The sequence below is a fragment of the Paenilisteria rustica genome (assembly GCF_013820765.1).
Classification (GTDB): domain Bacteria; phylum Bacillota; class Bacilli; order Lactobacillales; family Listeriaceae; genus Listeria_A; species Listeria_A rustica.
Window position 1 is genome coordinate 1 of sequence record NZ_JABJVM010000007.1, and the last position, 115,343, is coordinate 115,343.

Annotated in this window: 93 protein-coding genes, 1 pseudogene and 1 other annotated feature (1 of these 95 running past the window's edge); of the genes and pseudogenes, 74 read left to right on the top strand and 20 right to left on the bottom strand. The window is 42.0% G+C overall.

Going from position 1 to position 115,343, the window contains the following annotated elements:
• Window positions 1-267: 267 nt before the first annotated feature.
• Window positions 268-1,005, top strand: a complete 738-nt coding sequence (locus HPK16_RS08155; protein ID WP_181676614.1) for a helix-turn-helix domain-containing protein — start codon at window positions 268-270, stop codon at window positions 1,003-1,005.
• Between the two features lie 239 nt (window positions 1,006-1,244).
• Here the strand turns inward: HPK16_RS08155 and HPK16_RS08160 are convergent, their stop codons facing one another.
• Window positions 1,245-2,708 (bottom strand): AcpB/EbpR/MafR family transcriptional regulator, encoded by a 1,464-nt coding sequence (locus tag HPK16_RS08160; protein ID WP_181676487.1) that lies wholly within the window; start codon window positions 2,706-2,708, stop codon window positions 1,245-1,247.
• A 477-nt stretch (window positions 2,709-3,185) separates the two neighbouring features.
• Here HPK16_RS08160 and HPK16_RS08165 point away from each other — a divergent pair, with 477 nt between their 5' ends.
• From HPK16_RS08165 to HPK16_RS08240, 16 genes are all read left to right on the top strand, one after another.
• Window positions 3,186-3,869 (top strand): cyclic nucleotide-binding domain-containing protein, encoded by a 684-nt coding sequence (locus tag HPK16_RS08165; RefSeq protein WP_181676488.1) that lies wholly within the window; start codon window positions 3,186-3,188, stop codon window positions 3,867-3,869.
• Window positions 3,870-4,142: 273 nt separating this feature from the next.
• Entirely contained in the window at window positions 4,143-8,390 is a 4,248-nt protein-coding gene (locus HPK16_RS08170; RefSeq protein WP_181676489.1) for an immunoglobulin-like domain-containing protein, read from the top strand.
• Between the two features lie 142 nt (window positions 8,391-8,532).
• The gene (locus tag HPK16_RS08175; protein WP_181676490.1) at window positions 8,533-9,030 is read left to right on the top strand and encodes a DUF4352 domain-containing protein; all 498 of its coding nucleotides are present in this window, start codon (window positions 8,533-8,535) and stop codon (window positions 9,028-9,030) included.
• Window positions 9,031-9,058: 28 nt separating this feature from the next.
• Window positions 9,059-10,345: a nucleotide sugar dehydrogenase gene (locus tag HPK16_RS08180; RefSeq protein WP_181676491.1), complete on the top strand. Its 1,287-nt coding sequence runs from the start codon at window positions 9,059-9,061 to the stop codon at window positions 10,343-10,345.
• Between the two features lie 14 nt (window positions 10,346-10,359).
• Entirely contained in the window at window positions 10,360-11,088 is a 729-nt protein-coding gene (locus tag HPK16_RS08185; RefSeq protein ID WP_181676492.1) for a YveK family protein, read from the top strand.
• Between the two features lie 6 nt (window positions 11,089-11,094).
• Complete coding sequence (locus tag HPK16_RS08190; RefSeq protein ID WP_181676493.1) at window positions 11,095-11,772, top strand: CpsD/CapB family tyrosine-protein kinase; 678 nt, start codon at window positions 11,095-11,097, stop codon at window positions 11,770-11,772.
• An 11-nt stretch (window positions 11,773-11,783) separates the two neighbouring features.
• The gene (locus tag HPK16_RS08195; RefSeq protein ID WP_181676494.1) at window positions 11,784-12,434 is read left to right on the top strand and encodes a sugar transferase; all 651 of its coding nucleotides are present in this window, start codon (window positions 11,784-11,786) and stop codon (window positions 12,432-12,434) included.
• 24 nt (window positions 12,435-12,458) lie between these two features.
• Entirely contained in the window at window positions 12,459-13,205 is a 747-nt protein-coding gene (locus HPK16_RS08200) for a WecB/TagA/CpsF family glycosyltransferase (RefSeq protein WP_181676495.1), read from the top strand.
• Window positions 13,195-13,707, top strand: coding sequence for an acyltransferase (locus HPK16_RS08205; protein ID WP_181676496.1), 513 nt, complete (start codon window positions 13,195-13,197; stop codon window positions 13,705-13,707). Before HPK16_RS08200 ends, HPK16_RS08205 begins: the two co-directional genes overlap by 11 nt.
• Before the next feature lie 7 nt (window positions 13,708-13,714).
• A complete protein-coding gene (locus HPK16_RS08210) occupies window positions 13,715-14,962 on the top strand; it encodes an O-antigen ligase family protein (protein WP_181676497.1) in 1,248 nt (415 codons plus the stop codon).
• Complete coding sequence (locus HPK16_RS08215; protein WP_181676498.1) at window positions 14,959-16,389, top strand: oligosaccharide flippase family protein; 1,431 nt, start codon at window positions 14,959-14,961, stop codon at window positions 16,387-16,389. Before HPK16_RS08210 ends, HPK16_RS08215 begins: the two co-directional genes overlap by 4 nt.
• Complete coding sequence (locus HPK16_RS08220) at window positions 16,386-17,459, top strand: glycosyltransferase family 4 protein (RefSeq protein ID WP_181676499.1); 1,074 nt, start codon at window positions 16,386-16,388, stop codon at window positions 17,457-17,459. The genes HPK16_RS08215 and HPK16_RS08220 overlap by 4 nt, the downstream gene beginning before the upstream one ends.
• Before the next feature lie 188 nt (window positions 17,460-17,647).
• The gene (locus HPK16_RS08225; RefSeq protein WP_246369350.1) at window positions 17,648-19,069 is read left to right on the top strand and encodes a DHA2 family efflux MFS transporter permease subunit; all 1,422 of its coding nucleotides are present in this window, start codon (window positions 17,648-17,650) and stop codon (window positions 19,067-19,069) included.
• A 198-nt stretch (window positions 19,070-19,267) separates the two neighbouring features.
• Window positions 19,268-20,029 (top strand): ParA family protein, encoded by a 762-nt coding sequence (locus tag HPK16_RS08230; RefSeq protein ID WP_181676501.1) that lies wholly within the window; start codon window positions 19,268-19,270, stop codon window positions 20,027-20,029.
• Window positions 20,022-20,879 (top strand): ParB/RepB/Spo0J family partition protein, encoded by an 858-nt coding sequence (locus tag HPK16_RS08235; protein ID WP_181676502.1) that lies wholly within the window; start codon window positions 20,022-20,024, stop codon window positions 20,877-20,879. The genes HPK16_RS08230 and HPK16_RS08235 overlap by 8 nt, the downstream gene beginning before the upstream one ends.
• Before the next feature lie 5 nt (window positions 20,880-20,884).
• The gene (locus tag HPK16_RS08240; RefSeq protein ID WP_036081989.1) at window positions 20,885-21,076 is read left to right on the top strand and encodes a DUF951 domain-containing protein; all 192 of its coding nucleotides are present in this window, start codon (window positions 20,885-20,887) and stop codon (window positions 21,074-21,076) included.
• Between the two features lie 46 nt (window positions 21,077-21,122).
• Here HPK16_RS08240 and HPK16_RS08245 read toward each other — a convergent pair whose 3' ends face one another.
• From HPK16_RS08245 to HPK16_RS08255, 3 genes are all read right to left on the bottom strand, one after another.
• A complete protein-coding gene (locus HPK16_RS08245) occupies window positions 21,123-21,380 on the bottom strand; it encodes a hypothetical protein (RefSeq protein ID WP_181676503.1) in 258 nt (85 codons plus the stop codon).
• Between the two features lie 118 nt (window positions 21,381-21,498).
• Window positions 21,499-21,783 (bottom strand): hypothetical protein, encoded by a 285-nt coding sequence (locus HPK16_RS08250; protein WP_181676504.1) that lies wholly within the window; start codon window positions 21,781-21,783, stop codon window positions 21,499-21,501.
• Window positions 21,784-22,012: 229 nt separating this feature from the next.
• Window positions 22,013-23,188 carry a pectate lyase-like adhesive domain-containing protein gene (locus HPK16_RS08255; protein ID WP_181676505.1) on the bottom strand — a complete coding sequence of 392 codons (1,176 nt, stop codon included), beginning with the start codon at window positions 23,186-23,188 and terminating at the stop codon, window positions 22,013-22,015.
• A gap of 345 nt (window positions 23,189-23,533) precedes the next feature.
• On the opposite strand from HPK16_RS08255, the gene HPK16_RS08260 reads away from it, so the two are divergent.
• The 3 genes from HPK16_RS08260 to ychF all read left to right on the top strand — a co-directional run bounded on the left by HPK16_RS08260 (window position 23,534) and on the right by ychF (window position 27,073).
• Window positions 23,534-24,994 (top strand): catalase, encoded by a 1,461-nt coding sequence (locus HPK16_RS08260; protein WP_181676506.1) that lies wholly within the window; start codon window positions 23,534-23,536, stop codon window positions 24,992-24,994.
• Between the two features lie 157 nt (window positions 24,995-25,151).
• On the top strand, window positions 25,152-25,853 hold the full coding sequence (locus HPK16_RS08265) for a hypothetical protein (RefSeq protein WP_181676507.1): 702 nt from the start codon (window positions 25,152-25,154) through the stop codon (window positions 25,851-25,853).
• 116 nt (window positions 25,854-25,969) lie between these two features.
• On the top strand, window positions 25,970-27,073 hold the full coding sequence (ychF, locus tag HPK16_RS08270; RefSeq protein ID WP_181676508.1) for a redox-regulated ATPase YchF: 1,104 nt from the start codon (window positions 25,970-25,972) through the stop codon (window positions 27,071-27,073).
• Window positions 27,074-27,124: 51 nt separating this feature from the next.
• Here ychF and HPK16_RS08275 read toward each other — a convergent pair whose 3' ends face one another.
• From HPK16_RS08275 to HPK16_RS08295, 5 genes are all read right to left on the bottom strand, one after another.
• The gene (locus HPK16_RS08275) at window positions 27,125-28,291 is read right to left on the bottom strand and encodes an MFS transporter (protein ID WP_181676509.1); all 1,167 of its coding nucleotides are present in this window, start codon (window positions 28,289-28,291) and stop codon (window positions 27,125-27,127) included.
• A gap of 54 nt (window positions 28,292-28,345) precedes the next feature.
• Entirely contained in the window at window positions 28,346-28,828 is a 483-nt protein-coding gene (locus tag HPK16_RS08280) for a PTS sugar transporter subunit IIA (RefSeq protein ID WP_181676510.1), read from the bottom strand.
• Between the two features lie 24 nt (window positions 28,829-28,852).
• Window positions 28,853-29,353 carry a hypothetical protein gene (locus tag HPK16_RS08285; RefSeq protein WP_181676511.1) on the bottom strand — a complete coding sequence of 167 codons (501 nt, stop codon included), beginning with the start codon at window positions 29,351-29,353 and terminating at the stop codon, window positions 28,853-28,855.
• 279 nt (window positions 29,354-29,632) lie between these two features.
• Window positions 29,633-30,958, bottom strand: a complete 1,326-nt coding sequence (locus tag HPK16_RS08290) for a 6-phospho-alpha-glucosidase (RefSeq protein ID WP_181676512.1) — start codon at window positions 30,956-30,958, stop codon at window positions 29,633-29,635.
• An 18-nt stretch (window positions 30,959-30,976) separates the two neighbouring features.
• A complete protein-coding gene (locus HPK16_RS08295; protein ID WP_181676513.1) occupies window positions 30,977-32,536 on the bottom strand; it encodes an alpha-glucoside-specific PTS transporter subunit IIBC in 1,560 nt (519 codons plus the stop codon).
• A 225-nt stretch (window positions 32,537-32,761) separates the two neighbouring features.
• Between HPK16_RS08295 and HPK16_RS08300 the strand changes: the two genes are divergently transcribed.
• On the top strand, window positions 32,762-33,529 hold the full coding sequence (locus HPK16_RS08300) for a MurR/RpiR family transcriptional regulator (RefSeq protein ID WP_181676514.1): 768 nt from the start codon (window positions 32,762-32,764) through the stop codon (window positions 33,527-33,529).
• A 41-nt stretch (window positions 33,530-33,570) separates the two neighbouring features.
• Here the strand turns inward: HPK16_RS08300 and gshAB are convergent, their stop codons facing one another.
• A complete protein-coding gene (gene gshAB / locus HPK16_RS08305) occupies window positions 33,571-35,898 on the bottom strand; it encodes a bifunctional glutamate--cysteine ligase GshA/glutathione synthetase GshB (RefSeq protein ID WP_181676515.1) in 2,328 nt (775 codons plus the stop codon).
• A gap of 198 nt (window positions 35,899-36,096) precedes the next feature.
• Between gshAB and HPK16_RS08310 the strand changes: the two genes are divergently transcribed.
• The 10 genes from HPK16_RS08310 to HPK16_RS08355 all read left to right on the top strand — a co-directional run bounded on the left by HPK16_RS08310 (window position 36,097) and on the right by HPK16_RS08355 (window position 43,263).
• Window positions 36,097-36,483, top strand: a complete 387-nt coding sequence (locus tag HPK16_RS08310; RefSeq protein WP_181676516.1) for a GntR family transcriptional regulator — start codon at window positions 36,097-36,099, stop codon at window positions 36,481-36,483.
• Window positions 36,480-37,367 (top strand): ATP-binding cassette domain-containing protein, encoded by an 888-nt coding sequence (locus tag HPK16_RS08315; RefSeq protein WP_181676517.1) that lies wholly within the window; start codon window positions 36,480-36,482, stop codon window positions 37,365-37,367. The genes HPK16_RS08310 and HPK16_RS08315 overlap by 4 nt, the downstream gene beginning before the upstream one ends.
• 13 nt (window positions 37,368-37,380) lie before the next feature.
• Window positions 37,381-38,466 (top strand): hypothetical protein, encoded by a 1,086-nt coding sequence (locus tag HPK16_RS08320; RefSeq protein ID WP_181676518.1) that lies wholly within the window; start codon window positions 37,381-37,383, stop codon window positions 38,464-38,466.
• 10 nt (window positions 38,467-38,476) lie between these two features.
• On the top strand, window positions 38,477-39,574 hold the full coding sequence (locus tag HPK16_RS08325) for a hypothetical protein (protein WP_181676519.1): 1,098 nt from the start codon (window positions 38,477-38,479) through the stop codon (window positions 39,572-39,574).
• 77 nt (window positions 39,575-39,651) lie between these two features.
• Entirely contained in the window at window positions 39,652-40,311 is a 660-nt protein-coding gene (locus HPK16_RS08330) for a DUF1129 family protein (RefSeq protein ID WP_181676520.1), read from the top strand.
• A gap of 61 nt (window positions 40,312-40,372) precedes the next feature.
• Window positions 40,373-40,987 (top strand): NUDIX hydrolase, encoded by a 615-nt coding sequence (locus tag HPK16_RS08335; protein ID WP_181676521.1) that lies wholly within the window; start codon window positions 40,373-40,375, stop codon window positions 40,985-40,987.
• A gap of 193 nt (window positions 40,988-41,180) precedes the next feature.
• The gene (gene amaP, locus HPK16_RS08340; RefSeq protein ID WP_181676522.1) at window positions 41,181-41,735 is read left to right on the top strand and encodes an alkaline shock response membrane anchor protein AmaP; all 555 of its coding nucleotides are present in this window, start codon (window positions 41,181-41,183) and stop codon (window positions 41,733-41,735) included.
• A gap of 10 nt (window positions 41,736-41,745) precedes the next feature.
• Window positions 41,746-41,949 carry a DUF2273 domain-containing protein gene (locus HPK16_RS08345; protein WP_181676523.1) on the top strand — a complete coding sequence of 68 codons (204 nt, stop codon included), beginning with the start codon at window positions 41,746-41,748 and terminating at the stop codon, window positions 41,947-41,949.
• Between the two features lie 15 nt (window positions 41,950-41,964).
• Complete coding sequence (locus HPK16_RS08350) at window positions 41,965-42,390, top strand: Asp23/Gls24 family envelope stress response protein (RefSeq protein WP_246369352.1); 426 nt, start codon at window positions 41,965-41,967, stop codon at window positions 42,388-42,390.
• A gap of 144 nt (window positions 42,391-42,534) precedes the next feature.
• On the top strand, window positions 42,535-43,263 hold the full coding sequence (locus HPK16_RS08355) for a MurR/RpiR family transcriptional regulator (RefSeq protein ID WP_181676525.1): 729 nt from the start codon (window positions 42,535-42,537) through the stop codon (window positions 43,261-43,263).
• 214 nt (window positions 43,264-43,477) lie between these two features.
• Here the strand turns inward: HPK16_RS08355 and HPK16_RS08360 are convergent, their stop codons facing one another.
• From HPK16_RS08360 to HPK16_RS08370, 3 genes are all read right to left on the bottom strand, one after another.
• Entirely contained in the window at window positions 43,478-44,356 is an 879-nt protein-coding gene (locus tag HPK16_RS08360) for an ROK family protein (RefSeq protein ID WP_281368034.1), read from the bottom strand.
• Between the two features lie 12 nt (window positions 44,357-44,368).
• Window positions 44,369-45,730 (bottom strand): PTS sugar transporter subunit IIC, encoded by a 1,362-nt coding sequence (locus tag HPK16_RS08365; RefSeq protein WP_181676527.1) that lies wholly within the window; start codon window positions 45,728-45,730, stop codon window positions 44,369-44,371.
• A gap of 113 nt (window positions 45,731-45,843) precedes the next feature.
• Window positions 45,844-47,289: a glycoside hydrolase family 1 protein gene (locus HPK16_RS08370; RefSeq protein WP_181676528.1), complete on the bottom strand. Its 1,446-nt coding sequence runs from the start codon at window positions 47,287-47,289 to the stop codon at window positions 45,844-45,846.
• A gap of 577 nt (window positions 47,290-47,866) precedes the next feature.
• Here HPK16_RS08370 and HPK16_RS08375 point away from each other — a divergent pair.
• From HPK16_RS08375 to HPK16_RS08390, 4 genes are all read left to right on the top strand, one after another.
• The gene (locus tag HPK16_RS08375) at window positions 47,867-54,505 is read left to right on the top strand and encodes a DNRLRE domain-containing protein (RefSeq protein ID WP_181676529.1); all 6,639 of its coding nucleotides are present in this window, start codon (window positions 47,867-47,869) and stop codon (window positions 54,503-54,505) included.
• Window positions 54,506-54,507: 2 nt separating this feature from the next.
• Complete coding sequence (locus HPK16_RS08380) at window positions 54,508-55,377, top strand: hypothetical protein (RefSeq protein ID WP_181676530.1); 870 nt, start codon at window positions 54,508-54,510, stop codon at window positions 55,375-55,377.
• A 49-nt stretch (window positions 55,378-55,426) separates the two neighbouring features.
• Window positions 55,427-55,990: a hypothetical protein gene (locus HPK16_RS08385; RefSeq protein WP_181676531.1), complete on the top strand. Its 564-nt coding sequence runs from the start codon at window positions 55,427-55,429 to the stop codon at window positions 55,988-55,990.
• A gap of 422 nt (window positions 55,991-56,412) precedes the next feature.
• Window positions 56,413-56,826: an arsenate reductase ArsC gene (locus HPK16_RS08390; RefSeq protein ID WP_036060540.1), complete on the top strand. Its 414-nt coding sequence runs from the start codon at window positions 56,413-56,415 to the stop codon at window positions 56,824-56,826.
• A 122-nt stretch (window positions 56,827-56,948) separates the two neighbouring features.
• On the opposite strand, the gene HPK16_RS08395 is transcribed toward HPK16_RS08390, so the two are convergent.
• A complete protein-coding gene (locus tag HPK16_RS08395) occupies window positions 56,949-57,776 on the bottom strand; it encodes an alpha/beta fold hydrolase (RefSeq protein WP_036060544.1) in 828 nt (275 codons plus the stop codon).
• 152 nt (window positions 57,777-57,928) lie between these two features.
• On the opposite strand from HPK16_RS08395, the gene HPK16_RS08400 reads away from it, so the two are divergent.
• From HPK16_RS08400 to guaB, 6 genes are all read left to right on the top strand, one after another.
• Window positions 57,929-58,516 carry a TetR/AcrR family transcriptional regulator gene (locus HPK16_RS08400; RefSeq protein ID WP_181676532.1) on the top strand — a complete coding sequence of 196 codons (588 nt, stop codon included), beginning with the start codon at window positions 57,929-57,931 and terminating at the stop codon, window positions 58,514-58,516.
• A gap of 135 nt (window positions 58,517-58,651) precedes the next feature.
• On the top strand, window positions 58,652-58,879 hold the full coding sequence (locus tag HPK16_RS08405) for a hypothetical protein (RefSeq protein ID WP_181676624.1): 228 nt from the start codon (window positions 58,652-58,654) through the stop codon (window positions 58,877-58,879).
• 284 nt (window positions 58,880-59,163) lie between these two features.
• A complete protein-coding gene (locus tag HPK16_RS08410; RefSeq protein ID WP_181676533.1) occupies window positions 59,164-60,033 on the top strand; it encodes a GyrI-like domain-containing protein in 870 nt (289 codons plus the stop codon).
• Window positions 60,034-60,222: 189 nt separating this feature from the next.
• A complete protein-coding gene (locus HPK16_RS08415) occupies window positions 60,223-62,007 on the top strand; it encodes an EndoS/ChiA family endoglycosidase (protein WP_181676534.1) in 1,785 nt (594 codons plus the stop codon).
• A gap of 995 nt (window positions 62,008-63,002) precedes the next feature.
• Window positions 63,003-64,634: a ribosomal protection-like ABC-F family protein gene (gene abc-f, locus HPK16_RS08420; RefSeq protein WP_181676535.1), complete on the top strand. Its 1,632-nt coding sequence runs from the start codon at window positions 63,003-63,005 to the stop codon at window positions 64,632-64,634.
• A 272-nt stretch (window positions 64,635-64,906) separates the two neighbouring features.
• Complete coding sequence (gene guaB / locus HPK16_RS08425; RefSeq protein WP_181676536.1) at window positions 64,907-66,373, top strand: IMP dehydrogenase; 1,467 nt, start codon at window positions 64,907-64,909, stop codon at window positions 66,371-66,373.
• 72 nt (window positions 66,374-66,445) lie between these two features.
• Here the strand turns inward: guaB and HPK16_RS08430 are convergent, their stop codons facing one another.
• Window positions 66,446-69,535 carry an MSCRAMM family protein gene (locus tag HPK16_RS08430; RefSeq protein ID WP_181676537.1) on the bottom strand — a complete coding sequence of 1,030 codons (3,090 nt, stop codon included), beginning with the start codon at window positions 69,533-69,535 and terminating at the stop codon, window positions 66,446-66,448.
• 529 nt (window positions 69,536-70,064) lie between these two features.
• Between HPK16_RS08430 and HPK16_RS08435 the strand changes: the two genes are divergently transcribed.
• Window positions 70,065-70,850 carry a C39 family peptidase gene (locus tag HPK16_RS08435; RefSeq protein ID WP_425487927.1) on the top strand — a complete coding sequence of 262 codons (786 nt, stop codon included), beginning with the start codon at window positions 70,065-70,067 and terminating at the stop codon, window positions 70,848-70,850.
• A 144-nt stretch (window positions 70,851-70,994) separates the two neighbouring features.
• Window positions 70,995-72,773 (top strand): DNA helicase RecQ, encoded by a 1,779-nt coding sequence (recQ, locus tag HPK16_RS08440; protein ID WP_181676538.1) that lies wholly within the window; start codon window positions 70,995-70,997, stop codon window positions 72,771-72,773.
• A gap of 51 nt (window positions 72,774-72,824) precedes the next feature.
• On the opposite strand, the gene HPK16_RS08445 is transcribed toward recQ, so the two are convergent.
• The gene (locus HPK16_RS08445; protein ID WP_181676539.1) at window positions 72,825-75,200 is read right to left on the bottom strand and encodes a GDSL-type esterase/lipase family protein; all 2,376 of its coding nucleotides are present in this window, start codon (window positions 75,198-75,200) and stop codon (window positions 72,825-72,827) included.
• A gap of 460 nt (window positions 75,201-75,660) precedes the next feature.
• On the opposite strand from HPK16_RS08445, the gene HPK16_RS08450 reads away from it, so the two are divergent.
• The 11 genes and pseudogenes from HPK16_RS08450 (at window position 75,661) to HPK16_RS08500 (ending at window position 88,870) form a co-directional block, all read left to right on the top strand.
• A complete protein-coding gene (locus HPK16_RS08450; RefSeq protein WP_181676616.1) occupies window positions 75,661-76,677 on the top strand; it encodes a WxLIP family cell surface protein in 1,017 nt (338 codons plus the stop codon).
• Window positions 76,678-77,130: 453 nt separating this feature from the next.
• On the top strand, window positions 77,131-79,275 hold the full coding sequence (locus tag HPK16_RS08455; protein WP_181676540.1) for a DNA topoisomerase III: 2,145 nt from the start codon (window positions 77,131-77,133) through the stop codon (window positions 79,273-79,275).
• Between the two features lie 217 nt (window positions 79,276-79,492).
• Window positions 79,493-79,831, top strand: coding sequence for a hypothetical protein (locus tag HPK16_RS08460; protein WP_181676541.1), 339 nt, complete (start codon window positions 79,493-79,495; stop codon window positions 79,829-79,831).
• A pseudogene (locus HPK16_RS08465) lies at window positions 79,819-81,097 on the top strand (Y-family DNA polymerase). The gene HPK16_RS08460 and the pseudogene HPK16_RS08465 overlap by 13 nt, the downstream one beginning before the upstream one ends.
• A gap of 195 nt (window positions 81,098-81,292) precedes the next feature.
• On the top strand, window positions 81,293-81,676 hold the full coding sequence (locus HPK16_RS08470; protein ID WP_246369353.1) for a cupin domain-containing protein: 384 nt from the start codon (window positions 81,293-81,295) through the stop codon (window positions 81,674-81,676).
• 77 nt (window positions 81,677-81,753) lie between these two features.
• Window positions 81,754-82,131 carry a DUF1761 domain-containing protein gene (locus HPK16_RS08475; protein WP_181676542.1) on the top strand — a complete coding sequence of 126 codons (378 nt, stop codon included), beginning with the start codon at window positions 81,754-81,756 and terminating at the stop codon, window positions 82,129-82,131.
• Between the two features lie 125 nt (window positions 82,132-82,256).
• Window positions 82,257-83,954, top strand: a complete 1,698-nt coding sequence (locus tag HPK16_RS08480; RefSeq protein WP_181676543.1) for a CocE/NonD family hydrolase — start codon at window positions 82,257-82,259, stop codon at window positions 83,952-83,954.
• Window positions 83,955-84,153: 199 nt separating this feature from the next.
• Window positions 84,154-85,431, top strand: a complete 1,278-nt coding sequence (gene pbpD1, locus HPK16_RS08485) for a D-alanyl-D-alanine carboxypeptidase PBPD1 (RefSeq protein ID WP_181676618.1) — start codon at window positions 84,154-84,156, stop codon at window positions 85,429-85,431.
• A 325-nt stretch (window positions 85,432-85,756) separates the two neighbouring features.
• On the top strand, window positions 85,757-86,359 hold the full coding sequence (locus tag HPK16_RS08490) for a CatB-related O-acetyltransferase (protein WP_181676544.1): 603 nt from the start codon (window positions 85,757-85,759) through the stop codon (window positions 86,357-86,359).
• A 52-nt stretch (window positions 86,360-86,411) separates the two neighbouring features.
• Window positions 86,412-87,803 (top strand): O-antigen ligase family protein, encoded by a 1,392-nt coding sequence (locus HPK16_RS08495; RefSeq protein ID WP_181676545.1) that lies wholly within the window; start codon window positions 86,412-86,414, stop codon window positions 87,801-87,803.
• Window positions 87,800-88,870 (top strand): CgeB family protein, encoded by a 1,071-nt coding sequence (locus HPK16_RS08500; protein ID WP_181676546.1) that lies wholly within the window; start codon window positions 87,800-87,802, stop codon window positions 88,868-88,870. The genes HPK16_RS08495 and HPK16_RS08500 overlap by 4 nt, the downstream gene beginning before the upstream one ends.
• 419 nt (window positions 88,871-89,289) lie before the next feature.
• Here the strand turns inward: HPK16_RS08500 and HPK16_RS08505 are convergent, their stop codons facing one another.
• A complete protein-coding gene (locus HPK16_RS08505; RefSeq protein WP_181676547.1) occupies window positions 89,290-90,108 on the bottom strand; it encodes a histidine phosphatase family protein in 819 nt (272 codons plus the stop codon).
• 838 nt (window positions 90,109-90,946) lie between these two features.
• On the opposite strand from HPK16_RS08505, the gene HPK16_RS08510 reads away from it, so the two are divergent.
• Complete coding sequence (locus HPK16_RS08510) at window positions 90,947-91,579, top strand: NlpC/P60 family protein (protein ID WP_181676619.1); 633 nt, start codon at window positions 90,947-90,949, stop codon at window positions 91,577-91,579.
• A 403-nt stretch (window positions 91,580-91,982) separates the two neighbouring features.
• Here HPK16_RS08510 and HPK16_RS08515 read toward each other — a convergent pair whose 3' ends face one another.
• The 3 genes from HPK16_RS08515 to HPK16_RS08525 all read right to left on the bottom strand — a co-directional run bounded on the left by HPK16_RS08515 (window position 91,983) and on the right by HPK16_RS08525 (window position 96,608).
• Window positions 91,983-93,638, bottom strand: a complete 1,656-nt coding sequence (locus HPK16_RS08515; protein WP_181676548.1) for a peptide ABC transporter substrate-binding protein — start codon at window positions 93,636-93,638, stop codon at window positions 91,983-91,985.
• Between the two features lie 680 nt (window positions 93,639-94,318).
• Window positions 94,319-96,028, bottom strand: a complete 1,710-nt coding sequence (gene pabB, locus HPK16_RS08520) for an aminodeoxychorismate synthase component I (protein WP_181676549.1) — start codon at window positions 96,026-96,028, stop codon at window positions 94,319-94,321.
• A complete protein-coding gene (locus HPK16_RS08525) occupies window positions 96,006-96,608 on the bottom strand; it encodes a glutamine amidotransferase-related protein (RefSeq protein WP_181676550.1) in 603 nt (200 codons plus the stop codon). The genes pabB and HPK16_RS08525 overlap by 23 nt, the downstream gene beginning before the upstream one ends.
• A gap of 669 nt (window positions 96,609-97,277) precedes the next feature.
• Window positions 97,278-97,494, top strand: a binding site (T-box leader).
• 197 nt (window positions 97,495-97,691) lie between these two features.
• Here HPK16_RS08525 and serS point away from each other — a divergent pair.
• The 19 genes from serS to yidA all read left to right on the top strand — a co-directional run.
• Window positions 97,692-98,978 (top strand): serine--tRNA ligase, encoded by a 1,287-nt coding sequence (gene serS, locus HPK16_RS08530; protein ID WP_181676551.1) that lies wholly within the window; start codon window positions 97,692-97,694, stop codon window positions 98,976-98,978.
• A 578-nt stretch (window positions 98,979-99,556) separates the two neighbouring features.
• Window positions 99,557-100,219 carry an HI_0552 family protein gene (locus tag HPK16_RS08535; RefSeq protein WP_181676552.1) on the top strand — a complete coding sequence of 221 codons (663 nt, stop codon included), beginning with the start codon at window positions 99,557-99,559 and terminating at the stop codon, window positions 100,217-100,219.
• 180 nt (window positions 100,220-100,399) lie between these two features.
• On the top strand, window positions 100,400-101,248 hold the full coding sequence (gene licT / locus HPK16_RS08540) for a BglG family transcription antiterminator LicT (RefSeq protein ID WP_181676553.1): 849 nt from the start codon (window positions 100,400-100,402) through the stop codon (window positions 101,246-101,248).
• A gap of 354 nt (window positions 101,249-101,602) precedes the next feature.
• Window positions 101,603-102,322, top strand: a complete 720-nt coding sequence (locus HPK16_RS08545; RefSeq protein WP_181676554.1) for a glucosamine-6-phosphate deaminase — start codon at window positions 101,603-101,605, stop codon at window positions 102,320-102,322.
• 21 nt (window positions 102,323-102,343) lie between these two features.
• Window positions 102,344-103,777, top strand: coding sequence for a 6-phospho-beta-glucosidase (locus HPK16_RS08550; protein ID WP_181676555.1), 1,434 nt, complete (start codon window positions 102,344-102,346; stop codon window positions 103,775-103,777).
• A gap of 109 nt (window positions 103,778-103,886) precedes the next feature.
• Window positions 103,887-104,192 carry a TIGR04197 family type VII secretion effector gene (locus tag HPK16_RS08555; RefSeq protein WP_181676556.1) on the top strand — a complete coding sequence of 102 codons (306 nt, stop codon included), beginning with the start codon at window positions 103,887-103,889 and terminating at the stop codon, window positions 104,190-104,192.
• Window positions 104,193-104,202: 10 nt separating this feature from the next.
• Complete coding sequence (locus HPK16_RS08560) at window positions 104,203-104,565, top strand: DUF3958 family protein (RefSeq protein WP_181676557.1); 363 nt, start codon at window positions 104,203-104,205, stop codon at window positions 104,563-104,565.
• A gap of 2 nt (window positions 104,566-104,567) precedes the next feature.
• Window positions 104,568-106,139 (top strand): polymorphic toxin type 15 domain-containing protein, encoded by a 1,572-nt coding sequence (locus HPK16_RS08565; RefSeq protein WP_181676558.1) that lies wholly within the window; start codon window positions 104,568-104,570, stop codon window positions 106,137-106,139.
• A gap of 10 nt (window positions 106,140-106,149) precedes the next feature.
• Window positions 106,150-106,689, top strand: a complete 540-nt coding sequence (locus HPK16_RS08570) for a T6SS immunity protein Tdi1 domain-containing protein (RefSeq protein ID WP_181676559.1) — start codon at window positions 106,150-106,152, stop codon at window positions 106,687-106,689.
• A gap of 3 nt (window positions 106,690-106,692) precedes the next feature.
• The gene (locus HPK16_RS08575; RefSeq protein WP_181676560.1) at window positions 106,693-107,226 is read left to right on the top strand and encodes a T6SS immunity protein Tdi1 domain-containing protein; all 534 of its coding nucleotides are present in this window, start codon (window positions 106,693-106,695) and stop codon (window positions 107,224-107,226) included.
• 51 nt (window positions 107,227-107,277) lie between these two features.
• The gene (locus tag HPK16_RS08580) at window positions 107,278-108,597 is read left to right on the top strand and encodes an AAA family ATPase (protein WP_181676561.1); all 1,320 of its coding nucleotides are present in this window, start codon (window positions 107,278-107,280) and stop codon (window positions 108,595-108,597) included.
• Window positions 108,594-109,517, top strand: coding sequence for a DUF4435 domain-containing protein (locus HPK16_RS08585; protein ID WP_181676562.1), 924 nt, complete (start codon window positions 108,594-108,596; stop codon window positions 109,515-109,517). The genes HPK16_RS08580 and HPK16_RS08585 overlap by 4 nt, the downstream gene beginning before the upstream one ends.
• A 153-nt stretch (window positions 109,518-109,670) precedes the next feature.
• Window positions 109,671-111,131 (top strand): glycoside hydrolase family 1 protein, encoded by a 1,461-nt coding sequence (locus HPK16_RS08590; RefSeq protein WP_181676563.1) that lies wholly within the window; start codon window positions 109,671-109,673, stop codon window positions 111,129-111,131.
• Between the two features lie 110 nt (window positions 111,132-111,241).
• Window positions 111,242-111,769 carry a TetR/AcrR family transcriptional regulator gene (locus HPK16_RS08595; protein WP_181676564.1) on the top strand — a complete coding sequence of 176 codons (528 nt, stop codon included), beginning with the start codon at window positions 111,242-111,244 and terminating at the stop codon, window positions 111,767-111,769.
• Between the two features lie 54 nt (window positions 111,770-111,823).
• Window positions 111,824-112,240 (top strand): MarR family winged helix-turn-helix transcriptional regulator, encoded by a 417-nt coding sequence (locus HPK16_RS08600; protein WP_181676565.1) that lies wholly within the window; start codon window positions 111,824-111,826, stop codon window positions 112,238-112,240.
• 14 nt (window positions 112,241-112,254) lie between these two features.
• Window positions 112,255-113,214, top strand: a complete 960-nt coding sequence (locus HPK16_RS08605) for a ring-cleaving dioxygenase (RefSeq protein ID WP_181676566.1) — start codon at window positions 112,255-112,257, stop codon at window positions 113,212-113,214.
• 66 nt (window positions 113,215-113,280) lie between these two features.
• Window positions 113,281-114,051 (top strand): alpha/beta hydrolase, encoded by a 771-nt coding sequence (locus HPK16_RS08610; RefSeq protein WP_181676567.1) that lies wholly within the window; start codon window positions 113,281-113,283, stop codon window positions 114,049-114,051.
• Window positions 114,052-114,109: 58 nt separating this feature from the next.
• A complete protein-coding gene (locus HPK16_RS08615; protein WP_220132291.1) occupies window positions 114,110-114,754 on the top strand; it encodes a histidine phosphatase family protein in 645 nt (214 codons plus the stop codon).
• A gap of 3 nt (window positions 114,755-114,757) precedes the next feature.
• A protein-coding gene (gene yidA / locus HPK16_RS08620; RefSeq protein ID WP_181676568.1) for a sugar-phosphatase crosses the window boundary here: on the top strand, window positions 114,758-115,343 show its 5' portion. Its footprint extends 227 nt past the window's final position; only the first 586 of its 813 coding nucleotides appear in the window; the start codon lies at window positions 114,758-114,760; its stop codon lies off the right edge, out of view.

Sequence of the window (115,343 nt, forward strand, 5' to 3'; positions counted from 1 at the left end):
TTGGATTGGGTTTCGTCACTTTTATCTTAACGGATGTTGATATTACTGTGTATTTTTTTGTCTTGAAATGAGAACAAAAAAATGTTGAGGCAGATTAATTTCTACCCCAACATTTATTATAGAACCGTTTTTTTAATATAGTGGAAAGAAGAATTGCAATCAGCCGCGCAAGTAAGGTGCAATTTTTCATGAAAACCTATACAATAAGGGTAGAACGATAGATAAAGGAGGGGAGCGGTGCACTCGCAAGGTGTTACTGCGAATAATATGGCGAAAATAATTTTTGTAAGAGATGAACAAGATGAATTTCAAGCATATGATTTCCTACACAGTTTGATTAAAGAACAACCTTTAATGTCGACCCTTTTATTGCAAGGCCTGATGCAGCTAGAGAAGGCGGAAACGAGAAAATTAACAACGGGAAAACAGGTTTTACCGGAAGTTCATTTGACTATCGGTAAAAACCAGTCGTACTCGCTACAAACGAATAAAATCGAAACATCCGTTGACCAGCCGATTGAGGAAATGAAAGTCCACTTCAAAGATAAGAATTGCAGGATGCTTTATTTCACGGCTTTTTCGGATACAGAAACGTATTATTGCTTTGTAAAAGGCTATTTTAAAGATCGCAACCCGTTCAATGATAAAATGGGCGCGTATCGGGAAGAAGTGAAGCGGATATTCCTTCGTCGTTCGGAAGCGAGATTGAGCATTGGCAAGGATGATTATGAATTCGAAACGTTGAAGGAATTGGCGTGGGAGAACGAAGCGATTGTTCATTATTTGGATAGTTTCTCGGCTCGTTTAGGTCAATTTATTTTTGCAAAACGTGTGAAAAAGAAATGGTCGCAGTTGGATCTGGGGCTGAAATCGGATTTGTCACCGCTCGTGATTTCGCGATTGGAAGCAGGAGATCCGGATATGAGTGTTCGTATGTATCAAAAGGCATGTGAGGTGCTGGACGTTTCGACGGATTTCACGGATGATCATTTGACGATTAGGTAATTATTATAGCAAAAGTGGGTTCCTGGTGATAACTGGGATCCTTTTTTTGTATTCATGGATATTTTTACACGGGTTCACAGTCTAAATCTATACATCACCAAAAATAGTAGGCAAAACCATGGTCGTGGTCTTACCTACTAATCTTTTTGAACAAAATTTATGAGATATTTCGTAGCTAAGACGATATCGCAGAATTTATAGCACAACAGCGCTATTCTCGATAATATAGATGAATTCTACTAATTTGCTCCATAGACAAGCTCACTAATCATATCCCAATCATGGTTATTTGGAACCCGAGCAGTTCTATACGTTAAACAGCCCAGGTCCTCGTCGTCATCTTTGTAGTTATGGATGACAATATCAATCCCGAGTTCTTTCACCATCTCCTTTGTAATGCGCTTATTAGCAATCATGGTCACTTGGAGGTTATTATTAACAAAATTGTCTATTAAAATCTCGACATAGTTTAAATAGGCTACTTTACCATCGAAGGCAAAATAGATATTTAGCTCTGGCAAGTCATGCTTATAAACAGCATAATAAGAAAACATGGTTAAGTTAACTGCGATATCTTCTAAAAAAATCAAGTTGAATTCTTTAACAAGCGGGCTCTCACTTAGTATATTAAGCCAAGATGTATAAGATTTTGGGTGGCGAGATTTGATGTACTTATTAATTTCATAATAATTTTTCTGGAATACTGGAGTTACTTTGCTAATTAAATAGAGATTTCTCAAATAAAATCCAAAAATTTCATTGATAGCTTCATTTTCATATTGTAGAGACATCTTTTTAAAAGCGTCATCTAAGAAAGTATGGATGAGATTACTAATATGGGAATCTAGCGGATAATCATCTGGATTCCGTAGTCCTTCGTGATAGATGTAGTTATCTAATAATAATAAATCCATATATGCAATTTCATCTTCTGGGATGTCTGATAGGGGGACATCAGGTAATAGAATCTTCGCTAATTTGTGTATATATACATAAGATGGCGCTTGCTTTTGAATATCTATCAACTGCTGATCAATTTTAATATAGTGACCTTGAGCCACACGCTTGTTGAAAACTGTAATCCAATAAAGCAGGCTTCGGTGATGGATATGCGCTTGGATAGTTGTGTGCTCCATAAAATGATTATACGCCTCTTCAAAAATGGCAAACTGTTTTGGATTAGGCTTATATTCGGGATGTACATCGTCCGTATTGTATAAATAATAAAAATAAAAAAATCGGATATTTTGTTCAGAGCCTACAATAGAGACAGGTGTGAGTGTAAGCTCTAATTCATATTCTTTCAATATTTTTTTTAAATGATTTAAATATCGGTATAACGTTGAAGGAGATAAAAATAATTCATCGGCCCATTCATCTATGGTTAGAAAGATTTCATCATAGATACTGTAGATTATTTTAAAAAGAGGCGATTGCTCGGACACATGCAATATTAAGTTATCAACATCGTGTTCTCTGCTGATAACATAGCCAGATGTCTTTACCAATTGAAATGTATCCTTTTCAGGTAGAATCTCATCTAAATCTTTTAAATCTCTGGAAAGAGTGCGTGTCGTAGTATCTAAATCATTTGAAATTTCTTCTAAACTAATTGGGTAATGCGCATCGTAAATTGTTTGAAGTAACTTAATCTGCCTTTTTATCTTCTTATCTGCTACGAGCTGTAGAAAGAAATGGTTCATCTCTTCACCTCCATATTTAATATAAAATTGATAACACAATAAATAGGCTCAACCTTGATAATTAATGTTAACAATTATAATCCTTACTATAGAGTGCAATAGAATGTAGAACAACTACTCTATACATACAAGTACAGTATACCACCAAGTTTAAGTACAGTGTTATTGATAGATAAGCCATCTAGAAATTCAGGTTGTCTTCTGAAAGGAAGTTAGTTTATGGCTACCAGTTGCCTACAGAGAGCGGGTTGTTTCAAAAATGTCCAAAAAAATCGAAATTAATGATTACCAGGTTTTAAGAAATCATGGTTAAATAAGTGTAAGAGATAAGCGAGCTGATCGTTTCGAATCAGGGCTCTTATTATTACTGCTAGATTCAAAAGTTCTTAAAATAGACACAAAAACAAATAAAAGTATAAAATTATACAACGATTTTTATGAGAATAGCTGGTAACATAAATTGTAGGAGGCGATAGTATGAGCTTAACGGGTCTTTACTCTAGTAACAATATACAAAGCGACTTTCAATCAAAAAAATTATTAGAGATACTTCTAGACGATCAAATATTCCCGATTAAAAAGAAACATATAGTTTTTGGGAAATCAGATAAAATAGTATTAACCGATGGAAATAATAGTTCTTCAATCTATGTCTACGCGGTTGAGAAAGGTATGGGTGCACTAATCCTTGAATCCAATATTATCGATTTTATTGGTGAAGATGGATTCATTGGTCTGCATCATAGCAATTTTATGAACGATTCTAAACTGCACGCTGAATCATTAACAGGAGAGTTAGTTACATGGCGTTTTGAGCTTCAAGATGTACTTGCAAAAATAATCAACATGCAGGAGGGTTATCTATATCACTATAATTACATGAGAGAAACGTACGAACGGTATACAATGAAACTGAGAGCTATAGGTGAAGATAATGACGGGAAGGTAGCCATGTTACTTTACTCCATAGCAAGCTGGTTCGGTATAGAAGCAGAAGAGAAAGATTTTGTTGAACTACCAAAAATATTCACAAGAAAAGTGCTAGCGAACTATATGGGAATAAGCCATACAACACTAAGCACTGTAATAAGGGAACTAGCAAGGCAGGGAGAAGTCATATCTAAATCGCAACGCTTGTTAGTACGTGTTAAAAAAAGATAGAATATTCATTTTGGTACACTAAAAAATATTAGGGATCGAAATCAAGGTTCAATAATAGCGGTATAGTTCTGCGAGATATTAAGGATATAACGAAATAGCCGTTAATATTATGTGTTTATTAAAAATAAAAATTCAGTTAATTTAGAGAGGGTGTACATTATGAGAAGAATAAAACGTTTGATTGATTCAAGCTAAGCTTTTGAATTCAGTCCAAAAAAATAGTTGCGCAACTATTAATAATAAATAATTTAAATAAGAGGAGGACATTTATTAATGTCAACGAAAAATAATATCGTCAAAAAAAGTGGGAAAATTGCCCTAGCAACTGTATTGATAGGTAGTTCATTATTGAGTACCTTACCTGTTAACGTATTCGCAAGTGAGGCAGCACTTAAGAACGCCGCATTAGCAGTAGCACCAGCCAATGCAACAGAGGTAGCAACATTTGCAGAACTGAGAGCAGCATTATTAAGCACAAGTGTAACAAACATTAAATTAACAGCAGACATTAGAGTAACAGCAAGTTTTAACTTCACAACAAACAAAAATCTATACGGTAATGGACACACAATCGATATGAGTCGGTATAGAATTGGTATTTCCAAAGTAGATACTGTCAACCGTATAGAAGATTTAACAATCACTAACCAAAATATTTATCCCTTATTCTGGTCAGATGATAAGGGCGTACAAGTGACTTATAAAAATGTAACTTCTAGCGGTGAACAATTTGTGTACAACGCTTATGGTACAACTATTCTAGAGGGAGACATTAAAGCAACTGCTACATTAGAAGAAGTGTATCAAGGAACGAACCTTTTAGTTAGAGAGGGAGCAAATGTTGATTTCTCATCCATTGAATCTAATGGGAAGGCACTTTATGTATATGGAAATCTAACGCAAGAAGCAAACTCTAACATGAAAGTTAATTCGAAATCATATACACTTTATGCATCTAGTGGTACTGCACAAATTTCGATAGCAGGGAATATGGAACTGAAATCTGCCAATAAGCAAGCTATTTACGCAGTTGGCGGAAGTATGGTCGTCAAAACAGGAGCTAAATTCAGAGCTGACGCAGGTGACACGATTGAAGAAGGTATTTCTATTACAAACGGTGACTTAATTGTTCAAACTGGCGCTGATTTTATTGCGACTTCTAAAGGCCGACAAGGGACAGTTCAAACAGGTAAAACAACAGTATTTGAGAATGGTTCGAATTTTGCTATTACCAATACAAATGCAACTGGATCAGTCTTTGCGAACTTTGCTGGCGCTTCAACTAAGGTTAACATCAATTCTGATAAAGGCTTATCCACATGGGACTACGGTTTTATCTACAATGACAAACCAACGCGTAACTTCAACGACTTTAAAACAGGAACATTTGACTTGTCTGGTTGGGATAAAGGTAACTTAAGTCAAAAGAACTTAATGTCAAACAGTGCGCAATTCCAATCACAATTTGTAAGTAAAACGACAGGTAAATTATTTGGTGGTAGCTATGCCTTAACGAATATTGCACAAACAACAATTGAGGATCTTACTACCGATTCAACGCATGTAGTCGGCTTAGCAGAGCCAAACGCAAACCTTGTTATTACGAATGCGGCAGGAGCAACATTAGGGACAGGTAGAGTAGGATCAGATGGTTATTATGACATTACAATTCCTAAACAAGCTTCGGGAACAGTCGTAACAGCAACAGCAACCTCTAATGGTATTACTTCATCTGCGACAACAACAGTCATCCAAGCAGCTATCGACCAAACAACAATAGCGCCTGTCACAACAGATTCAACAAAAGCAACAGGGACAGCGGAACCAAATGCAACTATTGAAATCAAAGCAAATGGAGAAGTCATCGGTTCTGGAAAAGTAGGATCAGACGGAGCATACAGTATTACAATGGAACAACAAGATGTGGGCACAAGAGTCACAGCAACAGCGACAGTAGGAGCAGCAACGTCTTCTGCAACAGCAACAGTAACACAAGGTGATCTTGATCAAACAACAATTGCAGCTTTAACAACAAAATCAACAGTAGCAGAAGGAACAGCACAAGCAAACGCAACAATTGAAATCAAAAATAGTGCGGGTGACGTACTTGGATCAGGCCGCGTAGGATCAGACAGCAAATACAGCATCACGATTCCAAAACAAACAGCAGGAACAGCCGTGACAGCAACAGCGACATCAAATGGTAAAACATCTACTGCGCAAACAACAGTCATTCGTGGTGAGATTGATGAGACAACAATTAACAAAGTAACAACAGAATCCACGACTGTTTCAGGAACAGCAGAAGCGAACTCAACAGTTGTAGTGAGAAATCAAGATGGAACACAACTTGCAACTGGCCGCGTAGGATCAGATGGCATTTACAGCTTTACAATTGCGAAACAAGCAGAAGGGACTGCTGTTACGGCAACAGCTACGTTATTAGGATTTACATCAACAGCATCGACTATTGTAGAACGTGACGGCATTGACCAAACGACAATAAACCCACTTACAACAGAGTCAACATCTGCAACAGGAACAGCTGAACCAAACGCAACAATCGTTATCAGAAACCAAGCTGGTATACAACTTGCAACAGGTCGTGTAGGATCAGACGGTATTTACAGCTTAACAATTGCTAAACAAGTAGAAGGTGCAGTTATAACAGCAACAGCTACTTCTGGCGGTAAAACATCAGCTGCAAACACGACTGTTGTACGTGATGGAATTTTAGCTACAACGATTGACACACTAACAGCTGACGCAACATCTGCAACAGGGACAGCTGAACCAAACGCTAGCATTGTGATCAAAAATGCGGCTGGCACAACAATTGGATCAGGAACAGTTGGATCGGACGGCAAATATAGCATCACGATTCCAAGACAAGGCTTGGGAACAGTTATAACAGCAACAGCAACGAAATCTGGTAAAACAGCAAGCGGTTCGACAACCGTAGCAGCAGGTCAAGACATCGTGAAAACAACAATCGACGCCCTAACAAATGAATCTACCTCTGTTTCAGGTGAAGCAGAACCAAACGCTAGCATCGAAATCAAAAATGCGGCTGGCACGACAATTGGATCAGGGACAGTTGGATCAGATGGCAAATATAGCATCACGATTCCTAAGCAAGCCGGAGGAGCAAGCGTAACAGCAACAGTAACGAAAGATGGTAAAACATCAAGTGCTTCAACAACAGTTACAAGACAAGCAGCAGGAACAGTAGTAGTCACTGCACCATATTATGTTGGACACGATGCAGGTATTCAAGCAACTGTTTCTGGTGATGCAACAAAAGTATATTTACAAGTCGGTAACACAAAATATACAACAGTTTCAGTAAATGGAAGCTTCTCGTATTACGCGAAAGACAAAATCGCAACAACAACACAAGACGCGTACATCGTTGCTCTTGACGCATCAGGTAAAGAACTATCGCGTGCAAAAGTAACCTTGAGAGACGGTAATCTATTAGTGGGAGCCGTAACACCAAAAGAATTCATTGTTGGCGCAGACAGCTTTGTGACAGGAACGTACACTGGTTCTGTTACAAGAGTAGCGATTTCAGTCAACGGAACGGTATATCAACCTGTGGGAGTGTTAGGAGCAGGAGCCTTACAGTATTACGCAAAAGACAAGATTACAAGCAAAACAGATGTAGTCAAATTGATTGGTTACAACTCAGAAGGCACTGTTATTGATACAAAAGACGTATCTATCGCTGGCCCAGAAAGTTTAGTTGGCGCAATCACAATCAATCCAGATCACTTCGCTATTTCTACCGATACCTTTATTAAAGGTACATTCACAGGAAACGTGAAGACAGTTTCTCTCGTTGTGAACGGTGTAGAATTCGGTAAAGTAGGCGTGTTGGATGCAACAAACTGGCAATATTACTCTAAAGGTAGAATTTTGAACCCAACGGATGTTGTTTCTGTGAAAGCATACAATGCTGCTGGAACGCTTGTTGACACGAAATCGTTGACAGTAACTCAAAATCCTGCTGGACAAAGTACGATTACTCCAGTCGCGTTCAAACTGAAAACAGATGCAAATGTCACAGGTACCTTCACTGGTAGCGTGAAATACGTGGCACTTAAAGTCGGCGATAAAGTTTACGATAAAGTCGGAGTATTAAACGATACAGAGTGGAGATACTATGGAAAAGATAAGATTACAGATGCAACAACTCCAGTTTCTGTTATCGGTTATGACAGCACAGGCACGCAGATTGCAGAAGAATCAATAACTATCACACCAGAAGATTCATCTACGCTTACAACAAACACGTATACAATTGGTGATGCTAACGCGACAGGAGCGTACACAGGAACAGTGAGATATGTTGCTGTTAAAGTCAATGAAACAACATATGGCAAAGTTCCTGTCAACGCAGATGGCAGTTACAAATATTACATCAAAGATAAAGTAGCGAGCAAAGACGATGTTGTAACGGTTCTTGGTTACGACACAACAGGCGCGATTGTGGCACAAAAAGTAGTCACTATCGACTAGATCTAGTAATAACAATTAACTAAATTTCAAATACGATTGGGTGTGATGGCTAAATAAACTTTAGTCATCACACACTTTAAAAAAATAACTTCGAAAAAAATAACAGTTTATATAAAAATAAGAGAACATAAAGGAGAACCATATGCTAAAAAAAGTTATATTAATCGCGATGTCCGGAGCCTGTGCCTTATCACTAGCCGCATGTTCTGCGTCCGCCTCTAAGGAAGAAGCATCAAAAACAACACAAGAAACAAAAGCAGAAAAAGAAACAACCTTCCCAACAAAGACGGTAAATAATATGGAGATGCAAATCAAAGGTATCGAAACAACGGAGAACGGTAAAGGTGACAAAAATATCGTACAAATAACAATGGATTTTAAAAATGAAACGGGCAGCAAATACGGTATCGGTGGCAATGACTTTATTTTCAAATCTGGTGACAAAACGTACCAAGTGAAAGCAGATGCCAACAATATCGGAACAGAAATCGCAGCTGACAAAACAGTGAGCGGAGCCATCAATTTTGAATTACCGAAAGACGTAAAATCTGGCGAGTTTTCCTACCAACCAGTGACATTTGGCAAAGAAAAACCAAAAGTACTCGCAACATGGAAAATTTCGATTCCGAACAATAAGTAAATTTTAAAATCTATGAGGAGATGATTCTTTGAAAATCGCAGTTATTGGATTGGGTTATATAGGTTTACCGACGGCTATCATGTTTGCTAATCATGGTCAGAATGTGATTGGTATTGACCTGAAAGAAGACGCGATAAACATGCTTAACGCAGGAAAAATTCACATTGAGGAACCAGGACTTCAAGCAGAGCTAACGAAAGCCTTATTATCTGGGAATTTTAAAGCACAGTTAAATCTAGAGGAATCGGATGTTTTTATTGTCGCTGTGCCAACGCCGAATAAGGCCGATGCCTATCTATCATGTGATTTAACACATGTTGTCGACGCGGTCAGCAAAACGATTCCTTATTTAGAAAAAGGAAATGTCATCATATTAGAATCTACCATCGCACCACGCACGACAGAAGATGTGGTGAAGCCGATGTTGGAAGAAGCAGGATTTATCATTGGGCAAGATATCTTTTTAGTCCATTGTCCCGAGCGCGTATTGCCTGGGAAAATTATTCATGAGTTAGTGCATAATAACCGCATTATCGGTGGCTTGACGCCGGCTTGTGTCGAGGCTGGAAAACAAGTGTATGGCGTGTTTGTTCAAGGAGAACTCATCGAAGCATCAGCGGGTGCTGCGGAACTTTCAAAACTCATGGAAAATACATTTCGTGACGTCAATATCGCGCTTGCGAATGAACTTGCCAAAATTGGCGATACGCTCGGCATCAACGCATTGGAAGTCATCGAGATGGCGAATAAACATCCTCGCGTGAACCTGCACGCGCCAGGACCAGGAGTTGGTGGACATTGCCTAGCCGTGGATCCGTACTTCATTGTCGCGGCAACACCTAGCAACACACCACTGATTCAGCAAGCACGCGCCATCAACAACTCGATGCCAGACTTCATTGTAGCGAAAGTAAAGAACTTCATGGCAGACATCGATGGCAAAAAAGTGGCCGTGTTCGGCACGACATATAAAGGTGATGTAGATGATATCCGTGAAAGTCCAGCGCTTGAAATTATACAGCTTCTAGAAAAAGAAACAGATTTTGAATTATCCGTTTTTGATCCGCATGTAAAAGCACCTTGGATTGAGCCTGAGTTTGAGAAAGCGGTAGAAAACGCAGATTTAGTCTGTATTTTAACGGATCATAGTGAGTTCAAAGCGGTGACGGCAAGTCAATTTGAGGGTATGAAACAACACTATATTTTTGATACAAAAAATGTTATTCCGGAGTTAGAAAAAGTGGCGATTTACAATATGGGAAACGTATATGAGATGCGAACAAACAGTAAAAAGTTAGTTCCAATAGCGGAATAAGCCAGGAGGAAACAATGGAAGATAGTTTAAATGTAAAACAAATATGGGACCTTTTGAAAAAGAATAAATGGATTATTTTTATAAGTATGTGTGTATGTGCCTTGCTTATGAGTTGCTATCTGTATTTCTTTTCGACACCAATCTACCAAAGCGAAACGCAGGTTTTGATTAATCAGTCTGTGCCCCAAAACACCATTGTACAATCACAGGATGTCCAGGCGAACTTGCAGCTTATTAACACGTACACCTCGATTATCATGAGCCCGCGAATTTTGGCGCAGGTGTCTGAAAACATGGATGATGTGTATTCGACAAAAGAGCTGGAGCAAATGATTCAAGTGAACAGTACTTCGGATTCGCAAGTCATCAAGATTAATGTAGAGAGTGCAAATGCTAGAGATGCTGTCAAAATTGCCAACGAAACAGTCCGTATATTTAGTAAAGATGTTCCGAAAATAATGAAAATTGATAATATTTATACGCTATCCGAGGCTAATTTAGATGACGATGCAGCGCCGGTCAAACCACACAAAGCCTTGCTGATTGCTGTTGCGACACTGTTAGGTATGATTTTGGGCATTGCTATTATGTTCCTTCGTGATCTATTTGACCGCTCGATTAAAACAGCAGAGGACGTGGAAAAAACTTTGGGGCTTCCTGTACTATCAATGATTAATGAAATGAAAGATGAGGATTTATTTGAGAAAGCACCAAGAGCAAGACGAAAGAAGCGGAAAGGATAATGCCAATTGAGTAAACAACAAGCAACCAAAAGAAAGTTAATTACAGCAACAAATCCAAGTTCGCCAATCGCGGAACAATTCAAGACGCTCCGAGCTGGTATCCATTTTTCTTCGGTGGATAAAGAGTATAAATCGATTTTAGTCACGTCACCAGAGCCAGAAAGCGGTAAATCGACAGTGTCAGCGAACCTAGCCATCTGTTATGCCAAACAAGGAAACAAGACATTATTAATTGATGCAGACATGCGAAAACCGACAAGTCATCGGACATTTGGCATTCATTATAACATTGGCTTATCCGACGTGCTTACGAGCAATGGAACGGACCTCCAAGATATGCTCCACCAAACAGAAATCGATAATTTAACCGTCTTAACGAGCGGGACGATGGTACCAAATCCGAATGAATTGCTTGCCTCTAAAAAAATGGAGCGCTTGATAAAGCAATTCACTGAGCAATTCGATCAAATTATTATTGATACCCCACCTATTTTAGCTTCATCTGATGCCCTTGTTTTAACCCCCTATGTAGAAGGCGCGATCGTCGTCTTGCGAAGTGACAAAACACTAAAAGAACGTGCCAAGGTAGCCGTGCAGCAACTTCAAAAAACGCATATTCCAATTATAGGAACGGTTTTAAATCGTGTGAAAAATAATGCAAACAATTATTATTACTATCAATAAAGGAGATTACAATGGAGTCTACAAAAACAGTGGCTAAGTCCACAAAAGCAGCTGCTAAATTTTATCCAATCGTCAAACGAAGTATGGATTTGCTGGGTGCCGGCTTCGGTTTACTTGTTCTAACCCCCCTTTTTTTCGTGCTAGCCCTTGCGATTAAGCTAAGTGATATCCAGGCCCCGGTGTTTTTTAAACAAGAACGTGTTGGCAAAAATGGCTCGCGTTTCATGATGTATAAGTTTCGGACAATGATTCCAAATGCGGAGGAAAAGCTCGCAGAACTGCTTCAATTTAATGAAGTAGAGGGCGCGATGTTTAAGATGAAACAAGATCCCCGCGTGACGAAACTAGGTCAATTTTTAAGAAAGACGAGCCTTGATGAATTCCCTCAGCTTGTTAATGTATTAAAGGGGGACATGTCGCTCGTTGGACCACGGCCGCCGCTGAAACGCGAAGTCGTAGAATATTCCGTACGCGATTACAGAAGACTGTCCGTGACGCCAGGATGTACGGGGTTATGGCAAGTCAGCGGGCGCAACGATGTCAGTTTTGCGGAAATGGTGAATTTAGATTTAGAGTATATTCAAAAAGTGAGTTTTTCGCTAGATATCCACATATTACTCCGAACGGTGCGGATTATTTTTGTCCCAAATAAAGCCTATTAAGTTAGAGGAGAAGTGAAAAATCGTATGACTCGAACATTTTTATTAGGTAGTTATGTGGATGCATTGACGATGAAGGAAACATTGAACAAGGTAGAGGCGATCATTCGGATTGGTAAACCAGTGCAACATGTGGTGATTAATGCCAGTAAGATTAATTTGATGGCTCAAAATGAAGAACTTGCGGACATTGTTAATGCGTCGCCGCTGATCAATGCGGATGGTCAATCGATTGTCTGGGCGATGAAATTCCTTGGACATGAGGTGCAGGAAAGAGTTGCTGGTATTGATTTGTTTGAAAATTTAGTTAAATTGAGTGCAGAAAAGGGCTTCCGGGTGTATTATTTCGGGGCTCAAGAGGATGTCGTGCAAGAAGTCGTCCAGTTACACCAACAGAAATATCCGAATCTTCAAGTAGCTGGGTATCGAAATGGTTATTTTGATGAAGTAGAGTCCGAAGAAATTGCGATGGATATCCGAAAATCAAAAGCCGATATAGTTTTTGTCGCTTTTTCCAGCCCTAAAAAAGAACAGTGGGTTCATGCTCATAAAGAGATGATGGGCGCGCCATTTGTGATGGGTGTCGGCGGTAGCTTCGATGTGATTGCTGGTGTGACGAAGCGCGCGCCGCAATGGATGCAAAAAGCTGGGCTGGAATGGTTTTATCGCTTTATGCAAGAACCGCGTCGGATGTTCAAACGCTATTTTGTTGGCAATTTGAGCTTTGTGCGGAAAGTGATGAAGGAAAGGTGGAGGAAAAAAGATGTTCGCTAAATTGACATTTTCAGTGCTAAATGTTGTTCCAATGCCAAACCGGCTCGCTTTTGGGCGGATCATTCGTCAGCTGAAGAATCAGATGGCACGTGCTTTCTTTGGTAGCTGTGCGAAAAATAGTAACCTACGTCCGAAGCTAAAATTGCGCCATCCGAAAAATATTCATCTTGGAAAACGTTCGTCGATTGGGGACAATGCGCGTATTATTGCGACTGCTCCTGTTTATATTGGCGATGATGTGTTGATGGCGCCAGATGTTGTGATTTTGACGGAAACGCATTGTATTAATGGGAAAGAAAAGATTTTGGATAGCGGAACGACGCAAAAATCCGTTTTTATCGGGAATGATGTTTGGATTGGTACGCGAGTGACGATTTTAGCAGGAGCGGAGATTCCAGATGGTTGTGTGGTAGCCGCGGGTGCTGTAGTTCCAGCTAAAAAGTATCCGCCATATAGCGTGATTGGCGGGGTTCCTGCCAAAGTGATTAAACAAGAGAGGTAAGATACTAGTGCTCAAAGAAACGAAGATATTTATGATTCTCATGGCTATTTTTCCTGTTATTGATGCGCTGAATGGCTTTGTGTTGTCGGCGGGAATCAATCTCCCAATCGGTATTGCGTATCGACTCGTGTGTATTAGTTTTCTAGTTTTTCAGATTGCTAGAAAGGGCTTTGCAAAAAAACTATACACGGTTCTGTCTGTCGCTTTGATTTTTTGTGGTGTTATTTCGCTTTTTATTCAGACCATCGTTTTGCAAAGTGATACGCCGTCGTTCTTGTATGATTTGACGAACATGACGAAGTTTTTCCTTTGGGTGTTAATTCCATATTATGTGTATCAGCGCGCGGATTTGTTGAAAGAGGCTAGTTATGAAAAGATGTTTCTCGCGATTAGTACGTTTTTCACGCTGGGTTTATTGATTCCGTACGTGCTTGGGATTGGAAATCAGACGTATGAGGCTTCGGAGGCAGGCTATAAGGCGTTCTTCTTTGCGAATAATGATACGACGATAGGTTTCATTGTGTCGGCGACTTTTACTGGTTGGTATTTGTTTAAACAGACGAAGAAGACCGGAGTGTGGACGCGTGGATTGTTGGCGCTGCTTTATTTGGGCAATTTGCTAGGTTTGCTTCTGTTAGGGACAAAAACGGGCATTATATATGGTGTCGGATTAACGATCGTGTTACTCCTACGTTTCTTCTTCTTGCAAAATCGTGTCGGAATCGCTTCGAAGTGGGGTATTGGGATGATGATTTTCGCGGTCGTGACTTTCATTACGATACAGGGTCGTGCGTTTATTTTAGAGACGGTTTCAGGACTTGTTCAGCGGTTGACTTATTTTTATAACTTGTATAACGGCGATTTGCTACGCTTTATCACGAGTTCGCGCAGTGAATTTTTGGATACTGCTTCTGCCTCCTTTATGCATAGCGGCAACCTCATGACGCAACTTTTCGGCTTTGGTTTTAGCCAACGTGTGACGACATGGGGGCTGGGCGATCTTGTAGAAATGGATTTCTTTGATGTATTTTTCTCCCTTGGGATTGTGGGGCTCCTTGTGATGATTGGCCTCCTACTCTTCTTCTTTATACTATCCTGCAAAAAACGAAGCATTTACAGCGTGCTATTTGTTATCCTCCTGTGTTACGGCGCTTTTGCCGGCCACGTCTTATTTTCTGCCCTGTCATCCACGTTATTCGGCCTCGTGTGCGGTGGCTTATTCTTACAAAAAGAAAGCTTGTGTGAAAAAGAATGAAAGCTCTTGTTAAACGATTGATGCAATTTGCGATTGGTTCCTTGGGTTCTGCGATACTAAATTTGATGACAATTCCGGTAATTACGTTTTTCATTTCTCCAGAAGAATACGGCAAAACAAGTATGTTCATGCTTGCGCAGACGTTGTTGATTTGCGTCATTTATTTAGGCTATGATCAAGCTTTTGCACGCGAGTTTTACGAGTATCCGAATAAGAGAAAACTGTTTAGCACGGCCATGATTGTTCCGTTTTTGTTCTCCGGGATTATGATTGGATGCATGTGTTGGTTTGCCAAGCCGATTTCTGTCTTTCTTTTTGGAAGCGAGGTATACCGCCATGCGGTGTATCTGATTGCGGCGTCGATTCCGTTTCTGATATTTGAGCGATTCTTATTTTTATACATTCGGATGCAAAACAAGGCGTTGGAATTTTCGCTGTTCAATATTTTAGTGAAATTGAGTATCTTGCTTTGTACGATTTTTTTCCTCACTTATTTCTCCCACACGTTTATCACCGTTGTTTATGCCACAATAATCGGCCAGGTGATTGGGGATGCGATTTTGATGATTCGAAATGTGCGGATATTGTACATGAATCCAATTAAGACCGACCCTGATTTATATCCGAGATTGGCGAAGTTTGGATTGCCAATTGCGCTAGCGACAGTGATTTATAGCTTGTTTGTGATTATCGATAAATTGTTTATTCGTTATTTTGGTGATTTCGAACAATTGGGATTATACACAGCTGCTTTTAAAATTGCGAGCGCACTGTTGATTTTACAGACGACGTTTTCGAATTTTTGGATACCCACGGCGTACGAATGGTACAAAAAGCAGAAACCAATGCACTATTTTAAATTGGTGAGCGATAGCATTATGTTTCTGATTGCCTTGTTATTTATGGGACTATTGTTGTTTAAAGGCGTCATCATGATGATTTTATCGCCCGAATACAGCGAAGCGCAGTACATCTTCCCGTTTCTTTGCTTCTATCCGCTGATGATGACGGTGAGTGATACGACGAACTTGGGGATTGTTTTTCTGAAACGAAGCTCGCTGAATATTCTGGTCTCTGTTATTGCGCTCATTGTGTCGGTAGGCTTGAATTTTTTACTTGTGCCGAACTATGGTGCGATAGGGGCTTCGATTGCGACAGGTTCCGCTTACATTGCCTTTTTCTTAGCGCGGACGTATTTTTCGATGCGGATTTGGAAAGGTTTTTCTGTAAAAAGCCATTTGATGACCACTTTATTACTCGTTGTCGCTGCTAGTTTCAATATTATAATTCACACGGTTTGGTTAATCTCGATTATTAATGTAGCTGCATTGTTGTGCATTGTAATCATCTACATCCCGCTATTACGCACGCTATACCGATTGTTTTACGCCAAACCCACTACACAAAAGAGAGGAATTGAAGCATGAAGATACTCGTTATTTCCAATATGTTTCCATCAAAAGAGTACCCATCTTACGGTATTTTTGTCAAAAATCACGTGAAGTTGTTAGAAGAGGCATCAGATACAATTGAGATGATTACGATGCAAAAAGAGCTAAGCAAAATCAAAAAATTGTGGCTCTATATCCAGTTTTACCTCCGCATTTTTTTCACGTTATTGTTTAAAAAATATGACCTTGTTTATTTGCATTATGCGTCTCACAGCGCGATTCCGATTTTAGGTGCTAAATTTTTGAAGCGAAAATTAAATCTCGTGGTCAATCTCCACGGTAGTGATGTATTCCCAGAGACACCGTTACAAGAGCGCTTGCAAATATGGGTGGCGAGACTATTGAAAAAAGCGAGTCATATCGTGGTCCCGTCGGATTATTTCAAACAAAGTGTGGTTAAACGTTATCAGCTAGCGCCTGAAAACATCTGGATTTCACCATCTGGTGGCGTCAACCGTACTTTGTTCACACCACAGGATACAGCGCGAGATACCTCGGTTTTCCATGTGGGCTATGTCGGGCGTATTGATGTTGATAAGGGCTGGGATGATGCGCTTCGTGGCTTTTCTGAATTTAAACACCAATCGAACCAGCCGGCACAACTTATCATGATTGGAAATGGTAAGGAAAATCCTCAAAAAGAAGCGCTTATTCAAGAGTTGGAACTACAGGACGATGTTCGTTGTTATGATTTATTGCCGCAAGAAAAACTTGTTGCGTTGTATAATGAGATGGATGTCTTTGTTTTTCCAAGCCGCAGAAAAGGCGAGAGTTTAGGACTTGTAGGCATTGAAGCGTTGGCTTGCGGCGTCCCAGTTATAGGTAGTCGGATTGCTGGCATTCAAGGCTATCTGGTAGAAGGAAAAAATGGCTACTTCTCAGAGACTGGAAATCCGTATTCCATCGCAGAAAAATTGCTGCAATTTTATGCGAATAGTGAGGAAGAGAAGAAAGCGTTACGACACAACGCCTTTGATTCCGCGATTCCTTATGATCAGCAGCATGTGAAAAGAGAGATGTTAAATATACTAGAAATTTTAAAATAGATATCCGTAATATATAAATAGAGAAGAACTAACTCACAAAGAAGCGCTAAGGTTATAAGAGGTATAACAAGCAGAGTATGTTCAAAACAACAAAAAAGAAAACATACGTTCTCATTTGCTTGACTTTACTCATGAAAACCATTAGAATTGAAGCTTCACGCAATGAAGGTGAAGAGGGGGAAATTGCTTTGAGTAAAACAATAACAGCGCAAGAAAGACAGGATTTTAAGACTATACCGATTGTCACGGCTTTTCTAATTGCAGGATTTATAGGCTTGTTTAGTGAAACGGCTTTAAATATGGCACTTACGGATTTAATTCGTGTTTTTGATGTAAGTTCAGCAACGATTCAATGGTTAACAACAGGATATTTGCTGACATTAGGTATTTTAGTACCAGTTTCAGGACTTTTATTACAGTGGTTTACCACGCGGAAATTATTTTTTGCATCTGTCGGATTTTCGATAGTAGGAACGCTAATCGCAGCATTGGCACCAGATTTTGGAATCCTAATGATAGCTCGGGTAATCCAAGCTATTGGAACAGGACTTTTACTACCATTAATGTTCAACACGATTCTGGTTATTTTTCCGGAGCACAAACGGGGATCCGCGATGGGGCTTATCGGACTTGTTATTATGTTCGCGCCCGCAGTGGGACCAACGATTTCAGGCCTAATTATTGAGAATTTAACGTGGAACTGGATTTTCTGGATTGCCTTACCATTCTTAGTTTTCTCCTTACTTTTTGGACTGCGTTATATGAAAAATGTATCTGAGGTTACGAAGCCACGGATTGATATTTTATCGATTGTTTTGTCGACGCTTGGTTTCGGGGGCATTGTGTACGGCTTTAGTAGCGCTGGTGAAAGTGGCTGGGGCAGTGCGCTTGTTATTACAACGATGATTGTCGGCGTAGTTAGTTTGGGCTTATTTACTTGGCGCCAACTGACAATGGATCAGCCGATGATGGATTTGCGCGTTTTCAAATTTCCAATGTTTACGCTTGGATTATTGATTGTTTTCATCGCGTTCATGATCATCTTATCAACAATGATTTTATTGCCACTCTATTTGCAAACAGGACTGGCTTTAGCGGCATTTTCAGCAGGATTAGTACTTTTGCCAGGTGGGGTCATAAACGGCTTGCTATCACCGGTTACGGGCCGTCTGTTCGATGCATTCGGTGCGCGTGTGCTTGTTGTGCCAGGATTTATCGTGTCGGTCGTGACTTTATGGTTCTTAACGCAAATCACACTTGAAACAACGGCCGTTACAATCATAATTTTGCATAGCGCACTCATGATTGGCGTATGTATGATCATGATGCCGGCACAAACAAACGGCTTAAACCAGCTACCACCAAAAATGTATCCAGATGGTACAGCGATTATGAATACGCTACAACAGGTTTCAGGCGCAATTGGTACAGCGGTGGCAATCACGATTATGTCAGCAGGTCAAAAAACATATATGGCCGCCGTGACGAATCCAGGGCCACAAGACCTAGCCGCTTCGCTTGTCGAAGGTTCGCGTAATGCGTTTACATTCGGCCTCGTGATGGCGATTATCGGTCTAGTTATATCACTATTTCTTCGTAAAAAAGCATAAAAAGGAGCCGTGTCGATGAATTTTAGACGCGGCTTTTGTATATAATGAAATTTATTTTCGCATAAAGTAAGACTAAACCTTGTTTTTTTGATAGAATAGAGAAGGAGAAGTATAAACGACACGACGCATGGAAGTTCGGCGATTAATCACGTGGAATGCGTTTTGATGCTATAAATATGTGAGGGTTGGTGAAATAGATTGAGCAAAGTGATCGCACTGGCAAATCAAAAGGGTGGCGTAGGCAAGACGACGACATCTGTTAACTTAAGTTCTAGTCTTGCGTTTCTAGGTAAAAAAGTACTGCTTGTGGACATCGATCCTCAAGGGAATGCGTCGAGCGGAGTTGGCATCAATAAAGGTGAGATCGAGCATTGTATCTATGATGTGCTTGTGGATGACGTTGCACTCAAAGATGTTATTAAACCAACAGCGATGGAAACATTACAAGTGGTTCCTGCTACAATTCAACTTGCTGGAGCAGAGGTTGAGCTTGTTCCCGCGATATCACGTGAAATTCGTCTGAAAAAGGCGATCGATTCGGTTCGCGATGACTATGATTATGTGATTATTGATTGTCCGCCATCCCTAGGCCTGCTTACGCTAAATGCGCTTACTGCCTCTGATACGGTTTTAATTCCAGTTCAGTGTGAGTATTACGCGCTAGAAGGCTTAAGCCAACTATTAAATACAATTCGGATTGTCCAAAAGCATCTGAATGAAGACTTACAAATCGAAGGAGTATTGCTGACAATGCTAGATGCTAGAACCAATTTGGGCATTCAAGTTATTGATGAAGTGAAGAAATACTTCCAAAATAAAGTGTTTGAAACAATTATTCCGCGTAACATTCGTTTGAGTGAAGCGCCAAGTCACGGCAAACCGATTATATTGTATGATGACAAATCTCGTGGGTCGGAAGTATACGTAGAGCTTGCAAAGGAAGTGATTGCTCATGGCTAAAGGATTAGGAAAAGGAATTAGCGCGTTGTTTAACAATGTCGATCAGAATGAAGAAGCTGTACAAAACATTCCTGTTAGCGAAATCCGCCCGAATCCGTATCAACCACGTAAAACATTCGATCCTACAGCACTTCGCGAATTACGCGATTCTATCAAACTTCACGGTATCTTGCAACCAGTTATTTTACGCAGGTCGGAGGCAAAAGGTTACGAGCTTGTAGTCGGAGAACGCCGATTCCGCGCAGCGAAAGAAGCTGGGTTAGAAGAGATTCCGGCTGTTGTTCGTACGTTAGATGATCGCGAAATGATGGAGTTAGCCGTTTTGGAGAACTTGCAGCGTGAGGATCTATCCGTACTTGAAGAAGCAGAATCCTATGATTTATTAATGAAGAATCTTGATATGACACAAGCGAAGTTAGCTGATCGTCTAGGTAAAAGCCGTCCTTATATCGCAAATATGGTACGTTTGCTTTCATTGCCAGCAGAAGTTCAGGTGATGCTTCGCGATGGTTCGTTATCGATGGGTCACGCTCGTGCATTGCTTGGATTGAAAGATAAGAAGAACATCAAACCAGTCGCTAAAAAGGCAGTGGCTGAGGGTTTTACGGTTCGCCAATTGGAGAAATTAGTCGGCGATTTAAACGGCAATGTTTCACGTGAAACATCTAAAAAACAAGAAAAAATCCCCGTTTTTATTAAAGAAAGCGAATCACAATTACGTGATAAATTCGGAACAGCGGTTTCTATTAAGCGCCGTGATAACAAAGGTAAAATCGAGATTGAATTTTTATCTGAGGATGATCTAGGTCGCATTTTAGAAATTTTAGACGTTCAGTTTGATGAGGATTGAGGCGTATGGAACAGACTTTTAATCTAAATGATATTGTTGAAATGAAGAAGCAGCATCCGTGTGGTACCAATCGCTGGCGTATTATTAGACTGGGTATGGATATTCGGATTAAGTGCGAAGGTTGCGGACACAGTGTGATGATTCCAAGACGCGAGTTTACGAAGAAAATGAAGCGGGTTTTGGAGAGAGCTGAGTAAATAAAAGCGTTGAATGAGTGCCTGAGCGGTCCATTCAACGCTTTTATTATGTAATGGAAGTAATAACAATGCTGATTCCAAGCATGAGAACGGTGCTCGTTAAAACGCTAGCAAGAATGTGACGTTTTTGAGTGAAATTCAGCAATGCTACTGCTAAAAAGGAGAGAGCAAGTAGGATTTGAATCCAAATAGGGTAAGCAAAGCCTTCTTGTGTTTGAATAATGCTATATATTATATTTATAAATAGGATAGCATATATAGCAAGAAAGACACTAGATATTATTTTTGAAATAGTCATTTTCATAGCTGTTTTATCCTTTCTTTTTATGTATTATTGTTCAAAAATCATTTAAAATTAAACACGAAAAGCCAAGACACTACCGATTTTCGGATAGCTATCTTGGCTTTCTCTGATGAAAATATTACTTCCCACCAAATAAATCTTTAATTCCACTTACGATATTTCCAACATCACCAAGCGATTCTGTGACGTTTGCGTTTTCTGTTACTTGGTCAACGAGGCCGCCAGCTTGTTCGCTGATTTGGCCTGTGATTTCTTCGGGGTTGATTTGTTCTGTTAAGTTCTGTGCTTGTTCTGTGAGATCTGTTGCGCCGCCTGTTACTTGATCGACGACGTCACCTGCACCGCCGAGTAAATCTGTTACTTTTTCTGTTGCCATATCTTTCAAAAAATCGAATAAAGCCATACTATCGTCTCCTTTTGTGCGATTTTCATAGACTGCGGTTCCCAAAAAAGTACGCAAAAAAGACCTTACGTAAGAAACGTAAGGTCTCGCAAACAATGATATCATTGCTAGTAGAGCCGGGGTTGCCCCGTACTGACGACTCTACTATTACTGCTACTCCCCTTATCGGGAACGAGAATATGAATTACCTTTAGAATAGCATGATTTCACGCCAAGTGCAAGGCCATCCTTATTTTGTTAATTTGAAAGAGCCCATTGTTTTGAAGTCATACGTGACGATGGAGTTATCGCCTGCGAATGATTGGACGGATAGATTGGTTCCAGATCCAGATAAGAACGCGCGTAGGTTTGTTGCTGTGTAGATTGCGTCTGTTGTTTTTGTGCCTAGCGTTAGTGTTTGTGCTGTGTTGAATTGCACGAAACTACCTGCACTTACGCTGAAAATGTTACCTTTTGCATTGTTTGATTTTAAGTATACGTTTGCTACATCTTTAAAATCAATCACGGATTTAGCTGTTTTGATAAGTTGTGTTGATTTAGCGCCGCCATTTAGGATAAAACTAGCATCTTTTTCAACGTCAAAACCTGTGGAAGCATAGATTAGGCCTGCTGTACCGGCTGCGTTTTGAGTGAATTCTGTGCTTGAGTTAGCGCCAAATGTTGCTTTTCCATTCATATATAGTGCGACATCTACAGAGTTTGTTGTAAGTTTAGAGCCTGCTTCTGTCGAGAAGAATGGTGTTGCGCCAGTCATGTTGAAGACTTTTTTCGCAGATGTGATATTAACAGTCGCGTTTTTGCTAACGTAAACTTTCGGATTAGCTTGTGCCATTAGGAAGGCGTCAGCGGTTGTTGTAGCCGTGAAGTCAAGGTTTTCACCGAATACGATGGTGTTTACTTTTGCGATTTCGAGTGTGGATGTTGTTGTTACTTTTGTTGTACCGTAGAATGATACACTACCTTTTGGTGCATAGGCGAGTTGTTTACCAGTGAAATCTACATTATTAAGCAAAATTTGTCCCAACGTGTCGGTGCGATAGATTCCGTATGAACCAGTGGATTCAATGGATAGATCTTCAAGTGCGATGACACCCACTTGCTTTGCGTTGATCACATATTTCCCCATGTCTAGTTTGTGATTATTACCTAGAACTAGCGGGTTATGTTGCCCTGGAATGATGATATCGCTTGTCGCTGTGATGTCTGCGCCAATGGAGATGATATCTGTTGGTGATGTTTCCAAAGCATTTTTTAACTCTGCAAAAGTAGTGACAGTAACCGTTTTGACTTCGGCTGCTTGTGTTACGACATTAGAAATATTTCCCCCAAAAGATAATGATGTTGGCGCGATGAGAACCGCTGCTGCTGTTAAAACGGATAAACCAAGTTTTGTTGTTGTTTTCATTTTTTTCTCTCCTTTTTGTTTTTGGTAATGCAAAATTGGCCAAAAATGCAACTCCAGCCATGATACCATGTTGTAGCCGCGTTTAGGGGTGACAGTTGTGTGGATAAAAATCGAATAAAGTATGAACGAATGCGATTGATTGCGCTTTCTTAGTTATATTTATTCTTTTTTGAATCAAATATAGCTGACCAGGCGTATTTATGGGTATACTATCATACTTTTTTGACTGAGTGATTGGCGATGAATTGGGATTTGTAAGCGCAAATAGTTGTTTTCCGAGCATATGTTTTGTAGAATGGAGTTAGTATTACTTTATAATTATTATAAAAAACGGAGGTTAGATGAATGAGTAAAAAACTAACAACAAACCAAGGTGTTCCAATTGGTGATAATCAGAATTCAATGACAGCTGGGCATCGTGGTCCTACATTATTGGAAGATTACGTGTTAATCGAGAAGCTAGCCCATTTTGATCGTGAACGTGTTCCGGAACGTGTCGTACATGCTCGTGGAATCGGTGCGCACGGCGTATTTACAGTTAAGAATAGTATGAAGAAATATACGAAAGCTGCATTTTTACAAGAAGAAGGGCAAGAGACAGAGGTTTTCGCTCGTTTTTCTACTGTAATTCATGGCTTACATTCTCCTGAAACATTGCGTGATCCACGTGGTTTTGCGGTTAAATTTTACACGGAAGAGGGAAATTACGATTTTGTTGGTAATAACTTGCCTGTATTCTTTATTCGTGATGCGATTAAATTCCCGGATGTTATTCATTCTTTGAAGCCAGATCCAAGTACAAACATGCAAGATGCGAACCGTTATTGGGACTTTTTCAGCTTGACTCCTGAGGCTACGACGATGATTACATACCTATTTAGTGATGAGGGTATTCCTGCTTCGTTCCGCCAAATTCGTGGTTCGAGTGTTCATGCTTTTAAATGGACGAATGAAGAGGGCAAAACAGTTTACATCAAAATGCGTTGGGTGCCAAAAGCGGGTATCGTGAACCTTTCGACAGACCAAGCGGCGCAAATCCAAGCGAAAGAATTTAGCCACGCGACTCGCGATCTTCATGAAGCGATCGAAAACGGCGATTTCCCTGAGTGGGAGCTTTACATTCAAGTGCTTGACCCTGCGGACATCGATAACTATGATTTCAACCCGCTTGATGCGACGAAAGATTGGTTTGAGGACGTATTCCCGTATGAGCATGTTGGAACAATGGTGTTGAATCGCAATCCGGAGAACATTTTTGCGGAAACGGAATCGGTTGGTTTCAATCCTGGCGTACTTGTACCTGGAATTTTGCCATCTGAGGATCGTATGTTGCAAGGTCGTCTGTTCTCGTATTCGGATACGCAGCGTCACCGCGTTGGCCCGAACTACTTGCAACTGCCGATTAATAGTCCAAAAGTGGATGTGAATAACAATCAGCGGGATGGCGCGATGCCGTTCAAACAGCAAACGAGCTCGATTAACTATGAGCCAAATAGCTATGATACGACGCCAAAAGAGACGCCACGTTATGTGGAAGATGAGCAAGATTTGATTGCTGGTAAAGTTGGTCGTTTGGAGCAAGAGAAACCGAACAACTTTGGCCATGCGCGCGAAGTTTGGAACCGTTATTCTGACGGTGAACGTGATGCGCTAGTGAACAATATTGTTGGCGATTGGGAAGGCGTTCGTGAGGATATCAAAATCCGTAACCTGCGCAATTTCTATCAAGTAGAACCAGTATTTGCAGAACGCGTGGCAAAAGGAACTGGCGTTGACTTGGAGAAACATATTGCTGATTTGAAATAATATAGGATGGACCGATGGGGCGCGATGCTCTGTCGGTTCTTCTTACATATAAGAGCACTTCCATGGTAAGGAAGAGGTCAGTAATCTAATATTAAACTAGTTTTTGTCGTATCTTTCTGGGGAATAAGATAGGGAACGCAAAAGGGAGATGAGGCATATGATTCGATTTCTAAAAGACCATTGGCTGATGCTGATTATTATGATTGTTGGCTTGCTTTTCATTATCGTGCCTGTTTTGACGCGGAGTATTGATAATGAGCTGACGATTGACGGAATGTATAATTTTATTGGTTCCTTCTTTGGAATTATCGGTGCTGTGATGCTTGCTTTTAGTGAGACGAAGCAGCAGAATAAGGCGTTACGGGATGAGATTGATTTGAATGCGCGGAAAGAGCGGCAGATTCAGGCTGAATTTTTATACAAGGAATTGCTTTTTCAGAAGATAGAGAAGACGTATGGTTTGCTGAATACGGCGATTTATAAAAATGAGGAAATTATGAGTTTTATCAAGGATATTGGGCAGATTTTGGAGAGTGAGAAAATACGGGCGCGGTTGATTGAGAATCGAAATGAGACGGAGAAGTATATTCATGAGATTGAGTTGATGAGTATTTATTTTCCAGATGATTTGGAGAAGGTGAAGCTGATTGTGTCGACGTTTAATTATAGTAATAAATATTTGAGCACGATGGAGCATGAGCTTTTGGTTGGGGATTCGAAGGGGTTTCGCAAGGAGTTGGATAATTATAATGCGGTCGTGAAGCGGTTGGTGCAGGTGATGGACGAGCTGTCGATTGATATGTTGGGGAGCATGAACGCGGAGATTAACAAGCTGAATGATATTGGAAATACGGTTTAGGTGACGTATGGCAAATTCTTGTGTCTTTTTAGTCGGAAAACCTTTATAATGGAGACATGAGTGTATTATAAAATGAGGAAAGCGACTGTGCTTTTCGATCAAAGGAGTTCATTTAAATGGCATTAACAGCTGGTATTGTTGGTCTTCCGAACGTTGGGAAATCGACACTTTTTAACGCAATTACGAAATCAAAAGTGGAAGCGGCAAACTATCCTTTCGCGACGATTGAACCGAATATGGGAATTGTTGAGGTTCCTGATGCGCGTCTGAATAAATTGACGGAGCTTGTGAAACCGAAGAAAACAGTACCTACAACATTCGAATTTACGGATATTGCAGGGATTGTGAAGGGCGCGAGTAAGGGTGAGGGGCTTGGTAACCAGTTCTTATCTCACATTCGCCAAGTGGACGCGATTTGTCACGTAACGCGTTGTTTTGAAGATGAAAACATTACGCACGTGGAAGGCCGTATTGACCCGCTTGATGATATCGCGGTAATTAATCTGGAGCTTATTTTGGCGGATTTAGAGACGGTTGATAAGCGTATTAGCCGTGTTGAGAAGCTAGCAACGAAACAAAAAGATAAAGATGCAATCGCGGAATATAACGTTCTTTTGAAGTTGAAAGAGGCTTTGGAGAATGATAAACCTGCACGTTCGATTGAGTTTAATGAAGATGAGGATAAAATTGTTCGTGGATTGTTCTTATTAACTCGCAAACCGGTATTATACGTAGCGAACGTTGCTGAGGATGAAGTTGGCGATCCAGATAACAATAAATACGTGCAACAAGTACGTGAATTGGCTGCTGGTGAGGGTTCTGAGGTTATCGTTATCTGTGCGCGTGCGGAGGAAGAAATCGCTGAGTTGGATGATGAAGATAAAGCGGAATTCTTGGAAGCACTTGGAATTGAAGAGTCTGGCCTGGATCAATTGATTCGTGCGGCGTATACGCTACTTGGCTTGTCTACTTACTTTACGGCAGGTGTGCAAGAAGTTCGCGCTTGGACATTCCGCAATGGCATGAAGGCTCCGGCCTGTGCTGGCGTTATTCACACCGATTTCGAACGTGGTTTTATCCGTGCCGAAGTGGTTTCGTATGATGATTTGTTAGAGCATGGTTCTGAACAAGCTGCAAAAGTGGCTGGAAGACTACGCTCGGAAGGTAAAGAGTACGTGATGAAGGATGGAGACGTCGTTCATTTCCTATTCAACGTATAAACAAAAACCGGATTCACTGGTCAGCGTCATAGACTAGTGAATCCGGTTTTTTTATGTGTGAATGATGACCCGTTTTTTCAAGAAGATGACGCATACGAAGGCGATGACGGGAAGTAGCGCTAATAATAGTAAAGTCAGATTTACGTTCAAGTATTTTATGAGCGATCCAGCAACAATCGGCACGAGTAACGAGGATAGCCCGGTAAAGATGCTTAGCGCAAATAATTGGCTGGTCGACTGCATTCGTTCTGTCGTCATGTGGAAAATTAGCTGTTTCGATGCAATCATGATGATCGGCGTGGTTAAGAATTGCAATCCACTCAACAAAATAATGACCCAGACGTTCTCTGTGAGTGAAAAACCAATAAATTGCGTTGTAAGAGCTACGGCACAAATCATCAACAAGGTAAAATTACTATATTTGCGCAAAAAAGTAGCTCCGAATAAATAGGCTGGTATCTCAAGCAACGATTGAATCGACCATTTATAACCGATTTGTAAGTCGGAGGCACCGAGTTGCAACATTTTATCGACCACGGTGATGTTGTTCGCAATGATGACGCTGTAAAGTAAAAATAAGATAAAGACTAACAAACGATAGTCCCTATTAAAAATAATTTCCTTGAAATCGGATAGCGTTACTTTTGCGCTATGTTGGGCAGATTTACCGACGTCTTTCAAAAAGAAAATGAGTATTAAACTAAACATGGATAATATAAAAATCCCAAAACTAAGCCCTGTATAACCAGCTTTTGCGATTAAAAAGGACAATAAAATACTACCGCAAGCCCAGCCGATAGAGCCGAAAGCTTTGATAAATGGGAAGTTATTTCGTAGGTAAGGGCTACTTTTCAAAATCCAGGTGTCGCTTAGTCCAGTACAAGTATTAATGAGGCCACCACTGATTGCTAGCAATAATAGATGCAGGAAAAAGAGCTTGGATTCCGTTAGATAAAACAGGCAGGTAGTTAGTAAATAGATGATCATCAGCACGACAATAAATTGCTTAATCGTTTGGTATTTATCCGCGAAAAACCCGATGAACATCTGTAAAAAAATCGTAATTAAGGCATAGGAAGACAATAAAATACCGCGTTCCATTTCATCATAGCCAATCTTTGATAAAAACGGAGTAAATTGCGTTAAACCAAAGGAAAAAGCCATATACATGCATACATAAAGCCAGCTAAAAAGTCTTCGTTCTCTTTCTTGATTCACAGAGAAAATCTCCATTCCGGTTAAGTTATCGATTCAATATGGGACTGGCAAATCTCATTTACAAGTCAGTACAGCAGTTTCTCCACCGACAACCATTTCATTGAGAGCCATTGGTACAAGCGTTACGGCATTGTTTGACATCACTATCAAAGGTGTGGTCAACTGCAAATGGTGCCCCGCCATTAGGGCAAGGTCAATTTCCAACAACTCTGCGCCTGCTTTCACTTTTTGACCGTTTTCGACGAGCACATTGAATCCTTTTCCAGCCAATGTCACCGTATCAAGGCCTACATGGATTAAAATCTCCATTCCTGATGAGAGCGTCAGGCCGATTGCGTGCTTAGTGTCGGCGATGAACGTTACTTGTCCATCCGCTGGTGCCACAATTTTACTATCAGTCAGGTCAAAAGCGATACCGTCACCCATCATTTTAGTGGAAAAAACTTCATCCGGAACTTCCTCTAATGAAATGCATTTTCCGGTGACAGGAGAGAGCAGAATAGTCGTTTTTTGTTTCTTTTTTTTGAATGAAAACATCTTTATTCCTTCTTTCTATGTAATTTATAAGCTAAATCGGATAATACATACGAATAGTGAGATGAAAAGCGTATATCCGCTGAATAGAAGCATCCATTTTTGCGGTGCTTGTTTTAGTCCATTCCAGCTAATTCGGAATACAGTCATGCCGTATTCTTTTTTTGCGAACCATAGTAATAACCAGCCGCAAATCAAGTTCATCGTGAGCAATTCTGTGACTATTAGGGCTAATAAAGCGATTTTAATGAGATCTTGACTTTGTGTATTAGCAAGTGATTTTTTCATATTCCTAACAATAAAGGCACAAAAGAAGAAGCTCAAAAATAAGATGAAGTAGAGAGCGTAAACGGGATTTAGGCGTACAGGTTCCATCATATCAGCGCCCGTTTTCCAAGATACAAAGCCTAATAAGCTCAGGAATAGCAACGGAAAAATGATGAAAAGGAGTTCTGTGACGTACAAAATTTTTGTTGAGGTAATCTGTATTTTTAAGGTTTGGAATTTGGATAGAACGATGGTTTTCATTTGTAGCACTTCCTTTCGTGATAGTAACATCCAGCTGTCGGGTCTGGGACATAACCCAGATAAATCGGCGACAAGCGCTCGCATTCAGGGAATTTGGCGGACTTCCGGTTCTCACATACACCAGTATGCTCCGCTTCCAGCTTCCACCAAAATCCCTGAATACAAACGCTTTCGCTCGATTTGTGTAAAGCGAAATTTTTCGTCCTACCCGAAGTAAAGGGAAGGGCGTTTTTGCTTTATCTCGCGTTTTGTCCCAGACTAGACGGGATGCTTATTCTTTTATTTTAGTTCAGGCCAGAATTCTTTATTTACCTCGATGAAGTCGTCCAAAATATCTTTGGCTACTTTCGCGCTTGGAACGGTTTTGCTCATTGTTAGGGATTGCCAAACTTTTTGATATGAGCCTTCAATCCAGCCTTCGATCGCTAATTTTTCGGAGGCAATTTGCTGTTCCATTAAGCCTTTTTGGAAAGTTGGGATTTTGCCCATTGTCAGTGGTTCGTAGCCGTTTTTGCCTACGATACATGGGACTTCAACCATCGCGTCATCGCTGAAATTGCTGATTGCGCCGTTGTTTTCTGTGATGAGTAGCATTCTTTCTTTAGTGTTGAAAGTGAGTGCTTTGGCTAGGTCGACGATGAATGATGCGTGTTCGTTAGAGTGCAGTGTTGTGCCTTTCGCGGTTCTTGCCTCGACGATTCGAGCGCATTCTGCAAATACTTCTTTTTCACGACCATCGATAATTTCGTTTGCGCGTGTATATTCTTTGTTAGCATGTGCCACTGTTTCATCGGCCATCAAATAATATTTTAAATAGGTATTGGAAAGGAATTTAGGCTCGATATCAAGCAATTCTTTCCCAGCGCGCATGGCGTCTAACCAGCTTGCCTCTTTATGTTGACCAGCTGGCGTGTTCTCTGTGTAGCCTTGTTTGCCAACGTGAGCTTTAATTTTTTCCATGAGGTCGTTGCCGTCGTGGTCTTTAATACTTGTCCACCAACCAAAGTGATTTAGGCCGAAATAACGGACTTCCATCGCTTTTCTGTTTTGCAGCCCGATTGCCCGAGCCATAATATCTTCCAAACAGATTGGCATATCGCAAATGTTGATGATTTTAGAGTTCGGTCTTAAACGGCGAGTTCCTTCTGCAACAATGGCAGCGGGATTCGAGTAGTTTAGCAGCCAAGCGTCGGGAGAATATTTCTCCATATAGTCGACTAGTCCGATAATTGGGCCGATAGAGCGCAGGCCGTATGCGATTCCGCCAGGTCCGCATGTTTCTTGTCCTACGACGCCGTGCTTGAATGGTATTTTCTCATCTTGTTCGCGCATGGCGTATTTCCCAACGCGTAGTTGTGCCATGACAAAGTCTACATCTGTGAAGGATTCTTCGGGATCTGTAGAATAAGAAAACTCGATTTCTGGATCGTATTCTTTCACGATGATAGCGCAGGCTTCGGCTACTTTTTGTTGGCGTTCTGCATCGTTATCATATAATTTAATTTTGCGTACTGGGAATTCCTTGACTGATTCTAGAAGCATAACTACGATTCCTGCAGTATAAGTACTTCCTCCACCGGCGATTAAAACAGAACTTTTTTTCATTTTTAAAAACTCCTCTTCTTATAATAATTTTTCGAATTCATCTCGTAAGGATGGGACGGATAGGCCTACAATAATTTGAATAGCGCCTCCGTTTTTGACTAAACCTTGGGCTCCGACTTGTCTAAATACGGCATCGGAGGCGACAAGATCGGGATCTTTAACGGTCAGTCGGAGTCTTGTAGCGCAGTTTGTCACGTCTACAATGTTGTCTTTTCCTCCAAGGTATTCGAGAAAGTGCGCTGCTTTATCCGCGTTAGCATTGCCTTTCCCAGATTTCTTCTCTTTGTAGTCGGACTTACTGTACAGCTTCATTTCATCGCTTTCGTCTTCTCTACCTGGCGTTTTCAGATCCATTTTTTTGATGAGGAAACTGAAAATGAAGTACCAGATGAAGATGAACACGACACCGATGGCAATTTGCGTCAGGTAGGTAGGCCAGTGGTATTTCCAAAGCGGTAACCAGTTGATGGCGAACCAATTAATGAGACCACCGCCGAAATCACCAACGACGCCAAATGCATAGGCGACTGTAGAAATGGTTGCGGCAAGTAGGGCATGAATGACGAATAAAATTGGTGCAAAAAATAGGAATGTGAACTCTAGTGGCTCTGTAATTCCCGCGAAAACGGCTGTTGCAGCGACGGGGATCATCAAACCTAGTACGGCTTTGCGTTTTTCTGGTTTAGCGGTTTTATAGAAGGCTAGTGTAATTCCGATGGAGCCGAATACTTTCGACATGCCGGATAGTGCGAAACCGCCTGCAGGGTACATCTCTTTTAGCGTGTGTTCGGTTGTTTGGAATTCTCCTAAATGTGTTGCCCAGTAAGCGGCCATACCACCTGGAACGACGGCATTATCGTAGGCAAAAGGAGAATAAATGAAGTGATGTAAACCGGTCGGGATTAGAATTTTTTCCAAGAAGGAATATATCCAAACGCCGAATACACCGGATGAGATAAAGAATTTTTGCATATCTAACATGACTGATTGGAAGTGCGGCCAGATGAAGGCGAATAGAAATGCAACCGGTAACATAACTAGGAATCCTAAAATAACGATAAAGGATGTGCCGCGGAAAACGCCGAGTACTTCGGGTAATTCTTTGTCGAAATAGCGATTGTGAAGATAAACGACAATCCCGGAAATAATAAGTGCACCAACCATACCTGTATCTAGTGTTTTGATGCCGGCGATGTTAGCAAGACCACTGGTACCGCCCACTTCTTGTGTCATATCTACACCGAAAAATGAACTCCATGTTGTGAGTATAGCTGATAGGAAATAGTTGAATGTGACGTAGGTAACCAAAGCTTCTAAACAAGCGCGCCCACTTTGTGATTTTGCGAGGCCGATTGGTAAACCGATGACGAATAGTAGGGGAATTTGTCTGAATACCGCCCAAGCTCCCTCAGCGATGACATTCCACATTTTAAACCATAAGCCATTTGGATTTGCAAGACCTCCCATGATATCAGGATTCATAAACAAGATTGAGAAACCAACCACGATACCTGCAAAAGAAAACAGAAGGGCTGGGGCTAGCATCGCGCCTCCAAAACGTTGAATCTTTTTCATCATATCTTTTGAAAACCTCCTTTTTATTTTTTAAGACGTCTATGTGCTTTATTCTAGCGACTAGTCTGACGCTTTACAATCCCTTTAGGCGTTTTATCTCCTAGTTACAAGAACAGGAATATTTCACAAAAACTGTGATATTTCACAATCGGGTCGCATGGTTAAGTTTTTAGTGATACAATATGTATGAAAACGCTGACATAATTGATGGAGTGGGGAATGAGTGTAATGAGATTAGAGGAACTAGTGAATAAAAATTATGAATTGCTGAACCAAAATGATTTGCATATTTGGAAGTATATTCAGGCACATAAAAAAGCTTGTAGCAGTATGAGTATTAACGAAATGGCTAAGCTGTGCAACGTTTCTCGTACAACGATTCTTCGCTTTGCAAAGAAGCTTTCTTTAGAGGGTTATAGTGAGTTAAAGGTGCATTTGAAATGGGATTTAGAGTACAGCATTAACATGGCAGATGAAGTAACAGAGGTAATTAGCGGGGGTTATATTGATGTCATTAATGAAATAACGAAAAAAGATTTCCAGCCAATTTGCAGATTAATTTATGGGGCTGGTCGTGTCTTTGTATTTGGTTCAGGAGATTTTCAGATGGCTGCGGCAAAGCACTTGAAGCGTCTATTTTTGCATGGTGGGGATTGCTTATACGATGTGGATTCGATTACGATTAATAAGGAATTTTTTAAGATCGTGAAACCGAATGATTTAGTGATTTTAATCTCGCTAAATGGGGAGTCTGAGGCGATTGTTTCGACGGCTATGGAGTTGAAATTAATGGGCGTACCAGTGATCTCGATTTCAAAAATGAAAAATAGTACGCTAGCGAGACTGAGTGCGGAGAATATTTATATCTCAACGTCAGAAATTCATTTTGACAACCAGAGTACACATTCATTTGAAGCTACCGCGGCACTGTATATAGTCGCCGAATTGTTGTTTGTTAAATATAATTTATATAAAAATCAATTGAGACAAGGATAGAAAAATGCCCCATATCGATTGGGATATGAGGCATGCATATATTATATTGTTTCTTTAAATAGAAAATCTAAAATGATATCGCCAATCCGCCGATTCTCTCCTTGGTAGGGGAACGAGTGGATTTGTATTGCTGGGTTGAAGTTGAGCTCAATCACAGCATAGGGGCCGTTTGCGATTGTTTCACGTGAAACAATGATATCAACACCGCAAAGGTTGGCGTCAACGGCTTTGGCGCATTTGATCGCTAACTCTTGATAGTACGGGTGAATCAGGTCAGTAACGTCAATGCTGTCACCGCCAGTACTTATATTGGAGTTTTCGCGTAGATACACGATTTGGCCTTCATCGGGAACGTCCGACATGCTAAATCCTTGCATCGAGAGCATGAGCGTTTCTTCTGGCCCTTTTTGGATTATTTCTAAAGGCTTGAGATGATCGGTGCCGCGCAATGGATCTAGATTCTTTTCATCGATGAGTTCGGCAATAGTACGAATACCGTCGCCAGTGATATTGGCTGGGACGCGTTTTAGGATACCCGCGATTTTACCGTCGATAACTAGGAAGCGGTATTCATCACCAGGAATATAGGTCTCGATGATGACGGATGAATCGTAGCTAAAAGCGATTTTTAGGGCTTCTTCGTAGTTTTCTTGGGTGAATCCGTCTTTGAAAATGCTAATTCCGATGCCAAAATTGGTTGACTTCGGCTTGATGACGATTGGTTTATCAGCGAATAGTTCGAAGCTCGCACGCGCAATCTCAATGTCTGAAAAATTCTGACCTTGTGGGACTTCAATGTTATGTTCGGCTAGAATTTGTTTCGTGACGACTTTATTTTCCATGATGAGAGCGCTAATGTAGCTGTCGCGTGCGGTTTTTGTTGCTTGTTTAATATATTCGACTTGATTTCTTTTTTCGAGACGAATGAAGTTTTCTTCGCGATCTAGGAGTTCAATGGATAATCCTTTTGTTACCGCGGACTTCAAAACGATTTGGGTTGAGAGTTCCATATCTTCGTAACCTATGAGCTTGTATGCGTTCTGCAAGCTTTTTTGTAGGTAGGTTTTTGCTTTTTCAAGGTTGAAGGATACGAATGATTCGGATGTTGTTGTGATTTGTGACGCGATCGTTTTCTCTGGATGTTTACTTATTTCGCGCTGTGCTTCAATGATACTTTGGAAATCGGTTGTATCGGTTAGTTTTGCGACGTGCTCCATTTCGGTTAGGAGTTTTTCAACTGCTTGGTCGAATGGGATTTCTGTGCCGTTAACGTATATATCTGGCTTAGTTAAGCCGTTGCTAGCGATTCGCTCTTCGTTTTGGTCGGATTGTTCTTGCTGTATTTTGTCAAAAGCGGTACTTTCGGTTAACAGTCCTGTAACTAGGAGTAGCTGGATAAAATGCAGCGTTTCTTTCGTGATGCCGTTTGGGTCGAATGGGTTTAGGTCCAACGAGCGGATCTCGATGTATTCGACACCGGCTTTGGCAAGGCCTGCGAGTGATTGATCGGTATGGGCGTTTTTCAACCGAATGGGGTTGTAGAGTTCACGCATACTGTCGATTTTACCTTGATTAATCCACGACTCGATGCTTGAGATATAACCATCAAAGCTGTCGTAGTCGACGTGGAGGGAGCATTTGTTTTTATACCCGGCGTGACTGTTGCGTAGAGAGATACCGTTGTTAAGCGCAAGGTCAGATGTTTCACGTGAAACTTCGTTGTCGGGAGTTTTATTCAGAAAATTTGGCAGATAAACAGGGCTTGCTCCTGTAAGATAGAGTAGGAACCAGCGATTTTGCATGAAATATTTGGCGACTTTGAGGTAAATCTGGTTTTTGAAGTCTTGTAGAGTTTTTTCGCCGCCCATGCTTGTGTGTAGTCGTTCTAAAAAATCATCGGAGAACGAGAAATTATAGTGAATACCTGAGAAAAGTTGAATTTTCTTGCCGTATTCGCGGGCTAGATGCTCACGGTAGAGTCTGCTCGCTGAATTCGGGTCTTGATAAACAGCTATTGGGATATCTTGTTCTGCTGGAAGGATTGGCGGGTTGCTACTTGGCCATAAATATTCGTCACGAATCCGGTCTGATACGATATTTTGCAGGTTTTCCATAGATGTATATACTTCGTCCACAGAGCCGCTGACGGGTGTAATCATCTCGATTTGACTTTCTGAAAAATCGGTTTTGATATAGGGGTTTTCTTCTTTTAGGCCAAATATGGCGGGGTGTGGTGTAAGTGATAAATTTCCGTTTTCATCTACTCGCACATTTTCTTTTTCAAGTCCAAAGTTTCCATTAAATAGCCTCTTTTTCAAATCGGCGTGTTGTTCTAGTATTGGAAACAGATTGTCATTTTTATATAACACGATTTCACCTTCTTGTAGTCCATTTTGTTCAATAGGTTTATCTTACAATAATTATGGTCAATAGTATAGAAAATGGTTTTAGATTACCAACATTTCGTGATGAAACATACAAGAAATATTTTTGAAACATTTGTAATAAAACTCTTTACTTTTTGGAGTGTACTAGTTATAATGGGACACATGAGGAGAGTGATGGGGATGTATATGTTAGATTCTCAAAGCCATGTTCCGATTTATGAGCAAATTGTAGCCTTAATTAAAGGTTACTGTATCAGCGGAGTCTTACAGCCAGGCGAAAAATTGATGAGCGTTCGTGAAATGTCGACGCATATTTTAGTAAATCCAAATACGGTGGGTAAGGCATACAAGGAGTTAGAGCGACTGGGGATTATAGAGACCAAGCTTGGAAAAGGCTCGTATGTAGCGTATGCTAGTGATAATAGGCCGAACGAAGAGGCGCTTGCTTTATTTAGACGGAATTTAGAGGAATTAGTTTTGGAAGCGAATTATTTACGGATTGAGGAACAGGAGCTTCAAAATTTTGTGAAGCAACATTATAGAAGTTTGGAGGGGGAGAATAGATGATTATCGACGGTGTCACGAAGCGTATTGAGGGAAATTTGGTGTTAGAGGACATCTCCTTTGAACTGAAATCGGGTGAGATTACTGCGCTGATTGGACGGAACGGCGTTGGGAAGACGACGCTGTTCTCGATTATCGCGGGGATGTATTTGGCGGATGCAGGGCACGTAGCTATTGATGGCTATGACTTACGCAAGAATCCAGCGCTGAAGAAGAATATTTTCTTTTTAGAAGATAATATGAACTATTTTAATTCGTATAGTGTGAAAGCAGTTGTGAAAATTTATAAAAATGTCTATGCCACCTTTGATGAGGCGTTTTTTGATACGTTAATGGAACGCTTTGAATTGCCGAAAAAAGCGAAGGTCATGTCTTTTTCGAAGGGGCGCAAGGCGTTATTTTTCATGATTTTGGCTTTTTCTTTGGATGTGCGTTATTTGTTGCTGGATGAGCCGATGGATGGGCTCGATGTGATTGTGAAGAAGCAGTTGTTGCAGTTCATTTTGGAGACGGTTGCTGATCGGAAAACGAGTGTGTTGATTGCCTCGCATCGCTTGGATGAGCTGGAGCGGGTGGCGGATCGGGTGTTGGTTTTGAAGGGGACGACGCTAGAGCTGGATTATTATTTGGAGTCGTTGCGTGATACGGCGTTGAAGCTTCAAGTGGCTTTTAAATCGAAGCATGTGCCGGTGTTTGTGAAGGAAGAATCAGAGCTTTTGCAGCGGAATGGGCGGATTTATACCTTATTGGTGACTGAAAATACGGATGATTTCGTTAGTAAGATCAAGATGGAGGAACCGATTCTATATCAGGAAATGGCGATTACAATTGAGGACGTTTTTACAATTCGATTGGCGGATGATAAGGTCGATTACTACGAGATGTGAGGGGTGAGGAGCATTGTTTAATAAGCACATATGGTTGAAGGAGTGGCGCGGTGTACGGTGGATTGCGGTCATTTTGATGTTGTTGTTTCTTTATGCGCAAACTGGTGGACTTTACTCGGATGCGGATACTTGGCAAGAGAGATCTGATTATTATCAGTCGAATGGTTTTCAAAAAGAACAAGAGGCGGCTGGAGATGCAAAAATGTCTCCTGATGATGTGAAAACAACGCTAACGTTTAGTTATTTGACGACGGGGTTTCCGGGTGATATATTTTCAACACAGTACACGATGTCTCAATCTTACTTTGCGCTAAGTATTTTGGTTGTTATTTTAGGGCTGGCGATGGTTGGCTGGGAACGTTACACGAGGAAGGATCACTTCGCGTTGGCGGCACCGTTCAAGCGTAGTAGTATGATTGGAACGAAACTATTGCTTGGTTTTCTTGTGATTACTGTCGCTTACGGGGTTAGTTTATGGTTGGGATTGATGCGGTTATTTGATGTGATTCCAAGCGAATTTATAGATTTAGATATGCAAAAGGTATACTTAGGACTGCTTGGTAATTTGGGAGCTTTTTTATTGCTCTTTGTGGTAACTATTTTTGTTGGAACAATTATGGGAGAACTATTGTCGACTGTTATTGCACTGCTTATTATCACGATTATGCCGCGGTATGTTTATGTGGTTTGGTGGACTTTCATGCAACTATTGCATCCAGATATTAGTGCCGATAAATTTTCTAATTGGACGTCCTACACGAATGTATTTCTTATTTTTGGAAATAGTGAGTTTGAGTATGGGCCGTTTATTTGGCAGATGATTTTGCTTGTTTTGTTTGGAGTTGGTTCGGTATTTTTCTATAAGCGATATTCGATTGAGAATAATGGAAAGGTTTTGGCGTTCTCGTATTTGCGAATTCCAAGTGCGATTTTAGTATCGTTCGGTGGGGCGATTTTGATTACTAATTTTTGGATTGGTGGAGGGGCAGCGGAGGGTCCAACGCTAACAAGTTTGTTCATTATAAGTATCGGATCGTTTATTGGGTGTTTGGTTATATGCTATATGGTACTTTATAGGAATGCGTGGGTTCGGAGATAGGAGGGTTTTTATGTGGCAAAAGGGACTGTGGTACAAGGAATGGCGGGGAATCAGGTGGGTTGTTCCACTTGTTTTTCTCGTGTTTTTGTTAGCTTTTTTTGTTGGTTTGGTGAATGAGTCGGATGCTTGGAATAAGAGTCAGGCTCATTATAAGTCGGAGGATTTTCAGGTGGAGCAGGAGCTTGATCCGGATTTTGCGATGACGAAACAGGAGATTCGGGATGATTTGACGGTGCGCTACTTGGCGTATGAGACGAAGTTGTCGAACAAAGTGGATCAGTATACATATTTTTTCTTTAGTTTTACGGTGAGTGTACCGTTTACATTGACGCTTGTGCTGGCCGTGATTCTGGGGATATGTTCGGTGATTTTGGAGCGATATACGCGCGGGAATCATTTCACAGCGGTGATGCCTTATTCTAAGAAAGCGATTCTTGGCGTGAAGGTGCTGCTTGGTTTTGCGGTCATCACGGTGAGTTATTTTGTAAGTTTGGGGTTGGGTGTGTGGTACTTTATGTCCCGAGTTCCAGCAGAGTTCGTTGATTTTCACCACCAAAAATTAATTATGGACGTGCTGGGGAGTTGGTTGGCATATTTATTGTTATTCTTGCTACCGATTGTTGTGGGTTATGTGATTGGTTCTCCGCTTGGTGGTATTCTTGCGACGGCGGGATTGGTGTTGTTGCCGGGTACTATTTTGGCGTTTGTTAGGCATATCGAGACGTTCATACAAAAAGGTGCCTCGGGTGATTTGTCGTATTGGAGCGATTTTTGTCGGATTTTGGAGCCGTTGGGATTCATTCGGCCAGCTTATGGACCGCTCATTTTGCAAGTGGGATTATTGGTTGGAGCACTGGTTTTTGCGAGTGTTGTCGCAGAGCGCGAGTCACTTGAGACGAATGGGAGATTATTTGTTTTCCCAAAAATGCGGGCATGGGGAATTGGGATTGCAGCGATATTGATTGGGATGTTCGTGGCGAATATGGTTCAGGATTTTGTGAAACTGTCTGGAACGGCTGGTTTCGTTGGGTTTTTGGCGATATTTGGTGTGAGCATGATGGCTTCTGTGATTGTGGGAATTCGATTTACTTATGGGAAACGTTTGTAATTTTTCATAAATATATTTCTACTGGGAAGTATATTGGGTTATAATAGAGGTAGTATGTTTGAGGGAGGATTTTATCGGTGACAACAGAAGCAGAAACAGTGAAGCCTGAGATTGGCGAGATGAAGGCGAATTTGACGAAGCGTAACTTGCAATATGTTCAGGAAGTGGAGAAGCATCTTCGCGAAACGGGGCAATATGGTGAGGAGCAGCAAGCGAATTTGATTTATGAAATGGCGGAAAAGGTGCTTGAGAATCAAAAACAAGGTGTGACGGCTCGGAAATTATTCGACGTGACGCCTACGGAATATGTGAAAGCGTTGACTGTGAAAGCAGCGCCAACTGGTGAAGTAGCTGGGAAATGGTGGATTGCGCTGGATGGCGGATTGCTCGTACTTGGAGCGATGATGTTGATCAGTGGTGTGAGCGCGATTTTCCAAGGGCAAACACTTGGATTGGCTGTGCTATTCGTGACATTCCTTGTCGGTGGTGGTGCGATGATGGTACTGCGGAAATATGCGGGTGCTATGCGTCAAGGTGAAAAAGGTGGAACGTGGAAGTATCTCGCGATTGCGATGGTTGTTATTCTTGTGTGGATGACGATTATGACGGTTGTGCAGGTGGTTGTTCCGGCGAAATGGAATATTGCGTTAGATCCATACCCGACTGTGATTGTTGGTGTAGCGCTATTGGCATTACGTTTCTACTTGAAGAGAAAGAAAAATATACCGAATTTATAAATGATAATGATGCTGTTTCTTAATTAGGAACAGCATCTTTTGTATAGAAAGGATGATTATAATGGTAGAAAAACTGAAGATATTTAATTTGGAGCATCAGCAAATTGGGACGGCGAGTCGGGATGATGTGCATCATAAGGGGCTGTGGCACGAGACGTTTCATTGTTGGTTTGTGTCGGAGGACTTGACGAGGATTTTTATTCAATTCCGAAGTGAGCAGAAAAAGGATTTTGCGGGACTATATGATATTACGGCGGCGGGGCATTTGACGGAGGACGAGACGGTTTTGGATGGGGTTCGTGAGGTGAAGGAGGAGCTTGGTGTCGATGTGGCTTTTGATGAGCTGGTATCGCTTGGTGTGATTGCCACGAGCTATGTTTCGCCGGGATTTGTGGATCGGGAGTTTTGCCATGTGTTTTTGTATAAGTTTGCGGGGAATTTGGCGGATTTCAGGTTACAGGAGGAAGAGGTTGGCGGCATGGTGACGGCGGATTTGCAGGAGTTTCGGTCATTTTTCAAAGGGGAATCGGATGGGCTTCGTGTGGAGGGATTTAAGTTGCGCGATGCAGGAGTTGAGATTGTGAATGAGGTGTTGGGGACGCGCCAGTTTACGTTGGAGGAAAATGATTATTATGGAAAGTTAGTGCGTGCGATGGAGCTGCGGAATATTTTGTAATTATGTTTCGGATGTAAGGTTTAAGGATATAGTCAAATAGACTGGTTTCTACTATATAAAATTATACTGGGGTATTATTGTTAGGAAAATCATAGAAATTCTATGTTCTGGACGGTGTACTCTTATTTTAATTTGTGGGGTGAAATCGGTTACTATTTCATACTTAGTTTACAAAACAGAAGGGAGGTTTACGATGAATGGTCTAGCGAAGGTACTTTTTGTCATTGTTGGTCTGGTTGGGATGGTCGGAAGTGCTGTTTTTGCGGGAATGGCTTATCAATTAGGTGTATTTTCGGATGTTGTGACGGAATATCAGGAGAAAATGTGGTTTTCTAATGTCGCGATATTTGTTGGTATTCTTATGTTTGTTATTTTCTTCATGTTCTTTTTCATCGGACTTTTGACGAAAACGAGAGAGCGGTCGATTGTGTTGCCAACGAAATATGGTGATATAGAGATCACGAGCAAAACGATTGAATCGACGGTGATGTATGTTGTCGTGGAGGAGAATATGTTGCGAAATCCTGTGGTGTCTGCGAAATTATTTAATCGTAAAAAGGCAGTGAAGGTCTTTGTGATGGGAGACGCTATTCAAACGTCGAGGCTTCAGACAAATGGGGCTGAGTTGCAGAGTAAGATTGAAGAGAAGTTGAAAGATATGTTAGAGATTGAGCTGGTTGAGGCGGATATCAAGATTCATAAAACAAATAAGCGTGAGGCTAAAAGTAGTCATGCGCGTGTGATTTAGGAGGGATACAATGAATTTACCAGAGCTTTTGCAACCGTACAAATGGCGTATAATTGGTGTCATTGTAGGACTCGTTATCGCTATTTTGTTTATGACGATTGGTTTCGGATATACGTTGTTAATAGTACTTATTACTGGGATTGGTTTTCTGATTGGCAAATGGAAAGACGGTCAGTTGGATATTAATGATTGGTTGAAATTTTTAACGAAATAGGAGAGGATGATTGAAATGGTAGAAGCTATTAAAACGAATGAGGTTGAAGTACGCAAAAATTCACTAACTTTTGATGATCAAGTCATTAAAAAAATCACTGGTATCGCTGCAAATGAGGTGGATGGTATTCTGGCTTTAGAGGGCGGTTTTATTAGTGGCTTGACGGATAAATTCAAAGCTAAGGGCGACATTACGAAAGGTATTAACGTCGAAGTTGGCGAGAAGCAGGTGGCGATTGATCTTGTTGCTACTGTCGAATATGGCAAGAGTATCCCTGCTATTTTTGAGGAAACGGTAGTTAAAATTGAGGCGGCGATTGCTAAAATGACTGGTTTGAAAGTTGTTGAGGTGAATCTAAATGTGAGTGATGTGAAGACGAAGCGTGAGTTTGAAAGTGAGATTAAGGCGGAGGTTGTGGAGCCGTCGGGTAGAGTCAATTAAATAGTGAGCGATGCGTGACTTTCGATTTCGGAGGTTGCGCATTTTTTGATTATTTCCCGGGAAATATTGTGATCGGGTAGCTTTTCGGTGGGGAATATGACATAATAAATTCGTGAAACCTTTATTAGAAAGGGCGTATAGCGAATGTTTCCTTATGAGATAGTGAGCAAATTTACTGAGACAGAGTTGCATTTATACAGATACATAATGGATAATCCGGATAAAGTAATGTACATGCGTGTTCGGGAGTTGGCGGATGAGACGCATGTGTCGGCGGCTTCGATTGTTCGTTTTACGAGGAAACTTGGTTATGATGGGTTTTCGGAGTTTAAGGTGCAGTTGAAACAGGCGTCGAAGGAGAAGGTCAGGACGAAGACGGCGGACACGATTGAGGTGTTGGAGGAGTTTTTTGAGCGGACGTTGCGACGGGATTATGATGTGAGCTTGGATAAGGCTGTGGACATTATTGATGACGCGCAGTTGGTCGTGTTTGTGGGGATTGGGACGTCGGGAATTCTTGCGGAATATGGCTCGCGTTTTTTTTCGAATTTGCAGAAGCGGACTTTCTACATTAAGGACCCTTTTTACCCGAATGCGGCGCAGCAGTTTGATAATGCGGTGATGGTAATTTTATCGGTTTCTGGGGAGACGCCGCAAGTTATTTTGCAGGCGCAGAACATGAAGCAGTATGGGAGTAAGATTATTAGCATTACGAATTCTAGCAAAAATACGTTGGCCGGGTTATCGGATGTTAATATTCCATATTTTGTAACGCAGGAAATGATTCATGAGACGAATATTACGACACAGATTCCGGTTTTGTTTTTGCTGGAGGCGATGGCAAAGAAGACATATAATAGGCACCAAATATAGTTTTGAGCATAATCCAAATAAATCGGCGACAAGCGCTCGCATTCATGGGATTTGGCGGACTTCCGGTTCTCACATACACTAGTATGCTCCGCTTCCGGCTTCCACCAAATCCCATGAATACAAACGCTTTCGCTCGATTTGTGTAAAGCAAAGTCTTCGTCCTACCTGGAAGTATGGGTTGGGCGGTTTTGTCATACATCATAGAGTTGCATTTTTAGATTTCTGTTAACAACAAGTGATGATATACTGCGCCGAGCAGGCCGGCTTGGTTTTTATGTGAGACGAGTTCGAGTTCGGTGTCACGTAAGCCGAAGAAGGCCATGTGGTGTTTGAGCTCGTCTAGGAACGTTGGCCGGTCTGTGATGCCGCCGCCAATGAAAATGTGACTTGGATCGAAGCAATAAATCAGGTTGTATAGGCCGGTGCAAAGTCCTGTGTAGAAGTCGTGGATTAGCTTCTCGGCGATTGGTTCGCGTGCGTCGTAGGCTGCGAATATTTCTTCACCTGTGACTTCGTTTAGGCTTTTACCTGTATGTGCCGCGTATTGACGACGCAAAACGAGCATAGTTGTCGTTTGATTCATCGTATAGGAACCAGGTTCGTAGCTGCCAGGTCGGTCGCTAAATAGATAGCCGAATTCGCCAGCGCGGAACCTGGAACCGCTGTAAAGCTTGCCATCAATGAAGATACCACCGCCGATGCCAGTTCCGATTGTCATACATAAAAAGTTATCTAAGTCTTGCGCACCGCCAACCCATTTTTCACATAAAGCCACGCAATTGGCGTCATTTTCAACGGTGACGGGGAGGCCTGTTTTTTCTTCTAAGTATTCGCGAATGGGGAAGTTATCGAAGGCACGGATTGCGCCACCCATCGTGATAAAGCCGGTTTTTGGATTGATGTAGCCGGGCGCGCTGATTGCAACGCCCGCCACATCGTGTTTTTTCGTATACTCTGAAATCCCTGCTAATATCAGTTCGCCGTCAAAATCAGGGATTGTCATTTTTTCGTGTTGGAGAATATCGCCTTCACTCGAAACAACGCCCATCTTCAAGGTTGTTCCGCCGATATCAAATGCTGCCAGGTTTTTCAAATTAGTCAACTCCTATTTTTCAGTTGCTGTTGCGGATTCAGTTGCGTTTGCGTCCATTTGTGCATCACTCGCGGCTACTTTATTGGATACGAGCACGAATGGTAGGTAACAAATGGTTGCGACGGCCAAACAGAGTAGTCCGACGAGCAGTGCGAGCCAATTTCCACCGGTACCAAGGAACGGAATCAGTGGGCCCGGTGTTGTCCAAGGCACTTGATACGCGACTGGCGGAATAATTTTGAAGTGAATGAAGAAGTAACCGATTAGTGTATTGATGGCTGGGACAAAGATGAACGGAATCACCATGATCGGATTCAGCACGATTGGAAGACCGAAAATAACTGGTTCGTTAATGTTGAACAAGCCCGGCGCAATCGATAGTTTCGCGATATCGCGGTGATCGGCACGTTTGGAAGCGAAGAAAATCGCAATCAGAAGGCCGAGCGTCATTCCAGAACCACCATAGTTCGCAAAAGCGTCATTTAGACCTGCCCAAGTTGTTGGATAAGGCGCGCCCCATGCGGAACCGTGCTGTGCTACATAGTTCAAGTTTGCCAAGTTAGGCTCTGTAAAAATGGTATCGCGGATCGCAGCGATCGTGTTCGGACCGTGAATCCCGAGAACCCATAGTAAGTTGGAAATAAAGCCGAGTAATAGGACAGAATAAATATTCGTACCCATGTCTTTTAGTGGCGATTGAATAACCGTATAAACGAGGTCATGCAAGCCTTCTGGAGCGATTAAAGTGATTAGATAGTTCAAAACGGAGAACAAAATCATCACAAGAATAACTGGAATCAAAACTTTGAAAGAACGAGAAACGGCTGGCGGCACTTGGGCTGGCATTTTGATGGTCAGTCTCGGTGCGCGTGCAAGACGGCTGAAAACTTCCCCAGTAATAATACCAACGATTAGTGCTACGAACAGGCCTTGCGCTCCTAGGAATTTGGTAGTCATGTACGCTTGGTTTTCGACAACAAGGTAAGGCGTGTAGATGATGAAAAACGCGCCGATTGCTGTTAAACCGCATAAAAGATCATCCTGCTGGAAAAAGATAGCGAGATTTCGTGCTACTAAAAAAGTGATAAGTATGGCCATAATATTGGTTGAACCTTGCAGAACTGGTGCGAAAATAGCCTGAGCGTCCGCGAGATTCGGGAAAATCTTACCTAGAAATAGGATTTTAGCGATAAAACCATCTGGACTAAGCACTGCGAAGTTGATTAAAAGGATAATCGACCCTGCCATGATTAAAGGGAAAACTAAAATAAATGCGTCACGAATGGCAGCAATATGCCGCTGTGAATTCAATTTGTTGGCAACGGGTACAAGTGCTTTCTCCATACCATGTTCGAACTTTGTCATTAAACTCATAAAATGAACCTCCATTTTTGAAAAAGCGGTTGTTAACGCTTTCTTTTGTTTGTGATAGACCAAGTTTGCAAAACGCATTTGGGATACGTTTCGCAAACTTGACTCCCTAACTTTTACTCTTTAATCAAATTTGCCCCATTTTCTTCAATCGTCTTTTTATACCAGTAGAAACTGTCTTTTTTATAGCGTGCTAGCTCTTTTTCATCATTTTCATCACGGTCGACGTAAACGAAGCCGTAACGTTTTTGATAGCCGTTTAGCCAGCTGAGTAGATCTGTGAATGACCATGTGCAGTAGCCGAGCATTTCCACGCCATCGGTAATTGCTTCTTGAATCGCAATGGAATGGGCGCGAATGTAGTCGATGCGGTACTCGTCATGGATTTCGTTGCCTTCTTCTAATGTATCATATTCGCCGAGCCCGTTCTCAGTAATAAGTATCGGCAAACGGTAACGACTTGCGATACGGCGAAGGCCAACGCGAAGACCGGTCGGATCGATATCCCAATCCCAGTTCGTTTTTTCAAGATATGGATTATTCACGTGACGGTAAACGCCAGGAAGTCCGCTTTCTTGTGTGGAGCCTTTTTCACCAGTAGTGTTCATTTTACCAACGCCAACGCCATCTAGCGGGTTCGCCGCGTTCGTCATTGTGCGGTAGTAATTGACACCCATGAAATCAGGTTTTCCTTTTTTGAGAAGTTCGGTATCGCCTGGTTCTAAGTCTGGTGCGAAGCCGTTTTCTTCGAGCCAATTCCAAACTGCGATCGGATATTCGCCCCAAGTGTAGACGTCCATCCAGAGGTGCGCGTTGAATTCCTCGCTGTTATCAGCCGCTAGCGCGTTTTCAGGCTTGCCGTCGATCGCATAATTAGGTCCGTAGGCAAAACTTGGACCGATTTTGCCGTCCATGCCTAGTTCGCGGAATTTTGCGATGGCTGATGCGTTGGAAAGATTGGCGATGTGATTGGCTTGGAACATCCGTTTGTCGTCAGTTAGGCCAGGCGGGTGTAGCGCCAATTTGTAGCCGTGCGAGATGAAAACGTTCTGTTCGTTCAACGTAACCCAGTATTTGACGCGATCGCCGTAGCGCTTGAAGCAAACCTCGGCGTAGTCGGTGAAATCTTGGATAATACGACGCGATTCCCAGCCACCGTACTCGTCTTGAATGGCTTGCGGGATATCCCAATGGTAAAGCGTGATGACCGGCGTAATGTTGTTTGCTACGAGTTCATCAACCAGTGCGTCATAAAACGCGAGACCAGCTTCGTTCGCTTCGCCATGGCCTTTCGGGAAAATACGACTCCACGCGATCGAGAAGCGGTAAGCTTTCAGACCTTGTTCAGCCATCAGCGCGACGTCTTCCTTAAAGCGGTGATAGTGATCGACTGCCACATCGCCGTTCGTTCCTTTAAAAGTTTTGCCAGGAATGCGGACAAATTCATCCCAGACAGACGGGCCTTTACCCTCTGTGTCCCAAGCACCTTCGACCTGATAAGCCGCAGACGCCGAGCCCCAAAGAAAATCTTTTGGGAATGGTTTTAACGTTTTGTGTTGCATAATGCACCTCCGAAAAATTATCGAGCTTGATTAGAAAGCGGTGTTGCAGGCTTTCTGTATGATTTAAATGTAAACGGTTTCGGTTGGAATGTAAATATGATTTGAGGAAATGGGTTGATGTTTCAGTGAGTTGGAATATGTTTCATGCGGGGAACACCTTGTTTCATGTGAAGGGATAATATCTAATATTTAGGGTGATTTTCGGCGTTCAGGATCAAAAAACGAGCGTTTAGGAGTGAAATGGTTTTTTGATTATTTTTTGTGATAAAATTTACATCGGTATCGAAAGTATCTATTTCAAAGTTGGGAGACTTTTAGTATTTACAAAGCGAACGTATATTCGTATAATGGTAAAGAAGTCAAGAAAGGTGGGGATGCCATTTTGGAGTGGTTTATGCGGGATGTAGCTGAATTGAGTAAATTCATAGTTAGAAAAACAAGAAAAAAATAATTTATTAGAAAAAAACGAAAAAAGCATTGTTTTCCAAGGTTAATTATGTTACTTTGTAGTTTGTTGAAAACGCTCACCAAAAAAAGAGATGGTAAGAAAAAATACAAAAAGCGGAGGAGTTTTTGCATGAAGACGTGGCTGAAAAAGGGGTTATTAGTGTGGTTGGTTTTTGCGTTGGTTGTTTCAACATTACCAGCATTTGAACCACGCGCGGAGGAAACAAAGGGGGATGCGGCACCGACACCGAAAACGACGGCGGAAGCGAAGCCAGTGGAAGTGGTTGAGGAACGCACGGAGAATGAGCTTGTTTTTGATAATCAGAATGGTTCTTTCACGAAACAGATTTTTACGGAACCGGTCAATGTGAAGGAAGATGGCGAGTGGGAGCGGGTTTCCAATGACTTGGTGACGACGGATGAGGATGTCATTGAGGCGGAACGGACGGAGATTCAAGCGCAATTCCTACCGAAGATGGAAAATGGGAAATATAGTACTTTTGGAGAGGGAAACGAAGCGATTACGTTTGGTTTTGAATCTGCGGAAGGTGAGAACGAAAAAACAGCTGTGACGGACGTGGAAGCTAGCGTCGATGGCAATGAAGCGCGATTTAAAGAGGTGTTACCGAACACGGATTTGCGAAATTTACATTTTAACACGTCTGTGAAGGAAGACATCGTCGTTAATGAATATAATGGATTTAATACGTATAATTTCCGATTGGACACGAAATTGAAAGTGGAGCAATTGGAAGATGGTTCGATCAGCTTTACGAATCGCAAGGGCGCGGTGGTGTTTGAATTGCCGAAGCCGGTGATGTCGGACTCGAAAATCGATGAGAAATCGGGCATCGCGGTGAGTTCGGATGCGGTGGAATTCAAGCTGGAGGCGTTGACGAGTACGGTTTATTCGTTGCAAGTGGTGGCGGATGCGGACTGGTTGAAGGCGGAGGATCGGGTGTATCCGGTTTATATTGATCCGAGTGTGCAGCTGAAAAAGGTGACGGATGCGCATATTGCGAGTGCTTACCCGACGGCGAATTATTCGGGAAGCAAGTTGTGGGACGCAGGTCAAGGCGAGTATACGATGTCGGTTGGTCAATATGACGGCACGACGGGGATTAATTACGCGTATATCAAGCCGGATGTGTCGTCGCTAGCGAAAGCTTCGATTGAATCGGCGACGTTTAAAGCGTATGCAAAATGGCATTACTATCCAGCATCGCCGAACTTGGTGAAATTGGATGAGGTGAAGAGTGCCTGGACGCCGGGTGCGGTGACGTGGAATACGAAACCGACAGCGACGAACATTGCGGAGACGAATGTTGGACGCGGGCAGTGGGCCAGTTTTAACGTGAAAGATACGGTGCAGGCATGGGCGCAGGGCACGCGGGTGAACTACGGTTTCATGATGCACACGACGAATACGCAAGGTTTTTGGAAAAAGTTCACGGCGACGGAAACGGGGACCAATGTACCGTATTTGGAAGTGACGTATACGTATGCGAAACCGGCAAAAGCGGTTGCGAAAACGTATTCGAATGGACCGGGAACTGGCACGGGTTATATGGATTTGACGTGGAACGCGGTGCCAGGTGCGACGGGTTATAAAGTGATTATGGCGAATGGGTATAATTATGAGCAAATCCCAGTCGGCAATGTGACGTCGTGGTCAACGAAAGGCAAGGGGATTTTCCCGACGCAAGCCGAGCTGGATGAAGGTGAATTTGATTTTCACACAGATGGCAAGGGTGCAGAATTTGCGAATGATCCACGGGAACTCTATGAGAACGGCTTCCAATATGGCAGTACGTTTGGCTTACGGAATCAGCAAAAATACATCGTTCGGGTTTTAGCGACATTCCCAGGTGGGGATAGCCCGACGTCGGATATTACGGATGTGTACATGCCGATTGAGACGCCAGCAGCACCGACTGGGAAAGCGTACGCGAACTTGGCCGGCACGAATACGGGTTATGTGCAAGTGAACTGGGCGCCTGTTGCGAATGCAGAAGGTTATATTGTGACGATGTTCGACGGGAAAAAGGATGTCGAATTTGATGTTGGGAATAAGACATCGTGGACGACGCAGCATAAGGGACTTTGGCCAACGCAAGCGGAAATTGCGGCTGGTGGCTGGGCGTTGCATACGGACGGAAAAGGCGCCGAGTTAGCGCAAGATCCTTCGCCGGTGTATACGAATTCTGGCGGAACGTTAGGGCATTTGAAAAACTATGCTTTCCGAGTGAAGGCATATACGAAGACAGGACAACAAGGTGCCAGCACGATTTCTGGGACGTACAAAGCGACGATTCCGCTTGTTGGTTCGCAGCAGGGAATGGTGGATTATTGGACATCGATTCCAGTTATTGGCGGCGAAGTCAATGCGACGAACGGGAATTTCTTGTTCAGCGAGACGGATTTTGAGTTGGAAGGACGCGGGCCGAGCATTAATATTAGCCGAACGTTTAACAGTCAAAATGACCAAGTCGGCTTGTTCGGGAAAGGTTGGACGAGTACACTGGAAACACGCGTCGTGGAACAAGCGAACGGCGATGTGATGTTGTATGAATCCGATAATAAAACGCAATTGTTTATGAAAACGGGCACGACGTATGAGGCACCTGCTGGTGTGTATAGCGAACTGACGAAAACGGCGACGGGCTTTTTGATGGTGGAGCAGGATAAATCGGAAGTGGCGTTTAATGCGACGGGGCAACTTTTGAGTGAGAAGGATCCGAATGGGAATTTGTTGACGTATACCTACGCGAGTGGGAAGTTGACGGGGATGACGGATGCGTCTGGTCGGAAGGTGAGCGTGGCTTACAACGGTGCGCAGATTTCGAAGGTGACAGGACCGGAGAACCGTGATGTGACGTTTACGTATGATGCGGCGAAACAATTGACGGCATCGACTACACCGCGTGGGAAGGCGTATCGTTATGGCTATACGGACGGCTTGTTGACGGCGATTTATGATCCGAAGCATACGGAAGCGACGCCGTACAAGACGGCGTATGAATATGCGGATAAGAAACTGGTGAAGGTGACGGATCCAGTTGGTAAAGCGACAACGCTGAGCTATGCGCCTGAGAAGCGTGAGGCGACGCTGGTGAACGCGAAAGGTAAGAAGACGGTTTATACCTACAATCAGGCGGGAAATCCTGAGAAAGTGATTGTGGACGCGGATGGCTTGAAGTTGAGCACGACGACAAGCTATGAGGCGAATAATCTGATTAAAGAAGTGAGTCCAAAAGGGCAAGAAGAAACGTATACGTATGACGCGGACGGGAATGTGACGTCGGTAACCGATCCTTATGGGACGGAGAATTATACGTATAATGAGAATAATGACGTGATTTCCGCAACAGATACGGAGAATCGCGAAACAACAACGGCATACAGTGGCGCGGATGCGGTATCCGAGACGAATCAAACAGAGGCCAACATGTCTTCAGTGACGCAATACGATGCTTACGGAAACCCGATAAGCGGAAGTGGTGAGCTATCCGTTGCTGGGAATTTAGTGTTGAACAGTGGTTTTGAAAGTGGAACGGCACTCGCTAATTGGAAAATGATCCAAAGCAATGCGACGGGCGGTTTAAGTTTTGACAGCGCTGAAAAAGCACCAGGTATTTTAGGCGGAAGTGGCGCGCTGAAAATCACGAGTGAAGGTATCAATGCGGAGAAAGGGTATACCGCAGCGACGCAATATATTGATGTGGAGCCAGACACAACCTACACATTAAGTGCGTCTATCAAAACAGCGAATATGAGCAATTCCGATGTCTTTCCAATGGTACGTGCCCAAACTGCCGCTGGGAAAGATGTGACAGATGGCACGGCATGGCACTCGAACCGAGCGGCATCCATTCAAGGGAACCGTGGCTGGTTGAAGCGCCAAGTTACGTTCACAACGACTAAAGAAACAGGGAAAGTCTTGTTGTATCTCACTGGTGAACAGATGGCTGGATCGAAAGGCAAGGCTACGATTTGGTATGACAACGTGCAACTAGAAAAAGGCAGTATCGCGTCGAGTTACAATCCAGTCGTGAATAATAGTATGGAGAAAAGCACGGAACTGACGGCAGAAGGTTGGTCGCGCACAGGAAATGCGGCGTTAACTGCCTTACGTGTCACGGATGAAGAAGGATTTAGTGGGGCTAGCTCTGTACAACAGGAGCGTAAAACGACGGCAGAAGCCAATGCCTATCTCGGCCAAGTGGTACCACTGAACCAAACAACAGCAAAAGCCGTTACGATTACAGGGATGTCTAAATCCGAGAATGCGAAAACAAGCGGTACAAACAAAATGAGCGATGACTATGCGCTATGGGCCGATGTGAAATACACAGATGGCACTAACGAATATGTCCGTGCGAAATTCCCGCTTGGAACGAATGACTGGAATCGAAGTGCTGTTGTCGTAAAAGCAGCGAAATCAATTCAAACCATTCGCGTGTCGACGATGTTCCAAAACGGCGTGACAGGGAAAGCTTGGTTTGATGACATAAGGATTCTCGATGGCGAAGTGATGACGGAGAATACGTACGATGCGAATGGAAATTATGTGGTCGCTTCGTACGACGAAGAAAATCGCAAATCCGCCTTCACGTATGACGTCTATGGCAACAAACTCACCGAAACCGATGAAAAAGGGAATACGAAGAAGCTCGAATATAATGTCGATAATCAATTGACAAAAACAACACTGGCGAACGGAACAGCTGTGGCATATAAATACGATGACAACAGCAATACTACCGAGAAATTCGTAACCGCAGACGGCAAAGAACAGCAAAATAGCTATGCATACGATAGCGACAACAAAGTCACCCAATTCACAGACGCTCTAGGTCGCAAAATCAGCTACGAATACGATGCCAATGCGAACCAGACAAAAGTTACAAAACCAAACGGTGACACCATTGAAAGCATCTATGATTCCGCGGACCGCGCGACAGGTGTGAAATGGAATGGTCAAACGGCTTTCAGCTTCCAGTTTGACCCGAATGGCAATGAAACGAAAGTGACTGACGCACTATCTGGCATGGTACGCGATAAAGCCTATGATGATGCCGACCGTATCACAAAACAAACAGAACGTGGCGGTAGTGTTTCCTGGACATACAAAGACAAACCAAGCAAAGACAACAAAGGAAAAACCGACAAAATCAATGAAGTTGTTGTCTCGCATGGTGCGCACAATTACAAAGCAACCTATGACTATAATGCCTTAGATCAAAATACAAAATTCAACGATGGCTCCCGTAACTATTACCTAGATTATGATGAATTTGGGAATGTCAGCCAGTATATCAACGGAAATGGCGTTGGAACGAGCTTCACCTATGATGCCACGCAAAAAGTACGCGACATCCAAATCGGTAACAAACTTGGTGATAGTGTATTTGAAGAAAGCTACACGTATGACGCGGCAAGTAACCGAACAGCCATTGACAATAAAAAAGCCGGAAAGACAAGTTACGAATATGACGCGATCAACCAGCTAACCAAAGAAACACTGCCAGATGGTACTGTCAAAACCTACACCTATGATGGTTTTGGTAACCGCACAAAAGTGACCGATTCGAGCAAGACAAAAACCATCGATGCAAGTTATAATGATGGGAACCAGTTAACCACATGGAATGGCGACAAGCTAAGCTACGATACAAATGGCAATCGTCTAAGCGATGGTAAGTACACGTACACATGGGACACTGCAGACAAACTAACAGCCATCACGAAAAAAGGCGAGTCAAGCCCATTCGCAACATACAAATACGATGACGATAACCGTCGTATTGAAAAAACAGTCAATGGACAAACAATCAAGTATTACTATGATGGTGATAGTATTGACGTTCTGTATGAAACAGACGGTGCAGGAACGGTTCAACGCCAATATGTTTATTCCGATAGTAACGTTCGAATGGCAATGAAAGTTGGTACAAAAACAGTCTTTTATCACTACAACGCGCATGGTGATGTGGTTGCTCTGACGAATGAAGCGGGTGACATAGTGGCAGAATACAGCTACGATGCATGGGGTAACGTCTTGCAAGCAACTGAGACAACTAACGAAGCCAAACAAAACCCATTCGGCTATGCTGGCTATACGTACGACAAAGAAATTGGTATGTATTACTTGATGGCTCGCTACTATGAACCAGAACAAGGCATCTTTATCAGTGTCGACCCAGACCCAGGTGATGAAGATGACCCACTAACGATGAATAGCTACAATTATGCCAACAACAACGCAGTAATGCATATTGATCCAGATGGACATTGGGTATGGCTGGCGATTAATGCGGGATTTGCAGCATATGATGGCTATAAGGCTTACAAGAAGACAAAGAGTTGGAAAAAAGCTGGAATAGCAGCAGCAAAAGGAGCTCTTGGTGGGGGTAAATTTAAACTAGCAAAAAAAGCTCTTAGAGGAGCTAAAAAATTATATCGGTTTGCCAAACCCAAAAATTATACACCAAAAGGCGCGGGAAGAAGAGGCGCTTTCAGAGCCGCTAAAAGGAAATTTGGAATACCTATGTCGCAACATCCAACTAGTGTTAAACCTGCAAAAAACAGGCAGGGTAAAGGAATACCGGGACGAGACTATACATTTGGAAAAGGTAAGCGAAAGAGAGTTATTAGAGACCATTCTGGCGGACATAGGTATAAAGATGATCCTTCGCAAAATAGAGGGCCTCATTTTAACGGTAAAAATGGTCGTCATTATGACTATTTTGGAAGGTTGGCATGGTAATTATGAGTAAAGTATGGACTGAATTTAAGAAAAATGGACTAAATCCAGAGCTGAATTGTGTGGCGATAAATGGTATTGAAATGGAAATTGGTCAACAAAACTATCAGAGGTATTGTATAGAAATACTAAGTGATATCTTACCTGGGAATTCTGATATGAATTACTTCGCTCTGATAGTTGAAGAGATAGAATTCCCCACACGTGTAGATCATTATAAAAAGGTTTGGAGGAAAAATAAAGATGTTATTAACAGTACGGAGTGTAGCTTATCTCAAGAATATGCAGAGGAAATAGATGGGGTAACTTTCTTTTATGGAGTTGTTGAAATTAAGGATAATATATCCAAAAATATAATGAGCATAATTAATGGAATCCCAGATGCTATAGTCTTTGGTGAAATGACAAAATTGGAAAATTTAGATATACCAGCTATATTTCAAGATGAGTTTATAAAAGTGAATAGTGATGATACTTTTACACAACGTGATTATCCAATTTATTTTCAGATGATGGATTCTGGATTTGAAATATGTCTTTATGTTTTTCTTTCTATTCCTTTTTCATCAAATATAGAAGGGAATGTTGAAATAGATACGGAAAGATTGAAAGTTGAACTGAAAGAAATAGAGAATGAAAATTGGACAATCGATGGGAAAAAGGTTTTTATCTTCAGTATTCATGATAATAGGTTTGGAATAGTGGGAGATGGAACTGTAGTGCCAGACTTCTTTTGGATGATAGGTTGCATTGAAGAAGATGGGCTTTGGGTAGATTTGTCCAGTGGGAATCATTGTGTCTATGAACAAACAGATCAAGGAATATTTTTGCTGTTTGATGAAATAAGGAGTTTTGTTGAGGCATGTAAGAGTTAATTAGGTTTTGATGAAAATAGTATCAAATATGTTCAAGGAGGAACAAAAAATGTCCACAAAATTCATGTATGAACGTTTACTAAAATGCCAACAGGAGCAGAAACTCGTAGCTATCTACACCGTTCGCGAAGCAGATTATTTCGAGGCGGGGTACATCGAAGCGCTCACTGCAAGCGACGTCATGTTCCGTGCAAGGCGCGCGGATGGCTATGAGGAAGGGTTTGTCGTGCTACCGCTGGAAATGGTGTATCGCATCGAAATCGACACGGCTTTTCTGAAAACCGCAGAATTACTCGCGAAACAGCTAGGCCAACCGAGAAGTCCAGCGTTCTTTGACAAAGCACCAAACAAAAAGCATTCGCTATTCGAAATTGCGGTGGATCATGTGTATCAAAATGAGGAAATCGCAGGTATCGAAATCCTAGGAGACGAGGCTCAGGTTGCGGGGATTATCGTTGGGAGTGATTATGAAGGCTTGGAAGTCAGTCTAGTCACCGATGAAGGACGCCCAGATGGCACTTGCTGGATTAAAAAAGAAGACATTATTGCGGTTCGTTTTGGCGGTAGCGTCGAGCAAGATATGATGCAGAAACTTCGGAAGCAAGCGAGGTAAGATGGGAGTAGGCTCTTCTCGGGATTTGGAGGAGAGCTTGTTTTTATAGTGCGCTCAGAATGTGCAAATGCTAAGTGGTGACAGTTCCCTATAGGCTTAGCAATAGTATATGAAGAGAGAGAACCAGCGCTATTTCTAGTATATACAAGGATAATGAATTGCAAGCTACCGAAACAAGTGCATACTTTAAATCAGTCACTACAAAACTTTCTACGAAATAATGACAGTGCGCTTCTTCAAAAAATCGAGTCCAATCGTATCGTTGTAAAAGAAGATTTATTAGGTATACAATAAGGTATAGAGCCACTAATAGGAATTACCAAGGGGTGAATTAAGTTTTAATCTAGTGGAAGACAAAAATAAATATGCTAGGTATATAATTGTTCACCTACTATTTAAAATAATGAAGAGGTGCTTAAATAATGAAAATTGCGTTTATTTGTATTCATAATTCGTGTCGGTCACAGATGGCGGAAGCATGGGGTAATAAATTATTAAGTGATATCAGCGAAATTTACTCTGCGGGTACGGAAGAGTATCCCGAAGTAAAGCCGTTAGCAGTAGCAGTTATGAGTGAAGTTGGGATTGACACATCAGATCAGTATCCAAAACTATTAAAAGATATTCCTCCAAAGCTTGATATTTTGATTACTATGGGATGCGGAGTCGAATGTCCGTATGTGCCAGCCATTTACCGAGAGGATTGGGGTTTAGATGATCCAAGTGGTGGTCCGATTGAAGACTTCCGTATTACGCGTGATTTAATAGAAGAACGAGTAAAGCAACTTAGAGAAAGAATCCTAAATGGGGATCTTAAGAATAAGCTTACAAAGTAAAAATACTATATTTAGCAAAAAAGTCTATTCCAGGTTATGAACAAAAAAATTCTTTAGAAATAAAAGTGGTGTTGCAAATTTTTAGTTTTGCAACACCATCATTTTACAAATTATGTGGAATACTAATAGCTTTTTTTACTTTCATCAATAAACATGAACACTTCATTTACAACCCTATCTGGGCAGTCAAGTTCCATCAGATGGCATTCACCACCTAAGATTACCGCTCTACTACCTTTTGTATTCCTCATTGCGTACATATTACTATCGAAATAATCTTCAAATAGGGGATCGATTGTACCAAACATATATCCTACTGGAATGGACATGTTCTCAAGTGCCTCTTTGCACGCTTCCTGAGTTGCCCATATTTTTTCAGGTGATGTGGCATACTCTTCTATTGCCGGATTCGGAGCACCGCCACCGAGTGCAGCCATTTCTTCCATTTTAGCTTTCAGACCTTCAGGTTTTCTCATTGCTACAGCCATCATCTTAGTAGGATCCTCTCCATCAAGTAAATCAAACCATTTTCTACTGTTTTGCTTGCGAAGATGAGGTGCCAAATAGAAGCTAGAAAAGGTTTCTAGTACTTCTGGATGTTCTTTTACAAGATACCAGCCCGGCACTGTACCATGACATTTTCCATTATAATGAAATTTTGTAATACCTAATTTTTGAGAGAAGTCGTAAATATCTTTTCCCCATTGCCTACCCCAGTGTGTTGTACCATCTGGATTCAATTCATCGGTAATACCATCAAAACGCATAACAACACCATATACATGATATCTTTTAGCAAGTCCTTCAATTACTGGCATTAGAGTGTGAAAATAAAAAGCACCTGCAATCAGCACCTCTTTATTCTCTTTGCCATATTCACAATATGTGAGTTCAGCACCATTATCCAGTACAACTGATTTACTTTCACCTTTAATTTTGTTAGCTTCCATGTTTCTTCCTCCTCATTTATAAAATATAATTTTTTTAATATCTCTATATTATAAAGATTTTTGAATTATTACAATGGACAGTATCATACTATGTGGTATAATAACTATACATGTAGTTCATAAAAATATAATATTGTACGAAAGGAATAAAAATGCCTAAAAAAGAAGACTTAAGAGTAATTAAAACGAAAAAAAATATTGAATATACTTTCTTTGAGCTTTTAAAGACGATGCCTTTTGAAAAAGTAACAGTTAGGCTAATTCTTGAAAAGGCATTAATTAGTAAAGGGACTTTTTATAGCCATTATCTTGATAAGTATGACCTAGCTGAGAAAGTTGTTCATCAACATTTAAGCAAGTTCCAAGCCGGAGTGGCAGAACGTCTCGAAGGAATCCAGAATAACGAAGATTATGATGTATTGTGGAGTTCACTTCGCGAATCGATATCTACAATTATCGTAGATATAAAAACTTTAAAGAAACTACGTATTGAGGATATGGACATTGAAACAAGCATAAAAAATATTTTACAAGAAGAATATGTCAGGTATGCAGAAGTCCAAAATATTCAAATAAAAAACATACGTTTACAATCAGCAATCATTGCGTCGCTTGCAATAGAATACATTACCTACATTCAGGAATATGATGAATTGATTGAAATGCCTGATTATATTCAAAGTATTCACGAGATTTCTACCCAATATCTTTCCTACCTTAAGCATACAAAAAAAACATAGCTATGAAATACGCTCACTTATTGTTAGCAGAGTAAAATAAAGAAATGAGTTTTATTTGGAGATGTGCTGACTTGATTCCTATATTGGCAACATAGCAAAAGATATAAACCCGAATTCGAAATTGCGGTGGATCATGTGTATCAAAACGAGAAAATTGCGGGTATCGAAATCCTAGGAGACGAGGCTCAGGTTGCGGGGATTATCGTTGGGAGTGATTATGAAGGCTTGGAAGTCAGTCTAGTCACCGATGAAGGACGCTCAGATGGCACTTGCTGGATTAAAAAAGAAGACATTATTGCGGTTCGTTTTGGCGGTAGCGTCGAGCAAGATATGATGCAGAAACTTCGGAAGCAAACGAGGTAAGATGGGAATAGGCTCTTCTCGGGATTTGGAGGAGAGCTTGTTTTTATAAATAATACGATTTTGAGAAGAACGAGAGGTTACTGTATGCAGATTTGTATCTATTCAATTGCTATATTAGTATCTGGCTATTTCAAGAAAAATTTTAAGTGAGGACACTGAATAATCATTGAAATGTGGTGAGATCTAATTTTGGTGATACTCTACATAATCGTCACTATATGCAACGATAATGACGGGAGCACTCGTTATATTTTTGATAAAATCGCTTTAAGGAGGTCATAGGAGTGGATACAATTAAGCAAATGAATCTAGCTATGCAGTATATTGAAGCGCATTTGATGGACGAAATGGATTACAAAGAGCTTTCGAAAATCGCGTGTTGCTCGGAGTATCATTTCAGACGGGTCTTTTCATACCTTGCAGGAATGCCGCTTAGCGAGTATATTCGATTAAGAAAGTTAGCCGTAGCAGCCATTTTGATAAAAGATAGTGATGACAAAATTATCGATATTGCGATGCGTTTTGGCTATGAATCGCCTGATGCTTTTACCCGAGCGTTTCAGTCGATGCATCACGTCACTCCTACGCAGGCTAAAAAAGAGAATACGCACTTAAAAACTTTTCTGCCGATGACCTTCCAATTGAAGATACAAGGGGGAAATATAATGGATTATCGGATTGAAACAAAAGATGCTTTTAAAATTGTCGGGATTAGCAAGCGCATTAAACTAGTGTATGAGGGCGTAAATCCGCAGATGGATTCTATGTGGGCAAGCCTAAAACCAGAAGATTTTGTGGCGTTGAAGAAACTATCGAATATTCAGCCATCGGGAATCATTTGCGCTTCAACGAACTTTGGTGAGGGTAGGGAGGAAGGCGCTGAGTTAGATCAATACATTGGGGTTGCTACGACGATGGCCGTTCCGGAAAAATGGGAAACTTTAGTGGTGGAACCTTCAACTTGGGTAGTGTTTACTGCGTGTGGAGAATTTCCTAAAACATTGCAGGATGTTTGGGCAAGGATTTACTCAGAATGGCTCCCAACATCGGGTTATGAAGTTGTTCCGGGACCAGAAATCTTGTGGAATGAGAGTCCTGATACAAGTAAACCAGATTATAAAAGTGAGATTTGGATACCTGTTGTGCGGAAGTAGTTTTGGGGAGGGCATGTTTCATATTGTCTATAAGTAAAAACAATGATTTGTACACTAATACCTTTAATTTGTCTATATAATCCAATTCTATATATGCTAAAATTGTTTTGTAAGCGCTTTTTTGAAATTTTAGTTTTATTTAGTGTGCCTTGGGGAGATTAGAAGACAAAACTGAAAAGGGGTTTTTTCATGAGTAAGAAGAGCTTGATTGTTTCACTTGTTTTTGTGTTATGTGTTAGCCTGATTCCGATGTTCGCGTTGCCATCTAGGAGTGTGCAGGCCGAGGAGCAGCTCACTAATAAGAATTTTCTAGTTTATTACCGGGCTTGGCGGGATGTTGAGATGAAAGGGGTTAATACTAGTTTGCCGGATGAAAACTGGATTAGTATGAGCGATATTCCGTACGGGATTAATATCGTCAATGTTTTCAGTTATGTGCCACCAGGTCAGGAGGCGCTCGCAAAACCGTTTTTTGATAAGCTAAAAACGGAATATGGGCCGGAATTGCACGCGCGTGGGGTCAAGCTGATTCGTGGTTTCGACTATTCGAAACTGTTGACAGTACCGCATGCAGGGGATTTTCCGACTGAGAAAGAATTTGATGATTATGCCAAAGCTCTACTGGCGGAGTTGATGACGCCGTGGGGATTGGATGGGCTGGACATTGATATGGAAACGCATCCAAGTGCGGCGGATGTGAAAATTTCCGATGGTGTTATCAGAGCATTATCGAAATATATTGGCCCGAAAGCGAATAATGGCACGCTCTTTTTATACGATACCAATGCAGAGACAATGGCTCCGTTTCAGAATGTGAGTGATAGTTTCGACATGTTGGCTTATCAGCAGTACGGCAGTGGCACGGACAGAACCGAGATGTCGTCGAACGCTTATGCTCCGTACATTGCGAAAGATAAGTTCTTGCCTGGCCTCACTTTCCCAGAGGAGCAGGACCGGAATCGCTGGTTTGATACGAAGCTTCCATATGAGGATTCGAACATGTATAAGTTGGCGAAGCACGTTCGGGAAAATAATTTATCAGGAATGTTCTTGTATGCCTTCGATCGAGATGGGAAAACTTACAACGAGCCCGATATAAGTAGTGTCACGCCGTCGAATTTACTGTGGACGAAAACGGCGATTTTAGAGGTCAATGGTTATTCTGTAGAAAGCGCGAAAGAGTTGGCGAAACATCATTTGAAGCGTATTCAGTACAGTAAAGCTTTGACTAGCGCGAAAGTCACTGAGCTTGAAAATCTTATTGATAAGGCGAGCAATCTTTATGAGGTGAACGTGGCCATTCTAGGCGCTAATTTTGAAACGGCGATTAGTCCAAGTTACGACCCTATTTTAGAGAAAAAACTGACGCGTATTTATCTTTCAGCAGCATACGCGGCTATCGGCCAAGCTAATTTTATCCTAGATAACGTCGAAAATAGCGCAGACAATATTGTGGCGTTAAAGAATGCTAGGGACGCGCTGACGAATCTTATCGGTGGAAAAGAATATTCTGAGGCAGAGGTTAATCAGGCAGTGGCGGATCTTGAGAGCAGAATCGACGCGATACCTCAGCCTGCCACGGCGATTTACCAAGATACGAACGGCCAAGAAATTGCTGAGAATGCTCAACTTACTGGGAAATTTGGTGACAGTTACGAATTCGCAAAAAAAGATATTCCGGATTACACATTGCAAGAGGTAAAAGGCGAGAGTAGCGGTACATTTTCAGAGATTGCGCAAGAGGTAGTCTACACGTACGCAAAAAATGCACCGGGGCCAGTACCAACACCAACATCACCAACTGTGGACAATGTTCAGGATGTGAAAGTGGAAGCGGCGGCAGTGAAGAGCCCAGAAAAAGTGGGGCAACTTCCTGAAACTGGTGATGAGTCATCGAGTCAATGGCCGGTTTTCGTTGGTTTATTCGCAATCCTAGGATCTGTTGCTGTTCTCTATAGAAAAAATAAGGTTTGACAATTCAAGCGGAACCTAGTATTCTAAAAGCATATTTTAGAAACGGAAAGAGGTGAGGAATCCATGAAATTCTCGATAGCACGTTTGAAGTTAGTTGCCAATTTATGCAGTATCATCCGTGCCATTTTTTCCATCTTTTCAGTTACAGGACACAGGTCTGTCCAATTTGCGTAACTGAATATCGGAAAAATAAGAGAAGCATGGATTCCTAACTGAAAAGCTAAAATGGCTCGTTCAGCTCCGAAAAAAACTGGAACATCTGCAGTGAAAACCCGGTCTTGGTTTTTGCGAAAGATGTGAAGATTTCGAGGAGCTAGCCATTGAAGCTAGATCTAAACTGAAAAGCTAAAATGGCTCGTTCAGCTCCGAAAAAAACTGGAACATCTGCAGTGAAAACCCGGTCTTGGTTTTTGCGAAAGATGTGAAGATTTCGAGGAGTTAGCCATTGAAGCTAGATCTAAACTGAAAAACTCAGGGCTAATCCCAATTCGAAACGGAGTATGTATCCTTTCGAACGCTGAATCTGACCATTGTGCCAGGCTCTTAGGGATTTGCTTGAGTTTTTTTGTTGTACATTTAGATATGGATTGTTTCACGTGAAACAATGAAGTGCTGAAATGGCTCGTTCAGCTCCGAAAAAAACTGGAGCGGCCGCAGTGAAAACCCGTTGTTGGTTTTTGCGGAGGGCGAGAAGTTTTCGAGGAGCTAGCCATTGAAGCCGGATCTGAATGAAGTGCTGAAATGGCTCGTTCAGCTCCGAAAAAAACTGGAGCGGCCGCAGTGAAAACCCGGTCTTGGTTTTTGCGGAGTTAGCTAAGGGAGGGCAGTTTCATTACATGCAACTGCATATTGAGGTTCTAAAAAAGCAAATGACGCTTTTCAAGAACCACAACAAAGCCGGATCTGAATGAAGTGCTGAAATGGCTAGCTCAGCTTTGCAAGAACTAGAGCCACAGGATGAAATGCTTCTCGAACAAGGATGAGGAGTAGGAATTATGACAATAGTAGCTTTAAATAATATAACAAAACGCTTTACTGGGGATTTGATTTTAGAAAAGATTAGTTTACAGGTGGAGCAGGGGGAACGAATTGGACTCATCGGTCGAAATGGTGAGGGGAAAAGTACGATCCTAAAGATTATCGCGCGAATCGAGATGCCGGATGAAGGAATTGTTTCGGTTCAGAAGGGCGCGACGGTGGGATTGTTGGATCAAATGCCGAGCGTGACGGGAACAATGGTTGTGCGTGATTTTCTGAGGACGGCGTTTGGGCATGTGGTGGCTTTACACGAAGAATTGAAACTGATGGAGAGTCGAATGATGCAGGATACGAGCGAGAAGTTACTGCAAAATTATGGCGAAAAGCAGGCACGCTTTATCGAGCTTGGTGGCTACAATTTGGATACGGACATGGATAAAATTTTGCATGGGCTTGGGATTCCACATTTGGCGGATAAGGCTTGGGAACAGTTGAGTGGCGGGGAACGGACGAAGGTGTCGCTTGCCAAGATGTTGCTTGAGGAACCGGATTTGCTATTGCTTGATGAGCCGACGAACCATCTGGATTTAAAGGCGGTGGAGTGGTTGACGCAGTTTTTGAGGGTGTATGGTGGAACGGTGTTGGTTGTTTCGCATGATCGGTATTTTTTGGATGAGGTTGTGCAGAAGATTGTGGAGCTCGAGAATAAGGAATTGATCACGTATCACACGAATTTCTCGGGGTATTTAGTGGAGCGTGAGGAGCGGCTGCTCAAGGAATTCAAGGATTATAAGGATCAACAGAAGAGAATCAAGAAGATGAAACAGGCTATCAAGCGCTTACGGCAGTGGGCGATGGAGGCTAATCCGCCGAATGCTGCGTTGTTCCGCCGAGCAAAAAATATGGAGAAGGCGCTGAATCGGATGGAGGTTCTGAAAAAACCAGCTTTGGAGCAGAAGAATATGCGGCTCGAATTCGAGGAGTCAAAACGTAGCGGGGAAGATGTGGTGATTTTCGATCAGGTTGGCTTGGAATTCGGGACGCGCATTTTGTTTGAGAGCTTGGATTGGCATGTGAGACAGAAGGAGCGGATTGCGATTGTTGGCGAGAATGGGGCTGGGAAATCGACTATTTTGAAGTTGATTCTTGGTGAGGTACAACCTGATATCGGGACGGTGCACGTGGGGTCGAGCGTTGATATTGCTTATTTATCGCAGCACATGGATGTTGGGGATGAAAATCAGACGGTCATCGAGGCTTTTCGTGATAAGGTCGCGGTTGTTGAGGGGGACGCGAGACATATGTTAGCGACTTTCTTATTTTACGGCGAAATGGTGTTTCGAAAAGTGGCAAACTTGAGTGGTGGCGAACGGATGCGACTTAGTTTGGCGCAGTTTATGAATCAGCCGGTGAATACGCTGCTTTTGGATGAGCCAACGAACCATTTGGATATCGCGTCACGGGAAGTGCTTGAGGAAGCGCTACGGAATTTTGAAGGGACGATTATCGCGATTTCGCATGACCGTTTCTTCATGGATCAGATTTTCGATAGGACGGTTTGGTTGGAGCAGGGGCAAATTTTTTCATATGGTGGAAATTATTCGTATGCTGCGCAGAAGAGAAAAGCAATTGTTTCACGTGAAACATAGAGACTATATACCTATGTTGAAAGAACGTGAAAAACGGCTGTAACTCCTTTCATATCAAAATAGTTAGCTGATGGTCTAAAAGTCAAACTAGTTCAGAAAAAACTGATAATTGCAAGCCTCTTGACATATGACGCTATTTCTTGTAGCATTTATCTAATTAGCAAAATCTATCGGCGTAAACGAAGAAGAATTGTGAGCGATTTTTCTACTATAGAATGGCTTGTAATTTTGGAACGGTGACGTCAACCAAATTTGAAGGAGTGTTGCGACCCATGTGGGAGACTAAGTTTGCAAAAGAAGGTCTTACTTTTGATGATGTATTGTTGGTACCGGCGAAATCGGATGTGCTGCCGAATGAGGTGGATTTGAAAGTTGAAATGACGCCGACACTTAAGCTCAATGTACCGGTTTTCAGTGCGGGTATGGATACGATTACGGAGGCCAAAATGGCGATTGCGATTGCGCGTCAGGGCGGCATCGGGGTTATTCATAAGAACATGACAGCCGACGAGCAAGCAGGGGAAATTGAGAAGGTGAAACGTTCGGAGAGTGGTGTTATTATTGACCCATTTTACTTGACGCCAGATCATAAAGTATTTGACGCGGAGCATTTGATGGCGAAATATCGTATTTCGGGTGTACCGATTGTTAATAATGAAGAAGATCGCATTCTTGTTGGGATTTTGACCAACCGCGATTTGCGTTTCATTACAGACTATTCGATTGTGATTTCTGATGTGATGACGAAGGAAAACCTAGTTACAGCACCAGTGGGCACGACCTTAAAGCAAGCTGAAAACATCCTACAAAAGCACCGTATTGAGAAACTTCCACTCGTGGATGATAATGGTGTTTTGAGAGGTCTTATTACGATTAAAGATATTGAAAAAGTGATTGAATTCCCGAATTCGGCGAAGGATTCTCATGGTCGTTTGCTTGTTGCGGCAGCAGTTGGCGTGACGCATGATACGCTGAGCCGTGCGGAGAAACTGGTCAAAGCTGGCGCAGATGCTATCATTATTGATACGGCGCATGGTCACTCGCAAGGTGTTTTGAATAAAATTGCGGAGATCCGTACGGCGTTTCCAGACGTGAACATTGTTGCTGGTAACGTGGCTACGGCTGAGGCAACGCGTGAACTTTTTGATGTTGGGGTGGATATCGTGAAAGTGGGTATCGGACCTGGTTCGATTTGTACGACGCGTGTGGTTGCAGGTGTTGGTGTTCCTCAGATTACGGCGATTTATGATTGTGCGACGGTTGCGCGTGAGTATGGCAAAACGATTATTGCGGATGGTGGAATTAAGTATTCTGGCGATATCGTGAAGGCTCTTGCGTCTGGTGGACACGCGGTTATGATTGGTAGTATGTTTGCTGGAACCGACGAAAGTCCTGGCGAAACGGAAATTTTCCAAGGTCGTCGTTTTAAAACGTATCGTGGTATGGGAAGCCTTGCTGCGATGGAGAAGGGCTCTAAGGATCGTTATTTCCAAGCGGATGCGAAGAAGTTAGTTCCGGAGGGTATCGAGGGTCGCGTGCCTTACAAGGGCTCTCTTGCGGACGTGCTGTTCCAACTGATTGGCGGGATTCGTTCTGGGATGGGTTATTGTGGTTCGGCCGATTTGCGTCACTTACGCGAAGAGTCCCAATTCATTCGGATGACAGGCGCGGGCTTACGTGAGTCGCATCCACATGATATTCAAATTACGAAAGAAGCACCGAACTATAGTATTTCTTAAAATAAAAATAAAGCGTCCTAGGCTTGATGAGACTCGTAAATCTCATCAAATCTAGGACGCTTTTTTGTATGGCTAGTTTTTCCGCGTTCTTGCTTCTACAAATAGTAAGGAAGCAAGAAGGCATAAAAGTAAGCCAGTTAGTATTAAATTGCGCTCTGAGCTGTCACCGGTTTTAGGTATTTTTGACCCTGTTGTTGTTGGCTCTATCATGTTTGTCGGTGTGCTCGTTTCTTCTAGCGCAGGTGCTTTTTCGGCTGGATCTTTGGTGGTTGGTGTTTCTATGTTCGGTTTTTCTGTATCTGGAATCACTGGTGTCGGGTCATCCATTGACGGTGGTGCTGGTTGGAACGTAATCATATTTTCCATCACGACTTTCACCGGAGCCTGATCGTCGCCGAACGGGATTTCAAAAGCGACCGGCGTGCTGTCCATTGTGTAGCCAGCAGGAGCCGCGGTCTCGACGAAGCTATACTTCCCAGGTTTTAACCCGTCCACTGCAAAAAATCCGTTTGCATCCGTTGTGAGGCCTTCTTGTAAAACGCTACCTTGCGCGTCTAATAAGTTAAAAACAGCGCCTGCTAGCAAAATCGAATGGTCAGATGCACTGACTTTTGTTAGCTCTACGGAACCATTTTTCATCGTGTTTTCTTTAACTAAAGAAACAGGCGTTTGATCATCGCCAAAAGCAATTTCAAATGCGAGTGGAGTGCTGTCTAACGTGTAGCCAGTAGGTGCTCCAGTCTCGATAAAGCTATATTTCCCTGGCTTCAAATTGGAAACTTTAAAGAATCCATTCTCGTCTGTTATGAGACCTGATTGTAAAACAGCGCCTTGCTCATCTAACAAGTCAAAAGTAGCCCCAGCAAGCGTCATCGCGTGGTCTGCTGAATCAACTTTTGTCAGTTCCACCGAGCCATTCTTCATCGTGTTTTCCTTGATTAAAGAAATAGGCGTTTGATCATCGCCAAAAGCAATTTCAAATGCGAGTGGAGTGCTGTCCAAAGTATAACCAAAAGGTGCGGCAGTCTCGACAAAGCTGTATTTTCCAGGCTTCAAATTAGAAACTTCCAAAAATCCTTTGTCATCGGTGGTAAGTCCTGATTTTATAATTGTGCTGTGTGCATCTAGCAAATCAAAGGTAGCTCCAGAGAGTGTCACTGCATGGTCGTCCGAATCAACTTTTGTCAGCTCAACAGCGCCATTTTTCATCGTGTTTTCTTTAACTAACGTAACAGGAGTCTGGTCGTCGCCAAATAGAATTTCAAACGCGATTGGCGTGCTGTCCAACGTATAACCAGAAGGCGCGGCGGTCTCCACAAGGCTATACTTCCCTGGATTCAAATTCGCAACCTTCAAAATACCATTGGCAGCTGTAGTCAGGCCAGTTTTCAAAATCTTACCTTGTTCATCTAGCAAATCAAAAGTAGCCCCAGAAAGCGTCACCGCGTGGTCCGCTGAATCAACTTTTGTCAGTTCCACGGAACCAGTTTTCATAATATTCTTTGTTTGTAATAGAATCGGGTCGGTATCTTGATCGGTAATTGTCACAGATTGGGGTGTGCTATCAAGTACGTAACCAACCGGCGCGGATGTCTCCATGATTGTATACGTGCCAGTTTGTAAAGCCGCTGACAGAAGAATGCCGTCTTTATCCGTCTTACCTTGGAAAACTACCGCACCGCTCGTATCTGTGATGGAATATTCTGCACCAGCGACCGGTTGACCAAAGTTATCCGTTTTCATTACTTGGATTCGGCCATCGTATTTCTTCGTCGCTACCGTGTTGGATTGAATAGTGTTATTGGATACGTTCATATACGCCGAGTTTAGAAGGGAGTCACCAACTTTTAATGTAGAGACATTCGCTTCAAAAGCCCAGCTATTACTACCGTTTTTCGGCGTGTCGACAAGGGTTGTTATCGTCACCGAATCGGCGTCATATTGAATATCGAATTTGCTCGTATCATAATCTAGTATCGAAGTAATATGAATTCTGGAATCTAGCGGATCAGTAATGACAGTGCCCGCTGGAATGCTCGCGCCGTCTAGAGACATGAGTTTTAGCGTGTAAGTTAGTGTGTTTTCATCGTAGTTCAGAATTTGTTTGTCCACGCTTTTACTCAGAACATAGCTCGTGCCAAAATGCTGAATAGCCTTAACCGGCAAAGTTTTCTGAATCGCATTTGCGTTAGATGCAGTAAAGTTCGCGGTGTTTACTTGCTCACCAAGGTCTGGATCATCTACTTTTAAAGCGTATTCAATAAAGTAGGTATCGTCCGTGGTCATGTCGCCTAAGTCCACTTTAAATGTGCGAGTCGTCGTGTCGTAACTAATCTTATCTTGGAAGTCAGCCGTTACGTATTTATAGCTAGTAACAATGCCTTCCTCGTCAAATGTGTTCGCTTTTAAAATACGGATATTTTCAACAGTTATGCCATTTCCTGAAATACCCGAATTTTTATTAGTTGCTACTAAAGAAGTCCCAACTGGCAGGGTATCAGTGATAATAACACCATTCAGGGCCACTTTTTTGTAATTTACGACAAGCTGGAATTTGTTATTCTCAGGAGTTGACGTATTTAAAACCGCAACATTGTTAGCGTCAAAATCCCCTTTATACCACTTATCAAAAATAGGCTTTATAATCGGGTTCTTTTTCGTGACATCAACAGTGACGTCATCGTGTTTTGTTGCATAATCAACGGAAAAAGTCTGGGTGTCATTATGCGCATCGCCAATTGTCAATATTGGTGCGCCGAACTTAATCTGAAAAATACCATGAAAGGCTTCATTCGAGGCAATCAAGGTGGTATCAACAGAAATTAAAATTTTGTAATTCGTATCGTCTGAGGTCACACTTTTCAACTTGAAGGGCACTGGTAAATCAAGTTTAGATGTAAAGTCAGTGACGCTATAAACGATGTCCTTTGGTATAGTCACGGTAAGGTCGCCATTCGCTGGTGTGAGAGAACCGGCGCTACCGGAAAGGTCAATTTGAAGGGCGATTTCTCCGCGGTTAGTAATGGAGCCAGACGGAACGGTAATCGCCGTTTTGATACTATCTGTGGAAGCCGTATTTTGGGCAGTTACGACCAAACTAAATGACTGTAAAAATAAAACAAGACACATCAAGGTTATCAGGTATTTTCTTTTGTTTTTCATTATGCTTCTCCTTTTATGGAAATTCTTTTTTTGAAAAATCTAATTTAAATCTAGGAAGGTAAATAATGTAGAAAATTGGTTATAAAACTGTGTGCTATAGCCTACCTTTCTAATTATATTTTTGAAAAAATTAGTACAAATTTCATTGTTATTTACTTACAAAGTAAAATGTTAGCATATACGGGGAGAGGTGTAAAGGTTGTTTAAACAAGGGCATTAGACTTTATGTAAATAGGTATTTTAATTGTAAAAAACAACACGATGATAGCCTTCGTTTGTGTGATAGGTCTTACTAAAATAGGTTTTTCTACTTGGTTATGTGATGGAAACATGTGCACCTTACTACTCGGGAGGAATGTATTATGTCTAAAATGTGAAATTTTTATAAACTGGGAATTTGTGCATATTTTAGGGGGGGTTTCTATTTGTTTACGATGTCTGTGTCGTGGTATATAAAACTAGCGCAACACGAAAGACTAACAGGGGGAATGTTGGTCTTTTTTGTGAAAATGATTAGGGGGATTGTAAAGTGGGGAATTATCGAAAGTGGCTTGTTGGAATGGTTTTGGTCGTGTTGTTGAGTGTTGTGAGTGTGTCGGCGGTTTCGGCGGCAACGACGTATTACACGACGGGGAGCTTGACGGTGCGCGCTGGGGCTGGGACGAATTATAAGGCGGTTGGCTGGCTAGCGAAGGGTGCAAAAGTGAGCAGTTTAGCGAAAACCGGGAAATGGCATCAGATTATTTTTAAAGGAAAGAAAGCATATGTGTCGGGAAATTATTTGACGACGCGGGTTGTGAAGCCTGTGCCACCACCAAAACCGACTCCGAGGGTGTTACTTAATGTGCCGCTAATTGCGCAACGACCGCAGTTGCCGACGGGTTGTGAGATTGTGGCGGTGACAATGATGCTGAAGTATAAGGGTGCGAATGTGGACAAGGTGAAGTTGGCGCGCGAGATGCCAAAACACGCGAGTAATCCGAATTTAGGCTATGTCGGGAATCCGTTTACGCGTTCAGGATACACGATTTATCCGCCTGCTTTGATGAAATTAACGAAGAAATACGCGGGTTCAGCGGTGAATCTAACGGGTGCTGCGAATGCGACTTTGGAGAAGAAATTGAAATCGGGACGACCTGTCGTTGTGTGGACGCGGATGCATGGTTTTAGCGTACATTCGGTGACATTGACAGGCTACGATGGTAGTTATTATTACTACAACGACCCGTGGACAGTGAAAAAGAACGTCCGAATTTCGAAGGCTTCGTTTAATAGTACGTGGAGTGCTTTGAAAAAGCGCGCGATCAGTTACTAAATCAGGGGTAAAAACCAATTTTGAAGGGCTTGAGATCTGTGAAAAAATGGATTTCGCAAAAGCCCTTCTTTTGTTTGGAGAAAAACGGTATACTAGAGGGATAGAAAAGTTTGCACGGGAGATAAAGGTAGGTGCTAGTGGAAAATGATAGAACAATATTGGGGTAGATCGCAGCAGGTTTTGCAGGAGAGCTTTGGTTATTCGTCGTTTCGCGATGGGCAAGAGGATGTATTGCGCAACCTTTATGCGCGTAAGGATACGTTAGCGATAATGCCTACTGGGGGCGGGAAATCGCTTTGTTACCAGATTCCAGCGCTCGTTTTGGACGGCTTGACGATTGTTGTTTCGCCGCTGATTTCATTGATGAAGGATCAGGTGGATGCGCTGAATGAGCAGGGGATTCCAGCAACGTTTGTGAATAGTTCTTTGACGGGAAATGAGATTGATAATCGGCTGTGGGATGCGGAAAACGGGGCGGTAAAACTGCTTTATATCGCGCCTGAGCGGTTGGAGACGGCGAGCTTTCAACGGTTAATAGACACGACGGATATTGCGCTTTTCGCGATTGATGAGGCGCATTGTATTTCGCATTGGGGACATGATTTTCGTCCGAGTTATTTGACGCTGTGTGATACGTTGGATCGGATTCATCCGCGCCCGCTTATTATTGCGCTGACCGCGACGGCGACGCCAACGGTTTCGGATGATATTATGAAGTTGCTGGATATTGGCCCAGATAGCATTGTTCAGACGGGATTTGCACGGGAAAACTTGGCTTTTCAGGTCGTGAAGGGGCAGGACCGTGATAAGTATCTGCTCGATTACGTGAAAACGAACGGTGAACAGTCGGGAATTGTGTATGCAGCGACGCGTAAAGAGGTGGAGCGGCTGTACGAGATGCTGACGAAGAAGGGCATTCCGACGGGGAAATATCATGGTGGGATGTCGGACAAGGAGCGCAACGGTTGGCAGGAGAAATTTCTGTATGACGATGTGCGCGTGATGGTGGCGACGAATGCGTTTGGTATGGGAATCAACAAATCGAATGTGCGGTACGTGATTCATTATAATTTGCCGCGAAATGTTGAGGCTTATTATCAGGAAGCTGGACGTGCTGGGCGTGACGGCGTTGCGAGTGATTGTATTTTGCTGTTTGGCCCACAAGACACGCATATTCAGCATTTTTTGATTGATCAGTCGGAAATGGACGAGGAACGCAAACAGAATGAGTATGCAAAACTGCGTCAAATGGCGGGTTATGGCTATACGGAGATTTGTTTGCAGAAATATATTGTGCAGTATTTTGGCGAGGAAGGCGAGAACTGCGGACGATGTGGTAACTGTCTCGATACGCGCGAAGCACAGGACATCACGATTGAGGCGCAGCAAGTGTTTTCATGTATTAAAAGGATGCAAGAACGGTTCGGAAAAGTCATGGTGGCTAAAGTGCTGACAGGCTCGAAGGATCAGAAAATCCAGCAGTGGCGCTTGGAGGAGTTATCAACGCATGGTTTGATGAAGGATCGCTCGCAAAAAGATGTGCTACAACTGATTGATTATTTGGCGGCGGAGAAGTATTTAGCGTATACGGACAGCCAATTCCCATCGCTAAGACTGACGAACGAGGCGGTTAATGTGCTGCTTGGCAAGGAGAAAGTGACTCGGAAAACGGCCCGGAAAGTTACGAAAGTATCGATTGATGTGGATGAAGGTTTGTTCGGCGAATTGCGTGAAGTACGTCGGGAGCTTGCATCGAAACACAAAGTTCCACCGTATATTATTTTCTCTGATGAAACGTTACGGCAAATGTGTGAGTACTTGCCAAAAGACGAAGAGGCATTTTTGGAAATCAAAGGTGTTGGTATGAACAAGCTTGAGAAATATGGCGCTGAATTCTTAGAAGTGTTGCAGAAACAAGCGTGAAAAAAGCAGTATTTGGACGGTTATCGAGTCCAGATACTGCTTTTTTTTCGTTTAATTTTGATTCGTAATTCTGACATAATTCGCAAGGCTACCGAATGTGTTTTTCAGTTCTGCCGAGCTTGTTGTTAGTGTCCCCATGTTTTTGCCGCTTAGAATATTATTAAGTTGGAAAACATCGACGGAATTCCAACTTTGCGTGCTGCCCGTTGCATTCCAGACGCTAACTTTCCCACCGTAAATACTTATGGAACTGTTGCGGTGGGCGTACATGAAGCTCGTTTTAGTTGGACTCTCGAGGTTCAGATACATGGCGTGATCAAAGATGTAATCAATGCCGTAGCTGAACGAAAAGCCTTCTGTTGCCTCTGTGGTTCGAACATCAAATACTGCATTTGGAGCGACTTCCACACGCGCATTTTTAGTGGTGTATTCTGTACGTATCATTGGCCGAGCACCACTTGCCGTGAAACTAGCGCCGTCCGCAATGCTGATTTTAGAGAAGCCGTAAATCGCATTTTGTCCATAACCTGTGCCCTTACTTCCAGGATACAGCTCGACTTTTGCTTGAGGTTCTACGATGAAATTTTTATCGGTGTTGCCAGTACCCATCGTGATAACCGTCGAGCCACTTTCGTTAGATGAACCGCTGCCCTCCGTGGAGCCGTAGTAATAGGCGCCGGCCTTGATGGTCATATTGCGAACGTAAACATTGCTGCCCGTCGTTGATTTAATGACATTGTGCCCATCAAAAGTCACCACAGCGTTGAGCACATTATTACGAATAAAGAGAGTACCATTAAACGTGATGTTCTTCGCGTTAATATTCATCCCATAGTTGCTATTCTCAGAAGTCGCGCTATAAATACTTCCGTAGGCATTCTTACCGGCGACATTACCACCAAAAATGTCAAATTGAATGCGTTTCCCAGCTGCGTCATTTTTGCTTAAATAATAATTGGCGGTGTCCATCGTGAAGCCGTTCAGATTTAATCTTGTGTCCCCAGAAAGCTGTAAATTCTTTGTAAACGTAATATTATTCATCAATTTTAGATTCGTCAACCCGCTTGCCAGAGCCGCTTCAAGGTCTTGCGCGGACATGATTTCTGTAGGTTTTGCCGCATCATAGGAAAAATCAATACTTCCTAGACGCGCCAACTCCACACTCGCTGCGGTAGAAGGGCGGCTAAAAATGAAATAGACATCATGCGTACCCTTAATAGTCGTTGTCGGAATTGTGTTCAGCGCCCAAGTATTCACATTTCCTGTTTGTTTCAACGTCGATGTCCCAATCGTTGTCCCCGTTGGACTATCCAGTTTGACTTCAACCGTTGTGGCATTATAAGGTACTGCTACCGACATTTGCAAGTTACCAAGGTATTTATCAAAGTTCACATTTTTGTAAGAAACCCAGTTTTGCGTCGAAATATTGGATAGAAATAGCGTTTTGTCAACGGTTGTAGGAATCGCATTAATCGCCCCATAACTTGTATTATAAGCATTCGCTGCTACTTTTCCTGACAATTCCGGTTGCTCTCCAGTTATCGTATGGTACACATTGTTTGCTAAAATCGCAGCGCCTTTCCCATTCGGATGCACATTATCAGGCACAAACTCCTTCGCACCAATCGTCGCCGTCTGATTATCGATAATCGAAACATCGACATTCGCTTTTTCAGCAGCCTCCACAATTTTAGGCAAAATTTTATCCATATTTGCTTGATTAATCGTATAAGCCATGTTAAATACAACCGGTGGTAGCGCCGCATAAACAATAGGTTTCGTCGCCAAATTCTTATATTTATTAATCAATTTCACGTAATCGCTGACAAACTGATCGATTTTCGCAAAATTAACCGGTTTGGAATCATTCGTTCCGAGTTGAATAATCACGACATCAGGATTAGAAGCGAGGCTTTGCGTGTACTGAGTCGTGCGGATATACGGATCATTTCCACTCTCCAGCAACGTTTTCCCACTGTTTCCGTAATTCGTGACATTGTAATCCGCACCAAGTCGATTGTTCAGCTGCTTCGGATAGGAATTATAAGCAACATTTTCCACGTTCATACCATATGTGATACTATCGCCAATCGCGGCCACATTGACCGGCTTCGTATTCGCAAAAACATGAATAATACCCTTTACCGTGTGCTGTCCATTTTCAGTTGTTCCATATATAACATGTTCCCCAACCACATCAAAAATTTCTGGATTGACAGCATCCCACGTCACTTTTGCCTTTGTTAACTTATAAGCGCTATCTGCCTGGTCCACTTCTGTAGGTAGTCCTACCGCATTTCCAGTCGTTGTAATAATGTTCACCGTTGGAATGAAGTTATTTTCCGCCGCTTTTGTTGATAATGGTAAAATCACAAAAATGGCAATAATTAAACATGTCATCCAAGAATATAGTTGTATTTTTTTCACTTTTTCCACCCTTTCTATTACTTACTGTTACAAGCATAAATTAGCGCCAATGATGAATCCAGCTTTTTTTGTTATTAAAAAGGGCAAAAAAGACGATAGTCACAAAACGTTCACCAAAACTAGCCATTTTCTACGGAAACATGAAAAGAATAAGTTCTTAGTTTTTAAAATCGCATCAACGGGTAATGGTAATGGAGGAATATATACGCAGCGTATCGACAACCCCAATATGCATGAGAGCAAAGCGAGCATGTAATCCTTCCCGTTAAAAGCTCCGTTCCAGTGCTCATGTACTAGAGTACACTCCGCGCTGGTACTCGCTTTTGCTTAGAAACTAAGCATTTGTCGACACGCTGGAGTTTGGAGAAGCATCATGTAAAGCGGTTTTTCTACAGTCTGCTATATAAATCATTTTTTAAAAGAGAGAATTGAAAGGAGTTGGGATTTTGTGAAGAAGTTTATGTTACTTTTAGTATTGCCAATGATGTTGATAGGGGTGTTATTCCATCCGTTAAGCCCTGAGGCGGCCGCGAATTTTTCGGTAACGGCGGTTATTCCAGATAACCAAATCGATAAATCCAAAACGTACTTTGACTTACGCATGAAGCCTGGCCAAAAACAGGATTTAGAGGTTGTACTTAAAAATGATACAGATAAGGAAATCACGGTTGAAACAAATGCGAATACGGCGGTCACGAACGATAATGGGATTGTGGATTACAGCCAGACCGATCCAAAACTGGATAAATCGCTTAAAACACCATTTTCCGAGATTGCCAAAACAGACGATGAGGCCGTTCTCCCAGCTAACAGCAGCAAAACAATCAAGGTCACAGTAACCATGCCCGCCGCCTCATTTGATGGGATTATTTTAGGCGGATTACAATTCATTGAAAAAGAAGACCCTGACGCGAAAAAAGAAGATGGAAAAGGTGTACAAATCAAGAACCGCTATGCATACGTGGTCGGCGTGCAACTATCGGAAAATGATACCGTTGTAGAGCCCGACATGAAATTGCACGCGATTAAACCGCAACAGATCAACTATCGCAACGTGGTGACGGCGAACTTGCAGAATCCAGAGGCGACAATGATTAAACCGCTGATGATTGATGCGAAAGTTTACAAATCAGGGGACGATCAAGTGTTACACCAAGCAAAACGCGATAATTTAAGAATGGCACCAAATTCCAATTTTAACTATGCTATTGATTGGGAAAACCAGCCGCTTAAAGCCGGAAAATACCGTTTGAAAATGGTAGCAACATCCGGAGATAAAACATGGAAATGGGATGAAGAATTCACCATTAAGGGCGACGATGCAAAGAAACTGAACGACACCGCTGTAGAACTTGAGAAAGACTACACATGGTGGTATGTAGCAGGCGGCGCGTTAGCACTTATTCTACTGGTACTCCTAGCATTCTGGTTAGGAAAACGCTCGAAAAAAGACAAAGATGAAGATAAAAAAGAATAATTAAAAAGGACCCGGATAGGAGCTGCAAATTGGCTTTTATTTGGGTCTTTAATGTAGATTGAAGTTTGTGGCAGCTCTTAAGAAGCATCGTGTGCTGTGAATTAGAACCACAATATGCATAAGAGCAAAGCGAGTATGTAATCTATTTCTAGGAAAAATCAAGTTAAATGGTCGGTCAAAGTTCTAATAAGGAGTTGGGCGTCATGCTCTGTGTCTAGCTCCGCAGGCTAGCCATTCGGAGCTTTCACAGCCTCCACAAAAACCAAAGGAGGGTTTTTATTACGCCTGCTCCAAGCTCTTTCATGGCTGAACGAGCCTGCTCCGCTTTGTTGAGGTTCTTAAGAAGCGTCGTGTGCTGAATTAGAACCACAATATACATAAGAGCAAAGCGAGTATGTAATCTATTTCTGTGTTAAAATAGACTCATCCTATAATCCAGAAAGGAATTTTAAAATGACAAAAACAGTAGTTTTAGCAGAAAAGCCTTCTGTTGGGAAAGATATTGCGCGCGTTCTTGGTTGTAAACAGGGCAAGAACGGCTACCTTGAAGGCTCGAAATATATTGTAACTTGGGCGTTGGGGCACTTAATCACGCTCGCTGACCCAGAGAATTACGATGCCAAATATAAATCGTGGAATATGGAAGATTTACCGATGCTTCCGCAAAAAATGAAACTCGTACCAATCAAGCAAACGCGTAAACAATATGAAACGGTGAAAAGTCTGATGACGCGTAAAGACGTTGATTCCATAGTCATCGCGACGGATGCCGGGCGTGAAGGCGAGCTCGTGGCGCGTTGGATTATCGAATACGCCAAAGTGAAGAAGCCAATTAAGCGTCTCTGGATTTCATCTGTAACCGACAAAGCGATTCGTGAAGGGTTCAGCCGACTTCAACCGGGCAAAGCCTACGAAAACCTGTATCGTTCCGCTGAGGCGCGTTCAGAAGCTGACTGGGTAGTTGGAATTAACGCTACACGTGCCCTGACAACGAAATACAACGCGCAACTTTCCTGTGGTCGCGTTCAAACGCCGACGCTTGCGATGATTGCGCAGCGTGAGGAAGACATTCGCCAATTTAAGCCTAAGGAATTTTATCAATTGACCGCGGTGACGGAACAAGGTAGCTTTGCTTGGAGTAAGGGCCAGACTTTTGATGAGTCCGAAGCCGAGAAAATCGCGCGTAGCTTGAATGGGAAGGAAGCCATGATTACCGATGTGGCTGTGAAGGAGAAGAAAACACACGCGCCAGGTCTGTATGATTTGACGGAACTGCAACGTGATGCCAATAAACGCTTCGATTTTTCCGCTAAAGAAACGCTAAATATCATGCAAGCCCTATATGAGCGCCATAAAATTCTGACATATCCGCGGACCGATTCGCGCTTTATTTCTGATGACATCGTGCCAACACTGAAAGAGCGCGTAGAAGCCTGTGGTATCGGTCCATACGCAAAACCTGCACGCGCCGTAGCGTCGAAACCAATAAAAGCGAACAAGTCATTCGTCGATAATAGCAAAGTAAGCGACCATCACGCGATTATCCCGACGGAAGAAACACCAAGCTTGTCCGACCTAAACGACCGCGAACGCAAGATTTATGACCTTGTTGTAAAACGCTTTTTAGCCGTACTTTCCGCACCATTTGTGTATGAAGAAACCGCTGTGCAAGCCAAAATCGGCAACGAAATATTCGGGCTTAAAGGCAAAGTTGTGAAATCGCTCGGTTGGAAAGCCGTTTACAATGAAGACAACGACACAGATACAGTAACGAAACTGAAAAAAGGCGAGCAGTTGAAGGTTCGCGATATCCAGCTAACCACAGGCAAAACGAAGCCACCAGCGCGATACAATGAAGCGACCTTACTTTCCGCGATGGAAAACCCAAGCCTATCCAGTGGCAAAAAAGATCTGGCGAAAACACTTGGTGAAACAGGCGGACTTGGTACAGTTGCAACGCGCGCCGACATTATCGAGAAACTTTTCAACAGTTTTTCTCTAGAGAAGCAGGGAAAAGATATCATGATTACGTCAAAAGGGCGCCAGTTGCTAGACTTGGTTCCAGCTGACTTGAAATCCCCAGAACTAACCGCGATTTGGGAGCAAAAACTATCGAAAATCGCAAAAGGTCAACTAGACAAAACAACATTTACGAACGAAATGCGCGATTACGCCAAAAAAGCCGTGACGGAAATCAAGCAAAACGATAAGAAATTCAAACACGACAATGTTACCTCAACCAAGTGCCCAGATTGCGGCAAACTGATGCTTAAAGTCAAAGGTAAAAAAGGTACGATGCTCGTGTGTCAAGATCGCGAATGTGGCCATCGTGAATCCGTGGCTAGAACAACAAACGCCCGCTGTCCAAACTGCCATAAACGTATGGAACTGCGCGGTGAAGGTGACAAACAAATCTTCACTTGTTCTTGCGGTCATCGCGAAAAACTATCGGCATTCAACGCCCGTCGAGGCAATGAGAAAAATAAAAACGTCTCGAAAAGCGAAGTTGCAAACTACATGAAGAAACAAAACAAGAAAGAGGAAGAGCCATTCAATAACCCGATGGCCGAGGCGCTAGCGAAGTTGAAACTGAAATAAAGGATCGATACACATCCAAATCCGGATCATGGGTTTGGGTGTGTATTTTTATGTCCAATGTTTTAAATTGGGAATTCGGTAGCCTTTTCGTTCTTAATTTTAAATAGTTCTTTAGTGACTTGCGAAAACGAACGTATGTTTGTATACTGTTAATTAGAGTGGTGGAGAAAATGGCACTGAATTTTTCATCCAGCCAATAAACAGGAGGCGATTTATGATGGCCTACAAAGATCGAGGACTAAAGAAATGGGGCGGTTTCATATTGAGTGAGCACACCGCGCATATGGAACAATCTAATAGAGCACCACAGTGGAAAGCGGCAATGGATGAAGATGTTATACAATCCGTCCTAAACCGTGCGACTTCCCACCATGTAATGCTTGCCATTCAAGAATATCAGCCAATGGGTGTTGAGGCACAACCAGACATCATCGGGCAGTTAATCGGTATCGAAGGAGACAGTATTTACATTCGTACCAGTACGGGCATTCATGCGATCGAGCTAGTCAATATTCGTCATGTAGAGGAGAGGCGGATTGAGAAATGGTACAGCTAATTGACTACGAAAGTGCACCAAAACGAGATATTCTATGCATCGATGTAAAGAGCTTTTTTCGCCTCAGTTGAATGTGTAAAAAGACGTCTAAACCCTTTAGAAGCCTATTTAGTTGTGATGAGTAATCAAGAGAGCCAGGGCGGTCTAGTGCTCGCAGCTACACCGAGAATGAAGGATACATTTAATATTAGAACAGGATCAAGACGTTTTGAAATACCGGAAGATGCGCGAATTGTTGTCGCAGAACCACGAATGAAATTGTATCTTCAAGTCAATGAAATGATTATTGCAATATTCAAACGTTATGTAGGGCCAGAACATTTGCTAATTTACTCCATAGATGAGGCTATTCTGGATGTATCCCATTCACATAGCCTATTTGGAGACACAATGACAATTGCTAAACGTATACAGCAAGATATTTTAGATGAGTTGCGATTATATGTCACCATTGGAATCGGAGAGAATCCATTACTTGCAAAAGTAGCGCTGGACGTCGAGGCAAAACACCAACCAAATGGGATTGCAGAATGGCGCTACGCCGATGTCCCAAGCAAGCTGTGGCAAGTAAAGCCGATGACAGAAATGTGGGGTATTGGACGTAGAACTGAGGTGCAGCTAAACCGCATAGGTATATATACAGTGTATGATTTAGCCCATGCAGAACCCAATTATTTGCGCCACGCGATGGGAATCGTTGGTGAAGAACTCTTTTATCACGCCAATGGTATTGATTATACAGATTTGGCAGAGAAATATGTTCCATTGTCGAAGAGTTATGGCAAGAGCCAAATATTAGAACGAGACTACGCTAATCATCAAGAAGTTGAGATTGTTATCCGTGAAATGGTAGAGGATATAGCTATGCGTTTACGACGCGAACATGCAGAAACATCTGTTATCCACGTGTCTATAGGTTATAGCCGCTACAGTACACTAAAAGGCTTCGGAAACCAACTAAAGATTCACCCAACTGACAGTAGTAAGAAAATAACGACTTACGCACTTCATCTATTTCGAAAGCACGTCGCTAGTGAGCCAATTCGCAGTTTATCCATCCAGCTAGGTAAGATTCGTTATAAAGAAGGAACACAGCTGAATTTGTTTGAAAGTGCTGTCCAGACTGTCAATCAAGAGCAATTAGAGCGAACAATAGACAAAATTCGCGACAGGTACGGTTTCCAATCTTTGATGCATGCAAGCAGTCTAGCAATTGGTGCCACTGGATTAAGGCGATCAACCTTGGTAGGCGGGCATAAAGGTTAGTCAGTTATTGTAAATAAAATATGGAATCAATATAGCTGAATAGAACAACCCTGTGGCTAAAAATATCCGTTTTTTTATCCCATTTAAATAAAAATCTACGATAAAACTAGTCTAATAGAACAAAGATTTATCGACTCCTTACGTGTAAAATATAATTTGTGAATATAATCACAAATTCGAGAGGAGTTGCTCTACATGATGTTTGCGAAAAAAGTACAAGATTACAAGGATCGTATTTTTGATGTAAATGAAATCAAGTCTTTCGATAATGGCCAAGCTAAGAAAAATATTTTTTATGAAACAGGACAAACTGTGGGTGCGGTGTGGTGTTTGAAACCAGGGCAAGAGCTTTACTTCCATTCTCATAAGCGAGCAGATGACATCTGGATCTGTATAGAGGGGGACTCTGGCACGTATTATCCAGAATGTGGTGAGTCAGTCGAAATCTCAAAGGGAATGGTTTGTGTAGCTAGACCAGGCGAGAAACATGGAATGAAGAACACTGGCACCACAGATTTTGTATTTATCGGTATTGCCGGACCAGTACCACTGGATTTAATTCGCCATGAACTGGAATAGATATGAACCGTAATAATAGGCTGTTAAAACCTCTGAAAACGTGCTAATATAGTTTTGCACGAAGAAGGGGGATATGTATGAACATCATTATTGCACTAGTAGCCGGATTAGTTGCTTTTGCAGTCGGAGCGCTATGGTATACCGTGCTGTTTGGGAAGGTCTGGATGAAAGCAGTAGGAATGACGGAGGAAACTGTTCAGAAAGGATCACCGGCAACGCCAATGATTGTGACACTTGTTGTTGAGATGGCAGTGGCGGTACTCGTGAGTTTTATTTTGATTCACTTGGATCTGGATATCTATCTGGGAGGCTTACTTGTCGCTAGCATCGCAATCTTATCGGCAATCAAGAATTATATGTTTGAGATGAAGCCGTTTAAGCTAATTCTAATTAATGAAAGCTACAAATTGGTGACAATTATGATTATGACAGTAAGTGTAGCCATTTTTTCCTAAATAACTAAAGATCAGCGTATTTCTGATGCCCAATTAGAAGTACTCTGGTTTTTTTTGCGCGCTTTTCTTGACTCTGATGGCAGAATACGAAACAATAATAAGTATATAGAAGGAGGTTGTTTCACGTGAAACATTGTAAAATTAAGATTGAGAAAGATGTCCCAGCAAAAATGCGAGATGGTGTGACGTTGTATGCGGATGTTTATCGCCCAGATGCGGACGGAGAATTTCCAGTTTTACTAACAAGACTTCCATATAGCAAGATTTTTGGATTACATTTTTTACGCCCAGATGTGTTGGCGGAGAATGGATATATTGTTATTGTGCAAGATGTGCGTGGGCGCTTCAGCTCAGAAGGAGAATTTGTTCCGTACATAAATGAGGCCAATGATGGCTATGATACAGTAGAGTGGGCGGCGAAACTTCCACAGGCAAATGGAAAGGTTGGTATGTTTGGCCTCTCGTATTATGGATACACTCAATTATTAGCTGCGATGGCTGAACCGCCAAGCTTGAAAGTTATCGTCCCAACGATGTCGCAAAACAATATGACGGATGTATTTAATGATCATGATGGTGCGCTTGAACTTGGCGCATGGGCTTCGTGGAGTATTGAGTCCATTTTGCCCGATTTAATTACGCGTCATATTACAGGTCCAAAAGAACAGGAAGCAGCTTTTGAACAGTTAGAAAAGGATCTCGACAATCTGGAAGAATGGTATAAATTCAAACCGATTAATGCTTGGCCTCCAATTAAAAACACTGGTGCGATGCCATATTTCACAGAAATTCTTGATTACCCGCTAGATCATCCGCATTGGAAAAATACGAGTGTGAAAGATAACTATGATCGAGTGAAAACGCCAGGTCTACACATTGGGGGCTGGTATGACTGCTTCCTGGATAAGACAATCGCAAATTTCCTCGGCGGACACCGTCAAGGTCTTGGTGACAAAATGGTAATTGGCCCTTGGACACATGGAAATTTCATCTCGATGATTGGTGATCGTGATTTTGGGACTGCTGCGGGTTCTTGGGGCGAGGCGAGTATGCATGCGCGGCATTTGGAATGGTTTAATCACTGGTTAAAAGGCGAACCATTACCACATACAGCGCCAATTCAAATTTTCACGATGGGAATTAATAAGTGGCAAGGCGCTAAAAATTGGCCATTGGAAAACACGAATTTTACGCCATTATATTTCCACAGCGAAGGTAGGGCAAATACGCTACACGGTGATGGGAAGGCTGATTTTAATCGACCAAAAACTACTGAAAAAAGTGATGTTTTTGCATATGATCCAGAAAATCCGGTGCCATCTCATGGTGGTGGAACGCTTCATAAAGCAATTCAAGCTGATGGTCCACGCGATCAACGTCATTTAGAAGAACGCGAAGATATATTGTGCTACACAACAGCCCCACTTACGGAGGAAATCGAAGTAACCGGTCCAGTTGAGGTTGTTTTATGGGCTAAAACAAATGCTGTGAACACTGATTTTACAGCTAAACTAATAGACGTTCTGCCTGATGGAACAGCTTATAATCTCACAGAAGGTATTATTCGCGCTTCTAAACAGCATGGAGATAAAGTACAGAATGGATTGCATAAATATACGATTAATCTGTGGTCTACAAGTAATGTATTCTTGAAAGGTCATGCTATCCGTGTGGAGATATCATCAAGTAACTTTCCAAGATTCGATGCGAATCCAAATACGGGCGCTAGCTTTATCAATACGACGGAGAGTGTTGTCGCAAAGCAAACAATTTTCCATGATGTAGAGCATCCATCCCATATTTTGCTTCCGATAATTAAGTAATTTTATGACTAAAGTTCCTATACTCACCATTTAATTCATGGTAGAATAGTGAGGTATCTCTATTTTTAAAGTACCTTTCAAGAGGCTAAGGGAGCTTGATCTTGACTGTTTAATAATAAAAAAAGATAGCGTATGAAGGAGCGGTAAGGTGAGAATTTTTTCGAAAATAGGGGTTGTCTTTTTAGCGGCAACTTTGGCAATGAGCAGTTTAGTACATGGACCAGTAACGGCGGATGCAGCAGTAGCACCACCAACTGTTAATGCAAATGCAGCAATTACAATTGAAGAAGGCACGGGGAAAATTTTATATGGCAAGAATCCTGATCAGCTAATGGGAATTGCATCGATGACCAAAATGATGAATGAGTACTTAATATCAGAAGCCATAGCAAATGGTAAACTGAAATGGGACGACAAAGTTACGATTTCGGACTATGCATATGAAGTTTCACAAGATCGCTCGCTTTCCAATGTACCTCTAAGACGTGGTGAGGACTACTCTGTTGAGGAACTCTACCAAGCAATCGCGATTTATTCTGCAAACGGCGCGGCTATTGCAGTCGCTGAAAAAATGGCGGGTTCAGAAGCTAAATTTGTCGACAGGATGAATAAAAAAGCGGATGAATTGGAACTCGGCGCTCACAAGTTTGTGAATGCAACAGGCCTCAATAACGCCGATTTAAAAGGTAAATTCTCAGCAGGGAGTGCGACTGATGAGAACCAAATGACGGCTCGTGGGATGGCAAAATTGGCACAGCATATCATTCAAGATTATCCTGATGTATTGAAAACATCAAGTATCGCTAAGAAGAAATTCCGAGAAGGAACGAGCGATCAAATCGATATGACGAACTGGAATTGGCTATTACCGGGCTTGATTTATGCAAGAGAGGGCGTAGATGGTTTAAAGACTGGAACGACTGATTATGCCGGTCAATGTCTCACAGCGACTGCGGTTCAAGACGGCATGCGCGTGATTACAGTGGTTATGCATGCTAATGGCGGAACGAGTGCACATGATAAAACACGTTTTAGCGAAACCAATAAAATGCTCGATTTCGCTTTCAACAATTTTAAAGTAATGGAAGTTCGCAAAGCAGATACAGCGGTGAAAGAGACAATCGCCGTTAACAAAGGCAAGGAAGATAGCGTGGCTCTAATGACGAAAGACGCTGTGAAAATTGTTGTTCCAAAAACGACAACCGAGCCAAAACTAGATGAAAAAGTGACATTAGACGAAAAAACAGTAGATGCGCCGGTGAAGAAAGATACGAAAGTAGGAACGATGACAGTTCAGCTGAAAGACGGTGACACGCTGGGCTACGTAGACGGTAAGAAAACCGATACAATCAATGTTGTTACAAAGGACGATGTCGATAAAGCGAACTGGTTCATGCTTATGCTTTATAGTATCGGCGACTTTTTCACAGGTATTTGGGATTATATTGTAGATGGAATCAGTGGTTGGTTTAATTAAATAGAAGATAGACTGAGCTCGGTGCAAGATGGAGCTCAGTTTTTTTCATTTTGTAAAAAATATTAAATTCCGTTCACAGTATAGACATTTCATTCACGGAACGACTCATTTCGAGTTGTTTTTAAATGGATTTAAACGGTCAAAATAGACCTAAATGTGAATGTCTGCGATGTACAATAAAATACGTTTATCTAAAAAGAACTCAAAAAGAGCTTCTATATTAATAAACAACTCATAATGTATTGATAATAAAACGCAACTCCCTTATACTAGTAGTAAGATTAGGGACATTTATTGTTTCTAAAAATGATGGGGGACTTACAATATGAACGTGAAACAGTATATGCCGCTGGGGTTAAGAGGGTATATGAATCTGATTAAATGTAGAAAGCGGTTTCCACAAAACAAGATTCTTTCAAGTCAAATTGGCGCGAATGTCATTCTGGGAAAGGAGTGCTGGGTTAATAAAGATGTCATCATCGGCAACAACGTAAGTATCGGTGACTATTCCTATATCAATAAAGGAGCGATTATTGCATCTGGGACTATAGGGAAGTACTGCTCGATTGCCGCTTACTGCCAAATCGGTTTAGACGAGCATCCAATCGATAAGGTTTCCACCTCGCCATTCACCTACGACAGCGTGGATTGGGATAATTTTCAAAATCCGCCGGTGATTGGGAATGACGTTTGGATAGGTGGCAATGTTCTTGTGATGCAAGGCGTGAATATTGGCGACGGTGCCATACTAGCGGCGGGCGCGGTGGTAACGAAAGACGTTCCGCCATATGCAATTATTGGAGGTGTCCCTGCTAAAATTCTCAAAAAGAGATTTGAGGAAAATACCATTGAAAATCTCGTAAAAGAAGCTTGGTGGGAGAAATCAGATCCACCGGCTAATTTAGACATAAAAAAATTCACTAAATAAATGTAGCCGACAACGACCACGATTGTATCTACAGATTTGAAAGGAAATTATCATGAACAGATGGAATGAAACTTTGGATAGTAAAAAAAGAAGCGTCATTATTTTATTCATATTTTTGAGCGTAGTAGTTCCTTTTGTACCAGCAATTTTAGCAGTACTTGTTGTCGCAATTATACTCTACATGATAAAGGATATCCCACTTCAAAAACTGAATTATTATCTCTTCATAGGTGTGGTTATAAGCGGTTTTTTAGGACCATACCTAGCTTTACCAGCATTCCCAAGCTTCTTTCTTTTTCGAATTTTAATCATTCTGCATCTATTCTTATTTTTATTCGAAAAAAAGGATTTCAAAAAATTAGATAGTGTCAAAATACCGATTATCCTATTTATAGTCTGGATTTTGTACTCTATTTTCAGCTTATTGTGGACGTCATCTCCATCACTTAGCATCGTAGCGATATATTACCAGATAGAGTCGTTTTATCTCCTGTTTGCGTTTGTCTATTACATCAATAACTTCACAAAATTAAAGCAAATGCTAACGTGGATTGTACTCATCTATATCATGACAATAGCAATTGGGTTGTGGGAAATTCTAACGGGCAATCATCTGAAATACTCAGCGGGAAATATTTTATCTTATGGAGATATGAGGCCAACAGGGTTACTTGTCAACACGAATGATTACAGCTCCTATATCGCATTCTATATACCGATATTACTACTTTTCCTATTTAACAAAAAAACAATTTTCAAAAGCCTCATCGGGATCGCGGCACTTGGAGCTCTGACATTCATCATCTTAGAAACAGAGTCAAGATCAGGGCTAGTCGCTTTCGTGGTGGTCGCCGTACTAACGCTATATAAAATATTCCATCATAAAATCCTGTTCTTTTTCGGGCTGACCATGAGCGCGCTACTAGGGCTATGCCTCTTGCTAATGCGACACGGGGCGCAACTAACAACCTATTTTACTGGAAAAACGGATTCTACTAGCCAAAGAGCATTTATGTACGAGACCATTTTCCAACTGTGTAAGGAACATAATTTTTTAGGAGTCGGTATCGGCGTCACACCAAAATTTGTTTTTACGGCATTATACGGGACATCAAATATTCCTGATACGATGCAACGAACGATGAGTGCGCATAATCTGTGGCTTTCCAACCTATCCGATGTGGGTATTATTGGCTTTTTCCCATTCGTTTTGTTGTTTATGTGGTTCGTTACCCACGCTATGAGATTGTATATCCAAAACCAACAATTACTAGCCGCAATCCCAATCTGTATTTTAGCTGCGTTTGCAGCGATATCGATTGGCAGTAGCAGTATTTTTGAAATGCGAATCGTATGGCTCGGCCTTGGCTTGGCACTGACGATTATCAACTTATTAGGGCAGAATACAAATAACCTAAAAATTAGAACAGGAGTGACAAGATGAAAAAACAGCTTAAAGTTTTATGCGTTGGAGCGGGGTGGCGAGGGTCTAACAGTAAATCGCTTTTCAACGGTTTTGTTAAACTCGGATGCGACGTTCGAATTATTGAGACAGATGGCTATTTCTATAATTATTCTGTACCAGAGCGGTTATACATGAAAGTTCGCAAAGTTCCGCTGAAAGCTAAATTTCAAAAATTCAATAAAACGATTGAGCGGACAATCGACTCCTATCAACCAGATATTTTATTTGTTGTGAAAGGACTCTGGGTGACCGAAGAAATCATTCAGTATGCTAAATTAAGAGGGATCACAACGATACACTTTCATCCAGATTTTCTATTTGATGATCGCTACCACACTTCTCTAATTTTGGATAAGGCGATTCTTTCGTACGATATTGTGGTAACTGCAAAGACAACAGAAGTCGAGAAGTACAAACAGTTTGGATGTCGTAATGTGCATTTTATGAAGTATGCGTACGATCCAGATATTCACCATCCAGTGCCGTTGAGTGAAGCTGAACAACGAGCGTTCCAAACCGATGTGGCTTTCGTTGGCAGGATGGAATTGCCACGGGCAGATGCACTAAATAATCTCGCTAAACTGGATTACGACATAAAAGTATGGGGAACAAAGTGGGACAAGATTCCAAAAAACTACGAATTAAACAAATACTGTGAAGGCCGCCCCATTTTTTGCGAAGAAATGGCGAAAGTTTTTCAAGGAGCAAAGGTCTCGGTGGGGTTTTTGACACAATTGTCCTCTGAGCAACACACAGCTCGAACGTTTGAAATTCCCGCATGCCAAGGCTTTTTTCTAGGAACACGAACAGAGGAACATATTGAAATTTTTGAGCCAGGCGTGGAAGCAGATTTCTTCAGTAGCACAGAAGAATTAGCAGAAAAGGTGGCATTTTACACTCAAAATGAAGAGATTAGAAATCGAGTTGCACAAAAAGGCTATGAAAAGGTCATTCAATTAGATGCAACCTATGAAAATAGAGTCACAGGAATTCTCGAATTTGCAGGGATCGCTCGGAGCGGGTCCAAGCAAGTGGTGCTTCGCTGAGATTTGGAGAATCCTTCTGTCAGCGAAGCGACAAACGCTCATCTCCGTCGTTAAAAGCTGTGTTCCGATGCTCACATACTCTAGTATGCTCCGCTTCGGTACGCGCTTTTGCCTAGGATCTGAGCCTTTGTCGCTCCGCTGCGGCTTGGAGAATCCTTCTGTGTTAGGAAATGGGGCAATAATTTTTAAAAACATGACAAAAAACCACCGCGGAAAAGGGAGTAACCGCGGTGGTCAAAAAGGGAGTTTGGGATTTTATTCTCAGGGGAAAGAATAAAAATTTAATTTGTTAGCTTATAACTATATAATAACGGTCGCCGAAGAGATTTGGCTGTGAGTTAGATTAGAATTTAATGAAAAAATAGGCTTGGTGCTCGTAACAAGGATTACGAGTATCAAGCTTATTTTTCGTTTCCATTCTATTTTTCTTTTGAGCCTTTTTCTATATAGCTTAAGTCGTTAACGTCGCCAATCGTGAATTTGCCGTCTTTGTATTCGATTTTTGTGACGCTCGCGTTTTTCAAGCCGCCATCAGGTAGTTTGTAGCCTGGTGAAATGCTATCAAGTAGGGCGCCAATGCTCAAACCGTGAGATACAAGGAGTACATTGTGATCGCCTTTTTTGCTTTCTTTTTTCGCTACTTCGTTAATGCCTTCTTGCAATCTTGCGGTAATTGTTGCATAATCTTCTGCAGGCCAGTTTGTACCGGCTTCCACGCGATCTTTATCCAGTGCTGCAACGCTATTTGCGAAGTCTTTTGGCGAGATACCTTCACTTTGCCATTGCTCCAATATCTTGCCTTGGCTTTTCGCGATATCGGTCCACATATTATGATTTAAATCGCCTTCATACGATCCAAAATTAAATTCGCGGAACCGTGGATCAGTCTGTAATTTCACGCCATCGGATTTTTTATTTTCTTTCAAAATAATATCAGCCGTCTGAATTGCCCGTCCGCTGTCACTGCTGTACGCTGAGCCGAATTTAACATCTTTCAAACCTTTACCTGCATCTGTGACAATATCTTCACCAGCAGGCGTAAGTACCGCGTCAGACCATCCTTGCACGCGATCTGTTGTATTAAGCATCGTCTTACCATGCCTCACAACGTAAAACGTAACCGTCCCATCTTTTGCCGCGGTGTCCTTATCCTTCGTGTCAGCACTCGTATTGCTACAACCTACCACTAACAACAAACCACAAACTAACATCAAAACCTTTAACATCTGCTTTTTCATCTTTTTGCTCCTTTTTTTGTTAAAATTTTATCTCGACAGTTGAGGGAAACTGTTGAAAACTAGAAATACTGGTCAAAAAAAGAAACCTAAACGGATTCGAGGAGGCATCAAAAAAAGATGCAACTTCAAATCCACTTAGGTTATGCCCGAATAAACGGTAACAATCCTTGAAAGGAAATGTATTATTAAATACGGAATTTTATTAGTTCTAATATAACATGAATTGAAAACGGTTTCAAGTTAATTCAAAAAGTTTTTTTGAGCATCTTTCTGTATTAGATAGCTAGGCACCAATCTCTAAAAACATGACAAAAACCACCGCGGAAAAGGGAGTAACCCGTGGTCAAAAAGGGAGTTTGGTCATTCAGCGGAGCGACAAAGGCTCATCTCCGTTGTTAAAAGCTGTGTTCCGATGCTCACATACTCTAGTATGCTCCGCTTCGGTACGCGCTTTTGCCTAGGATCTGAGCATTTGTCGCTCCGCTGAGGTTTGGAGGGTCCTTCTGTGTTAGGAAATGGGGCAATAATTTTTAAAAACATGACAAAAAACCACCGCGGAAAAGGGAGTAACCGCGGTGGTCAAAAAGGGAGTTTGGGATTTTCATTCTTTAGGGAAAGTTTGAAAATTTATTTGCTTGTTGTTAGCTTATAAACATATAATAAACGTTGGAGAAAAAAATTTGCTGTGAGTTAGATTAGAATTTGATGAAAAATAACTTTTGGATTTAAAGGGATTGACGCGGGATTGTCGCTTCTTTGTAATATGCGTCTGGTAAGATGGGTTGCAAATGGGGAAAAGGGAGTGCATGTTTTGACGTTAAAATCTAGTAAGAAATGTATGGCTATGTTACTTGTAATCATTCTGGCAGTAAGTGTCTTGATATTACCGAAGTCTGGGGAAGCGGCAACAACTTACAAAATGACAACAACTGTAGAGAGCAATATTCGAACTGGGGACAGCGTGAAGTATGCAATTATTGGATATTACAAAGCAGGGACAACAGTTACATTTAATGCCAAAACTAAAAATAACTGGTACCGTATTACATACAAAGGAAAAGTGGGCTATGTATCGGGGAAATGTTTAGCGCCATATAAAGCACAGTCATTTACGGCACTGAATGTCGAAGCAAAAAAACACTTAGGCAAAAAATATAAATGGGGCGCAACCGGCCCAACTTCATTTGATTGTTCAGGCTACACAAGCTACGTTTTCAAACAATCGATCAACAAAGTAATCCCACGTACGGCAAAACAACAATACAATGCATCTACTAAAATTAAAGCGAATCAGTTAAAAGCAGGTGATTTGGTATTCTTTAATTACGGTAGCGGTATCGCGCATGTCGGTATCTATGTTGGCAGCGGCAAAATGATTAACGCACAAAATAATGGTGTGAAGTACGACAACATCTCGAGCGGTTATTGGAAAAGATATATCGCAGGATACGGTCGAGTAGTTAATTTTTAAAAATAAGAGGTTTGGGAATTCTCCAAACCTCTTATTTGCGTTCAGCGACGCGACAAAAGCTCATTGTTGGGGTTGTTCGAAGTAGAACGAGTTACAACCCCAATATGCAGGAGAACAAAGTGAGCCTGTAATCCATGCCTAGGATCTAAGCCTTTGTCGCGCCGCTGAGGTTTGGTGGTTCCTTCAAAGTTAGAAATTAAGAACATACAAAAAATAAATCTAAACACAAAAAAACCACCGTGGAAAAGGGAGGAACCACGATGGTCAAAAAGGGAGTTTTACGAGCTTTCATTCAAAAAGGGGGAAAGAATGAAAGTTCGTTTGTTGTTAGCTTATACTTACATATTAACGGTCGGGAAGGAAAACTTGCTGTGAGTTAAATGAGAAATTGATGAATGTTTCCCTAGTTTTTTGCCATTTCAATGAATTTATAGCTGTATGGTGAGCCGAAAGCGTGTTTTTGAACGCCTGTTACTTTTGGATTTTGTAATACGGCTGTCTGGTGCTGATATAGTGGTAGGATTGCGGCATCATCGTCCAATAATACTTTTTCTGAGTCAACAAAGGCATTCCATCTTGCAACTGGCTCTGTGGCTAACGTTGTGTCTGTAGATTTGACAAGCTGATCGTATTTGGGACTGTTGTAATTCATACTGTTGTTGTAGTAATCGGATAGGAAAAGACTGCTATACGTCCACGGATCCTTAAAGTCAGGCATCCAAGCGGCAAGGGAAAGATCGTAATTGCTAGTTCGAGTCAGCTCCGTCGCGCTCTTAGCAGGCATCGTTTTAATATTTATCGTCACACCAGGTAGATTCTTCTCAAATTGATCTTTTAGGAAGGTAAAAATCGTTTTTGTCGTATCTTGGTCATCGCCTAGAAGTTCGAGTGTGATCGTATCGGTTCCTAGTTCTTTTTTTGCTTGGGCTAAATATTTGCTCGCTTCGACTTTATTAAAAGTGAGATGATCCCCGCTGTCGGCTCGAAAATCAACGCCAGTTTCTGGGTTTTGTACGAAGTCTTTTGGTAATAAACCGTTCGCAGGAAACGATCCGTCGCCTAGTATTTCACTTGTTAGTGCCTCCTTATCTACTGCTAAATTGAGTGCGTGGCGTAGGGCGTTGTTGGCAAGAGGTGTGGCTTTGCCGTCACGTTTTTGATTTAGACGTAAGTAGCTGATGAGTGCGTCTTTTTCGGTTAGAAAATCGGAACGGTCTTTATACTGTTTCGCGTATTCTCCGGAAAGGGGCGCACGGTCGGCTTCTTTTGTCGTATATAGATTTACTCCAGCATTAATGTCTTTTGCCACCTGTACAGAGATTTCATCAATGGTTACTTGTTTTTTATCCCAGTATTCGTCGTTTTTCGCATAGGTCCATTTTTTGGAGGTATTTCCATCCCAGTTTTTCATAATGAAGGGTCCGTTATACAATGTGTGTGCTGCATCCGTACCATATTTGTCGCCTTGCTTCTCCACAAAAGCTTGTTTTTGCGGGAAAAAGGTTTCGAATGATAGTAGAGATATGAAGTAAGGCACCGGTTTTTTGAGTGTTATTTTTAAGGTTTCATTATCTGGTGCAGTGACGCCGAGTTCTGATGCAGGCAGTTTACCCTCGTGAATTTCCGTTGCATTTTTAATAGAATCTTTAAAAAGAGCTGCATAACTTGGTGCTGTTTTTGGGTCGACTGCACGTTTCCATGCATATACAAAATCGTTCGCGGTGACTTGTGAGCCGTCGGACCATTTTGCATTATCTCTTAGCTTTATCGTATATTCCGTCTGATCCTTGCTAATCTCAGGCATACTTGCTGCAACGCCAGGTACGAAATTATCTTTTTTGTCTAGCGTATAAAGTCCTTCAAATACTTGGTTTTGCGCAGTGAAACTAACAAAGTCTTCCTCCGCGGTCGTATTAAGCGTGAGTAGTTCCCCTGTTTCTAAAAAGTTGATTTGGTCTGCAGCTTTTTCATTTGTTTTGCCTGAGCTATCCCCGCAAGCTGCTAAAAATAGAACGCTTACTACTGAAATTATTGCAAATGTCTTTTTTGTGAAATGCATGCTGTTCCTCCTTTTTTCTGACTATTTTTATTAAGTATAAGTATTCCTATCGGATATGTCAACGTTCAGCGAAGCGACAAACACTCATCTCCGTCGTTAAAAGCTGTGTTCCGATGCTCACGTACTTAAAGTACGTTCCGCGTCGGTACGCGCTTTTGCCTAGGATCTAAGCATTTGTCGCTCCGCTGAGATTCGGAGAATCTTTCTTTGTTAGGAATTCAGACAAAATTTGGCGAAAAAATAAACACAAAAAAACCACCGTGGAAAAGGGAGGAACCATGGTGGTCAAAAAGGGAGTTTAGCGTTCAGCGAAGCGACAAACACTCATCTCCGTCGTTAAAAGCTGTGTTCCGATGCTCACGTACTAAAGTACGTTCCGCGTGGGTACGCGCTTTTGCCTAGGATCTAAGCATTTGTCGCTCCGCTGAGATTCGGAGAATCTTTCTTTGTTAGGAATTCAGACAAAATTTGGTGAGAAAGTAAACACAAAAAAACCACCGTGGAAAAGGGAGGAACCACGATGGTCAAAAAGGGAGTTTTACGAGCTTTCATTCAAAAAGGGGGAAAGAATGAAAGTTCGTTTGTTGTTGTTAGCTTATACTTATATAATAACGGCCGGGAAGGAAAACTTGCTGTGAGTTAAATGAGAAATTGATGAATGTTTGGCGAACTTTCTTTCATTAATGTAAATCGATGTTTACCCAGCCGCGGACGCTGTTGATTAGCCAGGTTTTTGTGGCTTTTAGTAGGTCATTGCGGTGCAGGACGCGCTCTGTAATCGTGTTTTCTGCTAGAAGGGTTTCGCGCATGGTGCCCCCTAATAAACCGGATGATTGTTTTGGTGTGACAAGTTGTCCGTCTATTTCTGCGACTAGATTGCCGTTGATGAATTCTGTAATCTCGCCGCGTTCGTTCCATAGTAGTGTTTCATCGTAGTCAATTCTGCGACGCTTTTCGTACATTGTTCGGTTGGTCGTTTTATGGTAGAGAAATGGATCGGTGCTATTGATGGATTTGTCGGCAAAATGGGCGGTCCATGTAATCGGATCGGAAATGATGAGCGTACCTTCCACTGTCATGTCGCCATTTTTACTTGATAGCAGGCGAACTTTCCAAATGTCGTTGGGGTGTTCTTTTGCGAACGCTTCTAGAGCCTCATTTGCAGCGTCAATGTTCCACGTGAAACCAAAATAATGGGCGCTTTTTTCGATACGTTTCAGATGTAAATCGGTGCGATAATAGGTACCATCTTCTAAACGTAGGCTTTCTAGTAATTCAAATTTTGGTAAATAGGTGGTTAGGAGGGCTGCTTTTGCTTGAACTTCCTCATACTCAGCGCCGCTACGTGAATCCCAAACAATACCGCCGCCAACGCCATATTCCGCAATTTTTTCTTCTGTGTCGACAACAACAGTTCGGATGGGTACGTTAAAAATCGCTTCCTTATCAGGTGTGATGTAGCCAATCGTGCCACAGTAAACATTGCGGGGAGAGGTTTCTGATTCGGCAATAAGTTGCATCGTTTTTACTTTCGGTGCGCCTGTGATGGAGCCGCATGGGAAAAGTGCTTCGAAAATGGCTGTTAAATGGACTTCTGGTAATGTTTCCGCAACTACTGTCGAGGTCATCTGCCAAACGGTTGGATAGCGTTCGACGTCAAATAGACGGGGAACTTTAACGGAGCCTGGTTTGGCGATTTGGCCGAGGTCATTACGTAATAAATCTACTATCATCACGTTTTCGGCTTGATTTTTAGCGGAGGCTGCGAGCCAATCACGTGCTTTAAAATCTTCTTCTAATGTCATGCCGCGTTTTGCAGTTCCTTTCATCGGCTTGGTTTGGATGACACCGTCTTTCCAATGGAAGAAAAGTTCGGGCGAGGCGGATAAAATGTGGAACCTGCCAGTTGATAAGTATGCTGAATAATCCGCTTGTTGCGCTATTTTCAGCTGTTCGTAAAAATTTTCGTCTTCATCTGTGAAATCACTTTGCAATCGGATTGTATAATTGGTCTGATATGTATTCCCTGCTGCAATTTGTTCTCGAATAAAATGGATACCTTTTGAATAGGAACTGTAATCGGTGGTTGGCTGCCAGTCTAACTTTGGAGGCGTTGAAAGTATTGTTGTTGTTTGCTCAATTTCGCGCATTTCACGAAAAACACCAAACCAAAGAAGCGGCATTTTGCCAGGTGGGTGCGTGGTCAGATTTTTATTGAAGGCGGCAGCTGCTTCATAGCCAATGTAACCGGCGACATAATAGCCAAGATCAACAGCTTGTTCGACTTGTTGCATTCGTAACATCACGTCATCTAGCTTATCCGTTTGAATAATGGCCTCGGGGGACGAGAATAGTTGTGTTTTTCCTTTAAAATCGAACTGCATTTTCATTTTCGTAGCTCCGTTCTGTTAGTTTTACAAAATTCCCTAATATTTCGTGACCATGTTCAGAAAGAATAGCTTCGGGATGGAATTGCACGCCTTCTATTAAAAATTTGCGGTGACGAACGGCCATGATAAGGTCGTCCTCGGTTTTTGCGGTGATGATTAATTCATTCGGAAAATGGGTTTCTGCTGCTAGGAGTGAATGATATCTGGTCACAGAAAAACGCGCGCTTAAGCTTGTAAACACGCCTTCTTGATCATTTGTAATTATCGATGTTTTGCCGTGGACGGGTTCGGGAGCGCGAATAATTTCGCCGCCATATGCTTGAACAATCGCTTGGTGCCCTAAACAAATACCAAGAATAGGGATTTTACCACCAAACTCGTGGATGAGAGCTAGACTGATTCCCGCGTCATCGGGTGTACCGGGTCCAGGTGAAATGACAATCGATTCGGGATTTATTTCACAAACTTCGGCTACAGTTATTTGATCATTTTTCACAACGCGTACTTGTTTGCCGAGCTCTAATAAATATTGATATAAGTTGTATGTAAATGAGTCATAATTATCGATTAACAGGATCACAATATCACTCCTAAATGGAATTTCAATGGATATACGTCCACCCTATTTATAGCAAAATAGTGGCAGTTTGTCCAATAAGCAGACTTGTGATTTCACAAACTTTGTTGGGTTGAAATGCGGGGACGAGGAGGATGACTGCAAAGGAGGAGAGGAATTGTTATAATGAATGAGAAAAGGAAGACATGCGACCAACATGTCTTCCTGATACAAACACCATTTAAGATGGTGACAGCCTGAATATTTCAAGAGCCACTAAGCCGTCAAGCGTATAAAGTGGCTTTTATTTTTTGTCATTTTTACTGTTCATTATCGCTACGACTAATGCTGCGAAGGCAATTGTTGTGGTTCTTTGAAGCAAGGCGAATTAGAACCTCAATATGCAAAGGAATGAAGTGAGTTTGTAGTCCTTTAATAGAGACTCGAATACAGTCATGCTTTTTCCTTTCTGGAAGAAACCACGAACAACATGGCATCACCTATTTTCTTAGCTAGGCTGCCAACCACATCATAAACTTGTTTGTAAGCCTATTATAGCATGGGGTTTCAGGGTTTCTCTGATGATTATGTAATGCAATTTTTAGGTGGATATTACAAGTTTTGAGTGGTGGGATTTTTCTGTTTTGGCTTGCTAATTCTGGGGTTATGGGGTAGAATGTTCTTAAATAATGAATTAAAACGTTGACAAGAGCTAGTAGTAGAAGTTGTGCTTTTTAGAGAGCTGATGGTTGGTGGAAATCAGTAGGAACGCTTTTATGAATCCGTCTTGGAGTGGGCAGAGGAAATGTGAGTAATCTGCTTCGGTGGGAACCGTTATATCAATTGAGCTGGAGTTTGGGATATTTCTCGGACTCAATTAGGGTGGCAACGCGGTACTTCCGTCCCTTTCCATGTATTTTATTTGGGGAGAGATTTGGGGGTCTTTTTGTTTGGACTTTTAGAGAGCGTATTGTGCTTTCTTAGAGTCCAAATATAAGACGGAGCGAAGCGTAGTGTTAATCCTTCAGTTTTCTTTACGCGAAACGTGACTAGACCGAATCTTAGAACAAATAAAACGAGAATACCATTTTGTGAGGAGGAAAAGAGATGTTGGATGTTAAGTTATTACGTGAGGATTTTGAAGGTGTGAAGGCGAAGTTATCGCATCGTGGGGAAGAGCTTGGGGAATTTGAGAAGTTTGGTGCGCTGGATACGCGGCGTCGGACGTTGATTATTGAAGTGGAGACGTTGAAGAGTCAGCGTAATGAGGTTTCGCAAGAGATTGCGCAGTTGAAGCGTGATAAACAGGATGCGGACGCGAAAATCGAGGAAATGCGTGTTGTTGGGGATCGGATTAAAACGTTTGATATTGAATTGAACGAAATCGATGAGAAGTTGCGCAATATTTTGATGGCGATTCCGAATATTCCGCATGAGTCTACGCCGATTGGTGATACGGAAGATGATAATGTGGAGGTTCGCAAATGGGGTGAGGTCCGCTCGTTTGATTTTGAGCCAAAAGCGCATTGGGATTTGGGAACGGATTTAGGAATTTTGGATTTTGAGAATGCGGCGAAGGTTGCGGGTAGCCGGTTTGTTTTCTATAAGAAACTGGGTGCGAGACTGGAACGGGCGTTGATTAATTTTATGATGGATTTGCATACGACGGAGCACGGGTATGATGAGATGTTGCCGCCGTACATGGTGAATCGCGATAGTATGACGGGTACGGGGCAGTTGCCGAAGTTCGAAGAGGATGCATTCTTGATTGAAAAAGAGGATTATTTCTTGATTCCGACGGCGGAGGTTCCGGTGACGAACTATCATCGTGATCAGATTATGAATGTGGATGATCTTCCGCAAAAGTACACGGCTTACAGTGCGTGCTTCCGTTCTGAGGCAGGCTCTGCGGGGCGCGATACGCGTGGTCTGATTCGCCAACATCAGTTTAACAAAGTGGAGATGGTACAGTTTGTGAAACCTGAGGATTCTTACGCGGCGCTCGAGGCCTTGACGGATAATGCGGAGGAAGTGTTGCGTCTGTTGGAATTGCCGTATCGTGTGCTTAGCATGTGTACCGCTGATTTAGGGTTCACGGCTGCGAAAAAATATGATATCGAAGTGTGGATTCCGAGTGGTGATAGCTACCGCGAGATTTCTTCTTGTAGTAATTTTGAGGCGTTCCAAGCGCGTCGTGCGAATATTCGTTTCCGCCGCGAGCCAGGTGGCAAGCCTGAATTTGTGCATACGCTAAACGGCTCAGGTCTTGCGATTGGTCGTACGGTTGCCGCGATTTTGGAGAATTATCAGTTGGCTGACGGTTCTGTCGCGGTTCCAAAAGTATTGCAAAATTATATGGGTGGCGTGGAAGTTATTACGGCACCGAAAAAATAAATAGATTATGTGAAAAGGGCTTTTCTCTGAATGTGGAGGAGAGTCTTTTTTATGTGGTTTTTAAATGTGACGGATTTGCCTTATTGTTGTTTGGAATGGTATCCGATGAGGAGAAATTTTGTATTTATTTATGGTTCTTTTCTGTTACGCTAAGTTTGGTAGGGTTATTTTAAAATGACGTTATCAAATTTACTAGTAAGGGAGATTGGACAGAGTTATGGAATCGTTTGTGTTGTATAGTAACAGTATAGTAGCTATTCTGTTAGGAATCTCAGCCCTGTTAATCTCAACTCTATCAAAAAAAAATAGATATATAAAATTTTGTACACTGTTGAAAAAAACAATATATATTTTTTTCCAATTCAAGTGATACTGCTGATAATCTTAGTGACATGGTTTTTCAAGCAATAATTTTAAATTTGAGAGACTAGGAAAATTATCGGGGATGGAGAGTACAGCGGTATTAAACTCCTGGATTTACCTAGATGTATTGAAAAATTTCACTTTAAGGCTTGTTTTCATGCAAGCCTTTTTGGGGTATAATGGCATACAAAGATTAGATAAAGGAGTATGGCATAATGCGATTTTATGAAGAAGATTTTGCGCTTTTTGATCGGGATTATTTTCAGTTTCGGCAAATGAAGGAGTTTACGCCAACGCTTGTGGAGGGTGTGAAGGCGGAATATAAGGTTAGATGGGATGTTTGGAAGGAGTTTGCGTTGTTGTGTCAGCGGGAAACGGTGGGTTTTGGGAAGCCGAAAGTGGAGAGTTGGACGAATGGATGGCAGGTTCGGTCGCATTTTTGGGCGTATTATAAGGGTTTGTCGCGGCCAGATTCGGCGAGTATGATTGCGATTTTGCTCAAAAAGGATAGTTTTCGGATTTATTTGGAGTGGCATGCGTATCGGAGTTCGGATTCGGTAACGAGTTATGAGGAGCATATTCGGTGGGTGGAATTTTTGCCGGAGTGGGTTCGGGAATTGGGGATTGATGTCGCGAATTATCGGGTGTGGACGTCGTATGAGGATGAGCCGGATAATTTCGTGGGATTGCAGGATTATTTGGAAAATCCGGAGGTTCGGGAAGGGTTTCGGGAGCTCTTGGAAAACTCGAAAAAATGGCTTCGAATTGGGCGGGTAATTCCAAAAGAGGAAGCTGTGCAATGTGTTGCTATGGAAGAGATTGTAAGGGAAACGATGATGGAACTTTCTTACTTGTATAGTAAAACGGAAGAGCTGTAAAATGGGATGAAAAATCTTGTTGACAGCGCTTTCGATAAGGTGCTATACTTAGCCTTAGGAAAAGGATTGTTACTGATTCGATCAGGCATTACCAACATCGACGGGGAAGCACGTATTTGAGTACGTGTAGCTGCGTGTGATATTGGTATTTTTTTCGTCCATGAAAGCGAGGAGGCTTCTATGAAGATTATTAAAGCGATTAATAATAATGTTGCTCTGGCGGTGAATGAGCAGGGACATGAGCTCGTGATAATGGGCAAGGGTGTTGGATTCCAGAAGAAGTTGGATGATATTATTGATGATGCGGTGATTGAGAAGGTTTTTGTTTTGGAAACGGACGAATTGTCTGAGAAATTGATGGATTTACTTGGCGAAATTCCGGCGATACATCTGGAAATTGCGGATGAGATTGTGAATTATGCGAAGGAAACTTTTGATGCGAAAATCAGTGATAATGTGTATTTAACGCTCACGGATCATATCAGTTTTGCGATTGCGCGGCATGAAAAAGGTATGCTGATTCGCAATGTGATGTTGTGGGAAATTAAGAAGTTTTACAAGGATGAGTTTAAGATTGGTCTGAAGGCGCTGGATATTATTAAGGAGCGGCTTGGGATTCAGCTTGGTGAGGATGAGGCTGGATTTATTGCGCTTCATATTGTGAATGCGCGGACGGACGGTCAGGCGATGAAGACGACGGTTGATATGACACAGGTTGTGCAGGATGTGCTGAACATTGTGACGTATCATTTTAATGTGGTGTTGGATGAATCATCGCTGAATTATACGCGTTTTGTGACGCATTTACAGTATTTTGCGCAGCGGCTTTTGCGGAATGAGATTGTGGATTCTGGCGATGATTTTCTTTTTGATCAGGTGCAGGTGAAATATCCGGAGAGTTTTGAATGTACGGGAAAAATTGATGCATATTTGCAAAAGGCGCACCATGCAACGCTTACGAAGGATGAACGGGTGTATTTGACGCTTCATATTCACCGGGTGACGGAGCGGAATCGGACAAATGAATAGAAAAGTCAAAACATGGCTTGCTACTGGTGCGACCAGGCATAACCTAGATTGATGGCAAGAACGGGACGTATCTTTGCGTGCTCAGGATTGTTATTGGTTTGGGTTTTTGCTATTAGGGGATTTCCGAGCTTTTATGGTTTTCGGGTTTCGCGCCTTCGGATCTAGCTTCACGCGCTAGTCTCTCGGAAATTTCGTGGCCTCCGCAAAAACCAAATGAAGGGTTTCACTGCGCCCTCTAACAATTTCATTCGAGCCTAACGAGCGCGTTCAGCTTTTCGTTTGACCTGCAATGCATTACACAGTTTACACTTATTTTAGGTCATAAAATATAGAGGAAGATTGGGAGCTGATTTTTTGAAGTTTATTATTACAGATTCATATGAAGAAATGAGTACGGTTGCAGGGCAGCATTTATTGGGCTACATGTATCAGGATCGTCGTGTTAACATGTCGATTACGGCTGGGAATACGCCACTTCGGATGTATGAGCAACTTGTTCCGCAGGTGAAGGGGAAATCTTATTTTGATAATGTGCACTATTATAATTTCGACGAGATTCCGCTCAAAGGAACTGGTGAGCCTGGCGTGACGATTAGCAACTTAGCGAAGTCGTTTTTCACGCCAGCCGGGATTCCAGCTGAACAGATTCACGTGCTCGATGAAACGAATTACGAGACGCATGACGCGCGGTTGAAAGCGGACGGTGGGCTTGATGTGATGTTGCTTGGTATCGGCGCGGACGGTCATTTTTGTGGGAATTTGCCGGATACGACAGATGTTCATGATGAGACGGTAGCTGTTCCGACGACGCCTGAAATGAAGGAGATTTTGCTTGGTGAAGTTGGCGGAGATGCGTCGAAGGTTCCGGATTTTTATGTGACAATGGGGCCAAAAGCCGTGATGCAGGCGAAAAACATTATTATGTTTGCGAATGGGGAGCACAAAGCGGAAATCGTGAAAAAAGCCTTTTTTGGTGAAGTAACGAACGCTGTGCCATCTTCCATTTTACAATTGCATCCGTCGATTACAGTTATTTTGGATAAAGAAGCAGCGTCATTGCTGCCAAACTTATAAATAAAAGGAGAGAAAATTATTATGACAAAATCACCATTTCCAGAAGGATTTTTATGGGGCGGCGCGGTTGCTGCCAATCAATGTGAGGGCGCGTATTTAGAGGATGGCAAGGGCTTGTCACCTGTCGATGTTTTACCGTCTGTTGAAGGAGGGCGTTGGGATGCGGTTATGAATCCGACGAAAGCGCTTGAAACGAAATATGATTATTATCCGAGCCATGAGTCAATTGATTTTTATCACCGTTATAAAGAGGATATTGCGTTGTTTGCGGAAATGGGATTCAAGTCGTTTCGTTTGTCGATTAGCTGGCCGCGTATTTTCCCGAATGGTGATGACGCAACGCCAAATGAGGCTGGTCTTGCGTTTTATGATCGCGTGTTTGACGAGTGTGCGAAATATGGCATTGAGCCTGTCGTGACGATTAACCATTTTGATACGCCGGTGGAACTTTTCAAAAATTATGGTGGTTGGAAGAATCGCAAGTGTATCGATTTTTACATGAATTTCTGTGAGGTTATTTTTAATCGTTATAAAGGAAAAGTGAAGTATTGGATGACGTTTAATGAGATTAATATGATTTTGCATCTGCCGTTTTTCGGTGGTGGTATGGACGTGAATGGGGAAGCGAACCCGGAAGAGGCGAAGTATCAAGCGGCGCATCATCAGTTGGTGGCTTCTGCGATGGCGACGAAATTGGCGCATGAGATTGATCCGGAAAACCAGGTTGGTTGTATGTTAGCGGCTGGCGCGACGTATGCATTCTCCTGCGATCCGAAAGATGTTTGGAAAGCAATGCAAGCGGATCGTGAGGGTTATTTCTTCATTGATGTGCAGGCGCGCGGCTACTACCCAAGCTATAGCAAACGTTTCTTCAAGGAGCACAACATTAATTTAGTGATGGAAGACGGCGATTTGGATGTTCTGAAAAATCATACGGTGGACTATGTGGCGTTTAGTTATTATTCTTCTCGTCTAACAAGTGCAGATCCTGAAGTGATGAAGGAGACCGAGGGCAACGTTTTTGCGACATTGCGTAATCCGAATTTGGAAGCGAGCGAATGGGGTTGGCAAATCGATCCACTTGGTCTGCGTATCACAATGAACGCGATTTACGACCGTTATCAAAAACCACTTTTCGTTGTGGAAAATGGTCTGGGCGCAGTGGATACGGTTGAGGCTGATGGATCGATTAACGATGATTACCGAATTGATTACATGCGTGAACACGTGCGCGAAATGGGCGAAGCAATCGAGGACGGCGTGGATTTGATTGGCTATACGCCTTGGGGTTGTATCGACCTTGTCAGCGCTGGTTCTGGCGAGATGAAGAAGCGTTACGGTTTCATCTACGTTGACCGCGATAATGAAGGTAAAGGTACCTTGAATCGTTCTAAGAAGAAGTCATTTGATTGGTATAAGAAAGTGATTGAGAGTAATGGTAGTGATTTAGTTTAATGAAGTTCAAAAAGGAGCATCCTGTCTTAGATAGGGTGCTTTTTGATGTGGCTGTACAAGCGGGAAAATATTGCATATAATAGAAGAATACAGATATGGGAGGGGTTACATGAGCCAAATAAAAAGTAATCTTGGACGGGCAAATCAGGTGGCGACTTCGATGGGACACGCGACGGATGCGATGCGGCAATCGGGTTCGAAGCAGGTGCAATTGGCGAATCGGACGAGTGTGAAGGTGAGTCATGATGCCAAACGGAGCTCGGATAAAGCCAAGCAATGGATGATGCAATTGGGTAAGAGTTTTGGGCGGGACGTGGCGCATATTCGTTCGGTCGCGCAGGAGTTTGAACGGGTCGATCGCGAAGTTGGGAACGGGCTTGATTTTTCGGGCACAGCCCCACGTATCGGGAAATGAGGGATGGCAGATGAATGATAAGGACAGAGAAATAGATCGTTGGAATCAGCGGTTGCGGCATGTCGCGGATGACCAGTATGCGAAGGAACGGGAGATTCGTAGGCAGAAGCAGTTGTTGGATGAAGTGGACTATGTACATAATCGAAACAATCGGCTGTTTCATGAGCTTGGTAGTACATGGCATCGAGACCGAGAAATGGCGGTATTTTTGGATACGCAGCGTCATGACTATCAGCGGCAACATTTTCATGTGGTGGATGGCATGGAGGAAGAGCAGGTCAGGATGGAACGTGAAAAGCGTGCGTTGATGGACAAGGAATCGGACTATTATGCGGCTCGTCGAAAAGTGGAGTTTGGCGGTGAGCAGGTATGAGTTTGAATGTCTTTTTGGGTGAAATCGAGGCGCAATCGGAGAGCATGGTGGCGTCGTATCATGATATGATAGAGGCAATGGAAGGCTTGATGCGGGTGGTGAATGAGTTCGCGTTTGACCGAGAGTTGCAAGGGAAAACGTATGACAGCGCGAAACAGTATTTTGCGGCGACGTATCGACCACTGGCGCAAGGTATGATTTGTTTGTGTGAGGAATTGATACGGCAAAATCAAGCATTTCCGCAAAAATTCCAAGCGGATGTCGCGACAACGGATGTGATAGAAGATGAAATTCGGAATCAGATTCGGCAATTGGATGGGCAGATTCAAGATATCGAAAAGTTGAGCAATAATGTGGTTGGCATGGCGCTAATCACGCCAATCTTTGTGGATTTGAAGCGGAAATTGCAGGAGAAGTTAGAGGCTTTGTATCGATTTGATGCGGAGACGGCGACCTCGTTTGATCGTGCGATGGATTTGATGGCGAATATTGTTCGCGGATTGGCGGAAATCGATAGTGATAAAGCCTTCCAACCCAAAACTGGAACTTTTCATATGATGGGCTTGAATATGGCGTGGCGTTCGGCGTTGCAGAAACAATGGACGGCGCGAGAAGAAGCGATGGCGAAATTAGCAAAAGATAATGAGACCGCAAGACTTATCAAAGCGGCAGAAGATGCTCCACTACCCGTGATACCAGAAGGCAATGTGGCTGGGTTTGTCACGAAAGACGGGAAGTTGGATGGGAAAGCAACCTATGACAATGCGAAATGGCAACAAGCGCATGTGTTGGCAGGGATGAAAAACGCGATTTTCCTCATTGACATGGTAGCGCCAATTTTTGATATCTACCGCTGGAAAACAGGACTTGACCCAATAACACAAGAGAAGCTGACTCCCTTTGAGCAAAATGAGGCAGTAGCATTCACGGCATTGACTTTCGTTCCATTCGGGAAACTAGGAAAAGCGGCAAAAGCAATCAAAGCATCCACGCGAACGGATGAATTTAAGTTTCTATTTGAAGGCGTTGGTGAGATTAAACAAGCGGAAAGCGCGAGTAAAGTCACGAAAATAGCCAAACTCATGAAATTAGATAAAATTGAAGTCACCTTCAAGCGTAATCCAAAGCATGAACCCGCAGAATTCGCCCGACAACTAGCAGACCAAGAAAAAGGCATGAATAAGTTGACGGTGAGCGAGTATTTGGCGAATCGGGAGAAGTATTTGGCACAGGGTAGAGCTTTAGAAGGAAATGTTGCACAACAGGCTGCCCGAGAAGAAAGCTTTACTCAAAAAGTTAATGAATTAAGAAAAAGTGGAATATCGCTGACAGAGGCTAGAAAGCAAGCAAAGAATTGGATGGATACACAAGCAGCATTGCATAATCCAGACCAAATTGCTGGAGGGAATCCTTTGAACATAGGTGGACTTGGAGATAGGCGGGTTAATTCATCAATAGGAAGCCAGTGGAAGTACAGAATAGACGTTGTTGATGAACAAATAAACCAAATGATACGCCAAGTACCGAAAGAACAGTGGAAGGATATTTATTTAAATGTTAGTTTGAAACATTAGGAGGTAAGTCATGAGTGTATTAGAAGATTTTAAATTGGTTGAAAAAGTTTCTGAAGATATTTTGGAAGAGTACTGTACTAAACTGCCAGAAGAAATGATTTATTTTTGGAAGAAGTATGGATTTGGAACTTTTATGGAAGGTTATTTTAAATCAGTAAATCCACTAGAATATAAAGAAATTCTAGAGAGCACGAGTGAAAGATATACAGATAGTATTGTCCTGTTCACTACTGGTATGGGAGACTTAATAATATGGTCGGACGGCTATGTACGAATGATTAATTACCGATATGGCATAGTAAAAACTATTTTTTTCTCTTTTGAGTTCTTTTTCGAAGACACTGCGGACGAGGAGTTTAGGATAGAAGATCTTATGTGGAAACCATACCAAGAAGCAGTTAAAAAACTGGGAACACCGGCTTATGACGAATGCTTTGGTTACGTTCCACTTTTAGCTTTAGGTGGCTCAGAAAAAGTGGAGAACCTGCAAAAAGTGAAGTTAAAAGAGCATATTCTTTTGATTTCAGCACTAGTAGGAACAATTGAATAAAGTATGAATGACTTTATCCACGTAAATAAAATGGCGGAAGAGGTTTGTCAGAAATATAGTGGTAAAATACCGGATGAACTATGGAGTGTTTGGCGAGATTATGGAACAGGTAGTCTTTTAAGCGGGTATCTTAAGATAATAAATCCGGATGATTTTCAAGATATTTTAGAGGAAAGCTATTTTAGAAGCGATGTATCTATTCCCATTTTTGCGACGAGTATGGGAGATATTATTACATGGGAGGAAAATAGATATTTAAGAAAGCTAAATTATAGAATGGGAGTTTTTGAAGGAGTATCGGCAGGATTTGAATTTTTCTTTTCTGATTTAGAAAGTGATTATTTTAAAGAGAAGTATTTAGATTACTCTATATATCAAGAGGCAGTGAAAAATCTAGGAGAACCAGCTTATGATGAATGTTTTGGCTATGTTCCGTTGCTAGCTCTTGGAGGGAGTGACAAAGTTGAGAATTTGCAAAAGGTGAAGCTTAGAGAGCATATTCTTGTGATAACAGCTTTGACAGGAATAATTGAATAGATACCGTATTTCCATATTTTGATGTGAATATTTTATTGAAGGAGAATGAAAATGATTACTTTTATAAGTGTGAAGAAAATTTTTGGAGAGTTTGATTACGATGTAGACTTAAGTAATAAAATTCGTATAATTATTGGACCTAACGGATCAGGAAAAACGACTTTTTTTAAGATAGTTAATGCGGTTTTGTCGAAGAGACACATTGATTTATACGAATTTGAATTTGAAAAAATACTAATACGCACAAATAAAGGAAATTTGTCGATAGAAAAAACAATTTTTACAAACGAGCAGTCGGAAGCCATTGTTAATATAAAATATTGTATTAACGATATTGAGGTCGGTATTTTAGAGGAAAATGAGTTGCCTCATCTAAGTTATTTTGCAAGGCAGATACCACGTTTATCTAGATCTAGAGATTATGTTTATGACATCGAAACAAAAGAGGTTTTCACAACTGAAGATAAGTATCTATTAATAGAAAAGTATGCTAACTACTTACCGAACAATTTTTTTTCAATTCCAGAGGCAGTACTTACTTTTCTGGAAAATCTTAATGTTACAACAATCTTTACTGATAGACTCCAGGATAAGCAAATATTGAGAGGGGAAATGGGAAGTGATTTATACCAAGCTACATCTGTGGAATACTGTTTAAATGATATAAAAAAGAAAATAAGTAGGTATACAACAGACTACGCTGAATATTCCAGAAAATTAGATCAACAATTTCCGCTAGAAATTGTCAGAGTCTTAAATGGTGATAAGGCATCTAACTTGGACTTTGAAATTATAGAGGAATTATCCGATATTATTGGGGCGTCGAGAGAAAAACTGATAAAAACTGGTTTGTTTGACATCAACGAGGATAAAGACGAAAGTTATCTGCACAATGAATTTGATAAAATGAATCAGCAAACTTTAATAGTATTGGAAAAGTATTTTAAGACAATGAAGAAAAAAATGGATTTTTTATTGCCGTTTTCCGATAAAATTGAAATGATTTTGGAACTTTTCAATAAAAAAATTGCTTCAAGTGGGAAAGTATGCCGGACCAACTACAAAGAAGGTTTTTATATAGAAAATAAAAGTAAAAATAATACAATTCCTTTTGAAAAATTATCTTCCGGTGAACAACATGAATTTATACAATTATATTCATTAATTTTTGAAGTAAGCAATGGAGATGTTATTCTTATAGATGAACCGGAAATTTCAATACATGTTTCTTGGCAAAGAGACTATATTGAAGATTTAAATAAAATATTAAATGGTAGGGACAATGTCAAGGTTATCATAGCAACACATTCTGCACAAATAGTGAATAACTATTGGGAGGATGTGTTAGATTTAGGAGCAATCGACAAATGACATACTCTATAGAGAATACGATAGAAGAGGTTGTAGGCGAGATAATTATGTCAAAAAAGAAATATATTATTTTAGAAGGGAAAACAGATGTATCTTTTTGGGAAGCTGTATTGCAAGGAAATGAGGAAGACTTCGTTTTAATTGGAGCAGATAGGATTAAATCTGCTTTTAACAGTAATAAGAAGACGGTAATACAGGCAATTGAAGAGTTAAACAAACATTCTCACAAGTCTTTTGGAATAGTAGACTTAGACTATGATTTATTTTCTGAATCTCCATGTGACGCTAATGATATGGGGAATATATATTTTTATTCTGCTCATAGTTTGGAGACTGTAATATTTAATTCTGATATTTTATTAAAAGTAATAAATGTAATATCATCACGAAGGTTTACTGATCAGAATATTGATGAGCTACGTAAAAAAATTAGTGAGGTAATAAGAATAAAGGGTTTTCTAAGGATTGCGAATGAGCAAGAAATATTAGGTGATAGTAATTCTTGCAATAAAATAAAAATTGATAAATTTTACAATAAGAAAAATTTAACACCTAGGGATATAGATGAAATTCTGAGGTCTTTACAAGGGAGTTGGAAGCTAACGCCCGAAAAAATAGATATATTGAAAAAGAAAATTTTTGAATTTGAGGATGTAGAAGACAAATATATGTGCCATGGACATGATTTATTCAGTATGCTTGAGAATATAATTGGTACTACAATAATACCAACTCCTGATAACATGAAATACAAGGAAGCCCAAATCATTAATTTATTTATCGCTTACTACGATTCCTTTGGCAAGACTAGGAATGTTCCGTTTGATTTAATTGGAGATTTTATATTAGAAACTAACAGAAATTTAGTTGACTACGGCAGGCTTAATAAAAGCGTGGAGGAAGAGGTCACAAGGGGATAGTGACTCTTAAAGCAATATGACTATTTTGTAAAGGGTCATTATTCTAGTAGGATATTGTTCCTTTAAAATTCTCTGCACTTTTTTCTTGCTCTGTAATGCATTACATGAAGTATACTCAAAATGTAAACAAGACCGAGAGGAGCGAATAAACAAATGACAGAGATCAAAAAGCAATTTCCAGATGGATTTTTATGGGGTGGCGCAACAGCTGCGAACCAAGTTGAAGGTGGCTTTGACTTAGATGGCAAGGGTCTTTCAACGGCTGATATGGTGAAATTTGTTCCGAAAGATGAGCGTGGAAATGGGCATGCGCTGGACGTGAGTTCGGCTGAGATTGAGGAGATTTTGGCGGGGAAATCGAAAGCTCGTTTTCCAAAGCGTGATGGGGTCGATTTTTACCATCGTTATAAAGAGGATATTGCGTTGTTTGCGGAAATGGGATTCAAGACGTTCCGGTTGTCGTTTAATTGGGCGCGAATTTTCCCGAATGGTGATGATTTAACGCCGAATGAGGCTGGTTTGAAATTTTACGATAATGTGATTGATGAGTTGGTGAAGTATGGTATTGAGCCACTTGTGACGTTATCGCATTACGAGACGCCGCTTGGTTTGACGCAGAAATATAATGGTTGGGCGAGCCGCGAGGTTATCGATCATTATGTGCGTTATGCGGAGACGGTGATGACGCGTTACAAGGATAAAGTGAAGTATTGGCTGACTTTCAACGAGATTAATATTATCGCGATCAGCCCGTACACTGGTGGTGGCGTGGTCGTGGATCGCGTGCGCAACCCGTTGGAAGTATCTTACCAAGCGGCGCACCATCAATTTGTTGCGAGTTCGAAGGTTATCAAATTAGGTCATGAGATTAATCCAAATTTCGAAATTGGTTGTATGTTGGCACGGATGGAAACGTATCCTGCGACGAATAATCCGGATGATATCTTGCTTGCTCAGCACCAAAATCAAATGAATCTATTTTTCACGGATGTTCAAGTTGGCGGTTACTATCCTGGTTTTATCAAGCGCTATTTCGCGGAAAATGACATCACGATCAAAATGGAAGATGGCGATTTGGAGCTTTTGAAAAATTATCCTGTGGACTACTTGTCGTTTAGTTATTACATGACATTGTCCGTTTCGGCAGATCCAAACCGCGATCAAACGGGTGGAAATTTCATGGGCGGCGTGAAAAATGAATACTTGGAAAGCTCGGATTGGGGCTGGCAAATTGATCCTAAGGGCTTGCGTGTGGCGTTGAACGGATTATACGATCGCTATAGGGTGCCACTTTTCATCGTGGAAAATGGCTTGGGTGCGTATGATACGGTTGAGGCGGATGGCGCGATTCACGATCCATACCGTATTGATTACTTGCGCCAACATATCGAGCAGATGGCAGAAGCGATTGCGGACGGCGTTGATTTAATTGGTTACACGAGTTGGGGACCAATTGACCTTATTAGTGCATCTACGAGTGAAATGTCCAAGCGTTACGGTTTCATTTATGTGGACCAAGATGATGATGGAAATGGGACGCTTGATAGATCGCGTAAGGATTCGTTCTTCTGGTATAAGAAAGTAATTGAGACGAATGGTGAAGATTTAGCTTAAAATCGGAAAAGAGGTTGGCTTGTTTTGAGGCTGATCTCTTTTTTGTCTTGATTAATGGTTGCGTTTGCGTTACATTGAACATAACAGCGCAATGGAAAGCAGGGTTTGGAATGAAGAGACAGGAACTAATTGATGCAGCAATACAGGTAATTCAGGAAGATGGTATACATCAGCTAAGTTTGGCTAAAATCGCTGAAAAAGTCGGAATCACAAAACCTGCCATCTTTTATCATTTTAAAAATAAACAGGATTTAATGATGGCGTTGACGTATTTCACAGTTGGTGAGTATGAACAAACCATCGCGGAAGAGTTCGACAAAATTCCTGAAAATGATGCTTTGCGTCACGTACATGCTTTTTTGAAGGGGAATTTGCGTCAACTAAATGATTCTGAGTTGATTAAGGTTCACGCGGCTTCGATGGAGGTTCTCGTTTCGAATGATGAGGCGACGGCGGTTTGGCGAGATGTGTATAATCGCGAACTGGAGAAAATGGCACCAGAGATTGGCGTCGTGCAGGCAGATTTACTCAGTGTGGCGCTGGATGGCATGTGGTATGGGGCTATGTGCGGGGTTTGGGATGCAAAGCGTGCGGAGGCTGTTGTTACATATTTGGAGGAAATCGTGGATCGGGGTTAAATAGTTGCTTTTTCTATAGTTTAGGACTAAACTAATGATGAGGAGGGGATTCCCTTGGTGAAAAAAGAGCAACGATTAGGCGTATTACTCTGGTTCAGGCTTAGCAGGTTTTATAACCGCAATATTAAGTTAACCAACCAAAATCTCAAAAAAGCGAATCTCTCGATGGCACAGTTTGACGTGATTGCTCAAATTGGTTTGGAGGGTGAAAGTACACAGAAATCGCTTGCGGACCGGCTTGTAGTGACAAAAGGAAATATTACGCAATTGCTCGTGAAGTTGGAAGAGCAGGGTTTAATTTGTAGGCGAAAGCAGGGTAAGGAAAAATACATTGCTTTGACGGAGCTGGGTAAGGCGTGCTATTTGGAAAATGTACCAGCGCAAGAGGCTTTTCAGCAAGAACAATTTGGTAAGTTAACACGGGATGAGCAGAAACAGTTGCTGAGTTTATTAAAAAAATTAGATGATTAGTGAGGAGTGGCGAAATGGAATTAAGAGGCATACATCATATTTCGATTATCACGGAGAATGCACGAGCTAATTTTGATTTTTATACGAAGGTTTTGGGGTTACGATTAGTGAAGAAAACGGTGAATCAGGATGATCCGTACACATATCATTTATATTATGCGGATGAGATTGGAACCCCTGGCACAACGGTTACTTTTTTTGAAATTCCGCGGGCGAATCGGGGAAGTAAGGGATATAATTCGATTGCGCGAATGGGGCTACGAGTGCCAAATGATGCGGCGCTGGCTTATTGGGAAGAGCGATTAACAATGTTTCACGTGAAACATGAGGGTGTTTATGAGCAGTTTGATCGGAAGGTTTTGGATTTTGAAGATGTGGATGGACTTTCGATTCAGCTCATTTCGGATCAGCGTGATAAGGGCGTTGCTGGAGGGAATCCATGGGTGGATAGTCCGGTTCCAGTAGAACACGCAATTATCGGATTGGGTCCAGTATTATTTTCGACGCTGAAAAAAGAGAAGACGGATCGTGTGTTGACGAAGATTCTAGGGTTCCACCGGGTTGGTGCGTATGAGGATGATGAGCGTTTAGTTACTGTATTTCAAGTTGGTGAAGGCGGATCTGGCGCGGAGGTTCAGTTGGAGGCTAATTTCAAGGATCCGCATGCGGTGGAGGGAATTGGTAGTGTGCATCATGTGGCGTTCCGTGTGGCTGACGATGCAGAATTGCGTGATTGGATTACGTATATTCAAGATTTAGGATATCCGAATTCTGGTTTTGTGGATCGTCATTATTTCCACTCGTTCTATTTTAGGGAGGAAAATGGTATTTTGATTGAGCTTGCGACGGATGGACCGGGCTTTAAGACGGATTTTGCGAAGGAGCATGGCACATATGTAGAGCTCCCACCCGCATTGGAAGAGCGCCGGGCAGATATCGAGGCACATTTGACAGAGCTTGATAGTGATAAATAATAATGGTAAAAGACAGCGGTATCTATTATGATAGGGGTAGCATAATAATAGGCGGTGAAAACAATTATGATGGAAAACAGGTATGAAGGCATAGCCAACAAGGACTGTCCTAATTTAGAGCGATTTTTAGTATCTAGTAAGCATGATGTTCCAGCAATGTTGATTTTTCAGGGCGGTGGTTATGGAAATCGGACGGAGCGTGAGGGGAAGCCTGTAGTGGAATGGTTGAATAGTATTGGTATTGCAGCGTTTATCGTGAATTATCGGGTTGCGCCGCATAAACATCCTGTTCCTTTGGAGGATGCGAAATGGGCGATACGAATGGTGCGGCATCGGGCAGAGGAATGGGGCGTTGATCCGAATCGGATTGGCGCCATCGGTTTCTCGGCTGGTGGGCATTTGGCTTCGACTTTGGCGACGCATGTGGAGGATGGACAACCGGATGCGGAAGATCCGATGCATCAATATAGTACGCGTCCCGATGTGTTGATATTGGCGTATCCGGTTATCACGATGCGAGCGCAGACGCATAAAGGAAGTTTGTATAATTTGTTAGGAGAAACGCCGACGAAGCAGCAAATTTTGGAGCTTTCGAATGAGTTACATGTGACGAATCACACACCACCAACTTTTCTATGGCATACAGAAGAGGATCAGATGGTGCCAGTGGACAATAGTTTTATTTTTGCGGCGGCGCTTAGAAGGCATAATGTTCCACACTCGGTTCATACGTTTGAGCAAGGTAGGCATGGACTTGGAATGGCGCGGGATAATCAGGAGGCGAGAATTTGGCCGGAACTATGTGAAAATTGGTTAAAAGTGCGAAACTTCATTTAATTTTCCGTGAAACAGTGGTACAATTTTAGAGGAGAGTTAATTTGGAGGAGGCAATATTTTGGGTAAACGCACTTTTTATTTTGTACGTCATGGTAAAACGGAATGGAACTTGGCTAGAAGAATGCAGGGTTGGGGCGATTCACCATTGATTGAAGAAGGCGTTAATGGTGCGATTGCAACTGGTGAAGCACTCGCGAATGTGGACTTTACGGCTGTTTATTCTAGCCCAAGTAAGCGAACGGTAGACACGACTGGTTATATTATTGGTGATCGAGATATAGATGTTAAGACGCTTGATGGTCTTCGCGAAATGAGTTTTGGAATTTGGGAAGGCGAGCGTTTTGTTGATATTACGGAGAATTATGGGGAAGAGTACGCGATGATGCTGGATAATCCGGCAAAGTATGAGGCGAATGTGAGCAAGGGCGAGACTTACTACCAAGTGAAGGAGCGCACAAAACAAGCAGTGGAGCAGATTTTGGAGGAGCAACCGGAGGGCAATATTTTGGTTGTTTCACACGGAATGGCTTTGCGAGTATTGATATTCGTTGCTTTGCAGGGAGCAGATTTACAGACGCATCGTACGGAAACACCGCATATTTTGAACACGAGTGTCACGGTTGTGGAATACGAAAACGGCGAGTTCCGGGTAGTTACGGCAAATGATACCGCTCATCTTGAGGGTATAGTTGAAGGAGTTTAGAGGATGATAAAATTAGTAGCGATCGATATAGATGGAACATTACTCAACGATAAGCATGAAATCACGCCTGAGGTCCACGCCGCGATTCATAAAGCGAAGGCCCAAGGTGTCAAAATTGTCTTGTGTACAGGGCGCCCAATTACTGGTGTGCAGCAGTATTTGTCGGACTTGGAGTTGAAGCGTGAAGGTGACTACGTGATTACGTTCAACGGTGCGATGGTGCAAGATACATTTACAAAAGAGGTCATCTCACATTTGACGCTTACTCATGCGAATATTATGGATATTTATGAAATGAGCCGCGAGCTTGGTTTGCATATGCATTTCAATGATATGAGCAATCTGTATACGCCAAATCGTGATGTTGGCAAGTACACGGTTTATGAGTCTTATTTGACAAATACACCGCTGTTTTACACGCCGATGAATGAGGTTGCCGAGGATATTATGGTTTCTAAGGCGATGTTTATTGATGAGGAAGAAATTTTAGCACCAGCTATTGCGAAAATTCCAGCGAGTTTTGGCGAAAAGTATAACTTGGTTCGGAGTTCGCCATTCTTCTTGGAGGTTTTGAATCCTGAGGCGAGCA

Bases quoted from the DNA above. Each gene is read 5' to 3' on its own strand.
- guaB (WP_181676536.1), top strand. From the start codon at position 64,907: ATGTGGGAGACTAAGTTTGCAAAAGAAGGTCTTACTTTTGATGATGTA.
- HPK16_RS08310 (WP_181676516.1), top strand. From the start codon at position 36,097: ATGTATATGTTAGATTCTCAAAGCCATGTTCCGATTTATGAGCAAATT.
- HPK16_RS08245 (WP_181676503.1), bottom strand. From the start codon at position 21,380: ATGAAAATGACTATTTCAAAAATAATATCTAGTGTCTTTCTTGCTATA.
- HPK16_RS08415 (WP_181676534.1), top strand. From the start codon at position 60,223: ATGAGTAAGAAGAGCTTGATTGTTTCACTTGTTTTTGTGTTATGTGTT.
- HPK16_RS08490 (WP_181676544.1), top strand. From the start codon at position 85,757: ATGAACGTGAAACAGTATATGCCGCTGGGGTTAAGAGGGTATATGAAT.
- HPK16_RS08580 (WP_181676561.1), top strand. From the start codon at position 107,278: ATGATTACTTTTATAAGTGTGAAGAAAATTTTTGGAGAGTTTGATTAC.
- HPK16_RS08285 (WP_181676511.1), bottom strand. From the start codon at position 29,353: ATGAAAACCATCGTTCTATCCAAATTCCAAACCTTAAAAATACAGATT.
- HPK16_RS08570 (WP_181676559.1), top strand. From the start codon at position 106,150: ATGAGTGTATTAGAAGATTTTAAATTGGTTGAAAAAGTTTCTGAAGAT.
- pabB (WP_181676549.1), bottom strand. From the start codon at position 96,028: ATGAAAATGCAGTTCGATTTTAAAGGAAAAACACAACTATTCTCGTCC.
- HPK16_RS08400 (WP_181676532.1), top strand. From the start codon at position 57,929: ATGCCTAAAAAAGAAGACTTAAGAGTAATTAAAACGAAAAAAAATATT.
- pbpD1 (WP_181676618.1), top strand. From the start codon at position 84,154: ATGAGCAGTTTAGTACATGGACCAGTAACGGCGGATGCAGCAGTAGCA.
- HPK16_RS08495 (WP_181676545.1), top strand. From the start codon at position 86,412: ATGAACAGATGGAATGAAACTTTGGATAGTAAAAAAAGAAGCGTCATT.
- HPK16_RS08595 (WP_181676564.1), top strand. From the start codon at position 111,242: ATGAAGAGACAGGAACTAATTGATGCAGCAATACAGGTAATTCAGGAA.
- HPK16_RS08365 (WP_181676527.1), bottom strand. From the start codon at position 45,730: ATGAGTTTAATGACAAAGTTCGAACATGGTATGGAGAAAGCACTTGTA.
- HPK16_RS08220 (WP_181676499.1), top strand. From the start codon at position 16,386: ATGAAGATACTCGTTATTTCCAATATGTTTCCATCAAAAGAGTACCCA.
- HPK16_RS08535 (WP_181676552.1), top strand. From the start codon at position 99,557: ATGCGATTTTATGAAGAAGATTTTGCGCTTTTTGATCGGGATTATTTT.
- HPK16_RS08370 (WP_181676528.1), bottom strand. From the start codon at position 47,289: ATGCAACACAAAACGTTAAAACCATTCCCAAAAGATTTTCTTTGGGGC.
- HPK16_RS08280 (WP_181676510.1), bottom strand. From the start codon at position 28,828: ATGTTTTCATTCAAAAAAAAGAAACAAAAAACGACTATTCTGCTCTCT.
- HPK16_RS08455 (WP_181676540.1), top strand. From the start codon at position 77,131: ATGACAAAAACAGTAGTTTTAGCAGAAAAGCCTTCTGTTGGGAAAGAT.
- HPK16_RS08390 (WP_036060540.1), top strand. From the start codon at position 56,413: ATGAAAATTGCGTTTATTTGTATTCATAATTCGTGTCGGTCACAGATG.
- HPK16_RS08555 (WP_181676556.1), top strand. From the start codon at position 103,887: ATGAGCCAAATAAAAAGTAATCTTGGACGGGCAAATCAGGTGGCGACT.
- HPK16_RS08315 (WP_181676517.1), top strand. From the start codon at position 36,480: ATGATTATCGACGGTGTCACGAAGCGTATTGAGGGAAATTTGGTGTTA.
- licT (WP_181676553.1), top strand. From the start codon at position 100,400: ATGAAGATTATTAAAGCGATTAATAATAATGTTGCTCTGGCGGTGAAT.
- HPK16_RS08380 (WP_181676530.1), top strand. From the start codon at position 54,508: ATGAGTAAAGTATGGACTGAATTTAAGAAAAATGGACTAAATCCAGAG.
- HPK16_RS08575 (WP_181676560.1), top strand. From the start codon at position 106,693: ATGAATGACTTTATCCACGTAAATAAAATGGCGGAAGAGGTTTGTCAG.
- HPK16_RS08155 (WP_181676614.1), top strand. From the start codon at position 268: ATGGCGAAAATAATTTTTGTAAGAGATGAACAAGATGAATTTCAAGCA.
- HPK16_RS08395 (WP_036060544.1), bottom strand. From the start codon at position 57,776: ATGGAAGCTAACAAAATTAAAGGTGAAAGTAAATCAGTTGTACTGGAT.
- HPK16_RS08350 (WP_246369352.1), top strand. From the start codon at position 41,965: ATGGTAGAAGCTATTAAAACGAATGAGGTTGAAGTACGCAAAAATTCA.
- abc-f (WP_181676535.1), top strand. From the start codon at position 63,003: ATGACAATAGTAGCTTTAAATAATATAACAAAACGCTTTACTGGGGAT.
- HPK16_RS08610 (WP_181676567.1), top strand. From the start codon at position 113,281: ATGATGGAAAACAGGTATGAAGGCATAGCCAACAAGGACTGTCCTAAT.
- HPK16_RS08195 (WP_181676494.1), top strand. From the start codon at position 11,784: ATGGAGTCTACAAAAACAGTGGCTAAGTCCACAAAAGCAGCTGCTAAA.
- HPK16_RS08510 (WP_181676619.1), top strand. From the start codon at position 90,947: ATGGCTATGTTACTTGTAATCATTCTGGCAGTAAGTGTCTTGATATTA.
- HPK16_RS08250 (WP_181676504.1), bottom strand. From the start codon at position 21,783: ATGGCTTTATTCGATTTTTTGAAAGATATGGCAACAGAAAAAGTAACA.
- HPK16_RS08430 (WP_181676537.1), bottom strand. From the start codon at position 69,535: ATGAAAAACAAAAGAAAATACCTGATAACCTTGATGTGTCTTGTTTTA.
- HPK16_RS08255 (WP_181676505.1), bottom strand. From the start codon at position 23,188: ATGAAAACAACAACAAAACTTGGTTTATCCGTTTTAACAGCAGCAGCG.
- HPK16_RS08170 (WP_181676489.1), top strand. From the start codon at position 4,143: ATGTCAACGAAAAATAATATCGTCAAAAAAAGTGGGAAAATTGCCCTA.
- HPK16_RS08605 (WP_181676566.1), top strand. From the start codon at position 112,255: ATGGAATTAAGAGGCATACATCATATTTCGATTATCACGGAGAATGCA.
- HPK16_RS08460 (WP_181676541.1), top strand. From the start codon at position 79,493: ATGGCCTACAAAGATCGAGGACTAAAGAAATGGGGCGGTTTCATATTG.
- serS (WP_181676551.1), top strand. From the start codon at position 97,692: ATGTTGGATGTTAAGTTATTACGTGAGGATTTTGAAGGTGTGAAGGCG.
- HPK16_RS08265 (WP_181676507.1), top strand. From the start codon at position 25,152: ATGATTCGATTTCTAAAAGACCATTGGCTGATGCTGATTATTATGATT.
- HPK16_RS08355 (WP_181676525.1), top strand. From the start codon at position 42,535: ATGTTTCCTTATGAGATAGTGAGCAAATTTACTGAGACAGAGTTGCAT.
- HPK16_RS08160 (WP_181676487.1), bottom strand. From the start codon at position 2,708: ATGAACCATTTCTTTCTACAGCTCGTAGCAGATAAGAAGATAAAAAGG.
- HPK16_RS08165 (WP_181676488.1), top strand. From the start codon at position 3,186: ATGAGCTTAACGGGTCTTTACTCTAGTAACAATATACAAAGCGACTTT.
- HPK16_RS08550 (WP_181676555.1), top strand. From the start codon at position 102,344: ATGACAAAATCACCATTTCCAGAAGGATTTTTATGGGGCGGCGCGGTT.
- HPK16_RS08590 (WP_181676563.1), top strand. From the start codon at position 109,671: ATGACAGAGATCAAAAAGCAATTTCCAGATGGATTTTTATGGGGTGGC.
- HPK16_RS08175 (WP_181676490.1), top strand. From the start codon at position 8,533: ATGCTAAAAAAAGTTATATTAATCGCGATGTCCGGAGCCTGTGCCTTA.
- HPK16_RS08475 (WP_181676542.1), top strand. From the start codon at position 81,754: ATGAACATCATTATTGCACTAGTAGCCGGATTAGTTGCTTTTGCAGTC.
- HPK16_RS08500 (WP_181676546.1), top strand. From the start codon at position 87,800: ATGAAAAAACAGCTTAAAGTTTTATGCGTTGGAGCGGGGTGGCGAGGG.
- HPK16_RS08515 (WP_181676548.1), bottom strand. From the start codon at position 93,638: ATGCATTTCACAAAAAAGACATTTGCAATAATTTCAGTAGTAAGCGTT.
- HPK16_RS08505 (WP_181676547.1), bottom strand. From the start codon at position 90,108: ATGAAAAAGCAGATGTTAAAGGTTTTGATGTTAGTTTGTGGTTTGTTG.
- HPK16_RS08585 (WP_181676562.1), top strand. From the start codon at position 108,594: ATGACATACTCTATAGAGAATACGATAGAAGAGGTTGTAGGCGAGATA.
- HPK16_RS08300 (WP_181676514.1), top strand. From the start codon at position 32,762: ATGAGATTAGAGGAACTAGTGAATAAAAATTATGAATTGCTGAACCAA.
- HPK16_RS08325 (WP_181676519.1), top strand. From the start codon at position 38,477: ATGTGGCAAAAGGGACTGTGGTACAAGGAATGGCGGGGAATCAGGTGG.
- HPK16_RS08375 (WP_181676529.1), top strand. From the start codon at position 47,867: ATGAAGACGTGGCTGAAAAAGGGGTTATTAGTGTGGTTGGTTTTTGCG.
- amaP (WP_181676522.1), top strand. From the start codon at position 41,181: ATGAATGGTCTAGCGAAGGTACTTTTTGTCATTGTTGGTCTGGTTGGG.
- recQ (WP_181676538.1), top strand. From the start codon at position 70,995: ATGATAGAACAATATTGGGGTAGATCGCAGCAGGTTTTGCAGGAGAGC.
- HPK16_RS08235 (WP_181676502.1), top strand. From the start codon at position 20,022: ATGGCTAAAGGATTAGGAAAAGGAATTAGCGCGTTGTTTAACAATGTC.
- HPK16_RS08240 (WP_036081989.1), top strand. From the start codon at position 20,885: ATGGAACAGACTTTTAATCTAAATGATATTGTTGAAATGAAGAAGCAG.
- HPK16_RS08200 (WP_181676495.1), top strand. From the start codon at position 12,459: ATGACTCGAACATTTTTATTAGGTAGTTATGTGGATGCATTGACGATG.
- HPK16_RS08385 (WP_181676531.1), top strand. From the start codon at position 55,427: ATGTCCACAAAATTCATGTATGAACGTTTACTAAAATGCCAACAGGAG.
- HPK16_RS08470 (WP_246369353.1), top strand. From the start codon at position 81,293: ATGATGTTTGCGAAAAAAGTACAAGATTACAAGGATCGTATTTTTGAT.
- HPK16_RS08290 (WP_181676512.1), bottom strand. From the start codon at position 30,958: ATGAAAAAAAGTTCTGTTTTAATCGCCGGTGGAGGAAGTACTTATACT.
- HPK16_RS08295 (WP_181676513.1), bottom strand. From the start codon at position 32,536: ATGATGAAAAAGATTCAACGTTTTGGAGGCGCGATGCTAGCCCCAGCC.
- HPK16_RS08335 (WP_181676521.1), top strand. From the start codon at position 40,373: ATGGTAGAAAAACTGAAGATATTTAATTTGGAGCATCAGCAAATTGGG.
- HPK16_RS08205 (WP_181676496.1), top strand. From the start codon at position 13,195: ATGTTCGCTAAATTGACATTTTCAGTGCTAAATGTTGTTCCAATGCCA.
- HPK16_RS08260 (WP_181676506.1), top strand. From the start codon at position 23,534: ATGAGTAAAAAACTAACAACAAACCAAGGTGTTCCAATTGGTGATAAT.
- HPK16_RS08215 (WP_181676498.1), top strand. From the start codon at position 14,959: ATGAAAGCTCTTGTTAAACGATTGATGCAATTTGCGATTGGTTCCTTG.
- HPK16_RS08345 (WP_181676523.1), top strand. From the start codon at position 41,746: ATGAATTTACCAGAGCTTTTGCAACCGTACAAATGGCGTATAATTGGT.
- HPK16_RS08185 (WP_181676492.1), top strand. From the start codon at position 10,360: ATGGAAGATAGTTTAAATGTAAAACAAATATGGGACCTTTTGAAAAAG.
- HPK16_RS08450 (WP_181676616.1), top strand. From the start codon at position 75,661: ATGTTACTTTTAGTATTGCCAATGATGTTGATAGGGGTGTTATTCCAT.
- ychF (WP_181676508.1), top strand. From the start codon at position 25,970: ATGGCATTAACAGCTGGTATTGTTGGTCTTCCGAACGTTGGGAAATCG.
- HPK16_RS08560 (WP_181676557.1), top strand. From the start codon at position 104,203: ATGAATGATAAGGACAGAGAAATAGATCGTTGGAATCAGCGGTTGCGG.